This window comes from Rhodococcus sp. G6(2025) (assembly GCF_058628105.1).
Genome location: NZ_CP179751.1, coordinates 741400 through 852647 on the forward strand (window position 1 = coordinate 741400; position 111248 = coordinate 852647).

The 111248-nt window shown below is 65.3% G+C and carries 113 protein-coding genes, 1 tRNA gene and 11 pseudogenes (1 of these 125 running past the window's edge); 65 read left to right on the top strand and 60 right to left on the bottom strand.

The annotated features are described in order from the left end of the window. Positions 1-309 precede the first annotated feature (309 nt). The 4 genes from ACLIVD_RS40405 to ACLIVD_RS40420 all read right to left on the bottom strand — a co-directional run bounded on the left by ACLIVD_RS40405 (position 310) and on the right by ACLIVD_RS40420 (position 2126). Positions 310-555 (bottom strand): hypothetical protein, encoded by a 246-nt coding sequence (locus ACLIVD_RS40405; RefSeq protein ID WP_491933106.1) that lies wholly within the window; start codon positions 553-555, stop codon positions 310-312. Further along, on the bottom strand, positions 555-809 hold the full coding sequence (locus ACLIVD_RS40410; RefSeq protein ID WP_491933105.1) for a hypothetical protein: 255 nt from the start codon (positions 807-809) through the stop codon (positions 555-557). Before ACLIVD_RS40410 ends, ACLIVD_RS40405 begins: the two co-directional genes overlap by 1 nt. Positions 810-1129: 320 nt before the next feature. After that, positions 1130-1846 (bottom strand): LysR family substrate-binding domain-containing protein, encoded by a 717-nt coding sequence (locus tag ACLIVD_RS40415; protein ID WP_491933104.1) that lies wholly within the window; start codon positions 1844-1846, stop codon positions 1130-1132. Beyond that, positions 1764-2126 carry a helix-turn-helix domain-containing protein gene (locus tag ACLIVD_RS40420; RefSeq protein ID WP_491933501.1) on the bottom strand — a complete coding sequence of 121 codons (363 nt, stop codon included), beginning with the start codon at positions 2124-2126 and terminating at the stop codon, positions 1764-1766. The genes ACLIVD_RS40415 and ACLIVD_RS40420 overlap by 83 nt, the downstream gene beginning before the upstream one ends. A 115-nt stretch (positions 2127-2241) precedes the next feature. Here ACLIVD_RS40420 and ACLIVD_RS40425 point away from each other — a divergent pair, with 115 nt between their 5' ends. From ACLIVD_RS40425 to ACLIVD_RS40455, 7 genes are all read left to right on the top strand, one after another. Then, entirely contained in the window at positions 2242-3717 is a 1476-nt protein-coding gene (locus tag ACLIVD_RS40425) for an APC family permease (RefSeq protein WP_491933103.1), read from the top strand. After that, positions 3714-5069, top strand: a complete 1356-nt coding sequence (locus tag ACLIVD_RS40430; protein WP_491933102.1) for an aminotransferase family protein — start codon at positions 3714-3716, stop codon at positions 5067-5069. The genes ACLIVD_RS40425 and ACLIVD_RS40430 overlap by 4 nt, the downstream gene beginning before the upstream one ends. Positions 5070-5300: 231 nt before the next feature. Then, positions 5301-6767: an aldehyde dehydrogenase family protein gene (locus tag ACLIVD_RS40435; protein WP_491933509.1), complete on the top strand. Its 1467-nt coding sequence runs from the start codon at positions 5301-5303 to the stop codon at positions 6765-6767. Positions 6768-7224: 457 nt separating this feature from the next. Beyond that, positions 7225-7434 carry a hypothetical protein gene (locus tag ACLIVD_RS40440; RefSeq protein ID WP_491933101.1) on the top strand — a complete coding sequence of 70 codons (210 nt, stop codon included), beginning with the start codon at positions 7225-7227 and terminating at the stop codon, positions 7432-7434. A gap of 669 nt (positions 7435-8103) precedes the next feature. Beyond that, a complete protein-coding gene (locus ACLIVD_RS40445) occupies positions 8104-8682 on the top strand; it encodes a hypothetical protein (RefSeq protein ID WP_491933100.1) in 579 nt (192 codons plus the stop codon). 352 nt (positions 8683-9034) lie between these two features. Continuing rightward, complete coding sequence (locus ACLIVD_RS40450; protein WP_043787180.1) at positions 9035-9502, top strand: hypothetical protein; 468 nt, start codon at positions 9035-9037, stop codon at positions 9500-9502. Continuing rightward, on the top strand, positions 9499-9852 hold the full coding sequence (locus tag ACLIVD_RS40455; RefSeq protein WP_491933099.1) for a hypothetical protein: 354 nt from the start codon (positions 9499-9501) through the stop codon (positions 9850-9852). The genes ACLIVD_RS40450 and ACLIVD_RS40455 overlap by 4 nt, the downstream gene beginning before the upstream one ends. A gap of 628 nt (positions 9853-10480) precedes the next feature. Here ACLIVD_RS40455 and ACLIVD_RS40460 read toward each other — a convergent pair. After that, the gene (locus tag ACLIVD_RS40460; protein ID WP_491933098.1) at positions 10481-11032 is read right to left on the bottom strand and encodes a TIGR03086 family metal-binding protein; all 552 of its coding nucleotides are present in this window, start codon (positions 11030-11032) and stop codon (positions 10481-10483) included. Between the two features lie 1363 nt (positions 11033-12395). On the opposite strand from ACLIVD_RS40460, the pseudogene ACLIVD_RS40465 reads away from it, so the two are divergent. Beyond that, positions 12396-12521, top strand: a pseudogene (locus ACLIVD_RS40465) (Lsr2 family DNA-binding protein); the annotation flags it as partial. Between the two features lie 26 nt (positions 12522-12547). On the opposite strand, the gene ACLIVD_RS40470 reads toward ACLIVD_RS40465, so the two are convergent. Further along, on the bottom strand, positions 12548-12826 hold the full coding sequence (locus ACLIVD_RS40470) for a hypothetical protein (protein ID WP_491933508.1): 279 nt from the start codon (positions 12824-12826) through the stop codon (positions 12548-12550). Between the two features lie 13 nt (positions 12827-12839). On the opposite strand from ACLIVD_RS40470, the gene ACLIVD_RS40475 reads away from it, so the two are divergent. Then, the gene (locus tag ACLIVD_RS40475) at positions 12840-13298 is read left to right on the top strand and encodes an Lsr2 family DNA-binding protein (protein ID WP_491933507.1); all 459 of its coding nucleotides are present in this window, start codon (positions 12840-12842) and stop codon (positions 13296-13298) included. Positions 13299-13783: 485 nt separating this feature from the next. Here the strand turns inward: ACLIVD_RS40475 and ACLIVD_RS40480 are convergent, their stop codons facing one another. Then, positions 13784-13960, bottom strand: coding sequence for a hypothetical protein (locus ACLIVD_RS40480; protein WP_491933097.1), 177 nt, complete (start codon positions 13958-13960; stop codon positions 13784-13786). A gap of 967 nt (positions 13961-14927) precedes the next feature. Then, on the bottom strand, positions 14928-15221 hold the full coding sequence (locus tag ACLIVD_RS40485; protein WP_491933096.1) for a DUF4193 domain-containing protein: 294 nt from the start codon (positions 15219-15221) through the stop codon (positions 14928-14930). 465 nt (positions 15222-15686) lie between these two features. Between ACLIVD_RS40485 and ACLIVD_RS40490 the strand changes: the two genes are divergently transcribed. The 7 genes from ACLIVD_RS40490 to ACLIVD_RS40520 all read left to right on the top strand — a co-directional run bounded on the left by ACLIVD_RS40490 (position 15687) and on the right by ACLIVD_RS40520 (position 20278). After that, on the top strand, positions 15687-15830 hold the full coding sequence (locus ACLIVD_RS40490; protein WP_491933095.1) for a hypothetical protein: 144 nt from the start codon (positions 15687-15689) through the stop codon (positions 15828-15830). Positions 15831-16079: 249 nt separating this feature from the next. After that, complete coding sequence (locus ACLIVD_RS40495) at positions 16080-16409, top strand: ANTAR domain-containing protein (RefSeq protein WP_491933094.1); 330 nt, start codon at positions 16080-16082, stop codon at positions 16407-16409. 374 nt (positions 16410-16783) lie between these two features. Next, positions 16784-17344, top strand: a complete 561-nt coding sequence (locus ACLIVD_RS40500; protein WP_491933093.1) for an STAS domain-containing protein — start codon at positions 16784-16786, stop codon at positions 17342-17344. Positions 17345-17824: 480 nt separating this feature from the next. Continuing rightward, positions 17825-18595 (top strand): ANTAR domain-containing response regulator, encoded by a 771-nt coding sequence (locus ACLIVD_RS40505; RefSeq protein WP_491933092.1) that lies wholly within the window; start codon positions 17825-17827, stop codon positions 18593-18595. Positions 18596-18759: 164 nt separating this feature from the next. Beyond that, a complete protein-coding gene (locus ACLIVD_RS40510; protein WP_491933091.1) occupies positions 18760-18984 on the top strand; it encodes a hypothetical protein in 225 nt (74 codons plus the stop codon). A 299-nt stretch (positions 18985-19283) separates the two neighbouring features. Then, positions 19284-19592 (top strand): hypothetical protein, encoded by a 309-nt coding sequence (locus ACLIVD_RS40515; RefSeq protein ID WP_005563969.1) that lies wholly within the window; start codon positions 19284-19286, stop codon positions 19590-19592. 284 nt (positions 19593-19876) lie between these two features. After that, a complete protein-coding gene (locus ACLIVD_RS40520; protein ID WP_491933090.1) occupies positions 19877-20278 on the top strand; it encodes a hypothetical protein in 402 nt (133 codons plus the stop codon). Between the two features lie 52 nt (positions 20279-20330). Here the strand turns inward: ACLIVD_RS40520 and ACLIVD_RS40525 are convergent, their stop codons facing one another. Next, positions 20331-20672, bottom strand: coding sequence for a WhiB family transcriptional regulator (locus tag ACLIVD_RS40525; protein WP_491933089.1), 342 nt, complete (start codon positions 20670-20672; stop codon positions 20331-20333). 340 nt (positions 20673-21012) lie between these two features. Further along, on the bottom strand, positions 21013-21789 hold the full coding sequence (locus ACLIVD_RS40530) for an ANTAR domain-containing protein (protein WP_491933088.1): 777 nt from the start codon (positions 21787-21789) through the stop codon (positions 21013-21015). A 251-nt stretch (positions 21790-22040) separates the two neighbouring features. Here ACLIVD_RS40530 and ACLIVD_RS40535 point away from each other — a divergent pair, with 251 nt between their 5' ends. Both ACLIVD_RS40535 and ACLIVD_RS40540 read left to right on the top strand, forming a co-directional pair. Continuing rightward, a complete protein-coding gene (locus ACLIVD_RS40535; RefSeq protein ID WP_491933087.1) occupies positions 22041-22829 on the top strand; it encodes a GAF and ANTAR domain-containing protein in 789 nt (262 codons plus the stop codon). Between the two features lie 6 nt (positions 22830-22835). Then, a complete protein-coding gene (locus ACLIVD_RS40540) occupies positions 22836-23081 on the top strand; it encodes a hypothetical protein (protein WP_491933086.1) in 246 nt (81 codons plus the stop codon). Between the two features lie 52 nt (positions 23082-23133). Here the strand turns inward: ACLIVD_RS40540 and ACLIVD_RS40545 are convergent, their stop codons facing one another. From ACLIVD_RS40545 to ACLIVD_RS40565, 5 genes and pseudogenes are all read right to left on the bottom strand, one after another. Then, a complete protein-coding gene (locus ACLIVD_RS40545; RefSeq protein WP_491933085.1) occupies positions 23134-23901 on the bottom strand; it encodes a GAF domain-containing protein in 768 nt (255 codons plus the stop codon). 28 nt (positions 23902-23929) lie between these two features. Further along, the gene (locus ACLIVD_RS40550) at positions 23930-24634 is read right to left on the bottom strand and encodes an ANTAR domain-containing protein (RefSeq protein ID WP_491933084.1); all 705 of its coding nucleotides are present in this window, start codon (positions 24632-24634) and stop codon (positions 23930-23932) included. 292 nt (positions 24635-24926) lie between these two features. Next, positions 24927-25139, bottom strand: coding sequence for a DUF6098 family protein (locus tag ACLIVD_RS40555; protein ID WP_491933083.1), 213 nt, complete (start codon positions 25137-25139; stop codon positions 24927-24929). An 85-nt stretch (positions 25140-25224) separates the two neighbouring features. Beyond that, a pseudogene (locus ACLIVD_RS40560) lies at positions 25225-25383 on the bottom strand (DUF6098 family protein); the annotation flags it as partial. Between the two features lie 54 nt (positions 25384-25437). Next, the gene (locus ACLIVD_RS40565) at positions 25438-25680 is read right to left on the bottom strand and encodes an acyl carrier protein (protein WP_491933082.1); all 243 of its coding nucleotides are present in this window, start codon (positions 25678-25680) and stop codon (positions 25438-25440) included. A 283-nt stretch (positions 25681-25963) separates the two neighbouring features. Between ACLIVD_RS40565 and ACLIVD_RS40570 the strand changes: the two are divergent. Beyond that, a pseudogene (locus tag ACLIVD_RS40570) lies at positions 25964-26288 on the top strand (low affinity iron permease family protein). A 153-nt stretch (positions 26289-26441) separates the two neighbouring features. Here ACLIVD_RS40570 and ACLIVD_RS40575 read toward each other — a convergent pair. Then, positions 26442-27761: a UDP-glucose dehydrogenase family protein gene (locus ACLIVD_RS40575; RefSeq protein ID WP_491933081.1), complete on the bottom strand. Its 1320-nt coding sequence runs from the start codon at positions 27759-27761 to the stop codon at positions 26442-26444. A gap of 404 nt (positions 27762-28165) precedes the next feature. Here ACLIVD_RS40575 and ACLIVD_RS40580 point away from each other — a divergent pair, with 404 nt between their 5' ends. Together ACLIVD_RS40580 and ACLIVD_RS40585 are read left to right on the top strand one after the other, a co-directional pair. Further along, positions 28166-28660 carry a hemerythrin domain-containing protein gene (locus ACLIVD_RS40580; RefSeq protein ID WP_491933080.1) on the top strand — a complete coding sequence of 165 codons (495 nt, stop codon included), beginning with the start codon at positions 28166-28168 and terminating at the stop codon, positions 28658-28660. 800 nt (positions 28661-29460) lie between these two features. Further along, entirely contained in the window at positions 29461-30579 is a 1119-nt protein-coding gene (locus tag ACLIVD_RS40585) for a glycosyltransferase (RefSeq protein ID WP_491933079.1), read from the top strand. Positions 30580-31169: 590 nt separating this feature from the next. Here ACLIVD_RS40585 and ACLIVD_RS40590 read toward each other — a convergent pair. From ACLIVD_RS40590 to ACLIVD_RS40605, 4 genes are all read right to left on the bottom strand, one after another. Beyond that, positions 31170-31976 (bottom strand): MBL fold metallo-hydrolase, encoded by an 807-nt coding sequence (locus tag ACLIVD_RS40590; RefSeq protein WP_491933078.1) that lies wholly within the window; start codon positions 31974-31976, stop codon positions 31170-31172. Between the two features lie 663 nt (positions 31977-32639). After that, the gene (locus ACLIVD_RS40595; protein ID WP_491933077.1) at positions 32640-32852 is read right to left on the bottom strand and encodes a hypothetical protein; all 213 of its coding nucleotides are present in this window, start codon (positions 32850-32852) and stop codon (positions 32640-32642) included. Positions 32853-33027: 175 nt separating this feature from the next. After that, a complete protein-coding gene (locus ACLIVD_RS40600) occupies positions 33028-33495 on the bottom strand; it encodes a WhiB family transcriptional regulator (protein ID WP_491933076.1) in 468 nt (155 codons plus the stop codon). Positions 33496-33971: 476 nt separating this feature from the next. Continuing rightward, positions 33972-34881 (bottom strand): IS5 family transposase gene (locus ACLIVD_RS40605; protein ID WP_491933075.1). Its coding sequence is split into 2 segments (ribosomal slippage): positions 33972-34505 and positions 34507-34881, totalling 909 coding nucleotides; the frame shifts between segments, so codons are not numbered across the junction. A 269-nt stretch (positions 34882-35150) separates the two neighbouring features. Here ACLIVD_RS40605 and ACLIVD_RS40610 point away from each other — a divergent pair. The 3 genes and pseudogenes from ACLIVD_RS40610 to ACLIVD_RS40620 all read left to right on the top strand — a co-directional run bounded on the left by ACLIVD_RS40610 (position 35151) and on the right by ACLIVD_RS40620 (position 36583). Further along, positions 35151-35603, top strand: a complete 453-nt coding sequence (locus ACLIVD_RS40610) for a DUF4383 domain-containing protein (RefSeq protein WP_491933074.1) — start codon at positions 35151-35153, stop codon at positions 35601-35603. Between the two features lie 61 nt (positions 35604-35664). Continuing rightward, a pseudogene (locus ACLIVD_RS40615) lies at positions 35665-35834 on the top strand (hemerythrin domain-containing protein); the annotation flags it as partial. Positions 35835-36172: 338 nt separating this feature from the next. Then, complete coding sequence (locus tag ACLIVD_RS40620) at positions 36173-36583, top strand: hypothetical protein (RefSeq protein ID WP_491933073.1); 411 nt, start codon at positions 36173-36175, stop codon at positions 36581-36583. Here the strand turns inward: ACLIVD_RS40620 and ACLIVD_RS40625 are convergent. Then, positions 36580-36951: a DUF3099 domain-containing protein gene (locus ACLIVD_RS40625; protein WP_491933072.1), complete on the bottom strand. Its 372-nt coding sequence runs from the start codon at positions 36949-36951 to the stop codon at positions 36580-36582. The two genes, ACLIVD_RS40620 and ACLIVD_RS40625, sit on opposite strands and share 4 nt — an antisense overlap. Positions 36952-37088: 137 nt before the next feature. Between ACLIVD_RS40625 and ctaD the strand changes: the two genes are divergently transcribed. Beyond that, complete coding sequence (ctaD, locus tag ACLIVD_RS40630; protein WP_491933071.1) at positions 37089-38867, top strand: aa3-type cytochrome oxidase subunit I; 1779 nt, start codon at positions 37089-37091, stop codon at positions 38865-38867. Positions 38868-38958: 91 nt separating this feature from the next. Here ctaD and ACLIVD_RS40635 read toward each other — a convergent pair whose 3' ends face one another. The 6 genes from ACLIVD_RS40635 to ACLIVD_RS40660 all read right to left on the bottom strand — a co-directional run bounded on the left by ACLIVD_RS40635 (position 38959) and on the right by ACLIVD_RS40660 (position 42906). Beyond that, positions 38959-39300 carry a hypothetical protein gene (locus tag ACLIVD_RS40635; protein WP_491933070.1) on the bottom strand — a complete coding sequence of 114 codons (342 nt, stop codon included), beginning with the start codon at positions 39298-39300 and terminating at the stop codon, positions 38959-38961. A gap of 139 nt (positions 39301-39439) precedes the next feature. Beyond that, a complete protein-coding gene (locus tag ACLIVD_RS40640) occupies positions 39440-40129 on the bottom strand; it encodes a HemK2/MTQ2 family protein methyltransferase (protein ID WP_491933069.1) in 690 nt (229 codons plus the stop codon). Between the two features lie 12 nt (positions 40130-40141). Continuing rightward, positions 40142-40609, bottom strand: coding sequence for a CinA family protein (locus tag ACLIVD_RS40645; RefSeq protein ID WP_491933068.1), 468 nt, complete (start codon positions 40607-40609; stop codon positions 40142-40144). A gap of 283 nt (positions 40610-40892) precedes the next feature. Beyond that, the gene (locus ACLIVD_RS40650; RefSeq protein ID WP_491933067.1) at positions 40893-41810 is read right to left on the bottom strand and encodes an IS3 family transposase; all 918 of its coding nucleotides are present in this window, start codon (positions 41808-41810) and stop codon (positions 40893-40895) included. Next, positions 41810-42133 (bottom strand): IS3 family transposase, encoded by a 324-nt coding sequence (locus ACLIVD_RS40655; protein WP_005563490.1) that lies wholly within the window; start codon positions 42131-42133, stop codon positions 41810-41812. The genes ACLIVD_RS40650 and ACLIVD_RS40655 overlap by 1 nt, the downstream gene beginning before the upstream one ends. Positions 42134-42633: 500 nt before the next feature. Beyond that, complete coding sequence (locus tag ACLIVD_RS40660; protein ID WP_491933066.1) at positions 42634-42906, bottom strand: ANTAR domain-containing protein; 273 nt, start codon at positions 42904-42906, stop codon at positions 42634-42636. Positions 42907-43109: 203 nt separating this feature from the next. Between ACLIVD_RS40660 and ACLIVD_RS40665 the strand changes: the two genes are divergently transcribed. Beyond that, a complete protein-coding gene (locus ACLIVD_RS40665; protein ID WP_491933065.1) occupies positions 43110-43523 on the top strand; it encodes a DUF6292 family protein in 414 nt (137 codons plus the stop codon). Positions 43524-43896: 373 nt separating this feature from the next. Here ACLIVD_RS40665 and ACLIVD_RS40670 read toward each other — a convergent pair whose 3' ends face one another. Continuing rightward, entirely contained in the window at positions 43897-44406 is a 510-nt protein-coding gene (locus ACLIVD_RS40670) for a MerR family transcriptional regulator (RefSeq protein WP_491933064.1), read from the bottom strand. Between the two features lie 125 nt (positions 44407-44531). Here ACLIVD_RS40670 and ACLIVD_RS40675 point away from each other — a divergent pair, with 125 nt between their 5' ends. The 3 genes from ACLIVD_RS40675 to ACLIVD_RS40685 all read left to right on the top strand — a co-directional run bounded on the left by ACLIVD_RS40675 (position 44532) and on the right by ACLIVD_RS40685 (position 46111). Further along, the gene (locus ACLIVD_RS40675) at positions 44532-44957 is read left to right on the top strand and encodes an Hsp20/alpha crystallin family protein (protein ID WP_491933063.1); all 426 of its coding nucleotides are present in this window, start codon (positions 44532-44534) and stop codon (positions 44955-44957) included. Positions 44958-45015: 58 nt separating this feature from the next. Beyond that, positions 45016-45369, top strand: coding sequence for a hypothetical protein (locus ACLIVD_RS40680; RefSeq protein WP_491933062.1), 354 nt, complete (start codon positions 45016-45018; stop codon positions 45367-45369). A 379-nt stretch (positions 45370-45748) separates the two neighbouring features. Further along, a complete protein-coding gene (locus ACLIVD_RS40685) occupies positions 45749-46111 on the top strand; it encodes a J domain-containing protein (RefSeq protein ID WP_491933061.1) in 363 nt (120 codons plus the stop codon). 998 nt (positions 46112-47109) lie between these two features. Here the strand turns inward: ACLIVD_RS40685 and ACLIVD_RS40690 are convergent. The 4 genes and pseudogenes from ACLIVD_RS40690 to ACLIVD_RS40705 form a co-directional block, all read right to left on the bottom strand. Further along, on the bottom strand, positions 47110-47367 hold the full coding sequence (locus tag ACLIVD_RS40690; RefSeq protein ID WP_491933060.1) for a hypothetical protein: 258 nt from the start codon (positions 47365-47367) through the stop codon (positions 47110-47112). 188 nt (positions 47368-47555) lie between these two features. Beyond that, on the bottom strand, positions 47556-48002 hold the full coding sequence (locus ACLIVD_RS40695; protein WP_491933059.1) for an Hsp20/alpha crystallin family protein: 447 nt from the start codon (positions 48000-48002) through the stop codon (positions 47556-47558). A gap of 358 nt (positions 48003-48360) precedes the next feature. Beyond that, positions 48361-49024, bottom strand: a pseudogene (locus ACLIVD_RS40700) (GAF and ANTAR domain-containing protein). A 335-nt stretch (positions 49025-49359) separates the two neighbouring features. After that, positions 49360-49838, bottom strand: a pseudogene (locus tag ACLIVD_RS40705) (SRPBCC family protein). Positions 49839-50339: 501 nt separating this feature from the next. On the opposite strand from ACLIVD_RS40705, the pseudogene ACLIVD_RS40710 reads away from it, so the two are divergent. Beyond that, positions 50340-50584 (top strand): annotated as a pseudogene (locus ACLIVD_RS40710) (DUF6480 family protein). A 296-nt stretch (positions 50585-50880) separates the two neighbouring features. On the opposite strand, the gene ACLIVD_RS40715 reads toward ACLIVD_RS40710, so the two are convergent. Together ACLIVD_RS40715 and ACLIVD_RS40720 are read right to left on the bottom strand one after the other, a co-directional pair. After that, the gene (locus tag ACLIVD_RS40715) at positions 50881-51990 is read right to left on the bottom strand and encodes an NAD-dependent epimerase/dehydratase family protein (RefSeq protein WP_491933058.1); all 1110 of its coding nucleotides are present in this window, start codon (positions 51988-51990) and stop codon (positions 50881-50883) included. Between the two features lie 60 nt (positions 51991-52050). After that, positions 52051-53412, bottom strand: coding sequence for a cytochrome P450 (locus ACLIVD_RS40720; RefSeq protein WP_491933057.1), 1362 nt, complete (start codon positions 53410-53412; stop codon positions 52051-52053). A gap of 205 nt (positions 53413-53617) precedes the next feature. Here ACLIVD_RS40720 and ACLIVD_RS40725 point away from each other — a divergent pair, with 205 nt between their 5' ends. Together ACLIVD_RS40725 and ACLIVD_RS40730 are read left to right on the top strand one after the other, a co-directional pair. Beyond that, on the top strand, positions 53618-54466 hold the full coding sequence (locus ACLIVD_RS40725; RefSeq protein ID WP_491933056.1) for an SDR family oxidoreductase: 849 nt from the start codon (positions 53618-53620) through the stop codon (positions 54464-54466). A 187-nt stretch (positions 54467-54653) separates the two neighbouring features. Then, positions 54654-55478, top strand: coding sequence for a Rieske (2Fe-2S) protein (locus ACLIVD_RS40730; RefSeq protein WP_491933502.1), 825 nt, complete (start codon positions 54654-54656; stop codon positions 55476-55478). A 585-nt stretch (positions 55479-56063) separates the two neighbouring features. Here ACLIVD_RS40730 and ACLIVD_RS40735 read toward each other — a convergent pair. The 3 genes from ACLIVD_RS40735 to ACLIVD_RS40745 all read right to left on the bottom strand — a co-directional run bounded on the left by ACLIVD_RS40735 (position 56064) and on the right by ACLIVD_RS40745 (position 58336). Further along, positions 56064-57221, bottom strand: coding sequence for a glutamate--cysteine ligase 2 (locus ACLIVD_RS40735; protein WP_491933054.1), 1158 nt, complete (start codon positions 57219-57221; stop codon positions 56064-56066). A gap of 232 nt (positions 57222-57453) precedes the next feature. Next, positions 57454-57711, bottom strand: coding sequence for a DUF7218 family protein (locus tag ACLIVD_RS40740; protein ID WP_491933053.1), 258 nt, complete (start codon positions 57709-57711; stop codon positions 57454-57456). A gap of 397 nt (positions 57712-58108) precedes the next feature. After that, on the bottom strand, positions 58109-58336 hold the full coding sequence (locus ACLIVD_RS40745) for a hypothetical protein (protein WP_491933052.1): 228 nt from the start codon (positions 58334-58336) through the stop codon (positions 58109-58111). Here ACLIVD_RS40745 and ACLIVD_RS40750 point away from each other — a divergent pair. Both ACLIVD_RS40750 and ACLIVD_RS40755 read left to right on the top strand, forming a co-directional pair. Further along, the gene (locus ACLIVD_RS40750) at positions 58325-58459 is read left to right on the top strand and encodes a hypothetical protein (RefSeq protein ID WP_491933051.1); all 135 of its coding nucleotides are present in this window, start codon (positions 58325-58327) and stop codon (positions 58457-58459) included. The two genes, ACLIVD_RS40745 and ACLIVD_RS40750, sit on opposite strands and share 12 nt — an antisense overlap. Before the next feature lie 250 nt (positions 58460-58709). Next, on the top strand, positions 58710-59159 hold the full coding sequence (locus ACLIVD_RS40755) for a hypothetical protein (protein WP_491933050.1): 450 nt from the start codon (positions 58710-58712) through the stop codon (positions 59157-59159). 275 nt (positions 59160-59434) lie between these two features. On the opposite strand, the gene ACLIVD_RS40760 is transcribed toward ACLIVD_RS40755, so the two are convergent. After that, on the bottom strand, positions 59435-60436 hold the full coding sequence (locus ACLIVD_RS40760) for an EamA family transporter (protein ID WP_491933049.1): 1002 nt from the start codon (positions 60434-60436) through the stop codon (positions 59435-59437). A 73-nt stretch (positions 60437-60509) separates the two neighbouring features. Between ACLIVD_RS40760 and ACLIVD_RS40765 the strand changes: the two genes are divergently transcribed. Next, positions 60510-61433 carry a LysR family transcriptional regulator gene (locus ACLIVD_RS40765; protein ID WP_491933048.1) on the top strand — a complete coding sequence of 308 codons (924 nt, stop codon included), beginning with the start codon at positions 60510-60512 and terminating at the stop codon, positions 61431-61433. An 86-nt stretch (positions 61434-61519) separates the two neighbouring features. Here ACLIVD_RS40765 and ACLIVD_RS40770 read toward each other — a convergent pair whose 3' ends face one another. Further along, complete coding sequence (locus tag ACLIVD_RS40770) at positions 61520-62566, bottom strand: C45 family autoproteolytic acyltransferase/hydrolase (protein WP_491933047.1); 1047 nt, start codon at positions 62564-62566, stop codon at positions 61520-61522. A gap of 226 nt (positions 62567-62792) precedes the next feature. On the opposite strand from ACLIVD_RS40770, the gene ACLIVD_RS40775 reads away from it, so the two are divergent. Then, a complete protein-coding gene (locus ACLIVD_RS40775; protein ID WP_491933046.1) occupies positions 62793-64262 on the top strand; it encodes an aminotransferase class I/II-fold pyridoxal phosphate-dependent enzyme in 1470 nt (489 codons plus the stop codon). Between the two features lie 791 nt (positions 64263-65053). On the opposite strand, the pseudogene ACLIVD_RS40780 reads toward ACLIVD_RS40775, so the two are convergent. From ACLIVD_RS40780 to ACLIVD_RS40795, 4 genes and pseudogenes are all read right to left on the bottom strand, one after another. Then, positions 65054-65245, bottom strand: a pseudogene (locus ACLIVD_RS40780) (hypothetical protein); the annotation flags it as partial. Positions 65246-65402: 157 nt separating this feature from the next. Further along, the gene (locus tag ACLIVD_RS40785) at positions 65403-65549 is read right to left on the bottom strand and encodes a DUF7489 domain-containing protein (protein WP_491933045.1); all 147 of its coding nucleotides are present in this window, start codon (positions 65547-65549) and stop codon (positions 65403-65405) included. A 196-nt stretch (positions 65550-65745) separates the two neighbouring features. Continuing rightward, positions 65746-66457: pseudogene (locus tag ACLIVD_RS40790) on the bottom strand (pyrimidine reductase family protein). Further along, a pseudogene (locus ACLIVD_RS40795) lies at positions 66457-66895 on the bottom strand (flavin reductase family protein). The pseudogenes ACLIVD_RS40790 and ACLIVD_RS40795 overlap by 1 nt, the downstream one beginning before the upstream one ends. Positions 66896-67446: 551 nt before the next feature. Here ACLIVD_RS40795 and ACLIVD_RS40800 point away from each other — a divergent pair. From ACLIVD_RS40800 to ACLIVD_RS40820, 5 genes are all read left to right on the top strand, one after another. Then, the gene (locus ACLIVD_RS40800) at positions 67447-67875 is read left to right on the top strand and encodes a MarR family winged helix-turn-helix transcriptional regulator (protein WP_491933044.1); all 429 of its coding nucleotides are present in this window, start codon (positions 67447-67449) and stop codon (positions 67873-67875) included. A gap of 18 nt (positions 67876-67893) precedes the next feature. Next, positions 67894-68589: a type 1 glutamine amidotransferase domain-containing protein gene (locus ACLIVD_RS40805; protein WP_491933043.1), complete on the top strand. Its 696-nt coding sequence runs from the start codon at positions 67894-67896 to the stop codon at positions 68587-68589. 418 nt (positions 68590-69007) lie between these two features. Further along, positions 69008-69757, top strand: coding sequence for a hypothetical protein (locus ACLIVD_RS40810; protein ID WP_491933042.1), 750 nt, complete (start codon positions 69008-69010; stop codon positions 69755-69757). Positions 69758-69761: 4 nt separating this feature from the next. Continuing rightward, positions 69762-70121 (top strand): hypothetical protein, encoded by a 360-nt coding sequence (locus ACLIVD_RS40815; RefSeq protein WP_491933041.1) that lies wholly within the window; start codon positions 69762-69764, stop codon positions 70119-70121. Beyond that, on the top strand, positions 70103-70510 hold the full coding sequence (locus ACLIVD_RS40820) for a hypothetical protein (RefSeq protein ID WP_491933040.1): 408 nt from the start codon (positions 70103-70105) through the stop codon (positions 70508-70510). Before ACLIVD_RS40815 ends, ACLIVD_RS40820 begins: the two co-directional genes overlap by 19 nt. 77 nt (positions 70511-70587) lie before the next feature. Here ACLIVD_RS40820 and ACLIVD_RS40825 read toward each other — a convergent pair whose 3' ends face one another. From ACLIVD_RS40825 to ACLIVD_RS40835, 3 genes are all read right to left on the bottom strand, one after another. Continuing rightward, positions 70588-71412 (bottom strand): TspO-related membrane protein, encoded by an 825-nt coding sequence (locus tag ACLIVD_RS40825; RefSeq protein WP_491933039.1) that lies wholly within the window; start codon positions 71410-71412, stop codon positions 70588-70590. A gap of 159 nt (positions 71413-71571) precedes the next feature. After that, the gene (locus ACLIVD_RS40830) at positions 71572-71907 is read right to left on the bottom strand and encodes a WhiB family transcriptional regulator (protein ID WP_491933038.1); all 336 of its coding nucleotides are present in this window, start codon (positions 71905-71907) and stop codon (positions 71572-71574) included. Positions 71908-72599: 692 nt separating this feature from the next. Further along, positions 72600-73136, bottom strand: a complete 537-nt coding sequence (locus tag ACLIVD_RS40835) for a hypothetical protein (RefSeq protein WP_491933037.1) — start codon at positions 73134-73136, stop codon at positions 72600-72602. Between the two features lie 663 nt (positions 73137-73799). Here ACLIVD_RS40835 and ACLIVD_RS40840 point away from each other — a divergent pair. After that, a pseudogene (locus ACLIVD_RS40840) lies at positions 73800-74138 on the top strand (DUF4383 domain-containing protein); the annotation flags it as partial. A gap of 678 nt (positions 74139-74816) precedes the next feature. On the opposite strand, the gene ACLIVD_RS40845 reads toward ACLIVD_RS40840, so the two are convergent. Further along, positions 74817-75107, bottom strand: a complete 291-nt coding sequence (locus ACLIVD_RS40845) for a hypothetical protein (protein WP_491933036.1) — start codon at positions 75105-75107, stop codon at positions 74817-74819. A 432-nt stretch (positions 75108-75539) separates the two neighbouring features. Between ACLIVD_RS40845 and ACLIVD_RS40850 the strand changes: the two genes are divergently transcribed. Continuing rightward, on the top strand, positions 75540-76028 hold the full coding sequence (locus ACLIVD_RS40850; RefSeq protein WP_491933035.1) for a hypothetical protein: 489 nt from the start codon (positions 75540-75542) through the stop codon (positions 76026-76028). A gap of 593 nt (positions 76029-76621) precedes the next feature. Here the strand turns inward: ACLIVD_RS40850 and ACLIVD_RS40855 are convergent. Together ACLIVD_RS40855 and ACLIVD_RS40860 are read right to left on the bottom strand one after the other, a co-directional pair. Then, positions 76622-76843 carry a hypothetical protein gene (locus ACLIVD_RS40855; protein WP_491933034.1) on the bottom strand — a complete coding sequence of 74 codons (222 nt, stop codon included), beginning with the start codon at positions 76841-76843 and terminating at the stop codon, positions 76622-76624. Positions 76844-76932: 89 nt separating this feature from the next. Next, a complete protein-coding gene (locus ACLIVD_RS40860) occupies positions 76933-77280 on the bottom strand; it encodes a hypothetical protein (protein ID WP_491933033.1) in 348 nt (115 codons plus the stop codon). 368 nt (positions 77281-77648) lie between these two features. Here ACLIVD_RS40860 and ACLIVD_RS40865 point away from each other — a divergent pair, with 368 nt between their 5' ends. After that, positions 77649-78662 carry an esterase/lipase family protein gene (locus tag ACLIVD_RS40865; RefSeq protein WP_491933032.1) on the top strand — a complete coding sequence of 338 codons (1014 nt, stop codon included), beginning with the start codon at positions 77649-77651 and terminating at the stop codon, positions 78660-78662. Between the two features lie 498 nt (positions 78663-79160). Here ACLIVD_RS40865 and ACLIVD_RS40870 read toward each other — a convergent pair whose 3' ends face one another. Continuing rightward, a complete protein-coding gene (locus ACLIVD_RS40870) occupies positions 79161-79469 on the bottom strand; it encodes a hypothetical protein (RefSeq protein ID WP_491933031.1) in 309 nt (102 codons plus the stop codon). 858 nt (positions 79470-80327) lie between these two features. Here ACLIVD_RS40870 and ACLIVD_RS40875 point away from each other — a divergent pair. After that, positions 80328-80798 carry an Ig-like domain-containing protein gene (locus ACLIVD_RS40875; protein ID WP_491933030.1) on the top strand — a complete coding sequence of 157 codons (471 nt, stop codon included), beginning with the start codon at positions 80328-80330 and terminating at the stop codon, positions 80796-80798. 523 nt (positions 80799-81321) lie between these two features. Here ACLIVD_RS40875 and ACLIVD_RS40880 read toward each other — a convergent pair. Further along, positions 81322-81756 carry a hypothetical protein gene (locus ACLIVD_RS40880; RefSeq protein WP_491933029.1) on the bottom strand — a complete coding sequence of 145 codons (435 nt, stop codon included), beginning with the start codon at positions 81754-81756 and terminating at the stop codon, positions 81322-81324. Positions 81757-82560: 804 nt separating this feature from the next. Between ACLIVD_RS40880 and ACLIVD_RS40885 the strand changes: the two genes are divergently transcribed. Together ACLIVD_RS40885 and ACLIVD_RS40890 are read left to right on the top strand one after the other, a co-directional pair. Continuing rightward, entirely contained in the window at positions 82561-82845 is a 285-nt protein-coding gene (locus tag ACLIVD_RS40885; protein WP_491933028.1) for a hypothetical protein, read from the top strand. A gap of 39 nt (positions 82846-82884) precedes the next feature. Further along, positions 82885-83520 carry a TetR/AcrR family transcriptional regulator gene (locus ACLIVD_RS40890; protein WP_491933027.1) on the top strand — a complete coding sequence of 212 codons (636 nt, stop codon included), beginning with the start codon at positions 82885-82887 and terminating at the stop codon, positions 83518-83520. Between the two features lie 190 nt (positions 83521-83710). Here ACLIVD_RS40890 and ACLIVD_RS40895 read toward each other — a convergent pair whose 3' ends face one another. Beyond that, a complete protein-coding gene (locus ACLIVD_RS40895) occupies positions 83711-84073 on the bottom strand; it encodes a cupin domain-containing protein (protein ID WP_491933026.1) in 363 nt (120 codons plus the stop codon). 657 nt (positions 84074-84730) lie between these two features. Between ACLIVD_RS40895 and ACLIVD_RS40900 the strand changes: the two genes are divergently transcribed. From ACLIVD_RS40900 to ACLIVD_RS40910, 3 genes are all read left to right on the top strand, one after another. Continuing rightward, on the top strand, positions 84731-85897 hold the full coding sequence (locus ACLIVD_RS40900; protein ID WP_491933506.1) for a lipase family protein: 1167 nt from the start codon (positions 84731-84733) through the stop codon (positions 85895-85897). Positions 85898-86223: 326 nt separating this feature from the next. Continuing rightward, entirely contained in the window at positions 86224-86571 is a 348-nt protein-coding gene (locus ACLIVD_RS40905; RefSeq protein WP_491933025.1) for a hypothetical protein, read from the top strand. An 82-nt stretch (positions 86572-86653) separates the two neighbouring features. Then, positions 86654-86727, top strand: a tRNA-Ile gene (locus ACLIVD_RS40910). A 217-nt stretch (positions 86728-86944) separates the two neighbouring features. Here the strand turns inward: ACLIVD_RS40910 and ACLIVD_RS40915 are convergent. Then, positions 86945-87982 carry an alpha/beta fold hydrolase gene (locus ACLIVD_RS40915; RefSeq protein ID WP_491933024.1) on the bottom strand — a complete coding sequence of 346 codons (1038 nt, stop codon included), beginning with the start codon at positions 87980-87982 and terminating at the stop codon, positions 86945-86947. A gap of 302 nt (positions 87983-88284) precedes the next feature. Between ACLIVD_RS40915 and ACLIVD_RS40920 the strand changes: the two genes are divergently transcribed. From ACLIVD_RS40920 to ACLIVD_RS40930, 3 genes are all read left to right on the top strand, one after another. Further along, positions 88285-89067 carry a DUF3109 family protein gene (locus ACLIVD_RS40920; RefSeq protein ID WP_491933505.1) on the top strand — a complete coding sequence of 261 codons (783 nt, stop codon included), beginning with the start codon at positions 88285-88287 and terminating at the stop codon, positions 89065-89067. 242 nt (positions 89068-89309) lie between these two features. Continuing rightward, entirely contained in the window at positions 89310-89573 is a 264-nt protein-coding gene (locus tag ACLIVD_RS40925; protein ID WP_491933023.1) for a hypothetical protein, read from the top strand. A 733-nt stretch (positions 89574-90306) separates the two neighbouring features. Beyond that, positions 90307-90486, top strand: a complete 180-nt coding sequence (locus tag ACLIVD_RS40930; protein WP_005257571.1) for a YegP family protein — start codon at positions 90307-90309, stop codon at positions 90484-90486. Between the two features lie 198 nt (positions 90487-90684). On the opposite strand, the gene ACLIVD_RS40935 is transcribed toward ACLIVD_RS40930, so the two are convergent. Then, positions 90685-91182 (bottom strand): N-formylglutamate amidohydrolase, encoded by a 498-nt coding sequence (locus ACLIVD_RS40935; protein ID WP_491933022.1) that lies wholly within the window; start codon positions 91180-91182, stop codon positions 90685-90687. A gap of 217 nt (positions 91183-91399) precedes the next feature. Between ACLIVD_RS40935 and ACLIVD_RS40940 the strand changes: the two genes are divergently transcribed. The 3 genes from ACLIVD_RS40940 to ACLIVD_RS40950 all read left to right on the top strand — a co-directional run bounded on the left by ACLIVD_RS40940 (position 91400) and on the right by ACLIVD_RS40950 (position 92700). Further along, positions 91400-91570, top strand: a complete 171-nt coding sequence (locus ACLIVD_RS40940) for a hypothetical protein (protein ID WP_491933021.1) — start codon at positions 91400-91402, stop codon at positions 91568-91570. Between the two features lie 125 nt (positions 91571-91695). Next, positions 91696-92163: a hypothetical protein gene (locus ACLIVD_RS40945; protein WP_133987956.1), complete on the top strand. Its 468-nt coding sequence runs from the start codon at positions 91696-91698 to the stop codon at positions 92161-92163. Between the two features lie 3 nt (positions 92164-92166). Beyond that, positions 92167-92700, top strand: coding sequence for a hypothetical protein (locus ACLIVD_RS40950; protein WP_491933020.1), 534 nt, complete (start codon positions 92167-92169; stop codon positions 92698-92700). 89 nt (positions 92701-92789) lie between these two features. Here the strand turns inward: ACLIVD_RS40950 and ACLIVD_RS40955 are convergent, their stop codons facing one another. The 6 genes from ACLIVD_RS40955 to ACLIVD_RS40980 all read right to left on the bottom strand — a co-directional run bounded on the left by ACLIVD_RS40955 (position 92790) and on the right by ACLIVD_RS40980 (position 99269). Continuing rightward, positions 92790-93551: an SDR family NAD(P)-dependent oxidoreductase gene (locus tag ACLIVD_RS40955; protein WP_491933019.1), complete on the bottom strand. Its 762-nt coding sequence runs from the start codon at positions 93549-93551 to the stop codon at positions 92790-92792. A gap of 19 nt (positions 93552-93570) precedes the next feature. Next, complete coding sequence (locus ACLIVD_RS40960; RefSeq protein WP_491933018.1) at positions 93571-95367, bottom strand: acyl-CoA dehydrogenase; 1797 nt, start codon at positions 95365-95367, stop codon at positions 93571-93573. A gap of 25 nt (positions 95368-95392) precedes the next feature. After that, positions 95393-96124 (bottom strand): SDR family NAD(P)-dependent oxidoreductase, encoded by a 732-nt coding sequence (locus ACLIVD_RS40965; protein WP_133987960.1) that lies wholly within the window; start codon positions 96122-96124, stop codon positions 95393-95395. A 39-nt stretch (positions 96125-96163) separates the two neighbouring features. Next, positions 96164-97384: an acetyl-CoA C-acetyltransferase gene (locus tag ACLIVD_RS40970; RefSeq protein ID WP_491933017.1), complete on the bottom strand. Its 1221-nt coding sequence runs from the start codon at positions 97382-97384 to the stop codon at positions 96164-96166. Between the two features lie 628 nt (positions 97385-98012). Beyond that, entirely contained in the window at positions 98013-98768 is a 756-nt protein-coding gene (locus ACLIVD_RS40975; RefSeq protein ID WP_095870064.1) for a TetR/AcrR family transcriptional regulator, read from the bottom strand. A 96-nt stretch (positions 98769-98864) separates the two neighbouring features. After that, positions 98865-99269 (bottom strand): VOC family protein, encoded by a 405-nt coding sequence (locus ACLIVD_RS40980; protein ID WP_491933016.1) that lies wholly within the window; start codon positions 99267-99269, stop codon positions 98865-98867. 564 nt (positions 99270-99833) lie between these two features. Here ACLIVD_RS40980 and ACLIVD_RS40985 point away from each other — a divergent pair. From ACLIVD_RS40985 to ACLIVD_RS41025, 9 genes are all read left to right on the top strand, one after another. After that, positions 99834-100685 (top strand): NAD(P)-binding domain-containing protein, encoded by an 852-nt coding sequence (locus ACLIVD_RS40985; RefSeq protein WP_491933015.1) that lies wholly within the window; start codon positions 99834-99836, stop codon positions 100683-100685. Continuing rightward, positions 100682-102694, top strand: a complete 2013-nt coding sequence (locus tag ACLIVD_RS40990; protein WP_491933014.1) for an oxidoreductase — start codon at positions 100682-100684, stop codon at positions 102692-102694. Before ACLIVD_RS40985 ends, ACLIVD_RS40990 begins: the two co-directional genes overlap by 4 nt. Before the next feature lie 52 nt (positions 102695-102746). Next, positions 102747-103205: a MaoC family dehydratase gene (locus ACLIVD_RS40995; RefSeq protein WP_061696911.1), complete on the top strand. Its 459-nt coding sequence runs from the start codon at positions 102747-102749 to the stop codon at positions 103203-103205. A gap of 319 nt (positions 103206-103524) precedes the next feature. Beyond that, positions 103525-105519: an oxidoreductase gene (locus tag ACLIVD_RS41000; protein ID WP_491933013.1), complete on the top strand. Its 1995-nt coding sequence runs from the start codon at positions 103525-103527 to the stop codon at positions 105517-105519. Positions 105520-105557: 38 nt separating this feature from the next. Continuing rightward, positions 105558-106484, top strand: coding sequence for an MBL fold metallo-hydrolase (locus ACLIVD_RS41005; RefSeq protein ID WP_491933012.1), 927 nt, complete (start codon positions 105558-105560; stop codon positions 106482-106484). 183 nt (positions 106485-106667) lie between these two features. Continuing rightward, entirely contained in the window at positions 106668-107984 is a 1317-nt protein-coding gene (locus ACLIVD_RS41010) for a phenylacetate--CoA ligase family protein (protein WP_491933011.1), read from the top strand. 200 nt (positions 107985-108184) lie between these two features. Next, positions 108185-108934 (top strand): SDR family NAD(P)-dependent oxidoreductase, encoded by a 750-nt coding sequence (locus ACLIVD_RS41015; protein WP_491933010.1) that lies wholly within the window; start codon positions 108185-108187, stop codon positions 108932-108934. Positions 108935-109516: 582 nt separating this feature from the next. After that, the gene (locus tag ACLIVD_RS41020; protein WP_491933009.1) at positions 109517-110371 is read left to right on the top strand and encodes a mycofactocin-coupled SDR family oxidoreductase; all 855 of its coding nucleotides are present in this window, start codon (positions 109517-109519) and stop codon (positions 110369-110371) included. Between the two features lie 127 nt (positions 110372-110498). Next, positions 110499-111248 carry the 5' portion of a mycofactocin-coupled SDR family oxidoreductase gene (locus tag ACLIVD_RS41025; protein ID WP_133987971.1) on the top strand. 81 nt of this gene lie beyond the right edge of the window, so the window shows 750 of its 831 coding nt (coding positions 1-750); it begins with the start codon at positions 110499-110501; its stop codon lies off the right edge, out of view.

A 111248-nucleotide genomic window follows, 5' to 3' on the forward strand; every position in this document is an offset into this window, starting at 1 on the left:
CATTCGGCCCAAACGACGACCAAAGTACACGGTCGCAAAGGGCACTCACGCTGTGTCAACGTCCTCGCCGCCACCAAAATGGTGCTTCAATTCCGCGCTGGTGGCTCCCGGCCGGGATGATGCCTCGGCCGACCCGGTGCATTGGTCCGATATGCGCGGGCCGTAGCGCGGCTGGGCTTCGACGCCTCCCCGACAATGCTGTTCCGGTGGCGTCTGCATATGTGCCACCGAGCATCCAGAAGTAGCTGGCTTGTCGCAGTGCTGCACGGCCCCGAGTCTTAGTGGTTCGGTTCATAAATTCGTCGGGGGTCATGCCGCTTGCAGAGGTCGATCGTGGTGGTCGAGTCGTTCGAGGTGCCGGTGCAGGTCCGCAGTGGTGTAGCGCCATTTGAACGGCGCAGCGGTGGCGTTGTACCGTTCCTCGAAGGCGAGTAGACGCTGTTCGACAGCATCGTGATCTTCGAAATCGTTGGGCGAGAGCGCCTTGCGTTGAATGATCGAGAAGTAGATCTCCACCTGGTTCAGCCACGAGGCGTGCTTCGGGGTATGGGCCATCACCGCGTTCGATACCTCGCGGCCAGCCGATCGATCGCGGCCCGCCCACGATGCGAGGACCCGTTATCGACAATCCAAAACACCCGGGCTGCGGAGGCATACGGCTGCTGGCTCATGACCTGATCGACCAGCGCGATGAACGGGGCGATGCCCGTCGTGGCTTCGCACCGGCCGAACACCTTCGCCCGGTGCACGTCGTAGGCCGCCAGATACGCCAACGCCCCACCACGGCGGTAGTCGTGGTTGACGCGCATCGGTCGGGGTCCTGCCCGACGGAAACTTCGCCGGCAGTGGCGAGGACGCACTCGACTGCGCCTGTGGCCTGTACCTCGGCGACTCGACCGCCTGGCAACAACCTCCGACGAACTTATGAATCAGACCACTAAGTGTGCCAGCCCCTGGATGGGTCGGCGGGCTCCGTGTCCCCGGCGGGGGTGGCGGCCGCGTCGAGGATGGCATATTCGGCAGCTCGAAACCGGCACCGGCGGCGACGTGCTGGCCTGATCTACAGCTACTAGCGAGTCGCGATGACGTTGGGCAGCAGGTGTGTTCGCACCTCGAGCGCGGGTCGCGTTCAGGGACCGTCGACGCGTACGGCGTCGGGAACCGACCCGAGGTGTTCGGTGATGGCGTGCTCGACAGCGAGGTCGAACGCCTGGACGTGCGGACGCGGGTCTTTTCGTCGGGTGGCCACATTGATCGTGCTCAACGCGGCATCCTCGAGCGGCACGTAGATGACACCGGGATGCTGGAAGAGACGGGCGGCAGTCTGCGGGAAGGTGTCCACCGCACCGAGACAGGAGATCGCCATCAGTGACTCGCCGACCGACCGGACCCGGGTTGCCACCCGCCCGGGTTCGCCGCGACGATCGTCGCACGTCCAGTACTCGCCCCATCCGGCGAGTTCGCCGGCGTCGGCGATGGCGAAGGGTTCGTCCAGTAGATCGTCGACCGAGAGATCGTGAGCTTCGGCCATCGGATGGCGGCGGGGTAACGCCGCGACACGGGGTTCGGCGAAGATCGGTTTGAGTTCGACGCGCTCGTCCTCGAAGGGGCCGCGAACAACTGCCACATCGACATCCCCGGAAAGCAGCTTGTCGAGCTGATCAGCCATCGTCAGCTCGGTGAACTCGAGTTGGACGTCCGGCCGCAGCTCGCGGTAGGCGGAGAAGATGATCGGCGTGAGCTCGCCCGCGGCTTCGGCGAAGCTACCGACCCGGAGGATCTGCTGCTCGCCCGACGCGTGCGTCCGAGCCTCCGCCGCCGCATCGGTCAACTGCGCCAAGATCAACTCTGCTCGTTCGACGAATGCGACCACCCGCCGGTGTCAGGGCCACCCGGTGCGGGCTCCTATCGAACAGCTGCACACCGAGTTCCCGTTCGAGTCGGGAGATGTGCGTGCTGAACGCCGACTGCGCGATGTGCTCGAGCCGGGCGGCACGACCGAAGTGCAGTGTTTCGGCCAAACGCACCACATACCGAAGCTGGCGTATCTCCACATCGACTCCCAAGCGCCATAGATTTCGCGCCCGAGGCGCACTGTGACCGCCACTGACCTCGACGATCGCCACACACGATTGTGCGTTCTCGATCTCGTCGTTGTCCAGATCTCATTCGCTGTTCATAGTCGATTCAACGCACCTGCAACTTCGCTGGTGGTTGCAGATTTTTCAGAAAGGCGGTGCGATGAGTACCGAGACTTCGGGGCAGCTCAAGAAATCAGCCGTGGGTACTGCCGGCATTGCCTTCTTCGTCGTCGCGGCAGCGGCTCCGCTGGGCGCCACCTTGGGTGCGGGGCCGGTGGTTTTCGCGTCGAACGGTGTCGGTGCACCCGGAATGTATCTGGTCGCCAGTGCCATTCTGCTGCTGTTCGCGGTCGGGTACGCCACCATGAGCCGGCACGTCACGAGCGCCGGCGGGTTCACCGCCTACATCTCACTGGGTCTGGGCAAACGCCTGGGCCACGCCTCCGCCGGTATCGCCCTGTTCGCCTACAACTGCATGCTGCTGGGCCTGTTCGGACAGTTCGGTGTCTTCGCATCCGACCTGCTCAACCGGTGGGGATGGAATATCTCATGGCAGGTGTTGGCCATCGGGGCATTAGTGCTGGTCGGGATACTCGGGTACTTGGAAGTGGACCTCTCCGCGAAGGTGCTCGGTGTCCTGCTGGTCGCCGAGGTCCTCATCTTGGTGATCTTCGATGTCCTGGTCATGGGCAAGGGCGGAGCTGAGGGCATCAACGCCGATGCGTTCGCCCCCGCCAACGTCTTTTCGGGTACTCCCGGAATCGCGCTGCTGTTCGCCCTCACCTGTTTTGTCGGCTTCGAGGCGACCACGATCTACGGGGAGGAAGCACGAGATCCCCGTCGCACCGTGCCACGGGCGACATACGTGGCCGTGATTATGATCGGCGTCTTCTACACGATCACCACCTGGACGATCGGATTGGCGCACGGCTCCGATGCAGTGATGAGCCAAGCGGCCGACGACCCGGTCAACTTCGTCACCGGCGTGAACACGATCTTCGTCGGTCAGTTCTCCACCGATCTCATGCAGATTCTCGTCGTCACCAGCGTGTTCGCGGTACTGGCCGCGTTCCACAACACACTCAGCCGCTACATGTTCTCGCTGGGCCGCGGGGGTCTTTTGCCGGTGCACCTCGGGCGCACCCACCACCGCTTCCAGAGCCCTCACCGTGCCAGTGTCACCCAGAGCGTGATCACCCTCGTCGCGTTGGTGGCAATCATGGCCGCCGGACTCGATCCCTTTACTCAGCTGTTCGCATGGTTCGTGGGGCTGGGCACGTTGGCTGTCCTGGTTCTGCAGGCTGCCGTCGCCGTCGCGGTCATCGTGTTCTTCCGGACCCGCCCCGGCGGTCCGCTGTGGCAGACCCTCATCGCGCCGGTCCTCGGCGCACTCGGTCTGGCCGTGGGGATCGTCCTGGCGGTCGTCAATTTCGACAGCCTCACCGGAATCACCGGCCCCACGGCCGCGCTGCTACCCCTGTTGATCCCGGTGGCCGGGCTGCTGTCGTTCGGTGCGGCACTACTGGCGGCACGACGCGGGCACCCCGTAAACCTGTCCGCCACCGCCACCACGGCAGACGGTGTGGGCCCAGACACTCCCGACGCTTCCACCATCTCAGAAAGGACGATTCGTTGACTACGAACAATCTTCTCGAGCTCGACCGCCAGCACCTGGTTCATCCGCACCTCCCGCTGAGCGCCAAGGACCGCACGATCTTCGTGCGCGGCAAAGGCTGCACCCTGTGGGACACCTCGGGACGGGAATACCTCGACGCGACCGGTGGTCTCTGGCTCGCGCAGATCGGGCACGGCCGCGATGAGGTCGCCGACGTCGCCGCCGTCCAGATGCGAAACCTCGAGTACTTCACCAGTTTCTGGGACTTCTCCAACGATCGCGCGATCGAACTGGCCGCCCGACTGGCGAAGCTGTCCCCCGAAGGTCTGGACTACGCGTACTTCACCTCCGGCGGATCCGAAGGCAACGATGCTGCCATCAAGACTGCCCGCTACTACCACACCCAGCGCGGCGATACCTCGCGCACCTGGATCCTCTCTCGGACCACCGGTTACCACGGTCTCGCTTACGGCGGCGGCACCGCCACCGGCTTCGACGAGATGAAGCTGGGTGTCGGCCCTCACCTGCCTGACGTTGCTCATCTGACCCCGCCGCACCCGTTCCGGACCTGGCTGTTCGACGGCCAGGACCCGACCGACTACTGCGTCGCGGAACTCGAAGCCACGATCGACCGGCTCGGTGCCGACCACATTGCGGCGATGATCGCCGAACCAATCATGGGTGTCGCCGGCATGGTCGTTCCCCCGCAGGACTACTGGCCCCGCATCAGCGCCGTCTTGCGCAATCACAAGATTTTGCTGATCCTCGACGAGGTCGTCACGGCCTTCGGGCGTATCGGCCACTGGTTCGCCGCAGACCACTTCGGCATCACCCCGGACATCATGGTCACCGCGAAAGGCCTGACCAGCGGCTACGCCCCACTCGGGGCGGTCCTGCTCAGCGGCGAGGTCGCCGAGACGGTGATGACCGGGCACGGCTTCCCCGTCGGCTACACCTACAGCGGCCAACCCGTCTCCTGTGCCATCGCGATGGCCAACCTGGACATCCTCGAGCGGGAAGACCTGCTAGCGGCAGCGCAGCGCATCGGCGCCCACATCGCCAACCGCCTGCAGTCGTTGTACGAGTTGCCGGTGGTCGGAGAGATCCGACAGGCTGGGATGGGAATTGCCCTGGAATTGGTGGCCGACAAGGAAACCCGGCAAGCGCTGCCCGAAGTCGGGACCGGCATCGCCGACGTCATCCGCGAGGAGACCGGTGTCGTCGTCCGCGTCAGCAGCAGCCACAACCTTGTCTTCTCACCCCCGCTGGTGATGACCGAGTCCGAGGCCGATCGGGCTGTCGACGCCGTCGCCGGCGTCTTGAGCCGGGTACGTCCCGACGGCACCCTGGCGAGCCCTGGAATCACGGCATGATCACCGTCCTTACCGGGCGTCACTGACCTGGGACGTCCCCAGTCCGGCCACGGCGCGTGACACCACGCATTGCGCGGTCGACGGACCGGGCCCACCCACCCGTTGGGGGCGGACGGCTCGGAAACGTCAGCGCACGAACTCATCGGTGCGTCCGCTCGAACCACCACCCCGCTGCGCCGGCTTCGATTAATTTTTCGACGGCGTCAGTTCCCTCAGAGAAGGATCTTTACCATGACGACCACAGCAGAGCCCACCACGACCGACTGGTCCGTCTGGAACACTACCTCGGCGGAAGTGGGCGACGGCGCAACGGTTGTCGTCACCGCGCCGGCCACTGGGGAGGTGCTCACCACCGTCCGCGCCGCCACCGCTCAGGATGTGGACGCCGCCGTTGGGTTGGCCACGCGCGCCCAGAAGGACTGGGCGGCGCTCACCTACGATAAGCGCGCTGCCGTCCTGCGCAGGGCTGCTCAACTGCTCGAAGCAGATCCGGACCGGATCCGGAAATGGCTGATCCCTGAATCCGGCTCCGGGTTCGGGAAGGCCGTCTTTGAGGTATCGATGCTGATCGGCGAGTTGAACGAATGTGCCGCGCTGGCCTCCCAGCCCTACGGGGAACTGCTGCGCTCGACCATGCCTCGGCTGTCGATGTCCCGGCGCATCCCGCTCGGAGTGGTTGGAGTGATCTCCCCCTTCAACTTCCCCGCCATCCTCTCGCTCCGATCGGTGGCCCCTGCACTGGCGGTCGGTAACGCTGTCATTCTCAAACCAGACCCCCGTACACCGGTCTCTGGAGGCCTGGCCCTCGCCGACCTGCTGACCGAAGCGGGCCTGCCCGAGGGACTTCTGCACGTTCTTCCCGGCGGCGCCGACGTCGGCGAGGCCATCGTCGCGCACCCCGACATCCCGTGCATCTCCTTCACTGGCTCCACCGGTGCCGGACGCGCGATCGCCGCAGCAGCGGCTCCGCTACTGAAAAAGGTTCACCTCGAGCTCGGCGGCAACAACGCCCTGCTGGTCATGCCCGACGCCGACATCGACGCAGCCGCCTCAGCGGGGGCTTGGGGATCGTTCCTTCACCAAGGCCAGATCTGCATGACCACCGGCCGACACATCGTCCACTCGTCGATCGCCGACGAGTACGTCAGCACCCTCGCGCAGAAGGCTGCGCAAATCCGGGTCGGTGATCCCACCGACCGCGCTCATGCACTCGGTCCGCTCATCGACGAGAAGCAGCGCGACAAGGTGCACTCGATCGTCACCGCCAGCATCGAGCACGGTGCCCGGTTGGTCACCGGCGGCGAATACGACGACCTCTGCTACCGGCCCACCGTGCTCGCCGACGTGACAGTCGACAGTCCGGCCTACCGGCAGGAAATCTTCGGCCCGGTCGCGCCGGTCATCACCTACGACACGATCGACGAAGCCATCGAACTGATCAACGACAGCGAGTATGGACTTACCGTGGGCATCCTGACCGGCAACGCCTTCGCGGCCTTCGAACTCGCCGACCGGATCGAGTCCGGCATGGTCCACATCAACGACCAGACCGTCGGCGACGAGGCGACCATTCCCTTCGGGGGAACGAAAGCCTCTGGTTCCGGTGGCCACTTCGGTGGGGTCCGCGCAAATCTCGACTCGTTCTGCGAAACCCAATGGGTCACGATGCAATCGAATATCGAACGCTACCCATTGTGAGTATCCAAGAAGGACTCCTGCATTACATTCGCGATCCCTGGGTTGCGAGTTGGGGAGACGCCGCTGAGGAGGTGAGCTGATCAGTCTGTCGGTGGTAGACCCACCGTCGACCGATCCTCACCAGTTTCCCTCCAGACCGGGAGGAGGCAAGAATTCTCACGCCACCTCAGAAATCCAGAAGTCCGCGCGGGCAACCTGAGTCAGGGAGGTCGATGCACGTGACTGCTCTGAGGCAGCCGTCAGAACTGCGTTCGTACGGCAACACGTGAGCTGCACTTCCGGCGGAGGCACTACGACGATGCCGCTACCGTCCGGTTCCTCGGCCGCACATCGCATCCCATATGGGTACCAATAATCGATAGAACGCCGCAACTGGGGTGCCGGGTACGGCACCGACATGCGACATGGCCGACTCCGATCCTTGGGCGCCGGCGGGTGCTGCGGTTGAATGGGAGGCATGGGGTCGTCCGCGGTGGAGCAGCTGTGGCAGACGTTGTCCGAGAACGGGTTGGCGTTGGTGTGCGTCCGGGGCCCGCAGTGCGGGTGGGCGGATCTGATCACGGCCGGGGATGACACGCCGGGGGAGCTGACCTGGCTGGCCCGGGAGACGAGCGAGATCGCCGAGCAATACTCGCTCGACAACGTCCACCGCACAGCGACGCGGTAACTGCGCCGAAACTGACCATGGCGGAACAGGAGGTGGTCTGGGCCGCCTACACCGCCACCATAGGTATCCCGGGGCGCGCCGAGCCTGCGGATTGGATGGGGGTGCGGGCGGTGCGGCCATGTCCAAGGCGGAGATGAACCCGGTCGGGCAGGTGATATCCCTCCGGTTCACCGGGCTTGACTCCTGGACGAACCCGGGCTGCTGCCTGTGCGCGGTGTGCGTGTGGCGGCACCGGCGCTGCGCGCCGGGCGTGCAAGTTGTCATCCGCATTCGTGGCTGGCGGATTTGGTGCCGCGGCGTACGACGTTGTCTTTCGCTGCGGCATCGGTCCTGAGAAGTCGCTGCCGTGGGGTGTGGAGGTGGCCGCGATCTGGCGCGGCGGCGGGGTTCTCCGAGGGGACGACTCGTTGGTGCCCGGCAGCTGACACAATTTGCGGCATGCCGAAACAGTCCCAGACGTGCGCGACAGTTGATTCGACGCCGTGGCTAGTCAGATGCGTTGGCGCCGTTGGCGTAGCCGTCTCCGTAGTGCTGGTGTCCGGATGCGGCGGAACGGACACCTCGGAGGTGGCCGGTGAGTCCGCGGCAGTGGTCGCGAATTCGTCAACGTCAGGTTCGGCGGTCGCGCCGGCGTCCGCTACCTCGACGCCGGCCACGGTGTCGAGTCGCGTGGAACCGGCGGCTGGGGAACTGCTCCTCACTGATGATGAGCTGATCGGGAGTGGGTGGAACACTGATGGGGACACCGACCCTGAAGCTGCGGAAGTACAGGCGTCGTCGCAGCCGGAGTGCAGTAATCAGTCGTGGACGCTGAAGACGCCCGAGGTGTTTGACGATGCCGCCGGCGCATGGCATTTCGATTCGGCCGCTGAGGTGGAACTGATCACCAGCCAGGCCTGGACCTATTCGAGCGCCGACACAGCCTCGGCAGCGCTGGCAGCCTATCGAGACATCGCAAGCAGGTGTGTCTCCTGGGACACCGCCGACACCGGATCCGGCTACGCCTATCACGAACAGCAGGAACTCTTCGATATCCCGGTGGCCGAGGAGGCGCTGGGCCGGCACGGCACCACATCGTCGATCAAGTATCCGGAGGTCGGCAGCTTCCCCATGTACTGGGTTGCCGCGCGAAACGGTTCCCAGGTCGTTCAGGTCACGTACCGACCTGGCTCGTTGTTGAGTGCCCCCGAGGGCCGCGCCCGTGTGGGAACACTCGCGGCCACGGCAGCATCGAAGACGCAGGATTAGCTTCCGGTCCGGCCATGTTGCCATCCACAATTGCCAGTCCTCCGTGCCGCGAGGGTGTAGCCGTGTCGTGAGCGTTGAAGCCGTCGCAGAACATGAATGCACGGTCGATCAGCAACCTTGGTTGTGACTGCGATACACGCCCGGCAGGAGCTCTCCGAGGTGTTTCTGGGCGAGGTCGGGGTTGTTGAGGATCTGCGCTGACAGGTCTGTGGAGGATTCCGTGGCCCCGATGACGGCGCTGACGAACTCGTTCTACAGGGGCGGCGATGCGGAGAACTGAGGGGAGTTGGCCTGCCGGCGCCTCGTCCGCCAGCACCTTGCCGACCGCACACTTTAAAAGTACATTGAAAGTATGTCTGTGGGTGAGGTGCCGTTCTCGGATATCCAGAACAAGGGGAAGGCGACGCTGTCGGAGTGGCAGCGGTCGGGTGCGCGGCCGCTGCGGGTGACGCGGCGCGATGACGAGGATTTGGTGTTGATGACGGCTGCCCGGGCGGATCAGGAACGGGAGGTACTCGCGGCGGCGACGGCGATGGTCGACGCCCTGCTGCACTCGGATGACAGCGCTCTGGTCCGCAAGGTCGTGGCGGCGGCGTTCCCGTGGGTGAGCTACCTCTCGGGTGAGGAGGTCGCCGGCTTCGTCGACGAGCTGATCGCATCGCTGCGGGCGGGCTCATCGCTGGACAATCCGGCTCCGCCGGCCCGCACGATCGAGACCTGGCGCCACACGGCGGAGGTGTATGCCGATCCGGAGTTGGCCAGGATCCTGTCGATGCCGTCCGAGGGTGACTTCGGGGCCGTGCCGGTGCCGGAGCTGTGAGCCCGAAGCGGGGTGAGCGCGTCGCACCGCCAGCGGCCGGGGAGCTGTGGGACCTGCGGTTCGCGACCAGCGAGGCGGCGAAGGGGTGGGATGAGCTGTGCCGGCAGGCGCCGGCGAACACGCTGGTGGCGTACGAGGAGTTGCGACGCCGTACGGTCGCGGGGGAGTCGACCACACGCCATCACCGGTTGAAGGGCAAGCTCGCGACCGGGGTGCACAACGGTGTTGAGATGGAGCAGTGGCAGTACGAGGTCACCGCCGGCGGCCGGATCTGGTATGTGCTGGATATCGAGCACCGCACGTTGTGGCTGAAGCATGCGGGCACAGGGCACCCCAAACAGACCGAATAGTGTTGCCATTGTGCTGAATAGGGACCTGATCGAATCGGCTCAGCGGAGTCGGGGAGCCGAGGTGGTCGGCTCGCGACCTAGAACCGTGCTGTGCGAGCATACGGTCTCTATTCGTGGTCCCGACCCGAGCCGCACACTGAGCGAGTGTTTGAGTGCGGGAGCTGGAAACGGGGCACCATGGCCATGGTCGCGAAGAAGAACAGCTGAGCGGGAATCCGCTCTGCTCATAAGTGGCTGCGCGACTTTCGGTCGATCTGCCACCGAGCCGGCTCCCGACCCTACATTCGGTGGGCAGTGAGGTTCTGGGCGCCGAGCGAACGCATCTGAATCCGGTGCGGGAGGCATGACGGTGCCGGCAACGGCGCGTTGCATCTCCGGTCACGGTCGATCCGGGAAAACGCGGGATGGCGGAGAAGATCTCCGCACTCAGTGTCTTCGATGCGGTTCCTCAGTTCAGGGCAGCAACGTCACTCTGAAGAGCAGATCGAGCCGCGCGGCGATCGCGACCAGAACGCCGAAACGCGACTGCGACGATGAAGAATGGCGACGCCGCGCGATCAGCCCAGTCGATCGGCACATCGTCGATAGAGCCGTGCGGCCGACTCTGTGCGCCAGGCAGTTTCTTCTGTTAGGTGGCGCGGCCCAAGAAGTTCAACAGCTGGGTCTGGGCGTCGGCGTTGTCTGTGGGCGCCACCTTGGCCCCGAAGGCGTGGGGGAGTCGGATCCGGTCGTCTTCTGCGACCAGAAAGGTTCGGGCCAGCTCGACTGCCTCGGGATCGAGGTGTTCGTCCTGCCCGGTGGCGCGCGCGAAATCCCAGGTATGTATCAGCGTGTCGGCGCACGCCATCCGCCGGACGAATTGCTCGAAAGGCAGGTTGCCGAACTCGGCGCCCAATACCTGCTGGGCGGTCGCCTCCGACTCCAGGGCGGCCTGTACCCGGGCCGTCGCATCCAGCCATGCGGCCACCACGTCCTCCCCAGGGGTAGGCGCCCGGTAGTCATTTCCCCTGAGCCCTGCGCAGGCCCGTCGGTGGTTACCCACCACATGGGCGGCGACGTCCCAGGCGGTCCAGCCTGGGCAGGGGGAGGCCGAGTTCCAGCGGTCCTGCGGGCAGCCCAGGAGACGATTGGTGAAGTCCTGCGCCACGCGCGCGTACAGACTGGTGATGGGCGATCCCATCCCCACACCGTACGTCAACCGCACCTCACCGCATCTGTGCTGGTAGAGGGCATTCGTATGCGCGCGGCGACCCACACCGGCGGCCACTCAGCCTGAACTGGGAGATCTACCGCCCCCGACACAGGGTTCCGGGGCCGGGTGCCGAGCCGTGACGATGTGCCTCGAGACCTTGTCAGCGCTGAAGGGAACAGGTGCGATGGGGGAGCTGACCGCGGTGTATATCGGTCTGTCCGTCGGCGCCGTGGTTGCCGAGGCAATACTGCGCGGCCAGGGCCACCGGACCTGATCGTCCGCACGCGACGGTTGGCCGACAAGTCGTGGACGGATTGGTGCTCGACGAGGATGTCGAGGTGGCGGTCCTGCGGTGGCCAGCGGAACATCATCTGGCTCGGCCAGGGCGCCTAGCTGACGGCGTGGGTGGGACTACGCGCAGACCCGCCGGACCGTGACCGACATCTTGACCCGCACGATTGTCGCCGCGCAGGGCTGCATTACAGAGTGCCGGCACGGATGCAATGAACTCACGCTCATGCTGGTCGACGGACGGAAACCGCCGATGCTGATGGTGGTGCGGTCGGCGCCGTTCGATGCCGACGGATGGGCCCGAGAGATGGTGCTCGCCTCGCTCGGTCACGATTTTCGATCTGACAGTGGGATAGCGAGGCGACGTATGGCTGACGCCAGTTGATCGGAGTGAGCACCCGCGGTTTCTCGGCCGGCGCGCGCCCCACTGTTGTCGCGAGGGGTAGCCGTCCCGGTGCTGTTGATCATCGCGGTGTTGTGTCGAGTTGTCTGCACTCGTGTGCACGGTGCCGCAGCCGGTTTCGGGTGAACCGTGTGTGTGAGTGCGGTGCGGAAGAGAATGATGCCGGCTGTGGGTGACCACCCCCCGAATGCGGTGGCACGGCCACGACGGTGTTCTCCGGGCTGCTGGGGATGTGGCCGGCGCGCGGCCTTCGCGAGGTAAGGTTCGGTGCCGCTGTGACCCGAGTCAGGGAGGCGCTGCACCGCCGGAATTGCGGCACAGTCGTCGGTGAGTAGGTGGTGGGCCGTCGGGCGCACACCCTGCTCGGCACCGTGAACACCGAATTCGGCAATGTCGACCATTTCAATGCCGCAGCTGCCGAGGCAATTTCGGGATTTCGGTGGAGAATGGTCCCTGTCGGGGTGAGTCGTGCTCGTCCTGCATGAAGCTCGGTGCGATGTGATTTTGAGCTCGAAGAGGATCGTGTTTGGTCTGCCCACATGGACAATGTCTTGAGACGTTGAATTGTTAGTTCGGTGAGCTTCCTCATTTCCAGGACGAGCCTGCCGTTACTGTGTGCGTTCGACGATTGCCCTGACGTAGAAGGAGAGCGCGAAGGTGGTATCACCGAGGATTTCCGAAGGTTCGGCGAAGACGACGACCAAGGAGATCCGCGAGTGGGCGATCGGAGAGGGCCACGAAGTGTCTCCCCGCGGCCGGATTTCGGCCGAGATCGTGCAAGCTTTCCATGACGCTCAGGTAACGAAGGCTCAGGCAAAAGCGGCGCCGGCGAATAAGGCGGCCGCGAAGAAGATAGTCGAGGGGAGGGCTCCCGCGAAGAAGGCTCCCGCGAAGAAGGCTCCCGCGAAGAAGACGGCTGCGAAGAAGGCTCCCGCGAAGAAGGCTCCCGCGAAGAAGACGGCTGCGAAGAAGTCTCCGGCGAAGACGGCAGGGCCGAAGATGACGGCTGCGAAGAAGGCGTCGGTGAGGAAGTCGCCGGCGAAGACGGCAGGGGCGAAGTCGACGGCGGCGGAGAAGATTGTCGCCACGAAGGCGTTGGCGGTGAGCAAGGCTCCGGCGGCGACGACGACCAAGGATATTCGAGAGTGGGCGATCGGAGAGGGTCGCGAAGTGTCTTCCCGCGGCCGGATTTCGGCCGAGATCGTGCAAGCTTTCCATGACGCTCAGGCAGCGAAGGCTCAGGCAACGAAGGCTCAGGCAAAAACGGTGCCGGCGAAGAAGGCTCAGGCAAAAACGGTGCCGGCGAAGAAGGCTCAGGCAAAAACGGTGCCGGCGAAGAAGGCTCCGGCGAAGAAGACGGCCGTGGAGAAGATTGTCGAGAAGGATGCTCCGGTGAAGGGAGCGGCGGCGGGCACGGCTCCGGCGAAGACGACGGCCAAGGAGATTCGAGAGTGGGCGATCGGGGAGGGCCGTGAAGTGTCCTTTCGCGGTCGGATTTCGGCCGCAATCGTGCGTGCCTTCCATGACGCTGCGGCGAAGTTGCCGGCTGTGGGCGGCTGAACCGAGTGGTGTCCGCTCTTGAGCGTGACACACCGACTCCGGGTTGCCGGGGTCTCTCAATCCGACGGACGTTCAGTGGACGAACCCTTGCCTGTCTCTTCGAAGCCAGGCTCACCGAAGATGAGCGCGCCGGTGTCACAGCCATGAACGCGGGCGGACGGTCGGTGCGACTGGTACGGGAGGTTGCATTCACGAGCGCTGGTCGACAGTGTGCACCGAGGGGCCGATGGGAGTTCCGCTGGCACCTGCTGGGTGAGTGTCGGTGCCGAGAACTGTCTCCCGTACCGAAACGGCCACTATCGGTGGCCGATTTGCCCGGACGGTGTGTCGCTGTGTGGTCTCTTCTTGCGGTCAGGCGAGGCCGATCAGCTTCGGTTCAGTCGGTGGTCGATTCCCGGCACTCGCGCTGACATCGTGGTGTGGTCGTCGGATGGGGGTCGTACGTCCGGCGGCGATCACCCCTCGGTCGGGCCACTCGGGTGCGGTCATTTGCGGCCGGCGGTCCATTTCATTCCCGAGCGGTAGGCTTTGGAGATTTCGGATTGGGTTCCGTTGATGTATCGCACTTCTCGTATGGCGGTGAATTCGTTCTTCTCGTTCTTCAGCAGGGCGATGGCGCAGGATCGGGCGCGGTTGTCGGGCGAGTCGAGGCGTACTTCCACTTGGGGGCCGTGGGGTGGGTACAAGGTGACCACGCCGTCGGCGGCGGACCAGTTCGGGGTGCCGTCGTAGATGTAGGCGAAGATGAGGATGCGTTTGAAGTCGGCGAGGTGGGCGAGGTTGATGTGGAGGTTCTCGCCGCCGGTGTTGGTGCCGGAGCGGTCGTCGCCGTCGAGGGCGATGTAGGTCGGGTAGTGCAGGTCGCCGAATGCGTTGCCGAGTGCTTGGACGACGCCTTTGGACCCGTTGTTGAGTTGGTAGAGGCAGGCGAGTTCGAGGTCGATTGCGCCGTTGCCGAGGAGTCCGCGCCGGCCGCGGGTTCAGTTGAGGTTGATCCGCATCGTGCCGGTGTCGCCGCCCTTGGGCGAGGGACACGGTGGGGACTGCCTTGGTGGGGTGATCTTGCTGAGCTGGACCCGCGGCCCGCCGACGCTCGCGCGGTTCGTCTTCGGCGCGTTCACCGGGGGCGCGCGAGCGGCCTGCTCCTCCGGCATCGGGCCGTGCCCAGGTCCCGACCCATCGCGTGGATCTCGAGCAGCGGGTCGACGAGATGTGGGGTTCCTGTTGCCGGGGATCATGCCGTTGACGGCCGGTCCGGGAGCTGGTTCGCAGGAGCGCCGCGGCCGACATCATCGGGGAGATCATCGCGGACGACGCGGCAGTGACCGACCCTGGCGGTGGTGGGCACGTGTGGGCGCCGGTGCATCGGTGGGGAATCGCGGTCGACGACGGGCGACTGACCTTCGTCTACACCGAGGACCTGCCCGTCGATCCGAGTTTCCACGGCCCCATCCCGGAACGTGATCGGGATGGGGCCGTGGCCCACACCCGGCCGGCACCGGGGAGATTGACGGCGGCACACCGCCGCCCGCGGGCGGGTCCCGCCCCGAGATGTTGGGATGCGGGATGCTCGTGCGGCGGCGAGGAGCCCAGGGCCATCCGAGGTAGCCGGTGGCTTCCGGTGTTCGGTTAGGTGCAGTCCCGGCAGATCAGCTGCGCTGGGTCGGCGAGGCGGCTGCGGTGGTGGACCAGAAAACAACTGGTGCAGGTGAATTCATCCGCCTGCTTCGGGAGGACGCGGACGGTGAGTTCTTCACCGGACAGGTCGGCGCCGGGCAGTTCGAAGGACTCGGCGGTGTCGGTGTCTTCGACGTCCACGACGGGGGACTGGATGTCTTTCCGGCTGGCGGTCAGCTGTTCGAGGGACGTGTCCGCCGTGTCGTCGGATTCGCCGACTCTGGGGGCGTCGTAATCGGTGGCCATGGTGGTTTTCCTTCAAGCTCTGCGTGTTCGGACCCGTCACATTAGAGGGTCCGGTGAGGTGACCCGGTGCCCGGGGTCCGGGCGTGCTGTAGCGTCCGCATTTCCGGGGTGGGATCGTGATTCGGGTCCGTTCGGAGTTTGCCGATCTTTCGATTGTCGTTTTCTGGCAGGGGATCTGGACATTTCGGAGGAGGGGCGGGTGGACCCTCTCGGCTGAACCCCACTCCGGAGAAGTGTTCTCGCCGAGGTCCCGCTTTCACCCGCGTCATTCGTGCGAATGGCAGCCGAGCTTCATGTGGGGGATGTGGGGCAGGCGGGGATCGTGCCACGCCGATCGGGGCTGTGCGCGTCGAGTCGGTGATCGTGCGTTTCGGCTTGAATTTCCGACGCCGAGAAGGTAAAAAATCTATATCCTGAGATGCAGATAAGTTCGCCGTGACGAGCCAGGAACCAAGGAGAAATTTGATGACCGCAGACGACCCGGAGGGCGCTCCTCGTGATGGACGACCCCTGGTTCTCGGCGCGGGCAGCGGCGGGGCGATCACCGGAGGGCTGATCGTCACGCTCGCCCTCAGCGCGCTGACCGTCCTCTCGTCCCTACCCACCTGACCACCGGCGACCCGCCGCCGCCCTCGTTCCGCGGCGATGCTTCATGGTTGACAGGAACACGCCGTGACCTGCGGGGACGGCGACCGATACCGGTACTTGGGCGGGTGTGCGGATCGCGGGCCCGGCGGGCGTGTGCTAGAACTATCGGGCATCGGCAGTGACGTGACTCACATTTTCGCGTCCGTTCGGGAGTGGTTGTTGGCACACCGGCACCTCCCGGCCGACGTAGGAGAGCAAAGGACACACCACATGTTCGAGGACACCGCAGAATCACCCCTGACCCCGATTCCCGCCCCCACGCGCCTGATGCCCCGGCGCCGCCCCGACGGTCGCGAACTTCTCGCCACCGCGAAGGGCATCCTGATGGCCGCCCGCCGCTGCAGCGACGCCCAGGCTTTCGACGAACTCCTCGACGTCTCCCGCCGCCATCACCTGACCGTGGTCGGTGCTGCCCGGCATCTGGTCGACCTCGCCGCCGGGGCTTCGCCCGGTCGGCGCACACCGGAGGCGGTCCGGTTCGACGAATGGGAGCAGCTCCTCGCCCAACTCCCTTCGCACCGGCACGCGCACGCGAGCTGACGCCGTAGCGGGCGCATGCCTCGCTGGTGTCGAGGGTCCGTTCGGTTCGACACTGATCGAACATCGAATCACCCCAACGGATCTCGACCCGAGCCGGGCCGCCCGACGGGGTGGAACCTGTGTGACGGCGACCCCGTCCGCCGTGGGGTAAAACCACTGCTCGGACGTGCCTGCGATGAGGATCTCCGGCAGCGGCCGGGATGGTGGGTCGGCGGTATGCCGTGTCCCGGGATGTGGGTTGCTTCCTGGGCAATGGGCGTTATCGTTGAGGGCAGAGGTTGAGTACACAGCCCGGCAGGCATTTTTGTCCGTCACCGGCTAGATTCTCGGCCTTTTTTGGGTTTTCGGGCCGGTTCCACCCCGGAGGAAACCTCATGACCTACTTCCATTCCGTCGTCGACTCACCGGAGCAGGTGCAGTCCTGGTTGACGGACACCTGGCGGCCGAACGCCACCGCGTCGGGGGCCACCGAGTTCCGCATCGACATCGACGAGCCACCCGGCGGTCCGGTGGTGATCCGGGTGGCCGGGAACGTGGACGCCGGAACCGCACCGGGGCTGTCGGCGTGCCTGGACGAATCGGTGCTGACCGGTCACAGTGTCGTCGTCGACCTGTTGGATGTTCCGTTTCTCGGCTGCCCCGGGTTCGCCGCGTTGCACGACACCGCGACCGATCTGTCGGCGCAGCGGTGCCGCCTGACCGTGGCGGCATCGGCGGAGGTGCGCTCGATGCTGAGGAGGATCGGCCTCGGTGCGGCGGTGCCCTGCTTCGCCACCGTCGCCGAGGCATTTCTGGCGGCCCGCGCACCCCAACGGCACGCCGGCAGAAGGGATCCGTCGTTCCCGATCCCAGGCCGGTCGGGTTCGTCGAACGGCTCTCTCGCAGCCCTCGCCGTCGGCGCCGGCCGCCCGGAAGGGTTGAGCGCTGCCGGATGAGAGCACCGTGCCGATCCACTGTGCCGGCTGCCGGCGGATCCACCCGACGGAGTGCCCACCTCGACCCGGTGGCCGTCGCCGGCGATGCCGCCGGCACCGGGCAATCGTGTTCGCGGCAGGTCTTGGCGGCCTGGACCCGTGGGGCGGCAACCGGTGCACAGCACCGCCAGGGGCGGTGGTGACCGCGGATTCGACCGAGTTGAGTCGGATGGTGGCGTTCGCATTGCGGTGGTGCGCCCGCGGCGGCGGCCCGGCCGAGGTCATCAGGGGCCGATTTCGGGATGGACACCACGGCGTTCTTCCGGACACTGGTCGGGTACCTCGACGTCGCTGCGCCGGCCCCGCTGCGGCCGGTGCTGGTCGAGCGGATGACCACGGTCGCTCGTCGACGGCTCTAGCTGGGCACCTGACTTCGCGGAGTATGCGTGGAGGGGGATACTCAGGGGAGACGGGGTTGAGTGGGTTGGAGGCCTGGTCGTGATGGGTGAGCTGGGTGCGAACGGCGCCGGGTCTGTGTCGATGGAGACGGTCGGTGTCGCGTTGGACACCGTCACCGAGGCGTTGGACCAGTTGCGGTCGGCGACCGCCGCGGAGGAAACCCTCGAGGCGGTGTTGGGCCGACTAGCCCGCACGGCGGTGATCGCCCTGCTCGATGCGGACGCGGTCAGCGTGACACGGATCGACACCCCGGATCCGGTCACGATCGTGGCCACCGACGACACCGTGCTGGACATTGACGCGCAGCAGTACGCGGCAAACCGGGGACCGTGCCTCGAAGCCGCCCACAGCCGCGCACCGGTCCGCGCGGTGATCGGGGAACATACCGATCAGTGGCCCGAATTCGATACGGCCGCGAAGCTGGCGGGGATCCGCGCGTATCTGTCGGTTCCGGTGATCGTCGACGGCGACGGACCGGGGGAGCTGGTCGGGTCGTTCAACGTCTACAGCTACCGGGCGGAGGCGTTCGACCCGTTCGACGAGAAGCTGATGCGCCTGCTGACGACGGCGGCGTCGGCGGCGATCAGCAACAGCCGTCGCTGGCACAGCGCGGCGGCGACGGTCGGGCAACTCGAGGCGGCGCTGATGTCTAGGGCCGAGATCGACCAGGCCAAGGGCATGCTGATGGCGATGCACCACATCACCGCCGATGAGGCGTTCTCCCGGCTGGTGGAGATCTCGCAGCGGACCGGCACCAAGCTGCACCGTGTCGCCCAGACGCTGATCGCCTCCCTCACTGCCCCCGATCCCTAGATCATCGCCCAGCGAGTTGGTGGATACACACTGCCCCTCGTCGGTGGGGAAATGGTTCGTCGCACGTGTCCACCCGTCGGCGGGGCTGTGCGAGGAGGCCTCGGGGTGGGGATACCACAATCATCCCACAATCATCTCCCTGCCCGAAACGCCGAAGGAGGCTCGTGGCCCGATCGTGGCCGGGTGCACGGGTCCGGGTACGGGCAGGTAGCGGCGCCTGGTCAGCCTGGATGTCCGGTGTGGTGGTCGACGACTACGCAGCCGAGGCGGGCACCGGTGCCGGTCCCGAGTGGGCGCCGGTGCGCCGGTGGGCCGTCGCCGCGGATGACGGCACTCTGGTCTTCGTCGACGACGGTGACATCGAACCCACCCCACCAGACGAGGGCTGAGACTGTTCTCCCGTCCGTGTGGTGCGTTCGGCTCTGGCCCTGTCGGGAACGGTGGTCGGCTGGGACCGCGGCGTCCCCAACCCTGGGCGCCGACCCGGGCGCCGACGGGGTGATCTACCGCTGGCGCAACAACCCCGCCGAGCATGCCCTGTGGCTCCTCGACCGCGGAACCCTCGACTCGCCCCCATGCCGGGCCCTGAGCTGGTGTTCGATTCATCTGTCGCGGTTGTGGGTAATCCGGGATCTCCTCCAAAAGAAACACCCAGCTCAGGGCTGACTGCGACCGAGAAACTGATCCGATGACCATGCAGAGCGCACACCGCCACATCACCACAGACCATGACGAGATCCGCCGTTGGGTCGAGGCGCACCACGGCGCACCGGCGAGGATGACGAACACGGCGACCGCCAACAGCGCCGGAGTTCTGCGCATCGACGTGCCGGGCCAAGGCACCGCGGGACTCGAGCACATTTCCTGGTACGAATGGTTCACCGCGTTCGACGGGCAACGCCTGGCCCTGTGTTACCCGGATCCGCACGTTCGCGGCGGAACCAGTGCATGGTTCGAACTCGTGCACCGGGATATCGGCGACGCAGTTTTCTCCTGATCTCGGCGCCGCTCCACGCCGATTCGCGGGACCCACGCACACCGAGTCGCCGTCGACCTCGGCCGGCACGGCGCATCCGCTTCAATCGTGCGTAGTTCCAACGGCATTGGAGCTCGGGTTGAACGACGCGCCAAGGCGATCACGTCACGATCGCCATGCTGACACATCCTTATGGGTCCACCGAAGTGACCATCGCACCAAAGGTTCCCTCCTGTCATTAATGATCCCCGCACTCCGCGGAAGCGGCGCAGTCGATTCCTGGTGATGGCCAGCGAGCACCGTAAATGATCCGCTCAGTTCCCGCCGCCGCCACTGCCGTTGCCCCATTGGTGGTTCCTTGCTTCCGGTGGCCCGGACCGTCGTTGCCGCCGCCCTGGCTGCCGTTCCCGCCGCCGTTGCCCACGTCTGCGCGGTGCGTCACGTTCGGCGCGACAATCGCAAGTGCCGGGGCGATCGGTTCGAAGCTGATCATCGGCGGCGGCGCGGCCGGGGCCGGGCTGCCACTCGCGGTGGGAGCGGGCGCCGGGACCGAGAGCGACCCGACTGTGCTGCCCTCGTCCCGCGACGTCACGGCCGTTGCCGGCACCGCGATCGCCACCAGTACCCGACGACCGCGGCGCCGACCACCCCGTCGTGGTCGGGCGCCGATCCTCCTCCTCGTCACCGGCGTACCACTGAGCCCGTAGGCCGTGTGCGCGTACGCGGGTTTCGCGTCCCCGGTCGTCGGCCGCTGCGGGACTACTGCATGCTCGCGGCACGCCGCTGCTGGCGGGCGTATCGGCGTCGCTCGGTCTCGCTCATCCCGCCCCAGGTGCCGTACGGTTCGGGAGCGGACAGGGCGTAGTTGCGGCAGGGTGCGAGCGCCGGGCAGCTCGCGCAGAGCCGCTTCGCTTCGGCGTCCCGGCGGGCGCGGTCGCGTCCGCGTTCCTTGTCGGGGGAAAAGAAGATCGCAGCGTCGACGCCTCGGCATGCTGCCCGGGCACCCCACTCGGCGACGAGCGGACCGTGGGGGTCGGTGCGCCGGGGATCGCGACCCTCGGGGTGCATGGTCGGTGGAACAGGGCACGGTAGCGATGCCATGGGAAGGGGGCCTCCGGACGGACATCCCGGGGAACCGACGCAGGGTGACGTGTGGCGATCAAACCTGGACTCGTTCCGCCGGGGCGAAGAATTACCAGGGCTGCTCTCTCAACCTGCAGATTCCGATGATAGAAGCCTGCCGAGCTGCCGCTTTCCCAGGGGTGGCAGACGACTGTTCGTCCCCGCCAGTACACCCACCGCGTGTGTCGAATCGAGCGTCAAGCGATGTCGCTGTTCGAGAGGGGGCCCTCGACACGCGGCACGGATTCCAAGCTCCCGTGGGGTCTTACGGCACCGGGTCGGCTCACACGGCATGGTCGGGACAGTCGGGGAGCGATTTTCAGGAATGGCGGTCGAGTGAGGTGACGATCCGGTGGGCGACGGCGGCGAGTTTGACGTTTTCGCGTTGGGAGGCGTCGACGAGGGACGCGAAGGCGGTGTCCTCGTCGATCCCGCGGGAGGCCATGAGGGCGCCTTTGGCCTGTTCGATGACGCCCCGGTTCTCCATGGCGGTTTTCACGCCGGACAGGTCGTGGCGGGCGCGGTCGAGGTCGCGGGAGAGGCTGATGATGGTTTCCCCGACGGTGGTGTAGATCGTCAGCAGGGCGGCGTCGAGGTCGCTGAAGCCGTGGCCGTCGATGCTGTAGAGGTTGAGGGCACCGATATGATCCTCGGCCAGGCGCAGCGGCGCGGACAGGTAACTGCGCACTCCGAGACCACGAACCGCGGCGGCGAAATCAGGCCAGCGTTCCGGCAACTCGTCGAGTTTCACCCTGACGACCGTGCGGGTGGCGGCGGCTTCGAGGCACGGTCCCTGCCCGGTCCGGTACTGGTCGGCGTCGATGTCGACGACCCGGGGGTCGGTGCACGCCGGGGTGGTCGCGGGGCCGTCCGGATGGACAAGGGTGATGCCGGCCATGTGCGCGCCGGGAATGGTGTCGACGGCCCACCGGCACAACTGCTCGAGGAACGAGGTGGTGGGCTGGTCGGCGACGGGGGTGGTGGGCGGGTCGGCGACGCTGAAGCGTACGCGCAACTGATCCAGGGCGGAGGCGACGGCGTCGACCCGGGCGATGACGTCGAGGTCATTGTCGGGCGAGAAGGTTTGGTGGGACATCGGTGATCTCCTCCTGGCAAACACGCGTCAGGCACACCTCACCTGCCGCTGGGGGTGGGCAGGCTTCTCTACCGCGGTAAACGAACCCATTTTACCGACCCTTGGGGCCGGTTTGCGGTGGGTGTCGGGGCGTAGTGTTCGAGGTGAGGCGAGAGAAGATGCCTCCGGTGATTTCGCGTGGCCCCAGCACAATCTGAAGCGTTGCTATGTCCCAGGCGCCGACGCCGGCAACGCGAAAGGGCGGTGCACCGGTGACCGATGTCGATCACGATCGTCTCGGGGTGTTGATGGCCGATCTGGCCCGCTCCTGGACCGCGCCGAGCGACCTGAACAGCACCCTGTGTGCGGTGACCCAGGCCGCGGTGGACCTGATCCCGGGCGCGGACAGCGCCGACATTTTGACCATCGCCGGACGGCACCACTACGAGTCCCATGCCGCCACGTCGGCGTTGCCGGCCGATCTCGACAGGGTGCAGGCCCGATTCGGGGAGGGTCCGTGCGTCGACGCCGCGGTGGACGGGTTCGTCACCCGCAGCGACGACCTCACCGTCGAGGTGCGGTGGCCGCGGTTCACCCCGCAAGCGCTACGTGCCGGCGTGTACAGCATCGTCTCGTTTCGGCTCTACACCCACACCGCAACCACCGGCGCCCTGAATGTGCTGGCCACGACCGCGCACGCGTTCGACGACGAATCGGTCACCATCGGCGAAGTCCTCGCCGCCCATGCCGCGATCGCGGTCACCGCCGGCCAACGGGAGTCGCAGTTCCGGTCCGCGCTGGTCAGCCGTGATCTGATCGGGCAGGCCAAGGGCATGCTGATGGAACGCTTCTCGGTCTGCGCGGACCAGGCATTCCAGATCCTCGTGACCCTGTCCCAGGACTCGAACACCCCGGTCGCCAAGGTCGCGGAACGGATCGTCCACCTCGGCCCCGGTCCCGACCCCGGTCGAGGTCCAGGTCGAGGGCCGGGTCGAGGGCCTGGTCCCCGTCCCGATCCCGATCCCTGTCCCGGTCCGCGGCCGATGACGAGAGGACGGTGACCCGTCGTGTCCGGCCCCGTCGAACTCTCACTGCGTGCCGCCGCCCTGCGGCTGCGCCGATCTGTCGAGTTGCGGGCCGCCCGGGCGGAGAGCATCGGCATTCTGCGGCAGTGGGGTGGGCTGTCCACCGAGCAGGCCACCGGTGAGTTCGACTCCGACTGCGTGGGGTCAACCAGCACCGCCGAATCCGATCGGTTGCGCGGTCAGGTCGACGCCGCCGCGCACGGCCGGTCCGATCCGGACTGGCCGTAAAGTCAGCTCAGGACGTGCATCGGACTTGAGGGCCGTCGGCGGTGTGGTGGTGTTACTTCCCGCTCCCGGCCTCGAGAGTGCCGGTCTCGGTCAGCTCGATGGGATGCACAGTGCCGTCGGTGATCCGGCGTGCGAGTTGCCGCAGCGGCACCGCGTGCAGACGGCTGTAGTCGTCGAGCAATCCGCGGGCCCGAGCCGGTGAGACGTCCAGGGTGCCGGCGACGAAACCGGTGGCCTGCCCGGCATGCACCCGGTCGTTGAGCAGCACCAGCGTCCGCTCCGCCAGCCGGCCGGCCCGGTCGTCCTCTTCGTCTCGGGTGAGCTCGAGCACGATCAGGGCGGCGAGCAGACCGCCGAGCCGACGATCTTCCTGGTCGAAGACGGTGGGCTGGCTGTAGAGGACGTTGAGGCCGCCGACGGTGCGGCCGTCGAGGACCATCGGGATCGCGAGCACCGCACGATATCCGATGTCGCGGGCAACAGCGGCGAACTCCGGCCACCGGTCGGGATCGACCGCCAGATCCGGAACCGCGAGCACCTCCCCGGTGCGGATGCACTGCGGACACGGGCCACTCTCGGTCTGGGTCTGCAGCAACTCCACCAACCGGGCCCGTTCGTCGGAGGCGGCGACCACCCCGAACCCGCCGCGCGGATCGACGATCATGATCCCGACCGCGGCCGCCGACAACAACTCCACCCCGATCGTGGTGCTCCGGAAGAGCACCGCCCCCACGTCCTGCTGACTGTCGACCAGCGCTCCGGCGATCTCCGACAGTGCGTCGATCACCCTGACCCCCGGGTCCGGGCTCTTCTGCGACATGTGGGTTCGCCTCCTGGCTTCCATGGTCTCACTCGCCGAGGTCGTCGACGTCGATGCGGTGGGCGATCACGTCCCGGGCGAGTTCCAGCACTGTGCGGTCGAGCAGGAAGGCATGCCCACGCAACCGGGCGAAGGCATCGCCTAGGCTGATCCCCAGGCGTGCGGCCAGCATCCCGGTGGCGATGTTGACGTCGTGGTACGAGCCCGCGCCGGAGAACCAGTCCTGCCCGCCCCTGTGCGCCTGCTCCCTCCCGAGCAGTGCCAGGGTGATCAGGTCCGCCAACGCCGCGGCGTCCGCCATCGCCCGGCCCGCCAGCATCCCGGGGGCGCGCCGATACAGATCCAGGGTGCCGAGCGCGATGGCACCGAACTGCAATGGGAACGCGAACGCCGCGCCCATCCCCAACGTTTGCGCGGCATCGGTGAACGCCGGCCAGGAACGGTCCGCAGCGTCCAGGCTGCCCACCAGCACCGGTTCCCCGGTGCGGAAGGCCGCCACCCCCGGTCCCTCGCCGAGGGTGTACTGCTGATCCTCGAGCGCCCGCGCCCAGTCATCGCTGGCACCGAGCAGGTCCTGGGCGGTCTCGGTCGCGCGCAGCGTCACCGCCGCGGCATCGACCCCCGGCAGCACCGCAACACCGTTGCGGCATACCGATTGCGCCCACCCAGACTGTCCCGGGCTGCCCGTGGCGTCCGCGACGGCATGCCACAGCGACCGCCGCCGATCCTCCACAAATCACATCCTCTATCGCCGAACCCGCCCCATGGTTCTCACTCTACGAGCCCGGCGGCATCTCCTGCGCCACCGAAACTCGCTGATACGGCACGCACACCGCGAGTGCGATTTGCCCCCTCAGAATCCGGGTACCCGACCCTCCAGACAGCTTCGGTGTTCCGGAGCATCAGAGCCGTCGAGGCTGCATCAGTTCACATCCAACAGCTGGTGCAGCCGTCCGGCGACCGGTGTCGTTTCAAACGATGCTGTTCCCTGTTTTCCTGCGACGACAGCCACGAGTGTCGTCGTGTCAGCTGGTGGACTCCCGGCCCAGGTCGAATCGTTCCCGGTAGACCAGCGCGGCCTCGTCGAGGACCTTCCGATCCAGCCGGGCCAGCGGCTCGATATCGGTCAGCAACGGTTCGTGGTCCGGACGCCGGCCCACCACGGTCCCCTTCAGCAGCCAGGCGAAGCAGCCGTCTTCCGCGGCGAGTTCGGCGTGCCTGTGAATCCGCCGGGCCACCCACTCTTCGACCGGGCGGTCGCAACGGCTCCGGGGAGATCGTGGTCTCCGACAGACCCGGCAACGTCAGATGCGCTTCATAGTCCCGGGACGGGCCCTTCTCGGCGTCGACGCGCGGACTCTTCGAGTGGCGCAAATACACCTGCGGGTCGTCGGCGACGATGTCGGTCAGCTCGGCGAGAGCAGTGATGACCGGCAAAACGTCGTCGCCGACAACCACGGTGTCGTCGGGCGAGTGGAACATCGGAGACTTCCTCAGCAATACGGAGTTTCGGCTTCGGGACCGGCGCCGACGAGGTCAGGTCATCGCCGGACCGGCATCCGCCGAACCCGACAGCTCTTTGAGCAAGGCGTGGCAGCGGCGGGCGCGGTCGGCGTCCTCGGCCATCACCTGCTCGAAGAACGACGCGATGTCGTCACGGTCGGCGTTCCTCGCGTCACGCACATATTGGCCGTAGTCGTGGCCGGCTTTGAGTGAGTGGTACTGGACGGAGATGAGATCGAAGCTGACGTCGTCGAAGCCGGTTTCTCCGGTAGCCATGATGATTCCCTTCGCAGGTCTGCAGAGAGTGTGGGCGGTCTGTGTCGAGTACCTGGGGTGGCCAGGCCCGAAACAGGTCCTGCCCATGCACCGGGCGGGTGTCGGCGCGCAGGGTTCGGGTAGGTACCCCTGGCACGTCACCGTCGCCGGTTCCGGACCCCGAAGTGACGGAGCCCGGTTGGTCACTGTCCCCCGAAAAGCCCTTCGGCCAGGCATCTCCGCCTCGGTCACGCCTCGATGTCCGGTTGAGAGTTGCCGTGCTGGGGTAGGGGATAGGGAGCATGTGCGAAAAGGAAGTCACCATGCGTGGTTCTTCGCGTTGTGTGTTCTCCTGGTGCTGGTGTGGGCGCCGTCGTTTCTGGTGATCAGCAACATCGATTCCTGGCGACTGTTCATCAACACCCTGACCACGATCGTCACGTTCCTGCTGGTCGCGTTGCTGCAGAACACTCAGTAGCGGGCCGACGACGCCCGGCACAAGCTCAACGCGATCGCCGACGCACTGAGCGACCTGATGGGCGAACTCGCGACCGACAAACCCGCACTGTCCCGGCACCGGGACGAACTGCGTGACGCCGGTCGGACTCGAAGACCACGAAAGCGCCTGAGGCACCATCGGTTGGTGTCACGGCACCGGCTTGCGGGTAACACCTGAACATGTCAGTGGCAATCGGGTTGCGTTCGGCACCACCAAGAAAGGCGCCGGGCACCGAGACGCCAACCGCACGTGTGTGCAAAAGTCCGGGGTGACCGGATTGGTGTCATGGTCGTCCGAGCCCTTGATAGGTCCATCCCGCGCGGCGCCACTGCTGGGGATCGAGGCAATTGCGGCCGTCGACAAGCACCTTGTTGCGCACGACCGCATCCAGGTCGCCCGGTTGCAGTTTGCAGAACTCCGACCACTCGGTGAGCACCAGGACCACATCGGCGCCCTGGCACGCGTCCGAAGCGGTCGGTGCGTATCCCAGCGTCGGGAACAGCACGCGCGAATTGTCCATCGCCTTCGGGTCGTAGACGTTCACGGACGCGCCCTGCAGCTGAATCTGTCCGGCAATGTTCAGCGCGGGCGAATCGCGGACGTCGTCGGAGTCCGGCTTGAATGCTGCACCCAGGACCGCGACCCGCACACCGAGGAGGGAGCCGCAGGTGTGCCGGACAAGTTCGACCGTGCGGGTACGACGTCGCATGTTGATGTTGTCGACCTCGCGGAGGAAGGTGAGTGCCTGGTCGGCGCCGAGTTCGCCGGCCCGGGCCATGAACGCTCTGATGTCCTTCGGCAGGCAGCCGCCGCCGAACCCGATTCCGGCATTGAGGAAGCGGCGCCCGATGCGGGCGTCGTATCCGAGCGCGTCGGCGAGCACGGTGACGTCGGCGCCGGCGGCCTCGCATACCTCGGAGATGGCGTTGATGAACGAGACTTTCGTGGCGAGGAAGGCGTTGGCCGCCGTCTTCACCAACTCGGCGGTGGCCAGATCGGTGACGAGGAAGGGGACGTCCGCGGCCAGCAGCTGCGCGTACACCCCGCGTGCCACTTCTTCTGCGCGGCCGAGTCGGTGGCGGTCGATGCCGAGCACCAGCCGGTTGGGATGCAGGGTGTCCTGGACGGCGAATCCCTCTCGCAGGAACTCCGGGTTCCACGCCACCTCCAGTTCGGCTCCGGCGGGTGAGAGCTCTCGTGCACGGGCGCCGAGCCGCTGGGCGGTCCCGACCGGCACGGTTGATTTGCCGAAGAGCACCGCGGGACCGGTGATCAGGGGCGCGAGGGTGTCGATGACCGTGTCGACGTACACGAGGTCGGCGGCGTACTCACCCTTCTTCTGCGGGGTGCCGACGCAGAGGAAATGCACCGCGGTGAACGCGGCGGCCTGCTCATACGAGGAGGTGAAGCGCAGCCGCCCGGTGGCGACGTTGCGGCGGAGCACGTCCTCGAGTCCGGGTTCGTAGAACGGCACCTCGCCGGCTTCGAGTGTCGCCAGCTTCGCCGGGTCGACGTCGACCCCCAACACGTCGTGCCCGAGTTCGGCCATACAGGCGGCGTGAGTGGCACCGAGGTATCCGGCACCGAACACTGCGATCCTCATCGTTACCTACCGTTCCGCAGGAATGTGCCTCGCCGTTGCGCGGGCTCGGGTGGAGTTCGACGTGACCGGTCCGCCCGACACCCGAGTGCGGCGTGAGCGCGTGACGTCGTGACGCCGTGGTCACTATCGGGGAGAGAGGCCCTTTGGTGGTCTCGCCACAACGACGTCATGCACCGCGTGTGCCCCACCCCGCCGAAGCCAAAACGAGCCGACACCGGCCCGCTGGCATCGCCCTGCCGGCCGGAGACGGGCACGGGCGATCGTACGCGGCGGTCGAACAGGCGGTTTCCCGCCCCCGACTGGCTTGTGTGGTGTTGCCGCACGGTTTCCTCTCGTGCGACTTGGGGTACTAACGTCTGGCGCCCATCAGCCCGGAATCGGGCCCGATTTCATCGAGGGATCTCATGTCGTCCGATGCCATCGTGATCTTGAAGAACGATCACAAAGAAATCCGTAAGTTGTTCCGTGCGTTCCGCAGTGCCGGAGAAGGCGCGAAGAAGGGTGAGGTTGTCGGCAAGATCATCGAGGTGTTGACCGTCCACACCTACATCGAGAATGAAGGAATGTATCCGAAGGTCCGCGACCTGGTTCCCGAATTGGAGGACGATGTGCTCGAGTCCTACGAGGAACACCATGTCGCCGACGTCCTGGTCTCTGAACTGGCGGCGATGTCCCCGGAGGACGAGAGATTTGACGCCAAGACGACCGTGCTGATCGAGAACGTCGAGCACCATATTCAGGAAGAAGAAGACGAGTGGTTCCCGCAGGTGCGTGAGCATCTGGGACGCAAGAAGCTGCAGGAGATCGGTGCCGGATTGCTCGAACTGAAGGAGAAGGCGCCGACCTCACCGGCGCAGCCTTCCGCTCTGAAGAAGGCGGTGGACGCGGTCATCGACTGACGTCGCTGCCCGGCAGCAGCGCGTTACTGAACCACCGAACGGCGTGGGTGTGCCTACGCGGCAGCGTAATTCCGCCCAACTCCGCTGCGGTGGCGGGACGCCACGACGCTGGGACGGTGTTACCGGTCCAGCAGGCGCGCGCTGATATCCGCGCGGGAGAGTGTTCCCGGCCGTCTCGGCTCGTAGACATGGAATCTAAGGAACCAAGAAGGTAGCCGCGGTCGAAGGTAGCCGCGGTCGGCTACACCACTTCGGCTCGACTGCAGATCGTGCATGCCGCTGCGCGAGCAGCGCCACCGCTTCGAACTCATGCTGTCGAAGCGGTGACGCTTTCGCGGCGCAACAGCTCGTCACCACAGATTGAACGCGGCGTATCGAGACGAGCAGGCGCGGCTACCGTTCGCCACGGAGGCGATCCCGGATGCCGCGGATCGGGACAGCGCGTGCATCCGAGGGAGCACCCGTTTGGGCGGATTCCGTTTCGGGCACGCGTCGAGAAGCGGACGGCTTGTGGTCGCACGCTGGGAGAGGTTCCGCACCGTCAGAGGCGACGTTCCGTTCGGGAGTGTAGGTAGGAGTGCTGAACGTGACGACAGCATTTCTTCGGCGAGAGGGTGTGCAGATGATCCGAGTGGCTTCGGCGTCGGATGTGACTGTTCGGTGTCCCTCCGAATTCGACGACGATGACCGTGTCCGGCTTCTGGGCCCGGTGCCGGTCGATGGGCCGACGGTGCCCGGAGGGTGGCGGTCACCGGAGATGCAGGGTCCGTTGTGATTCGTCGGCGCCGACGGGCACTGTCGTGAGCGGGTCGCCGCTGCGTATCGCGCTGCTCGCCTCGTGCCTTTTCCCGATCCGGCAGCCTTTTGCCGGCGGCCTCGAGTCGCATGTGTGGTGGTTGGCGCGTGCCTTGTCTGCGGGCGGGCATCGGGTGACGTTGTTCGCCGGTCCGGGCTCGGATCCGGCGCTCGATTGTGCGCATCTCGAGGTCCGGACACTGGAGATAAGCGCGGCGGCACGGGCGGATTCATCGATGCCGTCGACCCGGTTCATGGCCGAGCATCACGCGTATCTGCAGCTGATGCTCACCCTCGCAGGCCCGTTGGCGGGGGCGTTCGACGTGATCCACAACCACAGCCTGCATTACCTGCCGGTGGCCATGGCGGACACCGTCCCCACCCCGATTCTGTGCACGCTGCACACCCCGCCGACCCCGTGGCTGGAGTCGGCCATCGCGGTCAGCCGCGGGCAGGGTGCCCATTTCGCGGCGGTGAGCGCACACACCGCCGCCGCGTGGGCGCATGTGGTCGGCGATATCGAGGTCATTCCCAACGGGGTCGACCTCGCCGCGTGGCCGGTCGGCGCCGGCAGCGGGCGTCTGATCTGGTTCGGCCGTCTGGTGCCCGAGAAGGGTGCCCACCTCGCGATCGCTGCTGCGCGGCGCGCCGGATACCCTCTGGTGCTGGCCGGCCCGATCAGCGACACGGACTATTTCGTCCGGTCCATCAGCCCCCATCTCGGCTCCGGCATCACGTATCTCGGGCACCTCGAGCAGCCCGCACTGGCCGAGGCGATCGGCGGGTCCGCGGCGGCGCTGGTGACACCGGTATGGGACGAGCCCTACGGCCTGGTCGTCGCCGAAGCACTCGCCTGCGGCACCCCCGTGGTCGCGTTCGCTCGGGGCGGGATCCCGGAGGTGCTGACCGAGGACTGTGGTCGGCTGGTCCCACCCGATGACCTGGATGCCCTGGTGCGAGCGATCCCGGAGACTGTGGGACTGTCCCGTGCGGCGGCGCGCGCCCGGGCCGGGTCACATTGTTCCGACGGTGTCATGGTTGACGCCTACATCGACGTCTACCGGCGACTGTCGCGGGCGCACCGCAACGGGCAGTCGTCCCGATATCCCAGCTCCACCGTGTGATCGGCATCCGCACCCGCGGGCACGGGCGCCCAGCGACGCCAGCGCCTCTGGACAGCGGTGTTCGACCGCCGAGGGCTGCGGGCACAAGCGAACGGTACGTCCCTCCGTTGGGTTGATGCGAGGACGAAGTCGTTGTCTCGCTGCGGGACCGCGTGTAAGAGGAGATGAGGCGTGTTGGCGGTCACGAAGCCATCAGGTTCCACGGCGATCCGGAACTCCGCCATAGGGTTCACTGTAGAGGACCATGCCCGCGTCGACTGGCGATTGTGGTGCTCGCTGCTCCTAGATGGTCTCGGCCCCGTGAACGAGGTGGGCACCGCCGTCGAAGCGACGCACGGAAACGACCGTACTTGCTGGGTGGGAATCCGGCGGAGGTGGTTCGCGATCGGAGGTGCCTGACTCCGTCCGCGCCGGCGAAGGGATTATGTGGCGCCCAGTAAGTCTGCGCTTCCACTGAGGTTGGCGTTCGTCGGTCCGGGAACCCGTGGTTATTGTGCTCGCCGCCGAGGGCCGTAGAGGTCGACACGACACTGCGCACGTATGTCAGGCCCACACGGGGGAGGACAGGGTGGAGGGTCGCTGTGTTGTGGTCAGAGGGTGATGGTGGTGCCGCGGTCAACGTGGATCATCCGCCCGCTCAATCCGCGTCGGTCAAGTTCGCGGGCGAAGTCGGACAGTGGTGAGGCGAACACGGTGTAGTCGTCGTAGTGGACGGGAATGACCCGGGGCAGGTCCATGAGTTCGACGGCGTCGGCACCGCGGCGACCGTCCATGGTCACGGTGAGACCGAACGGCAGCGCGGGCCCGGCGGGTAAGCGGGTGCCGCCGAGGTGCAGCACACCGGTGTCGATGTCGGGGAAGCGTTGCGGAATGGCGGTGAGGTCGTCGACGACGAGGGTGTCGCCGGAGAGGTAAAGGCGACGTTCCGCAGCTCCTGTTTCAGGTCCGAACTCGAGCATCGTCCCCATCACCGGGGGAAGCAGCCGCCGCGTCCAACCGGGTGCGTGCCGGCCGGGCAGGGAGGTAATCGTCAGTCGAGTACCACTTTTCAGGATCTCGTGGGTCGACCAGGTGTAGAGGCCGTGGGCGCGACCGAATCCGCGTTTGACGAGTTTCTTCGCGGCGTGTGGGGTGGTGGCCACCGGGATGTCGTGGTCGAGGTTGTGCTGTGCGGTGCGATCCCAGTGGTCACCGTGCAGGTGGGACAAGACGATCACGTCGATCGGCGGTAGTTCGTCGATGCGTATCGCGGGTTCGCGCAGGCGCCGGGAGACGAGTCCGTATCCGAGGTAGGCGCGTTGTCCTTGGTGGAGGAAGTTCGGATCGGTCAGGACGGTGATCTCGCCATGCCGGATGAGGGCGGTGGCGTTGCCGATGAAGGTGAAGGTTGTGTCCATCGGGCCTCCCGGGAGCAGGGAACAGGTTGGGGTGGGGTGTGGTCCGAGTACCCGAACGCCGACGGCCGACACGAACACCACCGAAGGGGTGCAGCTCTGGTCCCTGCCCCGCGGTCGGCCGGTGCGGGTCTGCCCGCTGTGCCGGTGTTTTCGTGTGCTGGTCGGAGGGTGCGGTGACCTGCAACGATGTCCTGCAACGATGTCCTGCAACGATGTCGTCGGCGAGGTCGGTGATGGCGCGGTTGTCGACGTAGGCCGCGGCGCGTAAGCGTAGGAGTGCCTCCGCGGCGGGGGTGTCGAGACGGTGGGCGGTCAGGCGGGCGGCGACGGAGATGTTGCTATGGCGGAACAGGTGGTGGTCATCGCGCCAGGGGGTCGCGGTGCGGGTGTGGAGATTGGTGACCAGGGTCGGTGCGCGGGCGGCGGCGTAGCGCTGCGCGGATCGGTACTTGGCGTGGGTGAGGTCGGGGGTGGGTGCGGTCGAGTTCGAAGACTCCGACCGGCCCGTCCTGGCGGGTGGACAGGGGCAGGCGTAGATGACGCGGACACCGAGGGTGGAGACTTTCGGTGACGAAGATCGGCCACCGGGTAGCCGCGGTGGGTTCGGTGAGGCCGTCGATCAGGTGTGGTGCCTGGAATTGGTGTGATTCGAGGCAGGGTCCCTCACCGAGGGTGAGCTGGAGTTCGTCGATTTTCTCGGCGCTCTCTCTCGTCGGTGGCGTAGACGAGGTCGTGGGGGGTCGGGTCCGGGAAGATCATGACCGCGAGGCCGTCGGCGTCGACCGACCGCAGGTAGCGGTCGGTGAGGAAGCGGCTGCGGGGGAGCGCGTCCGCGCAGCGGTCGGCGGAATCCTCGAAGGCGGGATCGGCATTCATCGGTGCCTGCACATGTCATTCATCGGCGCCTGCCTACCTCGGGTTTCGGACCGCGGTCGTGGGGTCGGTCATCGAGGCCGGGCGGGGGGTGTGTGATCGGGTGTGGTGCGGTCGAGGTGGTGTCTGATCTACGCGGTGGACACTGCGGTGGTTAGAGGGCGCGGCGTGGGTGTGGTCATCGGTGGGTCCATTTGGTGGTTCGGGCGGGTGCGGCGAGAAGGTTCCCTATGGTCGATGGTGCCGAGGTTCCGGCGAGCAGGGCGTCGGCGCCTTGTTCGTGGTGCCCGTCACCTGCTCGAACACGATGCGGGTGGTTCAGGACGGGTGTGCTGTCAGGGCGGGTGCGTCGTCGTCGGTGGCGGGCGCGGTCGGTCTCGGACATGCCGCCCCAGATGCCATACGGTTCGGCGGCGGACAAGGCGTGGGTGCGGCATTCGGTCAGCACGGGACAGTCGCGGCAGATCTGTTTGGCGGCGTGTTCGCGGCGGGCACGGACGTTCCCGCGTTCCCAGTCGGGGGAGAAGAACAGGTCGGTATCGGTACCGCGGCACGATGCGAGGTCCTGCCAGTTCCCGTCGGCGTGGATGCGGAGGTGCGGAAGATCAGACACGAGTGGGATGAGTCGCTTTCGAAAAGAGGACATTGGACTATGCAGTCGGGTGTGCCGGGTGCGGGAAAGGGGAGCGGCCGGCGAGTAGATGCACGCTTCGTGCCGGTCCGTCTGATGTGAAGACGCGGGTGGGCTGCCTCCTCGTAGTGAAGGTTGGAAAACTGGTATGCGCAGCGACGTATCCGAGACATGCTGCTCGACAGTCCTATTCGACACGTTTCCGGGTTTCCTCGGCCTCTGGAGAAGGCCGCGGTCAGGCGGTGACGCGACGACGGCGGGGATGACGGCCTATCGGCACCACGTTCGGAAGCGGGATGGCAGTGCCGATGCGCTGATGCCTGTTCTCGACATCGGTGAATGGGAAGGCGTCGTGTCCGGGGGATGCTTCCCTGTCCTCGTCGCCTGCGGAAAGTGCTGGCGTAAGGGCGTGATATCAGGGTAACGACACGCTGGTTGAGGATTCAATGGAGTCGGGGAAGAGTAAGCGGCGTCACATTAACGGGTTCACACTAGGACATGTCTCCTAATAGTTTGAGCCACTCGACGATGCCGGCGAGCAGGAATCCGGCGCGGTAGGTGAGGGCGAGTTTGTCGTAGCGGGTGGCCACCGCACGCCACTGTTTCGCCTTGTTGAAGGCCCGTTCGACCACGTTGCGCCCCTTGTAGGACTCCGGGTCGAAGTTCGGTGGCCGCCCACCCGAGCGGCCCTTGTTCACCCGGTTCGCTGCCTGATCGGTCTTCTCGGGGATTACCGCCTTGATGCCTCTGCTGCGCAGCAGTTCCCGGTTGGCCCGTGATGAGTACGCCTTGTCGGCCCGGACCTCGTCGGGGCGCGTGCGGTGCGCTCCGCCGGCGAGCCGCGGGACGCAGATTCCCTCCAGTACGTGGGCGAACATCGGACTGTCACCGGCTTGGCCGGGGCCGACCAGCACCGACAGTGGGCGCCCGTGACCGTCGCACGCCAGGTGCGCCTTGCTGGTCAACCCGCCCCTCGACCGGCCGATGCCGTGATCGGCAGGCTCGTCACCGAGGTTCGTGTAATTCGGTAGATCCCCCTGTGTGGCGGGCGGCGTTCGCACCGTGCTGATGGACACGGACCACTGTGGAATCGACCGATACCGCCCAGTCCAGGTTCCCGCCGGCGTCGGCCATCGCGACCAGAGCCGTCAGCACCCGATCCCAGGTTCCGTCTCCGGCGTAGCGGCGATGTCGCTTCCACACCGTCTTCCACGGCCCGAAATGCGACGGGAGATCTCGCCAGGGCAACCCGGTCCGCAGTCGATACAGCATCCCCTCGACCACCACACGATTGTTCCGGAACTTCCGCCCCCGGAGCCCGTCGGAACTGGGCAACAGCAGCTCGAGCAACTCCCACTGCTTGTCCGTCAACACCTCAAACCGATCAACAACGTCTGCCACACCGAAGAGTCTGCAGCACAACACCACAAATCATTGGGAGACACACCCTAGTGCGGATTCACGGGCCGCGCCCGTCGCCGCACGGTGTAGATACAGTTGGCTTCGGGTACCCGGAGCCCGAAGCCGGCACGTGGCATCGCGTGGTGTGCGCCCGCAGACTGCGACCGTCGACTCCCGCCGAATGCACCCACGGTCATCAATCCCGTCCCCGTCGTCCATCTACGCCAAGAAGGGTGATCGCAATGACTCAACGTTCGACCGCGACATCGATGACACGTTCCCCTGTCCAAATCGCTGCCGTGGCGGTCGGGGCGGTGTTCCTGCTCGTCGGGATCCTCGGCTTCATACCGGGTATCACCACTGACTACGACATGCTCACCTTCGCCGGCCACCACTCCGGCGCCAAGCTCCTCGGTATTTTCGAGGTCTCGATCCTGCACAATATTGTTCATCTACTGTTCGGGATCGCGGGCCTGGTCATGGCGAGGGCCGCGGCGACGGCGAAAGCGTTCCTCGTCGGCGGTGGGATCATCTACTTGGTGCTGTGGCTATATGGGTTGCTCATCGATATGGACAGCGCCGCCAACTTTGTTCCGGTCAACAACGCCGACAACTGGCTGCACTTCGTGCTCGGTCTCGGAATGATCGCCCTCGGTGTGCTTCTCGGGCGTCGCACTGTCGCCGCCACGGCCCCCGGCACGACCCCGGGAACCGTCCGCTAACGCTTCCTCTTGGGCGGTCTGGGCGATCGTGACAGACTGTCGTGCTGATCGAGAAGGGCGACACCATGTCGACGAGGAAGAGCAGGAGTTGTTCCCCAAGGTCCGAGAAGAACTGGGCCGGAAGCAACTCCAGAAAACTGGGTGCGCGACTGCCGGAACTGAAGGGCAAGGCGCCCACGTCTCCCGCTCAACCGTCGGCACTGAAGAACCGTCGACGCGGTGATCAAATAGCGACGATCGCGTGGAGGGCGGGGAACTGACGAAACTGCTAGGCGGTGCCCGGAGTGCGCTCGTCCGGGCACCCTTTCAGGCGGCCGCCGCGGTCCGGGGCGGTGTTCGGGTCTTCCATCCGCACGGTCTCACCACTGCCGGGCATATCGAATTCGACTCCGCCTGGTGACGCTGCCCGTCCGAACGCCGATCAGTGCGGTCGCGAGGCTGTCCGGGGGAGTGGGAACACCGTCAGGGTTACCGGACGTGCTCGGGCTCGCGCTGAAGGTTCCGCTCGATCCACCCGACACGAGTGGGATCTGCTGCTGGCCAGCGCAGGCACCTCGGCATGGACACGGATGGTTCCTATTCCCGCGATGGGGTGGCGCAGTGCCCGGTACAGCAGCCTGATGCCCTATTTGTCGAGGGGAACCGACACCAGGTGGGTGCTCGCCACACCGATCGGCCCGCATCCGGCAACGACGTCGCTGCACGCGCTTGCGCAGGCGATGACCGAAGCGCCACTGCGGTTCCGGTTGGAGCTGGTATCGGAGTCCGGATCGTTTACTCCGGCCGGCCACGTGATGCTGACGCAGATCCGGGATGCGCCGGACGACGAGCAGCCGAGCTTCGACCCGGTGCTCCACCGGCCGCCGGAGATGGCGCTGCGCCCCGCATGGCTCGCCTGGGTGCGGGCCGGCGCCTACAGCGGGAGTCGGCAGGGTCGAGGCGGCGCAGAAGGTGCGCGCACGCAGGGCGCCGTGGGCTAGTAGCTGCTCTTGAACCGGGTCGTGGCAGGCCAGAGATCGGGAACGGGCCGGTGGGGGCGCCGGCGCACGGCGGGGCGGTCGTTGGCGATGAGCACCGCGATCCAGGGCAGCGGGATCGACGCCATGAGCAGGATCGCCGCACCCCAGGGGTTGCCGGTGACGGCGTAGAGCAGTGCCGCGACCAGGAGCGCGGGTATTCGGATCGTCATCAGCAGGAGGTACCGATGCACGCGGGCACGGTACTGCTCGTCGTAGGAGGCGGTCGCGTCGGTGATCACGATCGGCCGGCAACGGTTGCTGACCGTGACCGTGGGCTCGGCGTAGCCTCCACTCTCGGTGCGGGTCAGCGGGACCGGCGGCAGTTTCATGGATCCGCAGTACCCCGAGTCCGCCCAAACTAATCGTCGCGACATTCCGAGCAATGACGGTTTCGGGTGAGCGCGACCAGGGTAAGAACTGTCCCATTGTCGCGTTACCGCGACGGGAGCCGAGTTGGAGATCTGCCATGACTGCCACGGGAATGCGTGTCCTCACCCCCACCCGGCCGTATCCGCCGCGATACCGGCGCAAGGGTGGGTTCGTCGTCCAGATGATCACCACGACGGATCCGAAGACGCTCGGCCTGATGTATCTGGTGACGGCGTTCGCGTTCTTCCTGGCCGGCGGCCTGATGGCGATGCTGATCCGCGCCGAGTTGGCGGTGCCCGGCCTGCAGTTCCTGTCCAACGAGCAGTACAACCAGTTGTTCACCATGCACGGCACGATCATGCTGCTGCTCTACGCGACGCCGATCGTGTTTGGGTTCGCCAACTACATCCTGCCCCTGCAGATCGGCGCTCCCGATGTGGCGTTTCCGCGGCTGAATGCGTTCTCCTACTGGGCGTTCCTGTTCGGCGGGCTCATCGCCTTCGGTGGGTTCATCACGCCTGGCGGCGCCGCCGACTTCGGGTGGACCGCCTACTCGCCGCTGACTTCGTTCGTGCATTCGCCCGGCATCGGAGCGGACTTGTGGATCCTGGGCCTGGCCCTGTCCGGGCTCGGAACCATCCTCGGCGGGGTCAACATGATCACCACCGTCATCTGCCTGCGCTGCCCGGGGATGACCATGTTCCGGATGCCGATCTTCACCTGGAACATCTTCATCACCAGCATCCTGGTGCTGCTCGCCTTCCCCATCCTCACCGCGGCGCTGATGGGGTTGGCCGCCGACCGGCACCTGGGGTCGCATGTGTTCGACCCGGCGACCGGCGGGACGATCCTGTGGCAGCACCTGTTCTGGTTCTTCGGCCACCCGGAGGTGTACATCATTGCGCTGCCGTTCTTCGGGATCGTCACCGAGATCTTCCCGGTGTTCTCCCGCAAGCCGATCTTCGGGTACACGGGACTGGTGTTCGCGACCCTGGCGATCGGGGCGCTCTCGATCGCGGTGTGGGCGCACCACATGTACGCCACCGGCGCGGTCCTATTGCCGTTCTTCTCGTTCATGACGTTCCTGATCGCCGTCCCGACGGGGGTGAAGTTCTTCAACTGGATCGGCACGATGTGGAAGGGGCAGTTGACGTTCGAGTCGCCGATGTTGTTCTCGGTGGGGTTCATCATCACGTTCCTGTTCGGTGGTCTGTCCGGCGTGATCCTCGCGAGCCCGCCGCTGGACTTCCACGTCACCGACAGCTACTTCGTGATCGCCCACTTCCACTACGTTTTGTTCGGGACGATCGTCTTCGCCACCTACGCGGGCATCTATTTCTGGTTCCCGAAGATGACCGGTCGCATGATGGACGAGCGTTTGGGCAAGTGGCACTTCTGGACCACGTTCATCGGATTCCACGGCACCTTCCTCGTCCAGCACTGGCTGGGTAACGAAGGTATGCCGCGTCGTTACGCCGACTACCTGCCGACGGACGGCTTCACGTTCCTCAACACCTTCTCGACGATCTTCGCCTTCGTCCTCGGCGCCTCGACGCTGCCGTTCCTGTGGAACGTCTTCAAGAGCTACCGGTACGGCGAGGTGGTCACGGTGGACGATCCATGGGGTTACGGCAATTCGCTCGAGTGGGCCACCAGCTGCCCGCCGCCGCGGCACAACTTCACCGAGCTGCCCCGCATCCGCTCCGAGCGCCCCGCGTTCGAGCTGCACTACCCGCACATGGCCGAGCGGATGCGGGTGGAGGCGCACATCGGCAGGGGCGGACACCCGCCGACCGTCGCCGGCACCGCGGACATCGCCCAGCGATCCGAACCGCCGGACGCGCCCACACCCGCCGGGGAGCACCTCGACGACTAAGAGTGTCGGCCGGAAACGAAGATCGTGCCTGAAACTGTCGCAGCGGCCTGGGCACGATCGGCGCACCTCCGCGCCGCAGTCCAATGGCGGATCAGCGGTAAGTGGACGAGTGTTCGCCGTGGCGCAGCGGCGGCAGGTGTCCGACCGTGCCGGCGATCGCAGCCAGGACGCGGCTGGTGCGGCGGGCAGGTCCGGCAAGATAGCCGGGGGCGTGGCGGGCGAGGCGCTCACATCGATCCCGGGTGCGATCGATGCCGGTCAGCGGCAGCGCCGCGACCGCATTGCCCGGTGGCCGCCGCGCGACCACCGGATGCGGGCGAGTCGGGGCGGTACCGCGCACACGATCTCCCAGACCCGCCGGCTCGGCGCAGCGCATCGACACCGAGGTGTTGCTGCAGGCTGCCCTACCGTGATGAATGGCGGTCGGCACCATCGATGATCTCCACTCGTCGCGAGGCACCGCACGGGTATGACTCGATGGGTTCTCCAGTGCATAAGGTCGAGTGCCGTTCGCCTGCAACTATTTCGAAGTCAGTGGGCGGAGTGCGGATGATTCGGACGACACGTGGCGTCTACCGGTGCCGACGGGCTCGAATCACCACGATTTCCTCGCTACGTTGATCAGCTGTGATGACGCCGCGAGACTCCAGCATGCGGCGGCGTGCGGTCAGGACGGGCCCGAAGGCAATCTCGCGGCGAGCCACGATGTCGGCCTGTAACCCCTGCTCTTCGAGCATGACGTGTGTCTTGTCCACCCCGCTCAGTGCCGACTGGGCAACAAGCAGTGTTCCTTCCGGGGCGAGGATGTCGGGTGCCTGCATGCAGATCCGGTCGAGCAGCGCTCGCCCGTCGGTGCCGGCATCCCAGGCCCGCGCCATGCCCGTGCCGGGAAGCCGATCGTCCTCGGCGGGCACATACGGCGGGTTGGAAATCACCAAATCGAAGCGTTCCCCACGGACGGGGGCGGTGAGGTCTCCGCGCAGCACCCGGATCGTGTGCCCGCTCACGCGGGAATTGAGTGTGGCGGTGAGGGCGGCGCGACGGGAAATGTCGATCGCAGTCACGCTGCCGGCACCCAGCTCGGCCGCCCGCACGGCAAGCGCCCCGGTGCCGGTGCAGAGGTCGAGGACGCGCGTATCCGCGTCCAAGGACTGCTCCGCCATCGCGTCGGCAAGTAACCACGTATCGTCCTGTGGGGCATAAACACCCGGGATCCGCAACAACGTCGACCACTCCTCACACCTGCCGATCCGAAATCCCATGAGCACCCGCACCTACTGGTCGAGGGCATCTTCGAGCAGGAACAGGGCATGGGCCGTGGTCGCCTCGACGACCTCGCCGGGATCACCGTCGAAGTGGCGTGGTTCGGTGCGTATCTGACCGCCAGCGAAGACCCCGAACCACACAGTGCCCGGTGATTGTCCGTCCTGAGGCTCCGGTCCACCGACTCCGGTGACCGCTACCGCCAGATCCGCGCCAAGCAGCTCGGCGACCGACGCTGCCATCGTGCGCGCACTGGGTTCGCTGACAACCGGGCCGTCGGGAACCCGCAACAATCCATGTTTCACCGAACTGGCATAGGCGACGATGCTACCTCGGTACCACTCGGACGACGACGGCGCGGCCCCGAGAACGCACGAGATCCGTCCGCCGGTCAGCGATTCCGCGGTGGCCACGGTGAGTTGCCGACCGCGCGCTGTCGCCGAGATCCGCTCGGCGCACTCATCAAGCTGCTCATGCATCTGCACTCCAGTCCTGGTGCAGGGCGCTTCGGCGGCCAAGATGGTGAAGTCCGGAAGCTCCCGCCATACCCGCCGCGACCGCGATCACCAACAACGCCACATTGAGCAACTCTCCTCCACCTTTCTCCCGCGCAACGGCTCTGATGCGCTCTCACGGACTGTAGTGACCCGTCGGATCAGGTCGCAGGACGTCGGCTCGGACGCGCCGAGACCCTGCGCCCGGAACTACGCCGGGGCGGCTCCTGAGGTTCCCCCCGAACGGTGGACAAGGGGGTTACCTGCTTCAGGCGACTGCCGCCCGAAGTGACTTCTCGTAGCTGTCGGGGCTTTGCATTCCCACTGCCGAGTGTCGTCGGACAGTGTTGTAGAAGATGATCCAGCTGTCAACTGCGGCAACGAGATCAGACTTCGTCGCAAAGACGTGCCGATAGTATTCCTCGTGCTTGAAGGTCGACCAGAACGATTCGGAAGGACTGTTGTCCCAGCAGATCCCGGTCGCACCCATCGACCGACGCAACCCGTGCCGGAAACAGGCGGCCGCGGTCAGGTGAGCCGTGTATTCCCCACCCCGGTCCGAGTGCAGGATCGTCTGACGACACCACCCACCGCGCGCAGCCACGGCGCGGTCGATGGCTGTCGTGACCATCTCGGCACCGATGTGATCAGAAATGCTGTATCCCAACACTTTCCGCGAATGGCCGTCCCGGATTGCACACAAGAACATGTTTCCTTCACCGGAGGTGAGATAGGTGACGTCGGTGAGCCAGACGGCATCGAGTCGGCCCTGGTCGAAGTGCCGCTCGATCAGATCCGGCGGGAACGACGCCTGCGGATCGACCACCGTCGTCTTGACCTTGAACGTGCGCGGACTGATGCCCTCCATGCCTATCGAGGCCATGATCTTGGCCACCGTCTTCTTGTTCACCACCTCGCCGTGAGCACGCAACTCGGCCGTGACCCGCGGAGACCCGTAGGTTCCCTTCGAATCCTTGTGGATCTCGACGATCTTGACTTCGAGGTCGGCGCGACGCTGCTGTCTCGGCGTCAGCACCGTGGTAGCTCTGCGTTTGATGTACTGGTAGTAGCCAGATGTGGACACTGTCAGCAGTCGCGCCATCCGCGTGATCGAAAAGCGCTCACCTTCCGGTGCGGCGGTACCGGCGGTCTCCGCAATGTCGTCGGGGCCGGCGTACTTCACCATCAGATCGAACCGGGTCGATTCTTCTGCATCGCAGCAAAGTACGCCGAGGCTTTTACCAGGAAAGCGTTGTCTTTCTCGAGCTCGCCGACCTGCCGTCGCAGTCGCAGCAACTCGGCGCGTTCGGCCGTGTCCAGAGGTTTTTCTCCATGGACCTCGGCGGCAGCGATCCTGCGGCGCTCGACTTTGACCCACTCACCCAACAGGCTCTCGTTCAGGCCCAGCTCCCGGGCCACTTCTGCGATGGTACGGCCGGAATCGATCACACGATGGGCGGCCTCGACCTTGTACTCGGCCGTGAACGACCGACGCTTGCGAGGAGGCATACGGACATCCTTCCAGCGGGACTGGAGTCCCGCTAACTCGGTGTCCACTTTTCGGGGGGAACCTCATCCGCCGGCTACGGGGCTGAACCGGGGAGCCTGGCCGTCACCCGCGTCCGGACGCGGGGGCGGCGTGAATACCGAAATACCCGGCCGCGCCTGGAAACAATCCGGCCCCGCCCGGCCCGGCCCGGTTCGACACACCGGGCCGCCGCACGACCGCCTCAACCGAAAGAGGGACGGGGCTCCCCATGAGGACATCCGCCACACTGGGTCATGCGGGGCTAGAGGAAGAAATGTCACCGACCGCACCAGGCCGGTCACGGCCGGCAAGGTGGCCCACCAGCCAGTGAGCGCCCAACAATCACCGTAGCTGGTGGGCCCTACCGTCCGAACAACGGTGTGTCCGAATCTGTCCGGACGGTAGTGCCCGTAGAGTATCCGCCGACGATTCCGCCGAAACCGCGGGCGCATACCGGACAGACCTGGGTCCCGCGGGCGGTTCAGGGCAAGAACAGGGCGCCCCATTCGGCGCGGGCCGCGCGGGCGGTGGCGGGCTCGGTGGACTCGTTCCCGCTGGCGAGCGCGACCAGGGCCTCGGCGAGGGTGAAGACGGACATTCCGTGGCGGCGGGCCGCGGAGACCAGTTCGTCGAAGGCGTCCGTGGCCGGGATCCGGCGGAGCCCGATGAGCACGCCCTCGGCGGTGTCGAGCGCGCGGGTACGCGATCCGGTACCGCGGGCATCGGGCGTGGTGTGACTGGGCAATCCGACCATCGAGGACACCTCCGTCGACATCTGGGGAATGGCTTCCAGTGCGTCGTGCCCGGCCGGATCCGATCCCAAACATGCCGTGGCCGGATCACCCGGCGGTCCGCGGCGCCGGATCGCGATAGTTTCTTCCGCTGACCAGCGCAGAAGGTGTAGTTTCGACGTCGCCGCGGACGGGTACATGATCCGCGATGGAGGAAGTGTTCACAATGAGCCACGGTGTGGGTGCCGGCGAAACCCCCGACGTCCAGGGATATGTGTTCTCGGTCGCGCGGGCATTGAACGCCGACGCGATCCGCCAATGGGACACGGTCACCTTCGATGCCGTGCTGGTGTTGGCGGAGCAGTTCCGGTACTACAGCGGCCGCCGCACCCTGATCGCGTGGAACCATCACTTCGGATGGTCCCTGGGCATCGAGGGACAGCGCACCGATTGCGTCCTGATCATCGGCGGCCTCGGGATCGGCCGATGCCCGAAACCGGAGGTGATCGCCGACCGGGTCGACGAGCTCGCCGCCGACCTGATGCACCTCGAATGCCGGACCCCGGACAACTTTCCGGTTCCCACTCTCGTCCACCGGTTCGGCACCGCCTCCGCCGCTCACGAGCGACCCTGCCGGTGACGACATCGCCGGTTCACCGGGTGGAGATCGTCGCCGGGTGAGCATGGCGGTCGACTGGGCCACCGTCGACGGTTGGGGAGTGTGGTACCCATCGTCTAGTGCTGTCCACCCGCTGCAGGTCCGGCGTATTCTCGCGAGTGCTCCTCGGCATACCCACTCGAGTCTGGGTTCGAGGACCACACGGCCCCGGCGTAACCCCCCGACGCCGGGGCCACCTCTTTTCTGCGCGGTAACCCCGGATCCCACGCCCACAGCCGGGCACGCCGGCGGTACACATCAACGGCGTCGCGGACGTCGTTGCATAGACACCATCGCCGTCCCGACTTTGCTTCGCCGCTGTCGCCCGTGTTCCTGCCCTGTCAGTGGGGGCCGCCTACGCGTTCCCGCGAAGCGCTGTCCCCCAGACGTGGACGCCGCCCCGGTGACGACCGCCGAGGGCGGCCGGTTCGGGTGGTCTGCGGCTCCGCGCCACCTCGCCGACAGTCTGGTCCTCGACGGTGTCGTCCCGGGGGTGGATGAGAGAGGTGGTGCCGGTGTCGGTGGCGGTAGCTTGTTCGGCGCCCAGTTGCGCGTTGTCCGCCGCGAGGCGGCGGTTGTCGCGTTCGAGTTCGCCGGTGCGAGTCTCGAGGTCGAGGACCCGGCCGATGCCGACGAGGTTGACCCCGGCGGTGATGAGTTCGGCGATGCGCCCCAGTCGGGCCAGGTCGTAATCGCTGTACCGGCGGCTGCCTCCACCGGTGCGACTCGGTGTGATCAGGCCGTAGTCCTCGTACAGGCGCAGCGCCGCGACCCCGAACCCGGACAGCTCTGCGGCTACCGAAATGCCGTACACACCACGCACCGACGGTATTTCGGAGCCGCGCCGCTCGTCTTCTTCGGACATTTCGCTCCGATCGGAATTTTCTCGCACAACCTCTTGTAATCATCTACGACAGGTGATATACCAAACCTACAGCATCTGCTGGAGTTTACCTGGTGGAATGAAGAAGGTTTCAGGAGGTGGACACGATGTTGATGCGGACGGATCCGTTCCGGGATCTCGACCGTCTGACACAGCAGATCCTCGGCACCGCGGCCCGTCCGGCGGTGATGCCGATGGATGCCTGGCGCGAAGAGGACCGGTTCGTGGTGGAGTTCGATCTCCCCGGGGTGAATGCCGACTCGCTGGATCTGGACGTCGAGAAGAACACTCTGACGGTGCGCGCCGAACGGGCCGCGCTGAACGAGAACCAGGAGATGGTCGCCGCCGAACGTCCGCGCGGGGTGTTCAGCCGGCAGTTGTTCCTGGGGGACAATCTCGATGCGGACAAGATCGAGGCGAGCTACGAGGCAGGGGTGCTGCGGTTGACGATCCCGGTCGCGGAGAAGGCCAAGCCTCGCAAGATCGAGATCAGCAGTAACGGTCATTCCGAGCAGAAGGCCGTCAACGCCTGAGGCGAAATCCGGCAACGCTCAACCGGGGTGACACGGCTCGGGAGGGGGTGAACAGAGGATGACATTGGCGAACATGGCCACCGAACTGCAGCCCATCGCTGATGGGGAGCGTACCGAACACGAGGTGGTGCGGCCGTGGCACGAGCTCGAATACGCACTGCTCGTGGCCGATTCGGATCGCATCCTCGCCGACGCACTCACGCCGCGGACCGTGGTCCTGCTCAACCGGGTGGCCACCGCACCGGCCGGTCCGCCGCATCCATCCCCTCCCTCTTCGGAGTGGTGGACGGTGACGGCCCCACCGGCCCCCGACGTCCGGGCCACGCAGCGCTCACCTCCGAGAAGCCAGCGCAACCGGGCCACCGGTCCAGGTGAATGTGCTCCGACCCGTGGACAGTCGAGAAGGGGGTGATCACCCACTCGAGTGCACCAGTCGACGGGTTCGTCCGCTGCCGCCTCCGGTCACCTGTTTCCATCCCGTGCGGCGCGGCGAATCCCGGGCACACCGCCCGCCCGGTACCGCCGATCCACCGAGAACAAAGTGACGGCGCCGACGGCGAATGCGACGATCATGTGGTGTCTGTCGTATTCGACCGGGGCGCACCGCCATTGACTGGCACACACGGCGATTGTCGGCCGTCCCCGGGTGGGGCAGTGCCCGCCCAGCGAGCAACAAAGCAAGGAAAGAAACCGGCGGAAAGCGGGGGGCGGGCCCGTCCCACTCTGGTGGTTCCGGCATCCCGAGCCCGGAACCACCGTCTCGTGTGCATCACACGAAAAGGAACGAGGTAATGGCCACCGGGCGAGATCCGTATCGGGTGCTGGGACTGTCCCCATCGGCGTCCCAGGCCGAGATCGCCAGCGCCTACCGGCGACTGCTGCGCGAGCATCACCCCGATACCCGCACCCACCACCGGCCCGCAGATCCGGCTGCGGATGAGCACCTCCAGCACGTTCTGACTGCCTACGCCCTGCTGCGCGACCCCGAACACCGGGCCGCCCACGACCAGACAGTGACCGGGAGGGAGGCGGCCGGACCCCCGGCGTGGCCACGGCGATCACCTCCCCTTCGCGTCGTCGTGGTCGCCAACCCGCCGCCGCGGCGCCCACCCACCACCGGCTTGTGGGTCGGACCAGCCCGACGGCACCGCTGAGGTGCGCCCTACGCCGCGCGAGGAATCCCGCGGAACCGAAGCACAAGAGAGGCCCTTTCCGTGTGTGACCCAACGATGGTCAGGTACCGACCCGGGCAGATTCCCAATTGCCAGCACGGACTCCAGCTGAGGTGATTCGTCCAGTCGAGACCGGTGCCGGCGTCGCTGAGTAGGACCGCGGGCACCGGCCGCGCTGAGTGTGCTGGAACGTGGTGAACGTTTCGGGTGCCGACCGCGGCGCACACCGGCACCACCGGCCTACCACCACGACTCGCCGCGTTCGGCGTCCGCATCAACGGATCACTCTGCAGCCACCATCATCGCACCGGATCCGGTGCCCGCCCCGCTATGGGGTGTCGTCCTGCCGAACGTTTACCTGTGCCCTCGGTATATGCACCGAGCCTCTCATGCACTTCTGGGGCGTCGCCGTATCTCGTCGCTCCCGTAAGGTGTCGGGTCTGGTTTGGATTGTGTCCGTCGTCTTTTCGGTCGACACTCCGCTTCAGGGGACTCGTCGGACGCTATCCTGCCGCTTGTGGGTGTGCGTCCTGCTGCTCGTGGAGTGGGTGCGGCGGGCGCCGTCCGGACGTTTCGAGAGTGCTACTGTCTCGGCTTCGTCGGAGGGTGTCGGACATGATGCGTTGCCACCACAGGTCCAGCGGGCTGGGATCCGGCCAACGGATGAGGTCATCGTCCGGTGACGGTTCGATACGATCTGCTCCCGAGGTGGGGTGGGGAGACATGGCGCGACTCCTTTCGTCAGGAACACCGAAATCAGCCAAATTCCCGGACAACACGGCAGAAAACGCCGACTGCAATCGCGGCCTCTTCCGTCCTTGGTGGCTGCACATGATCGCCGTTCTCGCATCGCGACGAGTACCCAGAAACTGTGCCGCCCAATCACAATGTGCAGGTGGACGCTGAGCGTACACGCCGCGCCTGACTCCTGTGGCATACCTCCGGGCACGCACGCTGAACGGGCTTCCGGGTGCGTTACGTCAGAGATTGGGTAAAGCTGCGGCGAGGAAGACCAGCCCAGCGGTGATCCCGAAGGCGCCGGCAAGGACGCCGAGGAGCGCTTCGAGAGCCTTGGACTCGTTCCCTTCGACGGCGGGGTGCCGGTGTGCGGCGATTCCGGCCGCGATGGCGCCGGCACCGAGCAGGATGCCGAATCCGAACATCCAGAACATCACGATCGACAGCGAGCCCAGCATGATCGAGAGGTCACTGAGCTGGCCGCCGTGGGGACGCGACAACGTGGTGGTCCGGGATGGGTGTGCTCGCGGCCGCGGGGATCGGGTCGGAACCCGGTCGTGGTGGCAGTCATCGCTTCAGGTCCTCGCAGGGCGTGCGGTGGGGATCGGCTGTGTATGTCCTGCAGTAGGTTCGATCCAGTGGCGAGGGGTGCGCCACTGGACCGAACCGACGTGCGTGGTGGACGGGGTCAGGCTTCGATGAGGGTGCGGTCACCGCACTCCACGGGTGAGCCGGTGCGGGTGATCTCGATGCGCCGCGGCTTCGCTCGTTCGGCGACGGGCAGAATTACGCTGAGGACACCGTTGTCGTAGCTTGCCGAAATGCGGTCGACGTCGATGTTCTCTCCGAGCGACACCTGGCGCCGGTAACGTCCGCTGAATCGCTCCGATGTCAACCACTGCACACCATCGTCTGCCTGGCTTCGATGGGCGGTCAGGGTCAATACCCCGGCGTCGACATCGATGTCGATCGAACCGGGGTCGATACCGGGCAGATCGGCGTGCAGGACGTAGTGGTCGTCGACCTTGTACAGGTCCATCGGCATGAACCGCGGACGACGAGACGATCCGGTTTGAGCGCCCAGCAACGACTGGGTCATCGAGTCGATGTCGGTGAAAGGATCGAAACGCAGCACAGCAACACACCTCCCATGTTCAGTCCAAGGGCCCGCCACCTCGGCGGAGCCGCCATCACTGTGCGAGAGCAATTTAGCACTCGGCCGTGTTGAGTGCCAGACCTGATGGTGGTGTGTCGCATTCCCCCATGCGGTCGCATCATCGCTACTCTCTGGTTAACGGGGTCGGAGGTGCCGCCTCGGCTGGCCGGTTCCCTCAGGCCCAGCCCGGCGCGCGCCGGCCCCTGCAGTATCCGGCCGCTGCCGGCCATCGGCGGCGGATGCGTCGAACCCATGGTGGATCCTCGGGGGGCGTCCTCGCCGACCGTTACGTCGCCGTGGTTCCAATCCTGAACGCCTTCCGGTGACGTGGCCTGTTCTACCGACGGTCGATAACCTGTTGCGCGATCACACTCAATCGGGTGTTCGTCTCCTGGGAGAGTTTCGTGAGCAGTTCGAACGCGCGAATCGCGTCGATGTCGATGTCGAATCGTTCCATCAGCATGCCCTTCGCCTGTCCGATGGCGTCGCGGGAGGCGACCGCTGATCGGAGTTGCTCCTCGGTGCGCGCCGCGGTGAGGGCCAACGCGGCGTGGGTGGCGAGAACTTCACCCGCGGCCTCCTCCTCGGGGCCGAACGCGTTTGGAGAGAACACAAACACGTTGAGTGCCCCCAATTTCCGTCGGCGGTATAAAGCTGAAACGACACCGAACTGAGAATCCCCACCTCAACGGCAATCCCCGGAAACTGCGCCATCGCGGCTCCGCACGAAGATCGTCGCTGCGCACCACGAGGTTGTTCACTGCAGCTGCCCCGCACGGTCCCTGCCCGAGTTGTTGCTGCGCGTGGTCGAGTTTTCGGAGTAGTTCGGAGGTCGGTGCGACGGTCTCGAACTTCTTGCCGCCGGAGATGAGAAGAATGCCCGCGCACGTCTTCGGTGGCATCAGTTCGACCACCGCGGCGGTGACGGCGCGCACCGGGACCGCCACGATCTGCCGCTGAGGGTTTTGCGACCGAACGAAGCACGTCTGTGCGCAACACATGAGGAACGCACCATCCGGGTATCCGCTTGATGTGGAAATCTTCGGGATACTCATTCTGGTCGTTGTCGTCGCCTATGTGCTGTACAAGAAGCGGGGAGCGAAGAGCCATTCAGGGCACGACTGAGACGCCCCGCCGTCCCCCGCAACCGCCGCGGTACTCGCCGAACCCCGAGGAGTAGCTTGAACGCTGCCCACACCAACGGCTCGTTGCGCGCCGGATGCTGGACTCTTCCGATGCAATCGGAAGGGTGCTCGGCCCTGTCATCGGCAACTTCGTCTCCCCGCGTCCGCCAAGAAATGGATTTGCCTGCACCGCACCCAGGTTCGTGCGAGGGTTAGGTCTCGTCGGGGAGGCCGTGGTCGGGGCGGTCGATGTCGCCGCGCCAGGCGCCCGTTTCGGTGCCGCGTGCTTCGATGAATTCCTTGAATTTCGTCATGTCCCCTTTGACCCGGTGGGTCAGGATGCCGAGTTTGTCGGCGACGTTTTCGACGAGGCCGTCCGGGTCGATATCCATCTGGGCGGTGACTCGGGTGTGGGTGTCGTCGAGTCGGTGGAAGGTGATGACCCGGCATGGTCGGGGCCGACATCTGATTTCCACGCCACCCGCTCGTCGGGGTGTTGCTCGGTGATGGTGGCGTTGAATTCGCGTCTCTGCCCGGCTATGTCGAGTACCCAATGGGTGGTGGTGGAATCGATCTGCCGGACTTCCTTCACGCCTTCCATGAACTGGGGAAACGACTCGAACTGGGTCCATTGGTCATAGGCCACACGGATCGGAACGTTGACATCGACTGCTTCGGTGATGGTGCTCATGTCCCGGCGCTTACCCGCCTCCTCAACGTCCTACACGACAGGCCCCCGCCGACCGCGCCGGTCGACGAGCCTGCCGACTCGGAGAACTCACCCGCCCTTTCCTGAGCAATCCCGGGCACCCGCAGATCTCGTTCCGGTTTGGTTGTGGTCAGGTGGTGACGGTTGGGGTGGCAGTGCGATTGTTTGGTCGAGGTGGCCGCCGCGGAGTTCGTTGACGGTGTCGTCGATCCAGTCGCAGATGTAGTCCCGTACAACGGACATATTGTCGACACTGCAATGTTCGACCCCGCCCTCGCGATCGGTGAAGATTCTCAATTCACCTTTCGGGCTGTTGACGAGGTCGTTGTAGAGGTGGTGAGCGTACTCGAGCGGGATCTGCCGATCGTTCGCACTGTGGACGACGAGGAATGGACGGTGACCCGGCCCATGATCCCCCGCAGGTTCACTCGGGTCGCGGTGGCAAGGAAGCGCCGGACGGCAGTAGCCGAGAGGATCCTTACCATGACCACTCAACCCCCAGACCCTGATCCGGCGGATACCCCAGACCTGGAGCCGGGGGGGTCCGGCCTGGATCGACCCCACCCGATTCCGCGCAAACTTCGGGACTGTCCGAGCACGAACCGCGCACCAGTTGGGCGTTTCCACCCACAGGTATTGCGACCATGGTGGTTATCGGTGTGATCGTTGTCGTATTCCTGGCGATCGCGGTCCTACTCGTTCTCGACATTGTCGGAGTCTTCGACTGAGTCGCCCAGGATCGTCAAACAATCCCTCCGAGCAAGCCAACCGATCTCGGTATAGGCGCGGCAGTAATCGACGAGACGGATGGCGCGTGAAGTCGTGGTGATCAGGAAGTGACAAACCACGAGTCTCGAGGTGCATTTCCGCGGTCCAGCGGGCGTCACAGAGGCTGTCGACCAGTACCGCCGGCAAGAGCGATCGGTTCCACCGTCGAGCAGATCGACGTTCACAGCGGACTCTTTCTCGAAACTCCTGGCGGCGTGGTGTGAGGGTCGCAATGATCACGCTCCGTCCAGCGCCGTCAGGGCAGTTTCCGTCTGGTGACGGGCCCAGAGGTGAGGAGTTTTCGCAGCCGCACGGCCGGTGAGCGTTCGCCGAGGACTGCGCTGGTACTGCGTGATCGGTCCTCGACTCCTGCAACGAGTTCGCGAATCACCGATTCGGTCTCGTGCTGGGGACGCCACCCGATCTCGGTGTGGGCGCGGGAGCAATCGACGAGCGGGGTGGCATAGGCGAGATCGATCCACCCCCTGTGAATGGGCGAAAGATGGAGCGACCAAGCCATGTTGGTGACAATGCTCAATGCTGTCGACGGTACGTGCACCAGGTGAGCGTCGAAGACGTCACCGAGCAGTTTCGCGGTCAGTGGTTCGTCCGCGGCGATGTTGAACGCTCCGGGCGCACGATGGGTGAGGGCCTTCATCACCGCGTCGGCGACATCGTCCGTGTGAATGACCGGAAGTGTCAGTGTGCGGTCGAGGAGCAGTACCGGCAGTGCCGGTATCCGCCGCGTCAGGCTTCGCGGCAGGTAACTCGGTGCCGCGTAGCGCAGGAGCGCGGTGGCCTCATCATGCTGGGCGATCAGGCCGGGACGTAGCCGGGTGACGACAAGAGGTGCCCGCCCATCCGATGCGATGTCCTGCTCGACTTGGTCGAGAACGTCTTCCTCGGCGACCTTGTCGACGCTGTAGATCGATCGCGGCATGCCGCGGCGGGGCCACTGTTCGGTCACGTATCCGCCGTAGGCGCCGGGGGAGTACACCGCCGCCGACGACAGGTGGACCACCTGTTTCACGCCGGCATCGCGCGCCGCCTGCGCGACCGCGCGCGTCCCGGCGACCGCTGTGCGTCTCAGGTAGTCGCGGTCTCGTGCCGGTTGGAATGCGATCGCCAGATGGACCACGGCGTCCGCTCCGGCGAACAGAGGTGCGAGTGTGGTGTAGGCATCGTCTCGTGCCAGGTCGAGCTCATGCCACTGCGCGCGCTCGTAGGGTGCCGTGCGGGGAGGTGTTCGGCGGGCGATTCCCGTCACCACGGTTGCGGGTTCCTGTGCGGCGAAGAGGCGTAGAAGGGCGGTGCCGACATTTCCAGTGGCACCGGTGATCACGACTTTGCGGGGAGCGTGCGGCACCTATCTACCCCTCCCGCACCCGAGCGAGTGGACGAGCACCGATGGAGGCGGACGGGTGACTCATCGGACGGAAAAGGTGATCCCGAAATTGTTCAGCGTGGCGGGGAGGGGTTGGTCCGGGTCGGGTGTGGTGCGTGAGGTGACGGTGAAGTCGGCGCGGGTGAAGAGGTTGGCGAGCACCGTGCTGGTTACCAGCAAGACCACGTTGCGGCCGGGGCAGGCTGTCGGTCCGGCGCTGAAGGGGACGAGCCCGCGGTAGTGTTCGGCCCGTCCGTCGATCCATATTTCGGGTTCGAATCGGTCGGCGAACGGGAAGGCGTGGCGGTCCCGGTGGAAGGCAGTTGCCAGGATGACGAACGCGGAACCGGCGGGAATCGAGTACCGTCCGTTGTTGTCTTCCCACTCCGTCGGCACGAGGGAATCCCGAAGGATGGCGGGGGTGGTCGGCCAGAGCCGGGTGCTGTCGAGGACGCACCCACGCAGGTACTCGTAGGGCTGCGGCTCGTCCAGGGTCGACGGTTCGATCCGTTCCAGTGCCTTGATGCGGTGCCGCGGATGAGTCGCGAGGAGCGCCATCGTTCGGATCGTCACCATTCCGGCGGCGTCGAACGCGAACAACCAATGCGGGATCTGGCCGACGGGGTCGATCGGTGCGCTGGTGGAGACCTCACGCAGCGCACCCGCGAGGCTTTCCGGCGGTGCCGACTCGACGTAACGTTGCAGCCGCTGGGTGAACCTGTCCCGCAAGGCGTGCCGGGTAGGGTGAGCGAATGACCAGTTCCCGTTCGCGCGCAGCGTCCACAACTGGTCGGTCAATTCGTGGTCGTCTCGCGCGGACTCTCCCAACACGACACGTCGTACCGTCCGCCACCACCAGAGCGTGAACTCGGCGGCGTCGAGGCTGCCGGTGGCACGGGAAGTGCGCAGCAACTTGTCTGCTTCGTCTCGAATCACCCGCGCAATCGGGGCTGCCAGGTGATGCATCGGCTGCTCGGTGTCCAGAGCCTGCTCGTTCACGTCCCGGCGGCGCGCACGAAGGTCGCCCTGTGAGATCAGGACACCGTTGGGTTGGAACGGGCTCAGCGCCGCCGTCTTTTCGCGATTCGCCGCGGTGAAGGCGTCGGCGTTCGTGCGCAGCACGGTATCGACGTCCTCGTCCGACAGGACCAGGGCGAGGTCCCGGCCGAATACTCGCAACGGCAGCGGTCCGTCACCGTAGCGCTCGCGGAGTGCGGGTATCTGCCGCGCCGTGGCCGCGTCGGCCTGCAGTCGCTCGAGTAGACCCATTACGGGACGGCGTCGCGCAATGGCGCCGGCGGCGAGGAACGGTAGCGCTACCTGACCGAACAAACGCGCCACGTCGGGCAGCGCCGCGCGGCGCTCCCGAGCGGTTGCGGCCGGTCCTGTGGCGGTCAGTGTCATCGAATACCTCCGGGTCGACGCATGCCGGCGTCATCGAATACCTCCGGTCGACGCATGCCGGCGGGAAGCAGGGTCCCGCCCTCCCCAGTGCCGTCTACCCACGGTGGGCGACGTGAAAACAGGTTTCCGGCGCGCGGCCGCGTCGATTTGCCCGCTCGCGGGCCGGGTACTCGACAGGTGAATGTTCACCCGATCGGAGAAGTGCATGAGCGAACACACGCCACACACAATCGACTATCCCGGCCGCACGTCGGACATGGCTGAGGAACCGCATGACGAGATGCGTGCGTACCGGGGCAACGAACTACTGACGGGCAAGCGGGCGCTGGTCACCGGCGGAGACTCGGGGATCGGCCGCGCCGTGGCGGTGGCGTTCGCGAAAGAAGGCGCCGACGTGGCCATCGCCTACCTCGAGGAGAGCGACGACGCGGCCCACACGGCTGAGTTGGTCGAAAAAGAAGGGCGACGCTGTCGCACGTTCGTCGGTAATCTCGCCGATCCGCAACACTGCCGTGACGTAGTAGCCCGCACGGTCGCGGAACTGGGCGGGCTCGAGATCGTCGTCAACAACGTGGCCTACCAGGAACCGGTCGACGACTTCCTCGATCTGTCCGATGAGCAGTGGCGGCACACGTTCTCGGTAAACATCGACAGCTACTTCCACGTGACGAAAGCGGCCGTGCCCCATCTCGGCCGGGGCTCGGCCATCATCAACACGGGCTCGGTCAACGGATTGCGGGGGAACAAGTCGTTGATCGACTATTCCGCGACCAAGGGGGCGGTGACGGCGTTGACGTACTCGTTGGCGCAGACCCTGCTGGACCGCGGAATTCGCGTCAACTGTGTTGCACCAGGACCGGTCTGGACACCACTGATCCCGGCAACCATGGACGAGGAGAAAGTCGCCGAATTCGGGAAGCAGGCCCCCTACGGGCGGGCAGCGCAGCCCGACGAGATCGCCCCATCCTACGTGTTCTTCGCTTCCGGTCTGCTGTCGTCCTACTACTCCGGGGAGGTGCTCGCCCCGCTGGGCGGTGAGACTCTGCCGGGTTGACGGCGTGCAACACCGTGGCGCGCAGAAGCGTTCGTTTGCGCAGCTCGGCAACGGGGCATCCGCGCCGGAGTGGTCCGAAAGGTGTTCGTCGAGGGAATATCGGGATGAGGTGGATGTGAATCTACTCGAGCGAAGTGTGCGGCGGCTCGAACACGCTCATGGATTGGATCGCCCTGCCGGTGCGGTCGTGAACGCGATCAACAGGTGGCTTCCGGCCGGCCGGGCCAAGGATGCGTTGTCCGGCACCGATCTCGGGCACCCTTTGCACCCACTCCTGGTTACAGTGCCAATCGGGGCGTGGGTCAGCGCCGGTTTCCTCGATGCTCTCGGCGGCAGGAGCGCGCGGATGGCCGCGACGAAGCTCGTGGGGCTGGGTGCCATGGCCGCGGTGCCGGCCACTCTCACGGGCGCGTCGGACTGGGCCGACACACTCGGCGCCGAGCGCAGGATCGGCGCAATCCACGCGGCCGCGAACTATGCAGCCATTGGGGTGTATCTCGCGTCGTGGACCGCCCGACGACGCGGCCGTCACGGCGTCGGCGTCGGCCTGTCGGCAGCGGGGGCAGGACTGCTCGGAGTCAGCGGCTGGCTCGGGGGTCATCTGTCCTATGCTGCAGGAGTCGGGGTCGATACCACCGCGTTTTCCACCCTGCCATCGGACTGGACGGACGCGGCACCGGAAACTGTGCTGACCGGCAGGGAAATGGTCGCCGTGCTGGTCGGCACCGTGTCGGTGCTGCTGGTGAATCGCCCTGACGGCGTCGTTGCCCTGAGTAACCGCTGCACCCATCGGGGCGCACCGCTTCACGACGGCTTACTCCATGACGGGTGCATCGAATGCCCCTGGCACGGGAGCCGCTTCCGTGTCGCCGACGGCCGGGTCATGCGGGGTCCGGCAACGCGACCGCAGCAGGTGTACGAGGCCCGCGTGCGGCACGGTCGGATTGAGGTCCGGCAACCGGACGAGCAGCGGACGCTCCGCACCAACCCCGTTGCTAGCGGCAATGATTAACGGCATTGTGTTGGTTGGCGGTGACGGGTCGCGAAGCCTGGTTCCCGTTTCCCGGCTTCGAGCCAAGAGCGGGATGCGCTCCCCGCACACGCCGAGGCGGCCGAGTAGCAGGATGAAGCTAGGGTCCGGACACTAGATTGTATCGGCCTGGGGACGGAGCACTCCACGAAGGCGCGCCACAGTCCTCTGGCCCGTTGTTGCGCAGATGAGGGTCATCACCATGATTGCGATCGCGAATGCGGGACCACATTCACCGATCGTTCGGTCCTACGAAATGTAGGCGATCGGGCAAGTCCGGTGGGTGGTTATGCGGCGTCGGCTTTATCTCGCGTTCTGCGTGTTTGAACCCCGCCAGGTCGGAACACGGGCGGCCGGACTGTCAGGGGTGTCGAGGCCGCACCCCTTCCGCCGGCAATCGGCACGGACGCTGCCGGTTTCGCTCGGGGCAAGGAGTATGTTTTGCCCTGCCAAGTTAATTCGATCTCGGTAGGTTGAGTGATTTCGCCTGAGACCCGAGGGCGGCGAATCAGACTCCGTGAGCGACGAGACCGTGGCAGGATCCCGATGAGAACCAGGTGTGGGCGGTTAGAGCGGCAGCGCATCGTCCGGTTCGGGAATGCATCCTTCGAAGGTGCGGCGCGCACACTCCGCGATCACCTCGGCGACACTGCCCCGACGGGCCAGGGTCCGGCGTTGCCGGACGGCCCCGTTGCCGTGATCGAGGATCGCCGACAGCGACCCGGCGACCTGCCGGTACTCATCGAGTTCCGTCAGGGCAGGCCTGACATGCGTCAGCAGTTGGTAGACCAGCCGCCGCGCGTGCACCAGGCGCATGGTGGTCAGGTCGAAACCGTGCCCGGCAAGCCCGTCGCGGGCCGCCCGCCAGCACGCACCGCGCAGCAGCTCCTGGTGAATCCTTGGTGCCGGTGTGCCGTGTTCGATCGCGCGCGCCGCCGTGATGACCAGTGCGTGCACCAGGGTGGCCAGGGTCATCGTCTCGTCGATGGTGGCGGGGACATCGCTGATGCGGATCTCGACGGTAGGCAGATGATCCGAGACCCGCACATCCCAATAGACCATGCCGGTGTCAAGGATCGTGCCGCTCTCGCGCATCGCGTCGACCGCGGCATCGTAGTCGGCGGAGGAGGCGAAATACGGGGGTGCTCCCGCACTGGGCCAGTGCCCGAACAGGATGTAGCGCCAGCTGGCATACCCGGTATCGCACCCGGCGGCGATGGGGGAGTTCGCGGTGAGCGCCAGCAGCGTGGGCAGCCACGGTCGGAGATGGTTGATCACCTGGACCGCCTGCTCACGGTCTGCCACCCCGACGTGCACGTGGCAGCCGCATACCACTCCGGTCGCGAGCGCGCCGAATTGTTCGGCCATCCGCCGATACCTGGGGGTATCGGTGATCGAGTCGGGTGGCGGGACGTACATGGGGGTGCCCACGGCGAGGAGCTGACACCCGGTGCGCGCGGCGGCGTCGGCGGTCACTGCGCGGGATTCGCACAATTGGTCGCGCAGATCCCGGATGTGCGTGCCGATCGAGGTGGCGGTTTCGATCTGGCAGCGGGAGAACTCCGCCTGGAGATTGATGCCGAGGTCGCGGCCGGCGGTAATGACTTCGGTGTTGTGCAGGCTGGGCCGCCCGGTGTGCGGGTCGGCGAGGACGAACTCCTCCTCTACCCCGAGGGTGGGTATCCCGCCGCGGACCGTCCTTGCCGGCACGGTGGTGGTTGCCATGGCCTCCCTCCAACTCTGACGAACATCCCCACGGTGACGAGCAGCCGCCCTGGTGCGCACTAGTTGCGTCAGCGACGTGATCGTGACACCGGCATGCAGTATCGCCGCGCCGCCACAATGGATCGGGGAAGCGTTCCAGGCGCCGACATGAATTCGAACCCATCACGCCGCGGCGCTGCGGCAGATCTCCATGAACCTGACTGTGGCGGTACCGCTTTAGGTCGTCGGACCCTCAATGGCTGCGGAGTGCGTCGATCAGCTCACCCTTGCGCTTGGACGAATAACCCGACAGACCAACCTCTTTCGCCTTCTTCTTCAGCTCGTCGACGGTCCAGTCCTCGTAAGACGACGATTTGCCACCCTTGCGGCCGGTAGCGGACCGGCCACGGTTGGCGGCCGAGTTCGCGATCCGTGCCGCCTTCTGCTTCGACGCACCGTCCTTGCGTACTTCTTGGTACACCTTCTCGTCCTTGATCGATGACCGCGGCATGGCGTTCCTCCTCACTTGATTGGCTGCTCACCGGATACCCGGATTCACCGTGCTCGTACCAGCCGCACAGCTTTCGCTCCTGTATGGCAGGAGCCGCAAAGCCATCACCGTGCTCTACCCGGCCGCTGCGGCACTCGAACCGCAACCCTGACGATATCGACTACCAGTCTTCGAGGACTGCCGCACCACCGCGAGGGCGGCGAGGATCTGCCGATGCCGAGGGTATAAATCCACACCAGTAAGTCGAGAACGGTGTGGGCGCGGCCGATGGGTCGGGTGTGGGCGGCGGCGCTGGCATGAAGGACCGCATCGTCGGGATGCGCGCCAGCTGAGGGAGGACCGCACGCCGCGCTCCCCGGGTCGGGAGCAAGAGCGTCGATGTCCGCCCGCACGTTGTCTATCCGGATTCGGACGACGAACACGTCGGCGGTTCCAGCTCCGATGCGGTGGGCGGCAAGCCACTCAGGTGCACCAGCAGCGGCAACAGCGCAGCGATGCTCCATTCCTTCCGGGCGACCAGGCGCATTAACGCTTCCTGTGCCGCGATGAGATCACCGTCGGCGAGCAACCGACTCAGCCGAACCATCGCCGCTACATTCCTCGGCTGCTCGGCATGGTCGGCCACTGCCTGATCGACCCGACGACGTTCATCACCCAACACGAACCCACCGCCGACGCCCTCGACGCGTACGAAAAGTTCGACACCCGCGAGCGCGGTTCGCTCAAAACCGTGTTGTCCAACACCTGACAACTGAAGAACTCTTCAGCAGAATGATGCGTCGACCGTGCGGGAAATCACCGAGCCGTCCAGGCGGAGGTAGCGCCGACCTGCCGTCCGCTATCGACGGATTGTCATCGAGGCTCCGCAAAAGAGCACTCGTGCCCTTATCCGGAGAGGTGCGGTTTCGCGTTCGTGTCCCTGGGCATAGCTACAGCAGACGTCAGCCGCGAACGAAGCAGAGAATCCGGCATTCTGGGGCGTCGGTGAGGAGAGAATCATGGGTACCGAACCAGGCAAGCAGCTGCAGGAGGAGCCGCAGTCCGAGCGTGGCCCCAAAGGCGCGCGGGACGCGGGCCCGGACCAGGCTGGAGCAGGCGAGACGGACCGCGAACCGGGGTCACTGGAGCAGGAGGAGACAAAGTCCACCGCGGAACCGGGCGCCAATCCCGCTGCTGCCGGTGGGTCGCTCCCGCCCGGGGATGCGAAGCCGGCGATACCGCCGTACGACGGCCGGACGACGAGCACCAAGGAGGGGCGTCCGGCGCACGACGAGCACGTGGACGCCGACGGAATGCAGTCCCCGGAACCCGAGGAGACCCCCCGCGGTGCGATGGCCTCGCCGGCCGAGGAGAAGCCCGCCGCACATGCCGCCGAGACCGAGGACAGCGACTCCGGGGTCGGACCCGCTCATCAGGGAGGCGTCGGCAAGGCCGAAGACAAGAAATGACAGAACAGGCGCCGTGTCGTGGGTGCGGCGCTCGTGTGCGGATACCTGGACCCCTAGACGGCCCGACGTGGGTTCGCGTACCGAGTGGCTGGCCGCAACCCGCAGATGGCGCGATGAGGAGTAGTCGCCGCCAGGGGATCCGTCCGGACATCCGCCCACGCAACAGTGACTTGGATCCACACGACCTGCTCGCTGGGACGGTCGACGATGGTGAACAATGTCGCGGCGTGCGGTGACGACGAGCCCCCAAGGACTCCGTCAACGACGTCGCGCCGTCAATAGGCTCTTCGAGCTGGCGGCATGTGTGTTTCGGATTTCCGCGTGGAGACGCGATCCGTGGACACCGCATTGTGGAGCGTCTTGGTAGCCGTTCGGATGCGCGGAATGTCAACCCGCGGGGAGCGGCGCTGCGGTAGTGAGTCGAGGGATCGTTCGGGCACTTGGGGCGGGGATCGGCGGACTGTTCCGATGCTCGAGGCGCTGACGCAGCCGGCAGCGAGCCATTGTGCGACGTGCAGGTTTTCGCCGAGTGCAACGGTTCCCGCAATCCCCGCGGCGGCGGGCTCGAGGCTCTGCAGCACACCGACGGTTCGAGGCGGCAGGCGACGCAGCGCCGCGAGTTCGAGCGAGTACGGCACCACGGCGGACAGGACCGCGACGACTGCGCCGATGGCGACGGTTCGGACCTCGAGGAGCGCGGCACCGTTGTCGAACACACCGACCGGCACCGTGACCAGAGCCGCCCAGGTAACCGCCCACGCCAAGGGTTCGGCGCCGGCACTGCGCGTTCCTGCTCGTCGGCCCATCAGCAGATAGCCGGCCATCGACGCTCCGGAGGCCAGCGCCAACACGATGCCGGTGACCGGATACGCGCCACTCGGCGATCCGGAGAACAACCACACCCCGGTCGCGGCGAGACCGACGAACACCACGTCAGACCACCGTCGGGACGACACCAGGGCCAGGGTGATCGGCCCCAGAAGTTGCAGGCTCGTCGCGACACCCGTGGGCAGGTAGTGCAGGGCGGGATAGACGAGATTCATCCCCGCGATCGCCGTACCGAATCCGAGGATCACCGCCCGGTCGGTCCATGGCCGGGGCAGCCTTGGCCGCCACACGAACAGGAGCACCACCGCAGCTATGCCGAGACGCAATGCCACCACGCCGGAGGGCTCCACGGAGTCGAACAACCCTTTGCCCAGCGCCTGCCCGAACTGGATGCTGACCACGCTACACAGAACGAGAGCGGGAGCGGAGAGGCTGCTTATGTTCCTCATGCACCCAGCATCGCCACGATAAAGGTGCAGGTCCATCAATACTTTGGGCGCAATTTCGTTTAGATTGGACTTCATGATCGACCTGCGGCGGTTACAGGTCCTGCGGGCCCTGGCCGACTACGGCACCGTCACCGCGACTGCCGCGGCGCTGCATCTGACCCCGTCCGCGGTCTCCCAACAGCTCAAGACATTGGCCAGTGATCTCGGCGTCGACCTGCTCCGCCACGAAGGCCGACTGGTGCACCTGACCCCGGCCGCACGCATGCTGCTCCACCACGCCGACACACTGCAGGTTCAATGGCAACGCGCCCAGGCCGATCTCGCCGCCGAGGGCCGCGAGTCGACCGGTCCGTTGCGTCTGTGCGGGGTGTCCTCGGCTGTCGCGGCACTGGCCGCACCCGCTGCTCGTCGTCTCGCGGTAACCCACCCCCGGCTGCAGGTCGAAATCAGAGAAGAAGAATGCCTCGACTGCTACCGGCTCGTCGGTGCCGAGCAGGCCGACGTGGGAATCGTCCTCCCCAGTCCCGACGCTCCGACTCTTGTCGATCCTCGGTTCGAGCAGTATCAGCTGCTCGACGACCCGCAGGACTTACTGGTCCCCGCGAACCATTCTCTTGCGAAATCAGAGGGTGTGGCACTCAGCGGGGCCGCTGCCGAGGAATGGATTGTCAAGAAGGAGAACAACGACACCTACGCTTTACTCGTGTCAGCGTGTCTCGCAGCGGGATTCGCTCCCCGCATCACCCACCAGGTCAAGGAGTGGTATGCCGTGTCCGCCTTGGTCGCAGAAGGATTCGGCGTCTGTCTGTTGCCGCGGATGGTGCCTATCCCGTCCTCGCACGCTGTGGTGCGTGTCCCACTACGCGAAGCGCCGATACCGACCCGCACGATCATGACGTGTATACGGCGCGGTAGTGCAGGTCATCCAAATATCGCCGCCGGCCTCGGTGCCCTCGGCGTCGTCGCCACCGCCTTTCGAACGCTCACCGGCGGCTAGAGACGCGTCGTGACCCCCCGGCGACGGTGGCGCCGTAGACCAGGTGCGCGACGACGTCGCTGAGCCAAGTCCTGGGCGGATAGCATCTAATCGTCCTGAGGCGCCGAGCGCCATCCAGGTTCGATCCAGAGTTCCTGGTCCGGTAGGCCGAGGCAGAAGCGTGCTGTCGGCGGAGTTGTTCCGAACTCGAAGGCGACGGCACCGAAAGTCCGCGTCCGATGACCCAGACGCGGTGTGACGCACAGGGGCGCGGTGCGGTCGGCGAGAAGGCGCTCGGCGGCAGCGCGATCGCGGGCTTCCGACGCATTCGCTTCGAGGAAAGCGAGCCGAGCCCGGGAATCGGTGATCCGTCCTTCGCGCTCCAATTCGTGCTCGGCATCCTGGTCGATGTCGCTGTTGGACAGCGGGTGATTGGTGTGGAGCAGGCGCGGCGACCCCGCCCGGCAACTGACGACCACCGCTGCGGCTGAACACTCGACCCCGTGAAAACCGTGCGCATCCGCCACCGCGTAGTGCTGGCCGCTGGCGTGTGAGATGCGGTGCAGGAAGTCGACGGCCTGCTCGCGGGAAGCGTGGGCGAGCGCGCCACGGATCGCGGCGGCCACGGGCAGGCCGGCTGAGTTGTGGCGCAGCATGCCGAGGGTGTTGACGCAGACGCCGACTCCGGCATCGTTGATCCCGGTCAATCCGATCATTCCCGCCGAACTGAGCACCAGTGCCTCGGGGCCGGCCTCCGGGCGGATGCGGAGAACGATTTGGGATCCGTTCATGAAGTCGGGCAGGTCCATGTTCTGCGCGAGGTAGACGCCGTCCACGTCCGCCCGCCCGAGGACGCTGCAGCCGAGTTCGAGGTGCTCGCGATGCACCCACCACTGTTCGTCCATGAAGTTGTACGCGAGGATTTCCGCGAACGGGACCGCTGTGGCCTCCGCGATGCCGCGCATCTCCTCGGCCAGGTCGGGTACGGCGGCCTGAACCGTGGCGAGCAGTCCTGTCGAGGCGAGGTGATGGCGACTTCGAGCGTTCGTACCGTCTCGCCAGCGGTCGAGGGCGGCGTGGACCAAGTCGCGGGCCTGCTCACCGTGGGCGCGGCCACGCGCCCGCCCGTCTCCGGAACACTCGATGACCGTCATCGAAACCACTCGTCATTCTCGACTGCCATGTCGTCAAGTACCTTTCCGGCGAGACGCGATTCGCGAGCGCCGCGTGGCGGGCGCGCCGCGTGTCCGCGGGGCCATATCGATCATAAGAACATTTCTTCGGCCGTTGTCGCCGTGTGGCGCGGTGTGCGCCGGCGGCCGAAAGCTGCGGCGACGCGTCGAGGGTTCAAGGCGGAAAGAGTGCGGGTACACCTCGGGGATGGACCAGTCGCAGGCACCATTGTTGGATGCGTTGGAGCAGTATCACCGGCTCGACCGATACGGGTTCTCCCCACCAGGCCATCGGCAGGGGCGCGGCGCCGACGAGCGGGTAAAAGAGGTTCTCGGCACCGACCCGTTCCGTGCGGACGTGCTCGCCTCCGGGGGACTGGACGACCGGAGGTCGAGTAACGGCTACCTGTCCAAGGCCGAGCAACTGATGGCCGACGCGGTCAGGGCCGAGCAGGCCTTCTTCTCGACCTGCGGCAGCTCGCTGTCGGTGAAGGCGGCGATGATGGCCGTCGCAGGAAACGATCCCGGCGGCCTACTCGTCTCCCGCGACTCGCACAAGTCCATCGTCGCCGGACTGATTTTCAGCGGTGTGACACCTCGCTGGATCACCCCACGCTGGGACCAGGACATGCACTTCTCCCATCCGCCGTCCCCGGACCAGGTGCGGGCCATGTGGGAGAAGTACCCCGACGCCGCCGGTGCACTGATCGTCAGCCCCAGCCCATACGGCACCTGCGCCGACCTCGACGCCATCGCACAGGTGTGCCACGAGCGGGGCAAGCCGCTCATCGTCGACGAGGCATGGGGAGCGCACCTTCCGTTCCACGACGACCTGCCGACCTGGGCGATGGACGCCGGTGCCGATGTCTGCGTGGTCAGCGTCCACAAGATGGGTGCGGGCTTCGAGCAGGGATCGGTCTACCACCTGCAGGGTGACCTCGTCGACGGCACGCACCTGTCGCAGTGCGCGGACCTGCTGACGACCACAAGCCCGAACGTGATGCTGTATGCGGCCATCGATGGGTGGCGGCGACAGATGGCCGAGCACGGCACGAACCTGCTCGGCCGCGCACTCGCGCTCGCCGGCCGCACCAGGGAACGGATCGCCCGCATCGGCGGACTGACCGTGCTCGAAGATCGATTGCTCGGGGAGCAGGCCTCGCACGACCTCGACCGCATGCAGATCCTCATCGATGTCAGCGAACTCGGTGTGTCCGGGTTCCAGTGCACCGACTGGCTCCGGGAGCACTGCCACCTCGATGTCGGCATGCACGATCACCGCCGCATCGCGGCGACCTTATCGATGGCCGACGACGACACCACCACCGACCGGCTGGTCACCGCGCTCGACAACCTGGCCCACGCCGCGTCCTCGTTCGATCCACCACCACCGATCTCGTTGCCGAGTCCCGAGGAACTGCAGCTCGATTCGGTGCTGTCCCCGCGGGATGCGTTCTTCGGGCCGGTGGAGTTGGTCGAGGCGGACAAGGCCGCCGGGCGCATCGCCGCCGAACCCCTCACCCCGTATCCACCGGGCATTCCCGCGGTGGTGCCGGGTGAGCGGCTCGACCAGCCCGTCATCGACTATCTGCGCAGCGGCGTGGATGCCGGGATGGAGATACCCGATGCCGCCGACGGATCCCTCCGCCGCATCCGGGTGGTCACCGGGTCGCGATGACAATGCAGCCCAGTGGATAACCTTTGCACCAAACCGGCGGGATCTTCTCGCCCGTCGGGTGCACTCTGAATGCCGACGCCTTGGATACGCTTCGAGTACAGGGTATCGGCCTCGTAGTCGCTGGTGAGGCCGATGGGTCACCGCACGAAGAATTTCTGTTGGTCGACGATCAGGGCCGGTCCAACGCGAATCCACCCGTACTCGTCGAGAAGTTCGACGGCGCGGCGGCGACGGTCGTCGGCTGCGTCGAGCGGCCACCTACTGATTACACCGCAGTCGCGGACACGACCCTCGATCGGCCCAGAGGGTCCCGAAAATCACCCGGACCGCCCTGCTCGATCCAACGCGCCAACCTCACATTGTGCACCCGGCGCCTCCACCGCAGCTGGTACACCGAGACCGCCGAGCACCAGCGTAGAAAGTGCTGCGAGGATCCACAGAACCCACGTGCTCACTGTTCCTCGTGTCCGCCTCGGTGAGCCTCGCTTGGGTCAATGTTGTTGCAGGGGGCGGTATCCGGACGGTTCCGTTGCCTGACGCCTGGACACTGTCGGCTGAATCGGCGGCACACCCGGCGAACGCTAGTCGAGACATCGGCGATACCCCAACACGGCGGTGCTCCCTACCGTCGGTAGTTGCCGGGATGGCAGGATCGCAAACACCGGGTCGGCGAGGCGCCCGTCGCGGGAGCCCGGGACCTGCTGCGAGCCGCGATCGTTCCGGCCCGCCCGACCCGCGGTCACCGGCCGCACCCATGGTGCTGTAGGGACCGAGACGTCGTCGTATTCGGTCTATGCTCCGAGACCGAACGCGACGAGGAATCCCAGCGCGGTGGACAGGCCCACCCACCAACCGCCTTCCTTGTAGGCCTCGGGCATCAACGAATCCGCCAGTACGGCGATGGCCGCGCCGCCGGCGAACGCCTGGATGGTGGCGATCGCACCGTAGGAGATCTGGTCGGACACCAGATTCGCTCCGATCAGACTACCGTGCTGTCGATGCATTCAGAGGTATCGACCACGGAGACACCCGTTTCGTCGTCGCCGAGATCGTGTCCACGCTCGCGCGAAAGCCCAGAACCCGCAGGCATTGTCGGACATAGGCGAAGGGCAGAGGCGGCGGCAATGGCGCTCGATTTTGTCATCCATGCTCTGCCCGCTTGACCGGATTCTGGCCGGGGGCCTTGCGGACGATGTCACCCTCGGTGATGCTGTTCCACAGCTCACGGTCGACACGGACCTTGGTGGTGGTGCCGTCGGCGAGACGGATTGTCAGGCGGGGGTACAAGTCGGGTAGCGCGAATCCTGGTACGCAAGTGGTTCAGTCCTTCTGACGGGGCCGCACGCGTTCCGGCGACAGGTGCGGGGCCTCGTCCTCGGGCAGCGTGCGCACGCTGTTGGCTGACCGAGGTCGCCGCCGGAGGAGTCGCCAGAAACCGTTACGCCCTGGACGGGCGACTCGTGCTCCACCGTCCTCGACTGGCTTAGCGGCCGCGGCCGTATCGGAGGTACAGGAAGTCGTCGTGGGTCAGGACGTGGTGGAGTGACAGCGTCCGCGGCGCTCCCAAGGTGGGACCGGTGGTCGACTGCAGCGGTTGGGGTCCGGCCAGCCTCGGCGCCACGGTGAGGCACATTTCGTCGACGAGGTCGTGGAGAAGTGTGGGGCCTCCCTCGCAGAGGATTCTGCGGAAGCCACGGTCGCGGAAGGCGGCGATCAGGGCAGGCATGTCGACGGTGTCTTCTCCTGCCGCCACGATGTCCGCGACCTCTCCGAGGGCGGGGCCACGCTCGGTCGCGGTTCTGTGGGTGGTGACGACGATCGGCCGTACGTCGCCGGTGAACAGTGGGGTGTCGAGCGGGAGGTTGCCGGTGCGGGTGACGACGGCGATCGGCGGCGGTGTGTCGAGGCCACCGTTCGAGTCGATAGCGCGACTGCTCGTCCGTCAGCACTGCCGGCCCGTACCGTTCGGCCCGGATGGTTCCGGCGCCGACGAGTACCACGTCGGCATAGGTGCGCAGAGCGCGGAGGAGTTGGTGATCCACCGCGTCCGAGAGGGGCCGGCCCCGGCCATTGAAGGCAGCGGCGCCGTCGAGGCTGGCCACCATGTTCACGCGAACGCCGTCGGGCGGGTCGCGATAGAAATCCTCGGCAGGCACCTCGCCTGAGCCTGTGTCCAGTTTGCGCATGGTCGGTATCACGCCTCGTGTCCGGGTTCGAGGTCCTGCACATCCGAGAAGGTGATCAATTCACCCAGAGCGTTTGGTGCGAAGCCTGTTTCGGGTGCGAGAAGGAACGCGACATGATCGCCGAGCTCGAGGCGTTCGAGGATTCGGCCGCTGAACCACGCCGCGGCGCTGTGGAGGATGGGCCGCTCGTGGGGGCCGGCGTGCCAATCGCACTGCGCGAACTTGTCGATGTCGTCGCCGGTCTGCTCACCGAACAGGGTTGCCACGGCACGGTGGTCGGGTCAGCAGATGGACCGCGAGGTGTTCGGCGTGCGCGGCGATGCTGTAGGTGTGGTTCTTGTTCGACAGTCCCACGAGAAAACGCGGCGGGTTGATGCTGACTTGCGACGCGAACCCGACCAGGCATCCCGACCGCTGTTCTTCCCCGCGCGTCGTGACCACGAACATCGGATAGTCCAACTACGCGACGACATCTTCGAACGCCTGTCCGGCGTCGCGCGACGCCGGTGTTGCCACGCCGTCGACATTTAGTTCGGCTCGGAGAGCTGTGTCGTGTCGGGATTTCCGTTGTGCGCCATTCGCTCTGTCTAACAGAGTCGACCTGGACGCGCGACGAGACCAAGGGACGTTGTGGGACCCACGGACGCGAAATACGACTGACGCTGCCGGTAGGGCAATGGGTACACCGCGCACACCCGCCCGGCCGTGTTTGCGAGCTTGGGCGATCGGGCTCTACACGGCAGCACCATCAAGGCGATGTCGACCAGAGCCCGGGGCAGTCCCTTCGGTGTCATCCCGCGCAGCCTCCACGGTCGGCCCACAAAGACCGAGGTGGGGTGTTCGAACGCGGAAAGCCTCATGCGTCGAGAGGGAACTATTGATGGACAACTAAATTGTTATATGACTTAGTTGTGGCACATATGATTCTTCGATAGCCTGAACCAGTGTCGAATGACGGAGCGGACGACGGGGACTGCGACCTCGGGTGGTCGGTCGCGATGTTGATGCGTGATTACAAGACCCTGGTGGAGCCCGTGGTGGCGGACTTGCCGCGCGGTTCTCGCGGCTTCCAGCTGCTGTATACCGTGGCGCGCAAACGCATTCGCACACAAGTGCAGCTCGCGGACTATCTGGGAGTGGATCGGTCGGTGATCCCCTACGTGATCGACGACCTCGTCGACGCGGGCTTGGTGGATCGCCAACCCGATCCTGCTGACCGTCGAGTCCGCACGGTGGTCGTGACGGCCGCGGGATCGGAGCGGCTGAAGCAGTTGGAGGCGCGGATCGCCGACGCCGAGACCACTGTCCTCGGCGCCCTCGCGCCGGGCGAGCAGGAACAGTTCCGCTCGCTGCTGAGCAGGGTCGCACGCCAGGCGCGGGACCACACCGCACCCTCCAGCGCCCCACCATTTTCTGAAGAAATCTGATTGGAAATGGAGTACAGCATGGCTACGAACAAGATTCTGATCATCGTCACCAACGTCGGAGAGTACGAGAAGGTCGGCTATCGCACCGGGCTGTGGCTCGGTGAACTGACGCACTTCTACGACTACGTCACCGACCACGGATACACCGTGGACATCGCCAGTCCCTCGGGTGGTTACGTGCCGATCGACCCCGAGAGCCTGGCACACGAGGTGCTCGGTGAGCTCGGCACCGACAAGCGCTACCACGACCGCGAATTCATGAATCTCCTCGCGAACACGACGAAGGCGACCGACCTCGACGTCGAAGATTACGACGCGATCTACTTCACCGGCGGCCACGGCGTGATGTTCGATTTCCGCGGTGACGATCTCGGTGCGCTGACCGCACGCTTCTACGAGACCGGCCGCATCGTCTCTGCCGTCTGCCACGGACCGGCCGGCCTTCTCAATGTCCCGCTCAGTACGGGAGACCCATTGGTCAAAGGCAAGAATGTCACCGGCTTCTCCTGGCCGGAGGAGGAAGCGGCACAACGCGCCGATGCCGTTCCATTCAGCCTGCAGGACGAGCTGAATAAGCTCGGCGCGAACTACAGCATCGCCGACAAACCCTTCGACCCCTTCGTCGTCGAAGACGGACAGTTGATCACCGGCCAGAACCCGGGAAGCGCTCGGCCCGTCGCCGAAGCACTTGTGACGAAGCTGCAATCACACTGACCACCCCAGCTCCCGCGCAGACACTGCGCGGGAGCTGGAGGTCGACTTCGCCGCAGATAGGCTGCCGCTGCGCGGGAGCGGCAGCGAGCCACCGGTACCCAGCTCGGTGAGCTGACAGAGTCGGCCCACGTCATGCTCGGCGTTGAGTTTCAGCAGCGATGCCAAATCGGTGAGCTGAACGGCACACTCTCGCGCTCAGATGCGCACGAGGACGGACGCCGGATCTTCGTGGAGACAGACTAGGTGACCGTCGACCCCGATCCGGCCTCCGGCCAGGGCGGGCCCCACCGCCAAGGCCTACGGGAGTCGGCGGCGCGCACCAGTCGCCCGTCGTGGCCGCTGGTCTCGGCGTCGACGGATCGACCGCTCGGAGGTACGATAGGTACGTGGTCAGGACGATCGTACCTGGGAGGGTTGGATGTGTGCCGAAGCGTTCTCCTCGGGACCTGCTCCTGCCATCGACCCGGTAGTGGTGGCGCGGATGTCCGAGTCGATCCAGGTCGAGGGCCTCGAGCGGGCGTTGGGCACCTATTTCGCGGAGTTCCGCCTCGCCCTGGTCCAGGCAGGCGGAAACGCGCCGGATCCCGGACCCCGCGCAGGCACAGCAGGTCGGCGCGGTGACGCCCTGACTTCAGTGGGGGCAGACGAAGCGGGCGGGGACGTGGTCACTGCACTCACCCAGTTTTCGGCAGCCGCCCTGTCGCAGACCGAGCGGCTGCAGTTGGCGCAGTCACTGATCGCGACCGTCACCGACGCCGAAGAGGGCACATCGCTGCGGGCGAATGCTCGCAGGTCGGTCCTCGACGCCCTCGAGGTGATCGACTCGAAAGAGGTCGCCACGATCCTGGCGCCGACGAGTGAGCCGATCCGCAGCGTGGCGCAGAAACGCAGGAAGGCGGGGGAGTTGATCGGGTTGCCGATCGGCGCCCGCCCGGACTACCGGTACCCGCTGTTCCAGTTCGACCGGGCACGGCACCAGATTTTTGACCTGGTGAAATATGCGAACCGGCGGCTCGCGGTGGCGGAGGACCCGTATGGTGCGGCGTCGTGGTGGCTGACCGCTACCGAGATCCTCGACGGCCGCAGCCCCCTCGAGGACCTCGAGGCCGGCGAGCTGACCGAGATCGCGATCGACAACGTCCTCGACGTGGCACGCCGGGGCATGTGAGCGGGTGCGAACGTACAACGGCGCACCCGCGCACACCGACACCATTGCGGCCGGCACCGAGTTGTGGCGGATCCACCGCACCGACAGCCCCTACCCGCCGAACAGCTTCAACTCCGCCGCCATTGCCCCGCTCGCGGACGGCGTGACGATCAACACCCGCACCACGCGAATTCCGCGGCAGGGCCGGTTCGACCCGGTCCACGACGACCGCGTCTGCCCCGGCGGCTCACTGCTCGGTGGCTACCTGTACGTCGGGTTGCCGGTGGGTGCGGTGGTCGCGAGAGGATCCTGCGCGGCACCGACATCCCCAAGACCGGAAGGCTCTCCGACACAGCCCGTGCCGAAGTGTCGCTCACCCGGATGATTGCGGGCGAGGACCTCACGGTCGCGGCCCTCGACACCCAGGCCGGGTTGGCGGCGATCAACCAGGACGGCTCGCTGACCGGGTGCACGTGGCGGGACTACCGCGACTCCCGCATCACCTGCACCAACATCCTGGTCGGCACCCCGACCGCGGCGGGGGTGCGGTATCGGTGCCGCCACGGACGGGACGAACGCGCCGTCATGCTGGTCGAACGGGGCACACCACCGGAGATCAGCATCGATGCCACAGGTGATCTCGCCGACCGGAGAGCGGCACGGGACCGGGTCATCGACTCCCGCCTCGACGACTTCGGGCGCGTCGTGGACGTTCCGAACCGGCGTCCGCAGCAGTGGTTCGAGGAGAAAATACGGGCACAGTTGTGGGGCTGAGAGGACGGGCTTGATCGGGGGAACCTGTCGAACCGACCCGGATCGCTCGTGGTCGATTTCCTAAGCACTGCACACGATTAGGGTTTCGTGACGCTGGCCTCGCCGGACTGTGCGCGGGGTCGTCGGGCGATCGCGGTGGCGGCGATGGCCACTGCGGCGGCCGCCAGTGCGGCGATGGCGGCTGGCTGCGAGGTGGAACCGTCGCCGGTGGTCCGCGCGACGGCGATCCATACGAGCCCCCAGACGATGGCTGCTGTGACGGTGAAGCGTCCGTGACCGGCGACGGCAAGGACCACGGCGACCAGGGCGACTGCGGTAAGGACGAGTACGGCCCAGGTATCGGCCCCGAGAGCGAACGGATCGATCTCGGCGGCGCCCAGGGCGGCAGCGATGTTGGCGACCACCGCGACACACACCCATCCGACGTATACGAACGCGGTGGCGTCGACCACGATCGCTTCGACACGACTGGACGGCTTCGTGTTGGTCAGGATGTGAAACACGACGACCAGCACTGCGAGTAGGGCCACGATCGTCAGGACGCTGAGCCACAGTTGTTCGAACTGCACGCAGACTATCCACGCGGCGTTGAGGACCATCGCCGCGGCCAGCCACCACCCGGCGCGGCGTTGCCGAGGATCGGTGCGGTGCGCGGGCAGTGCCTGCCAGATCGCGAGCGCGAGGAACCCGAGGTAGATCAGGGTCCAGATGGAGAAGGCGGGCCCGCCCGGGGCCACTGCGGTGGCGTCGGCGGCGAGGGCGCCGTCGGCGACCTGGGCGATCGGGGTTCCCACCAGCGCCCCTGAGCCGATGACCGAACCCACGACCGCCACCACCGCGGAGAGGATCACGAAGAGCACACGGGCACCGTCGTCAGGGGATGATTCGATCGATCCGCTCATGGTCACTCCTTTGCGGGAGAACGTCCATTGTCGAGGATAGGAACTCGTCGAGAACACGTCCTGAGGAGCACCGTCACGCCGGCTAACTGAGACACGCTCGCAGGGTTCCGGTGACGGCGCCGTACCGCAGGGAACCGATTTCACCGCGCACGTGGTTGGTTACGTGCGCGAGCAGGTGGAGCGGTTGCGGTGCGCTGCCGAAGCGGGTGCGGTGTCGCAGTGGCGGGCCGTGGAACGGTTCCGTCGGAGGTGGCGGGCGCGCTCGCTTTCGGACATGCCTCCCCAGATGCCGTAGGCCTCGTTGGCGGTGAGGGCGTGGGCGCGGCACTGTGCGAGGACGGGGCAGTCCTGGCAGATCTGTTTGGCGGCACGCTCACGCTTTGTGCGGCCGCTGCCCCGTTCACCGTCGGGGGAGAAGAACGTCTCGGTGTCGGCGCCGCGGCAGGAGGCGCGGTGCTGCCAGTCCGGATTGATGTGGTGCGAATGATCAGGCACTGCGGGATGGGTCGCTTTCGGAGTTGAAACGGTGACACGAACGCCGGCAATAGCGGGGGACACACGGGTTCGGCAAGGCCTGGGCCGGTCGCCGACGGATCGTGCAAAGTGCACATGGAGGTGGGTGTTGGCATGGCCTCCTCAGAAGGAACGGAGCCGGACCAGCTGCAGGATTGTTGTCCGGAAAATGTTGTGCGACATGACCCCTCGACACATCGCGCGTTCACTCCTGATGCCGGCAAGAGACATCGAGGTAGTGACAGCGAGGACCGGATTCAGAAACGGTAATCAGTGCACCACGTCTCCGCAGACGGGAATGGACGTTATGCCTGGTCTCGACATCGATGGAACCGGGAGACGCCGGAATACCGGTGATCTCCCCACCCTCACCGACTGCAAAGAATCGGTAAATGGATGTAACGCTAATGGTAACGCTACGACGGTGGACGGTGAAGAGATTCGCCCGAAAGTAACTGGCATCACATCCGCGGTCTCACGCGAGTCGTCAGCGACCGGTCGGGGGACTCGGCCTCGCAATCGTGTGTGGGTTGCGTGTTCAGCCGCCCGAAGTGGTCCGGCGTCGCCGAGGCAGCAGCGATGCGGCTGTGGTCCCGATAGGGGCGATGCGGGCCGCCCTGCGGACCACCCGGCGGCCGGGCGACGGCGCCCACCGGGAGTGTCATTGTGGGAGGTCAGCGCGGTGGGCAGTCTGGAAACGCAGGCGTCTGCGCGGTAAGGAGGGCGTCGAGCCAGATCAACGCCTCGACGAGCGTGCCTGCCCGGATGGCCAGCTCCGGTTCGCGTGCGGCGGCTTCGAGGTGGACGTCGGCTGTAGCCCGGTCGCCGGACAGTAGGGCCAGGGCGGCGCGTCCGACCCGGCCTTCCCGCAGTGGGAGATCCTCGGCGCCGAGGGTGTGGCCGGCGGTGGTCTGCAGTTCGAGGACGAACGATTCTCCGGGTGCGGGCTGACCGAGACGGGCGGTGACCACGTCGGTCAGGGCGGTGACCAGCCAGGTCAGCACACTGCCGTAGAGAACGGCCCGGACCGGGTCCGCGGCCGGTGGTTGTACCAGCGGACACAGTTCCGCCGACAACGCGTCGAAGTCGTGATCGGTGACCAGGGCGAGCAGGTGTCCGGCCAGGCGAGCCTCCGGGAACGCGCGGTCACCGATATCCGAACCCACGCCCACCGGGTACCCGCCCGGGCGACGGACACGCCGAGACGGCATCGAGTCGAATCGGCTGTGCGGTCGCCCGTGGCGGCACGCACCCCCACGTTGAAGGCGGCACTTCTCGTGAGCGACACCCCCCCCGGGTCCCCGTGATCCCTGTGTCCGCGCACTGCCCGCTGCACGGGGCCGATGTGATGGGTATTGCCGAGATCCAGGGGAGGATCTCTGGTGAGAGCCGCCGGCAGGGGCACTGGCACAGGTGCCGACTGGCTCGGACGCATTGCTCACCCCATCAGGATTCGCTTCTCCTCCTTCTTCGATTGTGCGACTAACTCCGATTCGGTGTCACACGCTGTTGCGGGTAGTGCGACTGCGAGGCAGCCTGTGACGAACGACGGCCGGTCCCTGTTCTGGCTCGACGCGGCTGATGATCCTGACGTCGCACGTCGCACGTCGGCTGTGGCGTCGACCATCTGACCATCGCTGAGACGACTTTGTTGCTCGTCAGATTGTGTTCGTGGCCGGTGGGCCTCCTCGAACTACTGTGAGGTCCCTTTGTGGAAGGTCTGCGCTCGGGTTCGCGTCTGGGCGGTGGGGTACCCGCAGGAGGGCGGCACACGCGGGTCCCGGTCACCGGGCACCGATGGCCGGTATAACGCGTGCCGCGCTCGATCTGTCGGAAATCTTGGACCGAAAGTTGGTGAGCACGATCATGACACCATCGCCTGCCGTGCGTTCGAGGACGCGCACCCCGGTGCGGTGTTTCTGCTGGTGGGGGTGCTCGGGTTCATCCCCGGCGTCACTACCGACTACGACACCCTGACCTTCGCCGGCCATCATTCCGACGCCCAACTGCTGGGGTTGTTCAATGTCTCGGTCCTGCACAACGTCGTGCATGTGTTATTCGGTGTCGTCGGGATCGCCGCGGCCCGCACCGCCGGTGCGGGGAAGGCGTTCCTGCTCGGCGGCGGCCTCATCTACCTGGTGCTGTGGATCTACGGGCTCGTCATCGATCTCGATAGCGCCGCGAACTTCGTGCCGGTCAACACCGCTGACAACTAGTTGCATTTCGGCCTCGGGGTGGCCATGATCGCTCTCGGCCTGCTCGCTACCACGATCGGTCCACCCGTCAGCACAACCGCGACCAGTCCTTACACCCGCTGATGCGTGCCGACCCCTCCCGTGCCGGGAATCGAGGGCGCGTCTCGATTGGTGCTGCCGAACAGAGCGGGCCCGAGGGCGTTAGCGTCGGATCGGGCGATGGGTCAAACTTGCGTGCGGGCGGGGATCGCTATTGCGGGAGTTCCTCGACGCGGGTGGGACTACCGGCCGGGGTCCCGGTTCCCGGGATCGGCGGAGGCTTTCGGACATCACCCGTTGCCACCACAGGTCCAACGGACTGGGATCGGGCCACCGGATCGGATCGTCGTCGGATCCGAAATCGGCGCCAGAGGTGTGATCGGGGTCTTCGCCGGTGCGAGGCACGATATGTACACCCTCTCGGTCGGACGCATCCGGTGGGATGCGCCGCGATCTTTTGGTTGGTTCGACGTCGCCCACCGTGACCGGCTGTCTCGCGTCGTCGCCTGCGGTCCGGTTACCCGAAACAGTGGTGGGTTACCCACCCCGTGACGGGCAATGGGCCCTTCGGTCACGTCGGGAGGCACGCACGCGGGGCATACGGTCGCGTGTCGCCCGGAATCACCAGAGGCGGCCGGTAGCAACGGGCGTCCGCTTTCACGCCGGCGGGCGTGAACGGAATCGCTTCGGTGGCTGCCAATCCCGGGAGTATTCGTGGGCGGGTTCATCGCGGTGGGGGTGCCGGTTGCTGGGGTGGTGGGAAGTTCCCGGGGCGGGCAGTTTGGGTCCGTCGTTGCAGAATTGGCAGCCGTCGATGTGGTCCGGTGGTGTCGGCTTGGGATTGGGGGTGTGGCAGCTGGTTCCCTTGCAGGGGGTGTCGGCGACGGCGGCGGTGACGGGCCCGACGGTGGCGATCGACAGCGCGGCGGCGACGCCGGCGAGCGTCACCGCGATCCGTGTGCGGGGTGTCTTCGGTATGGGTTCCTTTCCAGGAAATGGGGAAGCAGGATTCGACAGTTCGGAAGTTCGACGTGTTTATCGTCGGTGACCTGCACGGGGGTTTCCAGGCTCCCTGGGGTGGGAGTGCGGTCACCCTGCCGCCGCCTCAGTGGGGCGGAATATCGGTATTGGTTCGGTGCGCTGGGGGTTACCGATGTTTTTCGGTTGTCACGAGCGGGTGGTGTCTGCCTGGTCGGGCACAATGACGGTCACACCGCACCGACAACACTGGGAGGGAACGTTGTGGGAGTTGCCAATTGAGAGCGGCATACCGTGGGGGGTCTGGCTGTTGGACCTGGTGATCAACGGATCCTGACACAGCAGGTCGACCGCACCTCGGTGGGGCGGTGTAGCGGGGAAGGGGTCCGGGCACTCTCGGGTATGGAATCGAACGGACATCGCCCCACCGATTCGTCGGCCGCGGCTCTCGGCGGTCGGCTGATGCAGCTGGTCGGGGATCGTGACGCGGCCCGATTCTCGTGCGAGGTCTCCCGCGTGTGCGTCGACCCGCGCCCTCTCGACGAGCGCCCGGAGTACCGCGCTCTTCTTGCCTGGGTGGTCGATGCCATCGTCGGTGTGGTCATCGCGCGCTTGGGTGCCGCGGGGCCAGGCGAACGGTTCATCCTCGACCTGCGCTTCGCGGACGGCGGGTACGTCGATGTCGAGGCCTTGCCGGCGTCGGAGCGGTGGGTGCTCCAGACGGTGTCGGCGTTGGTCGCCGAGGATGTCGCGGAGGGGGAGCGGTCGCTGAGCGCCGCCGACGATTTCGACATCACCATGCGGGCGGAGACCCTGGCCGACGCCCTCATTTGGCTCGACTTCTTTCTCGATGTCGACCTCCCCGACCCGCCCGACGTCACCACCGGATAGGAAGGGGTTGTCTGGTCGAGGAGGTGCTGCGGCAGCCGCGGCACGGTTCCTCCGGGCGACCTTCCAGCGCGCAGGATGTCGGCATGAGGCATACGCCCCGCCGAGAGCGGAACAAGCACTCGCAGCAACGCCCCTACAACATCCCCGACGACTGACACCAGCCGCGGTGTCCAGCGACGAGTCGGGCGATGCACGGCACCATCCCGCGCGCACGCCGTACCCGAGAGTTCCGACACGCTCGCGTAACCTGCCGTCCGAGATCATCGACCGGACGGCTGTTCTGAACGGTCCTGAATGGGGTTGAACGACGCACTGCACATGCATATTCGATGTGAGGTTCGTTGCAATATGTTTGGCGTGACCCCCACTGAGGCTGCCTGGCCGCACGACGTCGTCCCCAGCGCAGCTCAGGAAGGTGGGACTCCAGGCGCAAGGTGTCGGCGCCCCGACATTGGAGACCCCACCGACGACCGGCCCGCGAGGTAAAGTTTCAGCTCAAGCGAGGCGGAAAACCGTTGTGCGCTCGGCGGGTGCAAGTTTCGGCGGAACGCGCGCGGGTCCTGTACCGATCGACGCGCCATCCTGGTCGGTGTTCATCGACGTCGCGGCAACTGCTCCTGTGCGTTTCCGACAGCTGACATGAGGTCGCGACCCAGGCGCTGGTAGGTGCGTAGCCACACCGTGTCGACGGGCTCGTGTTGGAGGTGCGCCATCAGCGTTTCGCTGTTGTTGTCCGTATCCAACCATCGGCGCATCTCGGTGGTGCGGTCTTGCACGGCGTGCAGCAACTGCTCTGGAACGGTCGAGTTCGCCATCGTCGTCCTCTCTTGCCGCTCATCTCAAGGCTTTTCGGCGCTCAGTGTGGTGCGTTGGCTCGCACGCATGTCACCGTCGGTGGGCACCGTCAGGCGTATTCGAGTGAGTCGACCTCGTCGAGTGAGTCCCAGGCGATCTCGAAGCGCCTGCGGCTCAGGTCGTCGGCATCGGTCAGGAGCGCCTCGAACAGCAACCTGGGATCGGCGTGCCACGACCGGACCAGGTCCTCGACCTCCCGCGGGGTAAAAAGGCCGGACCGGGCGGCGGCGGAAACCCAATCGTCGAAGTCGCCCGCTCGGATCCGCTCGACGGCATCGACGTCCCCGTCCTCGAACGAGAACATTGCCGCGACGACGTCACCGAGCGGACGGCGGATGATGCCTTCGGCGCCCCGTCCTGGGCCGTCGTTGTTGTGGACAAGCTGTCCTGTGGTCATGGCGACCGCACCTCCTCGAGTAAGCGCGGGTTCCGACTCACTCTGCGCATCGATCCGTGAGGGAAGCCTTAGGCGGTGTGTTTTTAAGCAGGGTAGGGCATCTCCGCGGCAGTCGCTGTGTCCTGCATCACATTACCGAGCGGTAGTGATCCGGTCCACGAGATGAGCTCGTCGGATTCGGCAGCGGTCGCACTGTTCGAGCGGTGGCCTGATGGCATACGACCCAGCGGAACTGGACGATTGACCTAATAGCGTTTGCGCTCAATGTATTCCACACTGTCCCCGGAGCTGCCCGGGTCAGAGGGGCGCTCCGGTAGTGGTGCCGGCACGAATGGTCGGGGCGCGGAGGGAGGGCAGGGAGCGGCAGGATGCGGGCACATCGACAGATGAGGTGGGCGGCCGCGGGTGTCGGGTTGGCCGCGGGCCTTCTTTGGGCGCCGGTCGCGGCGGCGGAGGAGGTTCCGGATCTGCCCGGGGCGAGCTCGGTGTGGCAGGTACCGGACCGCATCGGTCCCGCCCAGAGCGAGCATCCTGATGCCGCCCGGTATGCGCGGCAGCACCCGGGATCGGTTCCGCCTGGAGTCAACGATTTCACCTGCACCCCGACCGGGGATCATCCGAGGCCGGTGGTGTTGGTGCACGGCACGGACTCGAATGCGTACTCGGACTGGGCGGCGCTCGGTCCGCGACTGGCCGGGGCGGGGTATTGCGTGTTCGCGCTGAATTACGGCGGCGAGCCCGGGGGCGACAACTACGGAACCGAGGATATGGCGGTCAGCGCCGGTCAGCTGGCGCAGTTCGTCGCCGAGGTCCGCGGCGCGACCGCGGCTTCCGAGGTCGACCTCGTCGGCTACTCGCAGGGAGCGACGGTGGCCCGGTATTACGTCAACCGGCTCGGTGGTGCAGCCATAGTCGATCAGTGGGTCGGTCTCGCCTCACCCACCTACGGGGGCACCCTGTACGGGCTCGTTCCGGTCCTCGAGCAGACGCCCGGCGGCATGCAGTGGGCGACCGCGGTGTTGCCCCCGGACTTGGTGTCGCCCGCGTTGGAGCAGCAGGCCCAGGGCTCGCCGTTCCTCGACGACCTCAACAGCGGGGGAGACACCGCCGGGGGAACCCGGTACACGACGATCGGCTCGTGGCTCGACGAGGTCATTCAGCCGGCGACCAATATCGCGTTGCGCGACGGGTCGGCAACAAACCTGATGATCGGGGACCTCTGCCCGTCCAATCAGTCCGGGCATTTCCGGATGCCCTACGACGAGTACACCCTGCAACTGGTGATGGGTCTGCTCGATCCCGCACAGGCGGTGACACCGCCCTGCACCGCGGTCCCGGCGGGCACGGGAGTACTGGAGATGATCCTCACCGAGAAGTTCTGACGGTAACGGCTTCACAAGGCCGGACGAGTCGGGCTGGCGAACAGGCTTGTGGTCCTGGCTGGCTATTCGGGGGGGTGGCCGGCGGGTGGGCTGCGGCGATCGCGCCGACTTGTGCGCCGGAGCTGAAGCTGGCGGCGGTGCTTGCAGGGCGGAGTGCCGGCGGATCTCGAGCAGATGGCCAAGGGGCTGGGATTCAACCTACACATGGGTTTCGGGGCCCCGCCTTCGCGGCGGCGATCGGTCTCGACCGGGGAGTACCCGACCCGGTTGCCGGTGTCGTCGCAGCTCAATGAGACCAGTCTGTGGTTGCAGGAATGGATGAGCAATGGGTGCAAGTCCGATGCGGCCCCTTCCCGCGCGCAGCGGTCGACAGATCTCAGCTGTTACCGAGACCGTGGTCCGCCTCACCCCGGTGAGTGGCGTTCTGGCCTCGGCTGGCCGTGAGCGCCGTGCAGGCCAGGGCCGCCGAGGCGAGGCCCAGGCCCGCACGGACCCAATTCAGCGATACCAGTCGGTCAACTCGGCGGACACGGCCTGCGGCGGGAACCCGGGGTCGAGCATGGCGAGGTTCGCGTCCACGAAATAGAGCGGTAGGAGCACAAAGGTCCAGGCCATGCACAAGGTGGCCAGCGCCCAGGCGAGCCGCCCCGGCCGGTGACGCTTGACGGCGGAGTACGTGGTAATTGCGAGCAGCAGCACCGCGGCGACCGCGAAGGGAAACACCGTCGCCCCGGTGACGGGTCCGTACACCGCGAAATGGTGCAGGAATGCCGCCGGTTCCATCGCGCGCCAGGCCGGGACGACCACGGGGTCTGAGTGAGCAAGGCGCCGCCGGCGAAGGCCGAGGTAGCGACGACCGCGGTGATGTCGATGATGCGGGCTGCGCGCCCCTGGGTGGCGGGTCCGCGAGAAGGAGAACTGCTCTTCGCCGTCGGGGCCATGGGGCAACTCCAGATCTCTTGCCTCGCACAAGTTTGGCCGACGTGGTCGGTGTGAGGATTGTCGATGACGACCAACTGGGTCCGAATACGGCGACGGCCGGGTCGAGCACGCCACGTAGGTTGCGGTAGGCCTCCGGTAGGAACGTCGTCTTCGCTCGGCGTCTCCGATATTCACCCCGCATCCCGGGCCGCATATCGCACGGAAGTGCCCTGGGCGATTCACTGCAAACCAGAAAAATTGACATTCTTTCAAACTGAACGAAAGACCAATTTGGGCGAGTGATCAAAATGGAAAATGGACGACTGATCAAAATGTGTGGAAACCCCCCGGGGCGAATCGGGGCCGGGGAGGGCCGATCCGGCGCGGCGGGGCGCACCGGTGCACCGTGCGCGTCGCGGGCTCCGAGCACCATGTGCAGCACTGCTCCCGCGAATGGGACGGACCCCGACATCGCGCAACATGGTGCGCCGTCGCGGCGATACACGGGGCGGGGTGGGGCCGTAAAGGTTACCGATCGCGTCAACGGCCGCCAGCCCTCGGCAAACCAAGAAAGTTCGTGTGGGGCCAAATTCCCGGTGGCCGAACGATCCGTTTGGGGTATTGATGACAATTACCCGCCACGAGTAGCGTCAGAATTAGCGGCCCGGGCGGCCGCCGGAACTATCGGATGCGTGGTCGTCCGCTTCGCGTTTCACATCAGGCGCGAATCGAAGGAGTACGGCCATGATCACCTTCGCAAGTCCAAGTATCGGTTCGGAATCGGCAGGCCAGGGCATGCACGTTCGGCGGCGGCCGGCGCGACGGCTCCGGGCCCCAATGTTCACACTCGGCGCCGCTGCCACCGCGATGGTCCTCATGGCCACACCCGCAGCAGCGGTTGACGTCGATACCACGACGACTGTGTCCGTGCAGGGGACCGTCGCGACCACCTGTCCGGTCACGCTGACCGCGAAGATTACGCCCGTAAACGCCGCTGGCACGGTGGAGTTCAAGGACGGCACCACCGTGATCGTTGCCGCCGCCGTCGTGACGAATGGCACCGCCACTGCCAATCACACCTTCGGCGCGCCAGGCGCGCACGTCATCGGCGCAAAATTCAAAGGAGCGGCCGGCTTCAGAGGCTCGGAGGGCAGCACGACCGTCACCGTGGCAACGGGACTGAATCTCGGCTCGATTTGCCTTCCGATGGGCTGACCGATTCTTTGAATCTTCGACGCCGGTTCGGGGCCCAGGATCGCCCGTGTGCACCGGGGTCGGCCTATGTGCAACGGAGGCGGCAGTGGTGACGAGGTCGAAACCCCCACATCCGGAACTCGATAGCTGAAATTGTCCGGTGCCGTCGCCTTCTCTGCGATAGACGTTGTACAACCACCGACCATCCAGCCACGCCGCGACGGAAGTGTGACAGCCAGTACGCAACCGACGCCGTAGCGGTTGTCCGGCGCGGCACGCACCGCCGCAGGCCACTGGGGGATCACTTCTGGTTGGAAGATGACGTGCCATGTAAGTTCGTCCAACCGGGGAAGAGCGTCACCGTCGGCGAGCATGAAGTTCGCGGCGGCGCAGAAGAGCAAAGGCCAAGGCCCCCATGAAGTCGAGGCCCACGCCTCGCTGCGGAGCACCCGAGACCGGTGTCGGACGGGTGCTGCCCATCGGTCAGGTGCACATGGTGCGTGGCGCCCGCTGTTGCGCGCCAGGGGCCTTGTGGCGTCTCTGTTCAGTACCTCAGTTCGAAGCGGTCTGTGCTGACGTAATCCGACGGCTCCAGGATGACCGTCCCGGCCGGACCTTGCTGCGGGACAACGAAGCTTGCGTTGTAGATCGAATTCGTTTCCCACGTGTCCAGATCAGCACCGTCCTCCTCGACGCTGAGGCAATATGACGCGTCCTCTTCCATCGCCGCTTCGTCGATCACGACACCGTCGTCGCCGCGCACTTTCCACAGGAACGTGTCGAAGATCGACGTATAGTCCGCGGGCACCGTCTCGCCGGTGCGCACAACCAAATCGACCCGGAGGAACTGCTTGTCCAGCGGACCAGCGAAAGCCGAACCGGTGCAGTCGGCCCCGGTGAGCGAGGCGAACGAGTCGACCGTGAACGTCAGTTCGACGCCATTGCTCAAGGTCAGCGTGTTGGGCTGACCGACGACCATCTCGGTCGCGCGCGGCGGCAGCTGCGTCGTAGTTGTCGCGGTGGTGCCGACCGGCGGTGGGAACGGTTCGACGTCCGGCGACTGGTCATTGCCGCAGGCTGCGAGCCCGAGGACAGCGAACGAAATGACAGCAAGGGTGGTGAGGTTCTAGCTCACCGAACAAACATTTCTCGAATGGCTGAAATCGCGGACGATAATCGAGGGGGCCGCTATTGCCGGTCCGTGTGAGCATATGCATGACGATTACGCCATTAGTCGATTCCGACTTTAGGCGGCAAAGCATCCTTATGGGCGGCGGGCAGCGTTGAGGCGTGGGCCGCTGCTCGGAAGGCGGTGGCTCGGCTCCCACCTGGCGAGCCGCGGGCCACCGCCGTTCCAGGGCATATATGGCCGATCAGCCGATTCCGATACCGCCCCCGAACGTGATACTCAGCCACTTGAGGAACGCCTCGAAGGCGACGGCAAAGTCAACACCTGCAGAACCCATGACCCCTTCACTCCTCTTGCCTTTTCTCATCCACGGGCACCGAACCCGCTTACTCCTATATCGGCTGTGGGCGCCTCCGGCGTTTCACGAAAAGGAAGATAATTTTCGCCCATCAAACTGAACGAATGCCCAATTCAATTGGACGCGCGATCAAAATGGAAATTGGACGACTGATCAAAATATTGAAAAAACTTCGTGGGCCGATCGGCGCAACAGAGTGAGCGATCGTGGCGATACACGACGGGGCGGGGACCGACGGGGACGGCAATCGCCTACAGCGGTGGACGCCCGAGAAACAAGGAAGTTCGAGTTGCCGTATGAATGTGTTCTGGATGGTCGAGGTCCTGGTGGCCACGCTGTGCGTGATTGCGGTGTCGTTCGCCGCGGCGGTGACCGCGGATGTGGTGTCGCGACGCTCGCGCGAGCGGGTGCCGGACCGAGCCGACACGGCGGCATCACCCTCGCAGGCTCGGATGCTCACCGCCCAGGTGGTACGCCGTGACCGGGACTGGCACCGGGTTGCGATCCGGGCGTGGGCGATCTGTGTCCTCGCCTCCGTGATCGCGGTCGCCGCCGTCGGTCTGCTGATCGTCGTGGGATAAAGGCCCCGGCGCCGACCGCCGAGCGCTTACGCTCGGCGAATGGCGAAGAAGCTGCCCGCCGATGAGCGCCGCGCCCAACTTCTCGAGGCGGCGTTGACGATCGCGGCCGAGCGGGGCGTCGACGCGCTGACCATGCGTCCACTCGCCGCCGCCGCCGGAACGTCACTGGGGATCGTGCATTACCACTTCCACGACAAGGACACCCTCCTCACCCAACTGGGGGAGACCCAGATCTTGCAGGTCAACGAGGGGATGCGGCTGGCGTTCGGCCAGTACACCGCACCGGCCGGGCTCACTGGGATTCCGGCCCTCGCGGATCTGCTGCGGGCCGGAATCCGCGGACTGTGGCCGATCATCGAGGCCACCCCTAACCGCCAGCTGCTGACCTATGAGATCACCGCGCACGCGCTCCGCCGACGCGGCGCCGGAAACCTGTCTGCAGGGGCGATCGCCGCGCGGCAGTACCGCACCATGGACGCCGAGGCCGTCGCGTTCCTCACCCTGTGCGCACGTAGAGCTGGCGTCGCCTGGATCACCCCGGTCGATCAGGTCGTCCGGTTCGCGCTGGCGTGCATGAACGGGTTGGTGCTGCGCTGGCTCGTCGACCGGGACAGCGACGCCGCCCTGATAGCGCTCGACGACCTTGCGGCAATCCTCACCACCAAAGCCCGCTGACCCTCGGCTACGTCCTTACGGGGGTCGCTACCCGCGGACTGACCGCTCACTCTGCGAAGCGGCCTGGGTCGTCAACAACGTTGTGTCGCACAACGCAATAGCAAGCAGGGCGGGAGTCCCCTGAGCAAGAGTCCACTCCACAGGCTTTCCCCGCGCGCGTGGGATGAGCGGGCGGACACGGCGCTGTCATCTACCGTTTGGCGTAGTCGGCGACGCCGGTCCAGTCGATGACCACGCAGGGCTCATCGCCGAGAATCCAGGCGTCGTGTCCGGGCGGGCAGACCATGAGATCGCCGGGGCCGAACTCCATGTCCTCTCCGTCGTCCATGACGATCTTCATACGACCCGAGATGACATAACCCATGTGAGCGGCCTGGCAGCTGTCCGTCTTGGCTATCGGTTTGACGTGCTTGGACCACTGCCAGCCGGGCTGGAAGGTCGCCCTCCCCACAGCGCCGGACGTGACGTTGACGAGTTCGAGCTTGCCCATGTCGTCCTCGAAAGGGCGGGTTTCCTCGGGCGAATCGAGACTCTTGCGGATGAGACCGGACATCGTTGTCCTCCCACGTCGTTTGGGCGGCACCCACAGATGCGGCGGATCTTCGACCGTCAAATCGGGAACCGCGGGCTGAAGCGAATTTGCTGCCTCTTCGATTCTGGGCGGGCACCCTGATTACCGCAATATCGAGCATCAGTCCGTGGATGAGGGCAGCGGGCGCACTGGGCGAACTGCTTCTTCTCGGAGCGCGGTGGATCCGTATAGGAGAGGTCACGGCCGAATGCCCCACGACGAGTACACCTTGCAACTAATGATGTGCGTGCTCGATCCGCACAGGCGGCGACACCGCGCTGCACCGCGGTCCCCGCGGGCACGGGGGCACGGAGGCACGGGGGCACGGGGGCACTCGAGATGATCCTCACCGAGAACTTCTGACAGCGGAAATGGCGCTGAACGAACCACAGCCCTGGGGCGATCCCGCCCCTGGCATCGCTGGGCACTTCCACGGAAAGGGCTCTTTGGCCACGCTGGGCAGACTTTCCCGTGATTCGCCCAAACCCAATGTTCTGAGGGTTCCGCACGGGACTGTGGCTGAGGTTGCCTGGGATCGAGTCGGTAACGGTGCGGGTGCCCGTGCGGATACTGTCACCGTGTCCTGACGAGGGGGCGCGGAGGGAGCAGGACGTGGTGCGGCGAGGTTTGCGGGGTTTGATGGCGGCGGTGCTCGGTGTCCTCTTCCTCGCATTGGCGGTTCCGGTGCCGGCGAGCGCGGAACCGCTGTATCCGTGGCCCGACCCGGACCCGTTCTACCTCGCTCCCGCCGATCTCGGGGCCAAGGCGCCGGGCGATGTGGTGCGGACGCGGCGGATCGACACCTGGATGTACGCCAACTCCGACGGGTGGCAGGTCGCGTTCCGGTCGACGAATTCGGCCGGAAACCCGATTCTGGCGGTCACGACGGTGCTCCTTCCTAGGGGTGTGGCGAATCCGCCGTTGGTGTCGTATCAGGCGATCGTGAACTCGTTGGGAACCAAGTGCGCGCCCTCGCGGGCGTTGTTCAACCTGGAGATGCAGGAATCACCGGGGATGTATTTGGGGTTGCAGCGGGGGTGGGCGGTCTCGGTGCCCGATCACCTCGGCCCGACCGGTGCGTACGGTGCGGCCAAGCTCGGCGGCATGATCACCCTGGACAGTGTCCGTGCGGTGCAGCGGGTGGCCGAACTGGGCCTGGCGAACAGTCCCGTGGCCCTGGCGGGCTATTCGGGTGGGGGAATGGCCGGCGCGTGGGCGGCGGCGCTCGCGCCGACCTATGCCCCGGAGCTGAAGCTGGCGGCGGTGGTGCAGGGCGGAGTGCCGGCGGATCTCGAGCAGATGGCCGAGGGGCTGGGCTTCAACCCGCACCCGGGGTTCGGGCTGGCCTTCGCGGCGGCGATCGGTCTCGAGCGGGAGTACCCGGATCGGTTGCCGGTGTCTTCGCAGCTCAATGAGACCGGTCTGTGGTTGCGGGAATGGATGAGCAACGAGTGCCGACGGTTCCTGCTGTTCCATGGCGCTTTCCGCAACGCCGGGCAGTTGGCGGCGTCGACCAGTCTGATGGCGAGTTCGGCGGCGCGGCAGGTGTTGCGGGAGAACAGTCTCCGATATTTCGAGGGGGTGCCGTCGGCGCCGGTGTATATGTGGCACGGCACGCTCGATGGGCTCACTCCGTTCGATTCGGTGGCGGAGGTGGCGCACCGGTACTGCGCGGGCGGGGCGAGGCTGACGTTCGTGCCCTATGACATCTCCGAGCACATGACCACTGCGGTGGTGGGTTTTCCGGATGCGTACGAGTTCATCGCGGCACGTTTCCGGGGTGAGCCCGCCCCGACACGGTGCTAACCGCCGGCCCCAGCGAACCGAAAAGGTGCAGGATGGCCCGGTCCCCGGCCTTCCGCCTGCACAGTCGGCTCTGCGGGAAGTGTCAAGCGTTCGGTACACGGATTGCTTTAGCAGCCAGGTGATTACGTGATCGACACGGTTGGGTCCGGGAGGGAGCCTCGTGAACGTCGGATTCACCGCACGGCGCCCTTCGGGGCGGGTTCGAGTCGTGACGTGTCCCGCGTCGGCCGTATCGCGCACCGTGGGGTCCGTGTCGCTCGACAAAAGAGGTTTGAACTGACGTTTTTCGGGCTTACCGTGGCGGTATGAGAGGTGAGGAGGCGCGCGTGGCCCGGGACTTCGCGCGGTGGTTGTCATCTCAGGGCTGGACGGTGGTGCCCGATACGGATTTCGTCGACATCGTTGCCGAGAAGGACGGGCGCCGGCTTTACGCCGAGGTCAAGGCTGCGACCGCCGCGCCGGGATTGGACATCGATACCGCCATCGGGCAGCTCGTGCGGCGGATGCCGAGCGAACCGGATCAGTCGGTGTCGTTCGCGCTGGTCGTGAGAGACGAGCCGCGATCGGTGGACGCCGCGGTGCGGGCACCTCAGCGGATTCTGAATCTGTTGGGGATGGCGCTGTATGCGGTCGATGAGGACGGCAGCGTGCGGCAGCTCTTCGGCCGCGTATGAGACTTCCCGACGCGGGCGGGGACAGCCAGCAGGGTGGCCGGTAGCATCACCACACCCCACGAGGGCGGGGTAGTGCGGTGATGGGGAGGTAGCTCAGTCGGTTAGAGCCGTGGACTCATAATCCATTGGTCGCGGGTTCGAGCCCCGCCCGCCCCACCGCGTTCACCGCCGGCCCCCAACAGGCCGGTGGAGGGACGGGGTCAGGCCGCCCGGATCAGAGTGTGCGAGGCAGTGACATGGCCGTGGCGGATTCCCGGTCGGTAGGTGGTGAATCTTTCGAACACGGTGCTGCAGACCGGTGACTGCCGCGGCGTGGTACCTGCCCCAGGTACCGGGTGGGTGTTGTGCCCGGTGTCGGTCATCTGAGCCCGTATCAGGTGGCGTTGCGTTCGGCGGATCCCACGGCGTCGAGCACGGCGGCACGCGTGGAGACGTCGGGGGTGAGAGTCTTCTCGACGGTTCCGATGTTGAGCAGTTGCCGCCACCTGGTCTCGTCGAATGGCGATGGGCGCGTATCGGACAGGAACTTCTCGACGGTGTGGAGGAAGTGCATGGGGTCGTCCCGGAAGGGGAAGTGACCGGCGCCCCGGAAGATCTCCAGCCGCGAACCCGGCATTGCCGCGTGCGCGGAGTGGGCGTGGCTGACGGGGATGACCGTATCTCGATCTCCCCAGATGAGTTGAACGGGAAGGCTTGCCGTCAGATAGCAGCGGTCGAGCATGGTCACCGTCTGTCCGCGCCAGTCGACCACCGCCCGCAGGGTGCGTAGGTAGGCCTCGTACGCGGCGGGGTCGGGAAGCTCGGTCAAGATTCGCACCAGATCCGGTGTGTCGTGCAGCGTCGCACCGGGGTGCAGGGCAGTGCCGTGCAGCCGAGTCAACAGGGTCCCCACCCAGCGCACCGCGGGCACCGCTCCCGGCAGGCGCAGCAACTTCAGTGCCTCATTGACGATCGGCGTCGCCGCGAGGCGCAGGAGTGGATGAACGTCGGTGGTGATACCGCCGGCGGAAACCAGGATGAGCCGATCCACCATCTGTGGGAACTGGTAGGCGAACTGCATCGCGATGCCGCCGCCGAGCGAATGTCCGATCACGGTGGCGTGGTCGATTCCCAGGGTCGAGAGTAGATCGCGCATGCCGTTGGCATAGGCGGCGACCGAATAGTCGGCACGGGGCTTGTCGGAGCGACCGTGGCCGAGTAGATCGGGTGCGATCACGGTGTACTTCTCGGCGAGGTGCGGGATGATCTCGGTCCAGGTCGACGAGTTGTCGCCGATTCCGTGCAACAGCAGCAGCGCGGGGCCGTCACCGGCCATGCGGAAGGCGCGCCGGTACCCGTGGATGGTGCGAAACATCATCTGCGGCTCGGCGTCGGGCACCGGCCGGAGCCTGCGTATGCGACTGGGGTTCATCGCACCCTCCTCGACTGTCGCGTTCTACGTCGATTCTTCGCTGCACATCGTCGACACACGTGACGACACGCCCCACCCGAGGGTGTCGACATCAGAAGGCCGTTGCCTCCTCGTGCCCCGAAGCAGCCGCGAGAACGTTCGCTGGTTATTCGCGGTGGAGGCCGCGGCGTTACACCCACGTCGGCGCGATTCGGGTCGAGTGTTGTTCACTCCCGGACGGAGATCCGATCAGGCCTTGTCTGTTACGTGGATTGGCTACCGTGGGGTTTGTGACAGCAGGTAGTCCGGGGCCGTCGGACAAGATGACGCCGAGCCCCGAGGTTGGGCTCGACTTCGCTCGGGAATGGGTCGAGTTCCTCGATCCCGATAACGCCGAGCATCTCATCGCCGCGGACATGACGTGGCTGCTCTCGCACTGGACCTGCGTGTTCGGCACCCCGGCCTGCCAGGGCATCATCGCGGGCCGACCCGACGACGGCTGCTGCTCGCACGGCGCGTTCTTCTCCGACGAGGAGGATGTCGAGAGGTTGCACGAGTCGGTGAAGCTGCTCAGACCCGAGGACTGGCAGTTCAGGAAGCAGGGTCTCGGGAAGAGGGGGTACATCGAGGAGGACGAGCTCGAGGGCGAGCCGGCGCTGCGGACCCGCCGCTACAAGGGCGCGTGCATCTTCCTCAACCGTCCCGGATTCGAGGGTGGCATCGGGTGCGCGCTGCACTCGATGGCGCTCGAGCGCGGGATCGAGCCGCTCGAGGTCAAGCCCGACGTGTGCTGGCAGCTGCCGATCCGGCGCACCCAGGAATGGGTGGAGCGACCCGACGGTGAGCAGGTCCTGAAGACGACGATCACCGAGTACGACCGCCGCGGTTGGGGTGAGGGCGGCGCGGACCTGGACTGGTACTGCTCCGGCTCGCCGGACGCGCACGTCGGCGCCAAGGCGGTGTGGCAGTCGTATGCGCCGGAGCTGACCGAGTTGCTCGGTGAGGCCGCGTATCGGGAACTGGCGCGGCTGTGTAAGCGACGCCGAGGTCTCGGCCTGATCGCCGTGCATCCGGCGACCGCGGTCGCCGAGAAGAAGTCCCGGTAACGGAGCGGCGGCCCCGGACGACGTCGACACCGATTACAGCGGCATGGGCGTCTACGGCGCTCGAGGCGGTGAGGTAACGAGCTGGTGCTTGCCGAGCGGTGTGAGCCACCGTTGGCGCAGGCGCAAGCACCGGAGTCCGGTCGGTTCGTTGTCGATCGCTAGGCCTGGCGGCGTCGAGGATGAGGTTTCGTCGGCGAGGTGCTTATGATCCGGGCGTGTAGTCGACCGGAAGGCGCAGACCGATGTCCGAGAAGAAGGATCACAGTCCGAGACCCGAACCCGGTCCGCTCGGCGCGGGCGCGCGGGTGCTGGTGCGGCGGCCGTCCGAACCGGCGCAGACCGGTCGGATCATCGAGGACTACGCCGAGCTGACCGACACCGAGGAGCGCGGGCATGCGTGGGCGCCGGTGCATCGGTGGGCTGTCGCCCTCGACGACGGTCGGCTGGTCTTCGCCGACACCGACGACCTCACTGCCGACCCGAGATTGCCAGGATCCGCCGGGTAGACCGACCCTGGGCGGTGGAAGAACCACATGGGGACCGCGCCCCCGGGGGGGCGACCGGGCTGCAGGGTTCTCTCCATGGTGGCAGAACTGACCAGGTGTTGAACTGATCCGCCTCCTGACGGTCTTTAGCCCAGGAGGGCGACGGAGGAGTTCGTCGCTGTCCTGGGCGTATCGGGTTGCCGAGGCTGGGTGCACCCTGCCACCGCCTGGGGATGGGTGTCGGCTTGTCGGTCGAGCGCCGAATGGGCGGGCCACGGTCGCGGCGGCGGCGACTGTTAAGTGAGTGACACCGTCGGCCGGAAGTCGTGGGCCGAGGACATCTGTGGCAGTCGTGGCGGCATGGGTTGTGTTGGGGGACAGCCAAGCGCAGCCCCCGCCAACGATGAATATCAGCTGGCAGGGGCGCTACACGGTCAACCTGCACGTAGTGACGAGCGGCGCATGACTGATCTTCGTGAGCTGTGGTGGGGAAGTCCAGGGATTGTGATCCACACCATCACACTATTTTCGAACTCGTCGGCTCGGTGTGATGCGTTGGCCCGATTTCGATTGCAGTGCTTTCCGCCCCGGTGCGGTGGGAGACCGAGGCCGAACACATCGACTGACCTGCGAAGATGACATGCCCCGGCTGGGGGGTCACGCGCGTCGCCGTAATGGTGGTTCCGCCGCCGATGAGGCCTACCGTCAGGGGACGGGGTCTGCGACCGGCGTGGGCTCACGCGGAGGAGGGGCGATGACTGCGAAGTTCGAGCTTTTCAAGGACACCGGCGGCAAGTTCCGGTTTCACCTGAAGGCAGCCAACGGGGAGATCATCGCGGCCAGCCAGGGGTACACCTCGAAGGCGGCGGCCCAGAACGGGATTGCGTCGATCAAGGACAATGCCGCCTCCGCTCCCACCGAGGATTTGACCTGACCCGAGGCGTGGTCCGGCGGGGGTGGGGAGGGTACGCAGCTTGGGACGTCGTCGCCCGGGGTGAAGGCGGCCGCACGAAAACCATGTTTGCAGTCGGCGATCCGGAACGTCTTCGCTCGCAGGCTTTCCCGATGGCCTCGAGCGACCTTGTGCGGTCGGGTTGGGTCGGCGCCGCGGTATCTGGTTTCTGCCGTGGGGTCAGGCCGTGGTGGGAATGGTGATCTCGGCTCTGCCGTCGAGGCCAGGTAGTAGGTAGTGCGGGCAGGTGACCAGCTGCCGCGGCACGGGTATCACCTGCCGGTCGGTGTCGAGGTAGAGCCGGTAGGTGAGCTGCCCGCGCCGGTGGGTGCCGGTGTTTGGGTCGACGGCGCCGAGGAAGTAGCCGTGCGCGGCGCCGGCGGTGGAGAAGATCGCCCGCGCCCATTCAGCGGGTTCGGCGGGCGGCAGATATCGTGGCCCGCCGTTCGCCGCGTCGACGATGTGCACGATGACCGTGACTACGAAGCCGACCGCAGCGGGGAACCACTGTTCGGCGGCGACATCGAACCGGGTGATGGATGTGTGAATCCGCAGTTCGATGTCCGTTCCGGTGTGGGCCGGTACCGCGAGGATGTGGGGAGCCGGGGAGGCATCGTCGGTGGCCAGGGACGGCAGCGTGGCGTCGGTGGTGAGGTTGCTGCCGGGGCGTGCGGACATGGGGCACACAGTACGGGGCCGCACACACCCGGCCGGCAGGACGACCGGTGGTTCGTCCGGTCGAGGACTGGTTCGCAGGGTGGGGTATCTGACCTGCGGTGACCGCATGTCCCCTGGAGCAGAGTGTTCGCCGACGAAGGCCGTGCTGCCGGAGTTCTTCTCAGTGCAATCCGGGGCGGGACGATTTTATCGCTCCCGGCTCGGGCAGGATGGGTCCGTGAGCGACCGGACCGCAGCCGACCTCGAGCGCGAACTCGCCGCGCTCGCCTCCGTGCGCGACCGCCTCCTGGCGTCGGAAGGCGCAGACTTCCGGATCCCCACCACCGCTGTCGATCAGGTGCTCGATGAGCTCAGCGGTCTCGAACGATTGCCGTGGGATCCGACCTGATTCCTGCCGTGCGGATTGGCGAGCCCATGAGTCGCAGGGTGTCTGCTCGGCGGTCGTGGCGGTCGTGGCGGCCTTTACGGCCTGGAACTGCGGGTATAAGATTGCTTATAGAGGAGGTTCGGGTTATGACGATCATGATGGACCGGGACCGGTTGTTCTCCAGCATGGCCGAGAACCGGGCACGTGAGGTGGTCGCGCATATCGGATTCCTCCGTAACCTGCGGCAACTGTACGAGGGCGGGGTCACCCAGACACGGCTGGCGCAGGTCAACGGCGTCAGCCAGCCCGCGATCAGCCAGATGCTCCAGCGCGCCCGCATCGAGGCCCCGGATGTGCGCCCGGGCACCCACGGCGGCACCGCCTACGAGATCGCCGCCCGGTGCGCGGCCGGCGAGATCGATCCGGAGACGATGCGCGCCGAGCTGATCGGCTGGGAGTACGACAAGCCGACGGCACCGACCGGCTACCCCGACGTCGACGATGTCCGCCCCCAGACGGAGGGTGGCTTCAACCACCAGGTGGGCCGCGCGCTGACCCACGGGTTCCTCACCGATGAGGACTACGACCTGATCCTCGAAGCACTGGCCGACTGACCTGTGCCGACCCACGAATTCGAGGATCGCCGTGCCTTCCTCACCTCACTGTCCACCCCGGGCGGCCCGCTGACGATCGACGCCCCGCACGCCACGATCAATGACCGCCGGTACTTCCGCAGAATCAAGGGTGAACCTGTCCCCACCCGGCCGTGGTTGCGGATCCTTGCGGACTGGCGAGCATCGCGCACACAGGTGCGTCGCGACCGGGTGGGGATTCTGATGGCCGGCCCACCCGGTGCCGGCAAATCCACCGCCCAAGCCCACCTGGTGGGGGAGCACCCCCAGGGGTGGCGGCATCTGGATGTGGACGAGTTCAAACTCCGCCTCCGCGCGGCCGCAGTAGAGGATGGCTCGCTGCAGCAGTTCCTGCCCGAGGTACTTCAGGCGCAGCCGGGGCTGCCGAGCCGGCTCTATCCGAACGAGCTGTCCGCGCTGGTGCACATCGAATCGAATCTGGTACTCGAAACTGCTGTGGCACAAGCATTGTCGGTGGGAGAAAGATGCGATCATCGATGGCCTGGACGCCGTGGGTGACAGAGTTGGTGACCCGCCTCGATCGGGAGCAGTACACGATCGGTGTCGCCGACGTCGAAACCTCCCTGTAGAAGAGGTGCACCGCTGGCTCAAGTGATGGTCATGCCGCCGTCGACAACTATCGTCTGTCCGGTGACGTAGCCGCCCGCCTCGGATGCGAGCCACACCACCGTACTCGCCAACTCTTCTGGTTCGCCGGTTCGTCCGAGGAGCATGCGTCTTTCCAGTTGTTCGATGTTGCTCTCTGGGTATTTCCTGCTGATGGCATTTGTGAAGAAGCCTGGTGCAATTGCATTGACGCGAATGCCTTTTCGGCTGCCCCATTGTTGCGCGAGGTCGCGGGTGATCCCGGCGATGGCGGCTTTGCTCGCGCTGTAAGCAGCTTGCGGCATGCCCGTGTTCGTGATTCCCATAATGCTTGAGATGTTCACTATTGAGCTCCCCGGTTGCATCACTCGCCCGCATGCCTGTGCTGCCCAGTAGGAACCGTGTAGGTTCACATCGATCACGGATCGGAATTCGTGAACGCTCTCGCCGATCGCAGGTCCCACGGTCACGAGTTCGGCGTTGTTGACCAGGACATCGACTCTTCTGAACTTGTCCAGTGTTGCTTCGACCAGAGCGGTGCAGTGGCTTGGATCCGTGATGTCGGTGGGAACCGTCAGTACACGGCGGCCTGAACGGCGTATGGTGTCGGCCGTTTCGTGGAGTCCGTCCGTGCGAGGAGCGGCGAGGACTAAGTCTGCGCCCGCTTCGGCCAGTCCTTTGGCCAGGGCCGCGCCTAGCACCGATGAAGCATCGGTGACGATCGCGACGCGGTCGTCGAGGCGAAATCTGTCGAGGATAGTCATCCGTCTGCGCTCCCGCGGATCAGAACCACGCGGGGTTCATGTCGAGTGTCGTTCTGTCCAAGCTCGCCAACAACTCCACCTGCGGTCCGACCTTCGGTAGTTCGTAGGCGTAGAAGTACCGGGCCGCTTGCCGTTTGCCCTCGTAGAAATTGCCGGCCTGACCATTCGCGGCGATGACTTGCTCCAGCCACATCCATGCGATGACGGTGTGCCCGAAGGCTTCCAAGTAGAGTGTCGAATTGGCGAGTGCAAGAGAGGGGTCACCTGATTCCCAGAGCGTGGATGTCAGGTCCACTATTCGGCTCCAGGTAGAGGCCAGTTCGGTCGCGTAACGCTCGGCGTCGTTGCCTATCGCCTGTGCTCGTTGTACGGTCGCCGCGATCTTCGAGTTCAGTAGTTTCAGTCCAGCGCCGTCTTGCATTGTGACCTTGCGGCCGAGCAGGTCGAGGCCCTGTATTCCGTGAGTACCCTCATGAATCGGATTCAGCCTGTTGTCGCGGTAGTACTGTTCGACGTCGTAGTCGCGTGTGTAGCCGTACCCTCCGTGAACTTGTATGGCGAGGTTGTTCGCCTCCAGGCACCATTGTGACGGCCAGCTTTTTGCGATCGGGGTTAATACATCGAGCAGTAACGTCGCGTTGGACGCATCTTCCTCGTTGTCGGCGCTGTCGTGTTCGTCCACCAGGTAGGAGCAGTACAAGCCGAGTGCCAGCGCTCCTTCCACGTAGGACTTCTGCGCTAGTAGCATGCGGCGCACATCGGCGTGTTCGACCAGGGCGACTGGAGGCGAGGACGGATCTTTCGCGCCCAGTGCCCGGCCCTGTGTCCGTGTCTTTGCGTACTCGACCGACTTCAGGTAGCCGACATAGCCTAGGGCGATGGCCACGAACCCGACGCCGATCCGCGCCTCGTTCATCATGTGGAACATATAGCTCAGCCCACGATTTTCTTCGCCGACGAGAAAACCGATCGCCCCGGCGTCGCCTTCCGGCTGATGCGTGCCGTCACCGAAGGCAAGGAGCGTGTTGGTGGTTCCGCGAAAGCCCATCTTGTGATTCAGGCCGGTCAGCGTCACATCGTTGCGGATGCCGGGTTCTCCGGCCGGGCCGGGTAAGAATTTCGGGACAATGAACAGCGAAATTCCCTTCACCCCAGACCCGCCGCCGGGAACCTTTGCCAAGACGAGATGGATGATGTTCTCGGTCAGCTCGTGGTCGCCGGCGGAGATCCACATCTTGGTACCGGTGAGTCTGTACCGGCCGTCGTCCTGTTTCACGGCACGAGTGGTGATGTCGGCCAGCGACGAGCCGGCCTGCGGCTCCGACAGACACATGGTTCCGAAGTATCTGCCCTCGATCATCGGTCGGACGTAGTCGTCTACCTGCTGGTCGGTGCCGTGGGTGGAAATCAGATTCGCATTTGCGATGGTGAGGAACGGGTACGACGAGGTCGAGGCGTTGGCGGCCTGAAACCACGCCATCGCAGCGCGGGACACCGTCGTCGGCAACTGCATGCCCCCGACGCGCTTGTCGAACTGTCCGGCCAGTAGTCCAGCCGCGGAGTAGATGTCGAGAGCCTGCTTTATCTCCGCGATCATCTCTATCGAACCGCCTGGCGACATGGTCGGCTCGTTCGCGTCGGACTTCTTGTTGTGCGGTGCGAAATGTTTGTGGGCGATGTCCGCGCTGAGTTCGAGCACCGCGGCGAACGTGTCCTTCGAGTGCTCGGAGAACCGTTCGCGCGATGTCAGCGAAACCACATCAAGCCACTCGTACAGCAAGAAGTCCAAGTCGCGGCGTGACAGTACGTCGGTCATCGAGATCTCCGAATCCTGTGCAACGTCACATCGACACCCCGCCGTCGACGGGAAGCACGACGCCCGTGATGTACGCGGCTTCCTCGGATGCGAGGAAGCAGATGGCATCGGCCATCTCGGATGGGTCCGCGAGCCGGGCGATCGGACCGGTGAGCTCGGAGAGCTTCTCGTCCGGGATCGTGGCGGTCATGCGTGTGGCTGCATTGGGCGAGATCGCATTGACCGTGACTCCGAAGGCAGCCAACTCTTTTGCAGCAGTCTTGGTGAATCCGATGATCCCTGCCTTCGCTGTTGCGTAGTTCGCTTGTCCGCGGTTGCCTCGGAGCCCGGTGTACGACGTGATATTGATGATGCGCCCGAATTCCTGCTTGCGGAAGTGGGGGACCGCTGCGCGGGTAAACCGAAAAGTACCTCCCGCGTGCACCTGCAGGACCTGGTTCCAGTCGTCGTCGGTGAGCTTCCACAGGACTTTGTCGCGCAGGATTCCTGCGTTGTTGACGACGATGTCGACGCGGCCGGTCTCGGCGACAACGGTCGAAATGACGTGTTCGACATTGTCGGTATCGCCGACGTCCGCTGGGATTCCGATTGCACCGACGTCTGCGGCCGAGCTGGCAAGTTCGTCCTTGTCGAAGTCGACCATGAACACGGTCGCTTGTGCCTCTACGAAATGTCTCGCGATCGCCTGCCCGATGCCGCGGGCCGCGCCGGTGACGATGACGGATTTGCCTGTGAAGTCGTACGTGATGTTGCCCATTGCGTTTTTTGCTTTCGGTTTAGTGTTGTCAGGGGGTTGTCACGACAGGCGTTCGAGAATCATGGCCATTCCTTGGCCGCCGCCGACGCACATCGTCTCCAGGCCGAACTGTTTGTCGTGAAATTCCAGCGAGTTCATCAGCGTGGTGGCGATGCGGGCGCCGGTCATGCCGAAGGGGTGACCGAGTGCGATCGCGCCTCCGTTGATATTCAGTCGGTCTTCGTCGATGCCGAGTTCACGAGCCGACGGAATGACCTGAGCCGCAAATGCTTCGTTGATTTCCGCCAGGTCGATATCACCGATGCTCATGCCGGCGATGTCGAGTGCGCGCCGTGTCGCTTCGACGGGTCCCAGACCCATGATCTCGGGTGAGAGTCCCGATACGCCGGTCGATACGATGCGGGCCAGGGGGGTGAGCCCGAGCTCCTTCGCCTTCGCGTCCGACATGATGACCAGTGCTGCCGCGCCGTCGTTGAGCGGGCATGCGTTGGCTGCGGTGACGGTTCCGTTCGGACGGAATGCCGGCTTCAGCTTGCTGACGACGTCGTATGTCGTTCCGGGCCTGGGGCAGTCGTCAGTGCTGACAATGGTGCCGTCGGGGAGGGTGACGGGTGTGATTTCGCGGGCGAAGAAGCCTTGCTCGATTGCGGCCTCGGCGAGATTGTGGCTGCGGACGCCGAATTCGTCTTGTTCTCGGCGTGAGACCCCACTGTATTCCGCGACGTTCTCGGCAGTGTGTCCCATGGTGATGTACAGATCGGGAAGTGCCCCGGTTGTTCGCGGATCCACCCACGGGTCCTGGTTGCCATCAGCGCGCCGTTCGGTGAGGGACTCCGCGTCGGAGAACACGGCGTTGTGCGTCTCGGGGTTCTCGTCGGCCATGCCTTTGTTGAAACGGCTGACAGTTTCGACTCCGGCGGAGATGAAGATATTTCCTTCGCCTGCCTTGATCGCGTGCAGCGCCATCCGGGTGGTCTGAAGGCTCGAGGAACAGTAGCGGTTCACGGTGACGCCTGGTAGGTGGTCCATTCCGGCGAGAACGCTCACTGCCCGTCCGAGGTTGTATCCGCTCTCGCCGGCGGGCTGGGCCGTGCCGAGCATGAGGTCGTTCACCGTTCGGGGATCGACCTCGGGCACCTTTCCCAATGCGGCGAGCACCATCTGTGCTGCCAGGTCATCGGGGCGCATCTCTCGGAGTGAACCCTTGACTGCGCGACCGATTGGGGACCGGGCGGTCGCGACGATAACTGCTTCAGGCATAAATCTCGTCCGTTCATGTTGTCGACCAGCGGGTCGAATATTCGATCTTGCGGTCTACTTATCGCAGTATGGCTGCGCCGGGAGTGGCGGTCAAGTGGACTGTCGTAAGCCGACTGCGGCGTGCTTACGTAACGGCCGCAGGCGAATACGCGGTCCTGGGTGTGTGGTAGGGCGGCTTGTTCGGCGGGGTTCGACGCGTATGACTCGACCGCGAGCGCCGAACTTGCAGTCTGCGCCGGTTCGGCTGGTCGGCTTGCGGCAGGTCTGCGTCCTGCCCTGCGGACGACGAGAACAGATGCGTCTCTCGAACAGGTGCCCTCCGGAGGAGTACAGCGCGCGGCAGAGCCGTGCGAGTCGGCCGCATCGGCTCATAGTCTGCTGCCGCAACCGCTCCCACCGCGGCGCCAGGCAAGTCTGGAGAGATGGTCCTGGTCGGGGCCGTGCAGTGTGGGCGCACCCCTGTGCTGCCCAAGTCCGACAGTGGACCATTCGCGTGCCGGACGTCGCCTCATTCGCCGACGAGCACCCCGGTCATCTCGGGGATCCGTCTAAAGGCCGTGCAGTACCGACGCTCAGAGAGGGTCAGAGGTGTACCTCGAAGAAACCAATCAAGGCGACGCGCTGAAATTTACCGATTCCTCAACAAGAGTTCGAGCTGGCTTGTGTGATGCCGTATCTCGCGGGCGTGGTAGGCAAGCGCCCCATCCACGCCCTGGACGTCTTCGGGCCAGCCGGCGGACGCCGTCGACGTGGTCGTCATGACTCCGCGCAGAATCAAGTGGGCGAAGGTCTCGGCGATGTCGTCAGCGGGTTTACCGTCTTCTCCCGGGCGATACCACTTCCAGATCCAGTTGCACATGCCGTCGATCGCAAATGCTGCCAGGGTTTCATCGATTGGTTCGAAGATGCGAGCCTCTACGCCCTCTCGAATAATCTGCCGGATCAGCACATCATGCTCGCGCTTGGCTGCCCGGAACTCGTCGCGGACGTCGTCGGGAAGCTCGCTTTCTTCGCGAAAAGTCAGTGAGTAGAGATCCAGGTGATCGACCAGGGAGTTCAGGTGGAAACGAATGAAAGCTGTGAGCTTGGTAGCTGCGTCGGCATCCGATGCAGCGATCACCCGGGCTTTCTCGACCTCACCCCTTGCCCAGTCACCGAAGACGTGCCGGAGCAGGTCGTCTCGGTTTTCGTAGTAGTGGTAGATGGACGCCTTCGACAACCCCACCTCCGCAGCGACCTCCTGCATGGTGACTCCGTTGATCCCCCGGGCCTGGAAGAGTCGGGCCGCACCCTCTGTGATGCGGTCACGCATCACGGAATTGCGTACCGAACCACCGGCGCTCTTTGCAGCCGCCGCGTCCGCACGATCAGAAGCCGTTGTCATAGCTTCCGAGGATAGACACCGCCGCAGCCAAGCCGGTACCGGTGGGCACTGCAATCAGCGCGACGACGGCGTTAGTGCAGCTACGCGCCGCGTTGTTCATGCATGCTCGATCAGTTCGAGCTGCACGCCGTTGAGTGCTCGGGGGTGGTAAAAGTTGACCGCCCCGAAGTCTCCGCGGACGGCCTCGTCGAGCAGAGGCGACAATCCCTGCTGCTTCAGCTCGTCCGTAGCGATATCGAGGTCGTCTACTTTCGCAGAGAAGAGAAAGACGCCTTCACCGTGGCGCTCGAGAAAGCGCGCCACCGACGTGCTCTCCTGGGTCGAGGCGATCAAACTGATGATGAAGCCCCCCACGTCGAGCTTCGTACCCTCGAGGCCGGGGAACGCAAATCCGTCGGGGCCGACGTGCTCGCCCCGGACATCGAACAGGCGTTCGTAACGCTCGGTCGCGGACGCTAGGTCGCGAACGGCGATGTTGATTCCATTGACTGCGAGGCTCATCTTCGTCTCCTGTTGTTGCGTTGTCGTGTAATTCGCTGTCGCGCTGGACATCTGCACGGGGGCCTCGCCGCAGTGGGCGTGCGCTGGTAGGTGGGCGCGTACAGAACGCTGACCTTCAAGGGTCTGCACCGAGACAGTACCGACCCGAGGGTCGATAATTCAAGGAGTCGGTCGGATTCGTTCGGCGAGCCCGCGGCAGCGGAACCGTAGTGGCACGCGCGCAGGTCGCGACATCACGCCATCTGACCGAGGGTCGACGCGGCTGTCGTCCAGGGTCGAACCGGGCACCACTCGACGCACGAATCGTTGGGAACCCTGGAATCCGCGTCAGAAGAATGATACAACTTGAGTCGACTTCACGGTCGGGTTTTCAACCTATGGGTAGGTTCAGTCGTATGATGGACGCAGCAGCGTCGACACCGGCGCGGCTTACCGCGGAGTGGACAACGGCGCGGACGCGGCCGGTGACGAGCTCCGATACGCCGTCCTCGTTCGCCATTCCCACGGCCGTCGAGCCGGAACAGACCAGCGAAACGTCCCATGTCGAGGTGAGGTGGATGAACGATGGAACAGGCCGATAATTATGCGCATCGAGGCACACAGGTAGTGGTGGTCGGACTCGGCGGCATTGGCGGTGGAATTGCCCGTCGCATGGCCGAACAAGGCCGATACGTCATCGGCATGGACGTCGACGGGGTCCGTGCGAGTGAGTGGCAGGAGCAAACGGGAAGTCGGGCGGTGTCCTCGTTCGATGGTATGGACTGGGGCGGTGTCCGGTGCATGTTCATCGCGGTGCGAACGGTGCAGCAAATCGAAGCGGTGTTGTCCGACGACAGCGTGCGGTCGGCGATGGACGACGGCGCCAGTGCCTTCATCGTCACCACGATGACTCCGTCGGACGCCCGCCGCGTCGTCGACGCGCATCGAGCGTGGCGTCTGTTCGAGCTACCCGTTTCAGGCGGCGAGGTGAGGGCGCGAGAAGGCGAACTCACCGGTCTGATTGCAGGTCCGCAACCCGATGCCTTCGAAGAAGCCCTGTTGCACGACGTCTTTGCGAGACTGTTCCCGTTCGACACCGTCGGTCAACCCTCGTTGCTCAAGTTGATCAACAACACCCTGGCCGCCCGCAATGTGCTGAGTGCGGCAGTGGGGCTTGCTACCGCACACGAGCAGGGAGTCGATCCGTCGATCGCAAGCGAAGTCATCCGGGCGTGCTCAGGATCGAGTGCGGCCGGTGACGCCCTGGCCACCCTTTCGGACAATCAAGTCGACCTCCTGCTCAAAGACGCGCGGTTACTCGGCGGTGAGTTGCCGTCGTCGCCGTTCGATCGCGCGTCCATGAATGAACTCACCTCCACCGTCAGCGCTGCCCGGATGTTACTCGAGGCTGCCGATCCAGAAAGGACACGGTCATGATCGAAGAGTGGAAAGACGGGATGGCATTCCCGCACCTGACAAGTTCGGTGCGTATCGGTTCTCGAGTAGTGAAGAACCGCATCGTCTCACCCCCGCATGGCACGTACTACGCGTCCAACGGAATGGTCACAGAACAGCAAATCGCTTACTACGCCGAAAGAGCGGCGGGCGGCGTGGGCATGATTGTCGTCGGAAACATGGCAGCATGGGATCGGTCGAAGACCGGAGGAGGACAAAACTACGCCTTCTCCTCGGAGGCGGTCGAGGGCCATCGCAAGCTCGCACAGGCTGTCCAATCGCATGGTTCGCTGCTATTGGCGCAGCTCTGGGACGGCGGCCGCCAAGGTTCCTCACGTCTGAGCCATCTGCCGCTTCTGTCAGCGTCGCCTCTACCCGACCCTGTTGTTCGGGAGATACCCAAGAAGATTGAAGCATCGGAGATCGAAGACATGATCTCGAGCTTCGCTCGGTCCGCGGCGCTCATGGAGCAAGCCGGTTGGGATGGAGTCGAACTCCTCGCAGCGCAGGGTTACGGACTCGCCCAATTCGTTTCTCCCCAGATGAACCATCGCCACGACGAATGGGGTGGCTCACACGAAAACCGCGCACGCGTCGTGAGTGAGATAGTCCGACGTATCCGGTCAGTGGTCTCCGCGGACTTCATGGTGGGTGTGCGCATCAACGGCGACGACATGATTGCCGGCGGTAACACCCCCAGCGACGCCATCATCACGGCGACACTGTTGGAGCAGACCGGTGGGGTCAGCTATCTGAATGTCAGCGGCGCAAGCAACGAAAACTATCCACTGTGGATTGCCGATATGGGGCACGACACCGGACTTTTCGTCGACGCCGCCCGAGCGATCAAAGATGCGGTGTCCATCCCGGTCATTGTCGCCACGAGAATCAAGGACCCTCTTGTCGCCGAGTCGATTCTGGCGCAGGGCTATACCGACATGGTGGGGATGAATCGGGCGTTGATCGCAGACCCATCCATGCCGGCCAAAGTCGCATCAGGCCGTCTCAGCCAGGTTCGACCATGCATCAGCTGCAACCAGGGTTGCGTCGGCAAGACCGCTCAAGGCGGACAGATGGAATGCACCGTCAACCCTCGGGTCGGGTTCGAGTGGTCGAGTACCCGGGGGCAGGTCACCCGACAATCGGTCGTGGTCGTCGGTGGTGGCCCGGCAGGCATGCAGGCAGCGGCAACCTGCGCCGAACGCGGCGCCGACGTCGTGTTGTTCGAAACCCGCGAGACGTTGGGTGGCCAAATCGAACTGGCGTCACGCACGGCAAGTCGATCGGAGTTTCGACTGCTGATCGAACATCTACGTCGCCGACTCAACACCTTGGGTGTCGAGATGCACCTGGGTACCACAGCGACCGTCGACAACCTCTCTGCCTTCGATCACGTCTTTCTCGCAACAGGCTCGAGGCCGTGGACGACCGGCTTCACTACTCACCGACCGGATGTCAGGGCCGTACCAGGACACGACTTGCCGCATGTCGTCACGTCATGGGAAGTGTTCGACGCGACCGCGTCGGTCGGGAACAGAGTTCTCGTCGTCGAGGACGATTTTCAAGGGCACGCGACGACGGCTGCCGAATACCTCGCAGAGAACGGTCTAGATGTGACCATCGTGACGAGGTCGACCTCGGTGGGACTCTGGAGCGGGGCCGGCCAGGAATTCCTGTACAAGCGGTTGCGCAATGCACGGGTAGAGCTACGGCCCCACACCTGGATCGGCACCATTCGAGACAAGACAGTCGAAGCTTACGATGTATTCTCCGGCGTGCCCGTCGAACTGGGCAGCTTCGACACCGTGGTTCTGGCAACCGGTAGCGCCGTCGACGACACCCTGTACCAGCAGTTGGGCGATGACCGTCGTGTGGTTCGCATCGGCGACTGCCTGGCACCCCGACGTCTCGACAATGCCATGTGGGATGGCCTGCACGCCGCCGACCGGCTGTCCGCAGTGGGCACAGCTTTGAAACTGGTCACCCCATGACGGGTGCGTGTCGCGACCGGGCCGGTTCATCTCTGTAGGAGCTTCAGCACCAATGCGCGTCTTCACATCACCGGATCAACTGAAAGCCGCTATCGGAGAGGACTTGGGCACCAGCGACTGGCTGCACATCACGCAAGAACGCATCGACACCTTCGCCGACGCCACGGGGGACCATCAATGGATCCATGTGGACGTCGAACGTGCGACACGCGAGAGCCCGTTCGGAGCCCCCATCGCTCATGGGTTCTTGAGCCTGTCTCTCGTGTCGTTGCTCAACTGGCAGATATACACGATCGAGAACACAACGCTGGCGATCAACTACGGATTGAACAGAGTTCGATTCGTCAACCCGGTGAAGGTCGAGGCCCACGTTCGTTTGCGGACGACGTTGAACTCCGTCGGGGACGCACCCGGAGGGGCCCTTCAGATCGTCACGACAAACACCCTCGAGATCGCAGGCGAAGAAAAACCGGCCTTAGTTGCAGAAACCGTCGGCCGCATCATCTTCTGAACTGCCCCCCCGCCTGCCTCTGAGCGACCGCGGTGATCGATCGCCCGCTGCCGCCGGGGCACGACCGGCCCCGGCGGCCGCGGGGTTTATCGGTGCACCGAACACACCAGCGACGACAGGACGCTTCAGTGGAGCGACAGCACGGCGAATGGGCTACCGGAACATCGTTGCGCGGCGGATTCCGTTCAGGTGAGCCACCCCTTATTGACAAGCCTGTGTGACCTACGCCATTATCGGCTTTGAACAATCGGTTGGGTTTTCGACTCTCCGGTCAGCCCCCGGATGGAACAGTCGAGCCGCGACGAGACGAGGAAACATCATGACCAAGCATCCGGCGCTCTGGCAGCCCATCGAACTGGGCCCGGTCAGTGTCAAGAACCGCATCGTGGTCACCGCACACGCGCTGATGTACGGCGACAAAGACAACCTGATGACTCAACAGAGCATCGACTACTACGAGGAGCGGGCGAGGGGAGGCGCGGGGCTCATTCTCACCGAGGCTCAAGCCGTGCATGCAACGAGTCGCGGACTGGGGTACCGCACCCACCAGGGATGGCCCACCGAGGTGATACCGGTGTACGAGCGACTGGCGAAAGCCGTGCACCGCCATGGAGCCAAAATTTTCGTCGACCTTTCACACTTCGGCGTGGAAGACTACAACGGAATGTTTCTCGAGAACTGGAGGGCGCTCTGGAGTCCCTCGGGTCTGCCCTCGACTACCTATGGGGAGATCGGCCGAGCGATGTCGCACGCCGACATCGAGCAGCTCGTAGCGGGATTCGGCCGAAGTGCACGCAACGCACGGGTTGCCGGTATCGACGGAGCCGAGGTACACGCCGCTCACGGGTATCTTCTGTGCAGTTTCCTCTCCCCACTGACGAATCGTCGAACGGACGAGTACGGCGGCAGCACCGAGAATCGATGCCGCGTCGTTCGTGAGTGCGCCGAAGCGGTGCGCCGAGAGGGTGGCCCCGACTTCGCGGTCGGCGTGAGACTATCGCTCACCGAATACGTTCCGGGCGGTATCGACGAGGCCGAGGGCGAGAAGATCGCCAAGAACCTGGCGGACTCTGGATTGTTCGACTACTTCAGCATCAGCGCCGGGAACGCTTCCACGTTCGATCGCGTCGTCTCTCCGATGAGCCTGCCCGGCCCCCAGTTGGTCGATCTGGCTGCCCGCGCGAAGAAGGTCGTCGGAAACTATCCGGTCGTGACCGCAAACGGAATTACCGAGCTGTCGGTCGCCGAACAGATTGTGACTTCGGGTGACGCCGATCTCGTCGCTATGACCAGAGCGCACATCGCAGATCCCTTCCTGGTGCAGAAGGCGCAGACCGGACGCGAGGACGAAATTCGGCATTGCGTCAGGGCAAATCAAGGCTGTATCGGCCGGATGTCCAAGGGCTGGGAGCTGACCTGCACGCAGAATCCCGCCGCTGGGCGCGAGAAAGACCTCGGCAGCGGAACATTGGATTTGGCCGCCACACCCCAGAAGGTGCTCGTCATCGGCGGAGGACCCGCTGGAATGCGGGCAGCGGAAGTTGCCGCATCGCGAGGGCATGACGTCGTACTGATGGAGCGCGGCGACACGCTCGGCGGGCAAATTCGATATGCCGCCAAGTTGCCCACGCGTGGCCGATGGTCCGTCATGGTCAAAGACATGGAGCGAATGCTCGAAAAATACAAGGTCGATGTCCGTCTCAATACGACCGCCGACATCGAGAGCGTGCATGAAGTCGGTGCAGACCACGTCATACTTGCATCCGGATCGACCTGGCGCACCGACGGGTTCTCCGCCACCCTGGCCGCCCGCCCGGAAATCCCGGGGTTGGAGCGTATCCGCGTGCTCAATCCGATCCAGGCCATCGAGGATCCCTCGGCATGTGGGGAGAACGTCGTCATCATCGACGACACGGGCGAGTACCTCGCGCTGGGACTGGCGGAGCTCCTCGCGAACGCGGGCAAGAAGGTCGAAGTGGTTTCCTCGAAGCTGTTCTTGGGCGACAACACACTCTTCAACCTCGATGTCGGGCATCTCTATCCGAGGCTGTATGCGCAGGGGGTGACACTGACACCGCAACACATTGTCGCCGAAGTGAATTCGGACGGCGTCGTACTGAATCGCATCTGGGATGGTGCTGCCAGAGTGGTGCCGGCGCAGTCTCTCGTGACCATCATGCTTCGCGATTCCGATACGGCCCTTCTACCCCAACTGGAAGCGCAGTTCGACGTGACGGCCGTCGGAGACTGCTTGGCACCCCGCCGGGTGGACGAGGCGATCTACGAAGGCGAAATGGCCGGACGCGGTGTCTGAACAAGCACCACACACACTCAACGAAAGAAGCAAACCCCATGACTCATAGCTGGCAGATCGGTGATGTGAAAATCACCCAGATAAACGAAATCGCGGTCGAGGTCGGTGAGCTCGACGGACTGATCGCAGAGGCAACGCCGGATGCGGTCAAGGCCGTTCCGTGGCTGTACCCCGACTACGCCAACGAACACGGGCAGACACTCTGGAGCGTTCACTCGTTCGTCGTCGACACCGGGTCGTCTGTCGTTCTCGTCGACACCGCGTGCGGCAATCACAAGGATCTACCGCTGATCCCGGCCTGGGGTGGCCTGGACACCCCCTATCTGGATCGACTGGCGGATGCCGGCTACAAGCCCGAACAGATCGACTACGTCGCCATCACACATCTGCACCTCGATCACGTGGGATGGAACACCGTGCTCGACGGTGACCGATGGGTGCCGACATTCCCGAACGCCCGGTACACCTTCGTTCAGGACGAGTTCGAGTACCACAAGGGACTCACCGAGGGCGGCGCCGTCTCCGACGACCTCGGGCATGCCGTCACGTACAACGGAGCGGATCCGGACATCCACCGGCAGACGCGTCTCGTGTTCGCGCAGTCGATTCAACCGTGTGTCGAGGCGGGCCTCGTCGATCTCGTTCCGGTCAACCACACCATCTGCGAGGGCGTGCGGTATACATCCACGCCTGGCCATACCAAATCCCATCACAGTCTCACCATCGAATCGAAGGGTGAGACCGGGTTCATCACTGGTGATTTCGTGCATCACCCGATTCAGGCCGCCCATCCCACGTGGAGTTCGCGAGGTGACTGGGACCGTGAGCTGTCCTCCGCTCGGCGTCAGGAGTTCCTCGCGTCGGTTGCAGACCGTGATGTTCTTGTGTTCGGCACGCACTTCGCCGGGAACAGCGTCGGTCGTATCGTGAGCGACGGCAACGCCTACCAATTCGTTACTGCTTGAGCCGAGCACTTCTACAACACCACCGGCGAACACACTGCCGGCATAACGACAGCTTCAGGAGCATTGATGTCGAAGAACGAAATTCCCTACTACTGGTCGAGCATCGACTGGCGTCAGCTCACCGAGGACTACCCGCCGCCGCCCCTGTTCAACTCCGTCATGTCGGCACGGTCCGACGACGAGATGCGACAGATTCAGGAATCACGCTTTCTCGCACGGGTGGCCGACGCTTGGGCGGTCCCGTTTTATCGCGAGCGGTGGTCGGACGCCGGTTTGCAGCCAGGAGACATTCGAGGCCTGGACGACCTCGAGAAGATCCCTACGTTCACCAGTGAGGACATCAAGCACTCGATCGAGGAGCACCCGCCGTTCGGAAACCATCAGAACTTCGCACTGGACGCGATGCGAACACCGCTGAAGATTCAATCCAGTGGTGGCACCTCAGGGCTGCCGCGGCCGACACTGTTCGATCCCGTAGCGTGGGAAGTGCAGGCAATTCAATTCGCCCGAGCTTTCGTTGCGCAGGGGGCCGAAGTCGGGGACATCCTACAGATCACCCTCACCAACAGTTTGGCCAACACCGCGTGGTGTTCGTCGACCGCCGCCATGCACTGGTGTGGCATGGTCCCCTTGACCACCGGTTCGGGTGCCGTCACCAGTTCGGCAAGGCAACTGGAGCTGGCGCGCTCCTGGGGAACAAGTGGTTGGGTCGCCTTCGGCGAGTACCTCAAAATTCTGGCGCAAGAGGCTGATCGATCTGGCATCGACCTCAAGAAGGATCTGTCCACGCGATTCATTCATACCTATCTCGGGGTGGATACCGAGGGACACCTGCGCGACTTGCTCGAAGATGCATGGGGTGTTCCGGTCTACGACAACTACGGAACCCATGAAGTCGGCCTCATCGGATACGAATGCGCTGCAAAAGATGGGTTGCACGTCAACGACGACACCGCCATCGTCGAGATCGCCGACAGCGAGACCGGACGCATCCTCGGCCCAGGGCACGACGGCGACATCGTGGTCACCAGCCTGCATCGCTCGGTTCCACCCATCATCAGATACGACCTCAAAGACCGCATGCGTAGTTCCGAGCGCGCAGCGTGCGCGTGCGGCGCCCGGACGACCAAACTGTCCGGTTTCTTGGGCCGCCTCGACGAAATGGTGAAACTGAGAGCGACAAGCGTGTATCCGCGGTCAGCGCAGGACGTCGTCCAGGGCGACGCGCGATCGACGGGCGAGTTCCTGTGCGTGGTGGAGAACGTCGGCGAGGGTCTCGGTTCCCGTGAACGAATGACCGTGTTGATCGAGCAGGCGAACGACGAAGACACAGCACCCCTCCAGGAAGACATGAAGCATCGTCTCAAGTCGACCTTCGGTGTCTCGGTCGAGGTGACGATCGTCCCTGCTGGATCCCTCGCTCCTCAGACGGGGCTGGGAGGAGAGGGGAAGGTCAAGCGGCTTCTCGACCGCCGTGGTCAGGCCCCCTCACCCGTCTGAGCACTCCCAATAGTTGGTCAATAGACCGGTCCCGGCTCCAGGTGTCGACAGCGGTAGCCAAGCCTCAAGAGTCGACGAAACTTTCAGCAGAGTCGGGCGGTATGGCGTAAGCCGTCGATATCCGGGTCGGGGCTGACTTCGAAGAGGGAAGTGAAATGCACGAACAAGAGGCGGCCGACAACCTAGGCGCCTTCGCGGAAATGTTCCGCCTCGACGATCGAGTCGCGATCGTCACCGGGGCGTCAGCAGGTCTAGGCGTATCGCTGTCCACGGCCATGGCCCGCGCCGGAGCCCACGTAATCGTGGCATCGCGCAGGGTCGACCGCTTGGAGGCAACCGCACAGGCGGTACGCGGGTACGGGCGCGAGGCCCTGGTGCAGAACGCCGACGTGGCCGATCCTCGCCAGTGCGTAGAGCTGGTCGAGGCGGCGATGGCACGGTTCGGTCGTGTGGACATCCTCGTCAACAATGCCGGCATGGCGAGTGCAGTCCCGGCGACTCGGGAGAGCCCTGATGCCTTCCGTGCGGTAGTAGATGTCAATCTCGGAGGTAGCTATTGGATGGCCCAAGCCTGCGCCGAAGTGATGACGCTGGGGAGTTCGATCATCAACATCTCGAGTGTTCTCGGCTTCACTACTGCCGCACTGCCCCAGGCGGCGTACACCGCAAGCAAGGCCGGCCTCGTTGGACTCACGCGAGATCTCGCGTCGCAGTGGGGCCGTAAACCGGGAATCAGAGTAAACGCGATTGCGCCGGGCTTCTTCGAGACCGAAATGACGGAGTCGTACCCCCCAGAGTATGTGACCGATTCGCTCGAGCCCCGGTTCTTGTTGGGAAGAGCGGGCAAGCCCGAGGAACTCGCCGCAACCGCGGTCTGGCTCGCATCGCCCGCAGCGGGGTACGTCACCGGCCAGACGATTTTGGTCGACGGCGGGATGTCGACGACGTGAGAGTTCAGCCTGCTCCGCCGTCCCACCGAAACACCTCGCGAGGAAAATGCTGAACTGCAACAGCTCCCCGCGGAGGCGTCGAGCTGCAACAGCTGCTGCGTAGGCTGATGGCCAACGTCGTTATAGTTCGAACAACAGAATCCTTGTCGCCAGAAACCGATCTCCAGCCGCGGTACGTGACAGTCAACGCCGGACGAATCCACGCACGCGAGACTACAACTCGCATGTGGGACTCGTCCGGCGTTTCAATACTGCAGCTGCTCTGCCCAAACCAGCCTATAGATCCGGACACGGTCAGGGCACCTCGCAGATATGGCGCCTGTGACCATTGACACGTCCACGCGCTGGAACTAGGTTACTAACCAATGGGTCGATATTACGACTCAAGAGTCGGATCAAATGTCCGGTGAGTCGCACACAAAAAATATCCTGTGCCACCAGTCAGCTCGCGTATTCGACAGTGCCTGTACTGCAATTGATTTCGATAGAGCACGGGCGCCGAGCGGTTCTTCGATACACATCACGCGGACGACACGCATAGATACCTCCAGTCAAACTTCGAGAACAGGTGAGTGATAGAGCATGGGGAAGCTGGATGGAACGGTTGCACTCATCACCGGCGGAGCAAAGGGCTCAGGTCGATCCCACGCTCTGACACTGGCACGCGAGGGGGCGGACATCGCACTTGTGGACAACTGCGTTGCCGATGTCCCGGGGCAGAACTACCCAGGCGGCTCCGAGGAGGAGTTGGAACAGACCCGCGCGATGGTTTCCGACGTGGGACGTAAGTGCATCAGCATCGTCGCGGATGTTCGCGATGACGAAGCTATGGTGGACGCTGCGCGACAGACGATCGATGAACTCGGACAAATCGATCACCTGTTGAGCAGTGCAGGTATCATCCTGAAATTCGGCAAGCTCGCAGACATCTCGCCCGAACAGTGGCGTACGGTCATTGATACCAACCTGACCGGCGTCTTCAACGGGTGTCGCGCCGCCCTGCCTCACATGGTCGCGAAGCGCAAAGGCAACATCGTGATCACCTCGTCCACCGCAGGCCGCGCCGCCTACCCCCACATCTCGGACTACGGCGCCTCAAAGTGGGCAGTGATCGGACTGATGAAGACCCTAGCAATGGAATACGGCGAATACGGTATACGCGCCAATTGTGTGGCCCCGACGAATGTCAACTCCGGTGACCTTCCCTCAATGAACAACAACGAGGAAGCCTACAAACTCTTCTGCCCGGACATCGAGAACCCGACGCGCGAGCAGATGATCGAACGAATGAAAACCATGCATCCGCTCGGCGTCCCAGGTGTGGACTGGCAGGACGTCTCCAACGCCTACCTGTACCTCCTGTCGGACGACGCTCGCATGGTCACCGGCGAAGTGTTGCACGTTTCTGCCGGGCTCATCGCCAACAACGTTGCGTGAACCCCGGGGAGTACAAACCGCAAGGAACCGAACGGGTAACACCGAACGGCTCCGCGGCAACAGTATCTATACGACGACAGATCACGAGAAGACCGACCTGCGAGTCGATCGGACGGGGAGATAGAGAATGCATGACCTGACAGGCAAAGTCGCTCTGGTCACCGGGGCGGCCCGAGGGCAGGGCCGTTCGCACGCCACCTTCCTCGCTGAGTCGGGCGCGGACGTCATCGTGCTCGACATCTGCAGACAGGTTGCAACCGTGCCATATCCGACGTCGACGGCAGAGGACCTCGACGAAACGGTCGGTCTTGTGGAGAAGTACGGACAGCGTGCTTACCGCCTCGAATGCGATGTGCGCGATCCGTCCGCGGTTGCGGAGGGTGTCGAGAGGGCGGTACGTGATCTGGGGCGACTGGATATCGCGGTGCTCAATGCCGGCGTATGCGAAATCACCGCGGCAGAATCGATCACGCCCGAGCAGTGGAACACCGTGGTGGGCACAAACTTGTCCGGCGCGTTCTTTTCGGCGCAGGCTGCCTCGAAGCATATTGTCGATGGTGGACGCGGTGGATCGATGGTATTCATAGGTTCGGCCAGTACCATTACTCCCGTCGAGTCGATGGTGCACTACATCGCCTCGAAGCACGGTGTTGTCGGTGTAGCAAAGGCATTGGCCAAAGAACTGGCACGCCACCAGATTCGGGTGAACGTCATCCACCCGACCAATTGCGATACCCCGATGATCCAGAACTCGATGATCTACGATCTCTTCGCGCCGGACGTGGATCAACCTACGCGCCACAGCGTCGAACCCGTGTTCCAGACACTCGCTGCACTCGATACACCGTGGGTGGACCCGGCCGACATCTCCCGCGCC

Coding starts and splice junctions, on each gene's coding strand:
- ACLIVD_RS40895 (WP_491933026.1), bottom strand. CDS start 84,073: ATGTCCGGTCTCATCCGCAAGAGTCTCGATTCGCCCGAGGAAACCCGC.
- ACLIVD_RS40760 (WP_491933049.1), bottom strand. CDS start 60,436: ATGAGGAACATAAGCAGCCTCTCCGCTCCCGCTCTCGTTCTGTGTAGC.
- ACLIVD_RS40980 (WP_491933016.1), bottom strand. CDS start 99,269: ATGAGCCTCGCAGTCAATGGAATCAACATCGCCGTTCGCGACCTAGCG.
- ACLIVD_RS40985 (WP_491933015.1), top strand. CDS start 99,834: ATGGAACAGGCCGATAATTATGCGCATCGAGGCACACAGGTAGTGGTG.
- ACLIVD_RS40685 (WP_491933061.1), top strand. CDS start 45,749: ATGGCCACCGGGCGAGATCCGTATCGGGTGCTGGGACTGTCCCCATCG.
- ACLIVD_RS40435 (WP_491933509.1), top strand. CDS start 5,301: ATGACGACCACAGCAGAGCCCACCACGACCGACTGGTCCGTCTGGAAC.
- ACLIVD_RS40520 (WP_491933090.1), top strand. CDS start 19,877: ATGATCCGCTCAGTTCCCGCCGCCGCCACTGCCGTTGCCCCATTGGTG.
- ACLIVD_RS40680 (WP_491933062.1), top strand. CDS start 45,016: ATGACATTGGCGAACATGGCCACCGAACTGCAGCCCATCGCTGATGGG.
- ACLIVD_RS40810 (WP_491933042.1), top strand. CDS start 69,008: ATGTGTGCCGAAGCGTTCTCCTCGGGACCTGCTCCTGCCATCGACCCG.
- ACLIVD_RS40495 (WP_491933094.1), top strand. CDS start 16,080: ATGTTCGAGGACACCGCAGAATCACCCCTGACCCCGATTCCCGCCCCC.
- ACLIVD_RS40490 (WP_491933095.1), top strand. CDS start 15,687: ATGACCGCAGACGACCCGGAGGGCGCTCCTCGTGATGGACGACCCCTG.
- ACLIVD_RS40410 (WP_491933105.1), bottom strand. CDS start 809: ATGCGCGTCAACCACGACTACCGCCGTGGTGGGGCGTTGGCGTATCTG.
- ACLIVD_RS40750 (WP_491933051.1), top strand. CDS start 58,325: ATGGTCGGCCACTGCCTGATCGACCCGACGACGTTCATCACCCAACAC.
- ACLIVD_RS40600 (WP_491933076.1), bottom strand. CDS start 33,495: ATGTCCTCTTTTCGAAAGCGACTCATCCCACTCGTGTCTGATCTTCCG.
- ACLIVD_RS40505 (WP_491933092.1), top strand. CDS start 17,825: ATGGGTGAGCTGGGTGCGAACGGCGCCGGGTCTGTGTCGATGGAGACG.
- ACLIVD_RS40955 (WP_491933019.1), bottom strand. CDS start 93,551: ATGACTATCCTCGACAGATTTCGCCTCGACGACCGCGTCGCGATCGTC.
- ACLIVD_RS40610 (WP_491933074.1), top strand. CDS start 35,151: ATGACACGTTCCCCTGTCCAAATCGCTGCCGTGGCGGTCGGGGCGGTG.
- ACLIVD_RS40965 (WP_133987960.1), bottom strand. CDS start 96,124: ATGGGCAACATCACGTACGACTTCACAGGCAAATCCGTCATCGTCACC.
- ACLIVD_RS40450 (WP_043787180.1), top strand. CDS start 9,035: ATGTCTGTGGGTGAGGTGCCGTTCTCGGATATCCAGAACAAGGGGAAG.
- ACLIVD_RS40590 (WP_491933078.1), bottom strand. CDS start 31,976: ATGGACACAACCTTCACCTTCATCGGCAACGCCACCGCCCTCATCCGG.
- ACLIVD_RS40675 (WP_491933063.1), top strand. CDS start 44,532: ATGTTGATGCGGACGGATCCGTTCCGGGATCTCGACCGTCTGACACAG.
- ACLIVD_RS41010 (WP_491933011.1), top strand. CDS start 106,668: ATGCGACAGATTCAGGAATCACGCTTTCTCGCACGGGTGGCCGACGCT.
- ACLIVD_RS40460 (WP_491933098.1), bottom strand. CDS start 11,032: ATGGGATCGCCCATCACCAGTCTGTACGCGCGCGTGGCGCAGGACTTC.
- ACLIVD_RS40645 (WP_491933068.1), bottom strand. CDS start 40,609: ATGCATGAGCAGCTTGATGAGTGCGCCGAGCGGATCTCGGCGACAGCG.
- ACLIVD_RS40880 (WP_491933029.1), bottom strand. CDS start 81,756: ATGGTCGTCGGTCAGCCCAACACGCTGACCTTGAGCAATGGCGTCGAA.
- ACLIVD_RS40770 (WP_491933047.1), bottom strand. CDS start 62,566: ATGACGGTCATCGAGTGTTCCGGAGACGGGCGGGCGCGTGGCCGCGCC.
- ACLIVD_RS40640 (WP_491933069.1), bottom strand. CDS start 40,129: ATGGGATTTCGGATCGGCAGGTGTGAGGAGTGGTCGACGTTGTTGCGG.
- ACLIVD_RS40835 (WP_491933037.1), bottom strand. CDS start 73,136: ATGCCGTCTCGGCGTGTCCGTCGCCCGGGCGGGTACCCGGTGGGCGTG.
- ACLIVD_RS40525 (WP_491933089.1), bottom strand. CDS start 20,672: ATGGCATCGCTACCGTGCCCTGTTCCACCGACCATGCACCCCGAGGGT.
- ctaD (WP_491933071.1), top strand. CDS start 37,089: ATGACTGCCACGGGAATGCGTGTCCTCACCCCCACCCGGCCGTATCCG.
- ACLIVD_RS40565 (WP_491933082.1), bottom strand. CDS start 25,680: ATGGCTACCGGAGAAACCGGCTTCGACGACGTCAGCTTCGATCTCATC.
- ACLIVD_RS40725 (WP_491933056.1), top strand. CDS start 53,618: ATGAGCGAACACACGCCACACACAATCGACTATCCCGGCCGCACGTCG.
- ACLIVD_RS40925 (WP_491933023.1), top strand. CDS start 89,310: ATGTCCGAGAAGAAGGATCACAGTCCGAGACCCGAACCCGGTCCGCTC.
- ACLIVD_RS40860 (WP_491933033.1), bottom strand. CDS start 77,280: ATGACCACAGGACAGCTTGTCCACAACAACGACGGCCCAGGACGGGGC.
- ACLIVD_RS40620 (WP_491933073.1), top strand. CDS start 36,173: ATGGTTCCTATTCCCGCGATGGGGTGGCGCAGTGCCCGGTACAGCAGC.
- ACLIVD_RS40805 (WP_491933043.1), top strand. CDS start 67,894: ATGGCTACGAACAAGATTCTGATCATCGTCACCAACGTCGGAGAGTAC.
- ACLIVD_RS40655 (WP_005563490.1), bottom strand. CDS start 42,133: ATGCCTCCTCGCAAGCGTCGGTCGTTCACGGCCGAGTACAAGGTCGAG.
- ACLIVD_RS40765 (WP_491933048.1), top strand. CDS start 60,510: ATGATCGACCTGCGGCGGTTACAGGTCCTGCGGGCCCTGGCCGACTAC.
- ACLIVD_RS40855 (WP_491933034.1), bottom strand. CDS start 76,843: ATGGCGAACTCGACCGTTCCAGAGCAGTTGCTGCACGCCGTGCAAGAC.
- ACLIVD_RS40930 (WP_005257571.1), top strand. CDS start 90,307: ATGACTGCGAAGTTCGAGCTTTTCAAGGACACCGGCGGCAAGTTCCGG.
- ACLIVD_RS40900 (WP_491933506.1), top strand. CDS start 84,731: ATGGCGGCGGTGCTCGGTGTCCTCTTCCTCGCATTGGCGGTTCCGGTG.
- ACLIVD_RS40825 (WP_491933039.1), bottom strand. CDS start 71,412: ATGAGCGGATCGATCGAATCATCCCCTGACGACGGTGCCCGTGTGCTC.
- ACLIVD_RS40865 (WP_491933032.1), top strand. CDS start 77,649: ATGCGGGCACATCGACAGATGAGGTGGGCGGCCGCGGGTGTCGGGTTG.
- ACLIVD_RS40800 (WP_491933044.1), top strand. CDS start 67,447: ATGTTGATGCGTGATTACAAGACCCTGGTGGAGCCCGTGGTGGCGGAC.
- ACLIVD_RS40575 (WP_491933081.1), bottom strand. CDS start 27,761: ATGAGGATCGCAGTGTTCGGTGCCGGATACCTCGGTGCCACTCACGCC.
- ACLIVD_RS40440 (WP_491933101.1), top strand. CDS start 7,225: ATGGGGTCGTCCGCGGTGGAGCAGCTGTGGCAGACGTTGTCCGAGAAC.
- ACLIVD_RS40425 (WP_491933103.1), top strand. CDS start 2,242: ATGAGTACCGAGACTTCGGGGCAGCTCAAGAAATCAGCCGTGGGTACT.
- ACLIVD_RS40935 (WP_491933022.1), bottom strand. CDS start 91,182: ATGTCCGCACGCCCCGGCAGCAACCTCACCACCGACGCCACGCTGCCG.
- ACLIVD_RS40755 (WP_491933050.1), top strand. CDS start 58,710: ATGGGTACCGAACCAGGCAAGCAGCTGCAGGAGGAGCCGCAGTCCGAG.
- ACLIVD_RS40625 (WP_491933072.1), bottom strand. CDS start 36,951: ATGAAACTGCCGCCGGTCCCGCTGACCCGCACCGAGAGTGGAGGCTAC.
- ACLIVD_RS40915 (WP_491933024.1), bottom strand. CDS start 87,982: ATGAACCCCAGTCGCATACGCAGGCTCCGGCCGGTGCCCGACGCCGAG.
- ACLIVD_RS40665 (WP_491933065.1), top strand. CDS start 43,110: ATGAGCCACGGTGTGGGTGCCGGCGAAACCCCCGACGTCCAGGGATAT.
- ACLIVD_RS40960 (WP_491933018.1), bottom strand. CDS start 95,367: ATGACCGACGTACTGTCACGCCGCGACTTGGACTTCTTGCTGTACGAG.
- ACLIVD_RS40740 (WP_491933053.1), bottom strand. CDS start 57,711: ATGCCGCGGTCATCGATCAAGGACGAGAAGGTGTACCAAGAAGTACGC.
- ACLIVD_RS40545 (WP_491933085.1), bottom strand. CDS start 23,901: ATGTCGCAGAAGAGCCCGGACCCGGGGGTCAGGGTGATCGACGCACTG.
- ACLIVD_RS41020 (WP_491933009.1), top strand. CDS start 109,517: ATGGGGAAGCTGGATGGAACGGTTGCACTCATCACCGGCGGAGCAAAG.
- ACLIVD_RS40945 (WP_133987956.1), top strand. CDS start 91,696: ATGACGATCATGATGGACCGGGACCGGTTGTTCTCCAGCATGGCCGAG.
- ACLIVD_RS40885 (WP_491933028.1), top strand. CDS start 82,561: ATGAATGTGTTCTGGATGGTCGAGGTCCTGGTGGCCACGCTGTGCGTG.
- ACLIVD_RS41000 (WP_491933013.1), top strand. CDS start 103,525: ATGACCAAGCATCCGGCGCTCTGGCAGCCCATCGAACTGGGCCCGGTC.
- ACLIVD_RS40990 (WP_491933014.1), top strand. CDS start 100,682: ATGATCGAAGAGTGGAAAGACGGGATGGCATTCCCGCACCTGACAAGT.
- ACLIVD_RS40890 (WP_491933027.1), top strand. CDS start 82,885: ATGGCGAAGAAGCTGCCCGCCGATGAGCGCCGCGCCCAACTTCTCGAG.
- ACLIVD_RS41005 (WP_491933012.1), top strand. CDS start 105,558: ATGACTCATAGCTGGCAGATCGGTGATGTGAAAATCACCCAGATAAAC.
- ACLIVD_RS40670 (WP_491933064.1), bottom strand. CDS start 44,406: ATGTCCGAAGAAGACGAGCGGCGCGGCTCCGAAATACCGTCGGTGCGT.
- ACLIVD_RS40975 (WP_095870064.1), bottom strand. CDS start 98,768: ATGACAACGGCTTCTGATCGTGCGGACGCGGCGGCTGCAAAGAGCGCC.
- ACLIVD_RS40735 (WP_491933054.1), bottom strand. CDS start 57,221: ATGGCAACCACCACCGTGCCGGCAAGGACGGTCCGCGGCGGGATACCC.
- ACLIVD_RS40850 (WP_491933035.1), top strand. CDS start 75,540: ATGGAATCGAACGGACATCGCCCCACCGATTCGTCGGCCGCGGCTCTC.
- ACLIVD_RS40995 (WP_061696911.1), top strand. CDS start 102,747: ATGCGCGTCTTCACATCACCGGATCAACTGAAAGCCGCTATCGGAGAG.
- ACLIVD_RS40595 (WP_491933077.1), bottom strand. CDS start 32,852: ATGAATGCCGATCCCGCCTTCGAGGATTCCGCCGACCGCTGCGCGGAC.
- ACLIVD_RS40650 (WP_491933067.1), bottom strand. CDS start 41,810: ATGGTGAAGTACGCCGGCCCCGACGACATTGCGGAGACCGCCGGTACC.
- ACLIVD_RS40500 (WP_491933093.1), top strand. CDS start 16,784: ATGACCTACTTCCATTCCGTCGTCGACTCACCGGAGCAGGTGCAGTCC.
- ACLIVD_RS40530 (WP_491933088.1), bottom strand. CDS start 21,789: ATGTCCCACCAAACCTTCTCGCCCGACAATGACCTCGACGTCATCGCC.
- ACLIVD_RS40485 (WP_491933096.1), bottom strand. CDS start 15,221: ATGGCCACCGATTACGACGCCCCCAGAGTCGGCGAATCCGACGACACG.
- ACLIVD_RS40405 (WP_491933106.1), bottom strand. CDS start 555: ATGGCCCATACCCCGAAGCACGCCTCGTGGCTGAACCAGGTGGAGATC.
- ACLIVD_RS40970 (WP_491933017.1), bottom strand. CDS start 97,384: ATGCCTGAAGCAGTTATCGTCGCGACCGCCCGGTCCCCAATCGGTCGC.
- ACLIVD_RS40660 (WP_491933066.1), bottom strand. CDS start 42,906: ATGGTCGGATTGCCCAGTCACACCACGCCCGATGCCCGCGGTACCGGA.
- ACLIVD_RS40875 (WP_491933030.1), top strand. CDS start 80,328: ATGATCACCTTCGCAAGTCCAAGTATCGGTTCGGAATCGGCAGGCCAG.
- ACLIVD_RS41015 (WP_491933010.1), top strand. CDS start 108,185: ATGTTCCGCCTCGACGATCGAGTCGCGATCGTCACCGGGGCGTCAGCA.
- ACLIVD_RS40920 (WP_491933505.1), top strand. CDS start 88,285: ATGACGCCGAGCCCCGAGGTTGGGCTCGACTTCGCTCGGGAATGGGTC.
- ACLIVD_RS40515 (WP_005563969.1), top strand. CDS start 19,284: ATGACCATGCAGAGCGCACACCGCCACATCACCACAGACCATGACGAG.
- ACLIVD_RS40580 (WP_491933080.1), top strand. CDS start 28,166: ATGTCGTCCGATGCCATCGTGATCTTGAAGAACGATCACAAAGAAATC.
- ACLIVD_RS40635 (WP_491933070.1), bottom strand. CDS start 39,300: ATGGTGCCGACCGCCATTCATCACGGTAGGGCAGCCTGCAGCAACACC.
- ACLIVD_RS40720 (WP_491933057.1), bottom strand. CDS start 53,412: ATGACACTGACCGCCACAGGACCGGCCGCAACCGCTCGGGAGCGCCGC.
- ACLIVD_RS40775 (WP_491933046.1), top strand. CDS start 62,793: ATGGACCAGTCGCAGGCACCATTGTTGGATGCGTTGGAGCAGTATCAC.